The sequence below is a fragment of the Maribacter litoralis genome, from assembly GCF_902506355.1.
GTDB lineage: Bacteria > Bacteroidota > Bacteroidia > Flavobacteriales > Flavobacteriaceae > Maribacter > Maribacter litoralis.
The window spans coordinates 2,692,096-2,807,438 of sequence record NZ_LR733271.1 but is presented as its reverse complement, the minus strand read 5'-3'; the positions used below and the strand labels follow the sequence as shown (position 1 = coordinate 2,807,438).

Below are 115,343 nucleotides of genomic sequence, written 5' to 3'. Positions count from 1 at the left end.
CACCCGTACCCGCTCTAAAAACGAACCATGATGTATTGAACTCTATGTTTGCCGAGGTTAAACTACCTTTTTCCAAGCAGCCCGTTTCCCTGATAACTTCTGGATCAAAATCATCAACATCACCAGAACCACCTGCAATACCCATTATAGGTTGATCGGCACAAACAGGAATAGCCGTTCTACAATCGGCTGAATTCTGTGCAGCAACATTCCAACAGAAAAGAAACATGCAGCAAATAGAACAAATGAGTGTTCTCATAAAATGTGTAGCTATTTAGTATACGTGATGTATATTATAACTACACATGACCTGCTTTAGTATCTTACAGCGAAGATTATGGCATTTAATCGATAAAATACACTTTTAGACACTAAATATTAACCCTAGCGCTTTAAAGTAAAGTGATTATTAATATAAGATGCGTTGGTATTTTCACCTAAGGAATTGGTGAAGGAAAGTTTAAACCAATAATCTGATTCTGGTAACAGGCTTCCATTGAACGAACCGTTCCAACCACTAGAACCTTCAAAGATCTGATGCAATAATTTACCATAACGGTCATAAATAGTTATCACGGGGTTTTCCAATGCAGACAAACCATTTACCGTCCATGTATCATTAACATTATCTCCGTTTGGAGTAAAAAACTTTGGAAACCCTACAACCACTATATCTCTGGTATCTGACCCACAACCATTTATATCTCGAACAGTAATAGTATGCTCGCCAGGGAATAGATTATTAAAAAGTCCGCTACTTTGTGGCGTTTCATCATCTACTTGAAATTCAAAATCACCATCTTCCTCCAAATAGACATTGACTACATTAGAAGCATCATCTTCATATTCAGTGGTAATATCTGATATTACCGGCGGACTAGAAAAAACCACTGTAACCGATCTAACGGTAATACACTGTATCAACCCTTGAGTATTGGTTACAGACAACGTATATACACCGGGTTCAGCTACCGTTATTAAAGAAGAAGTTTGACCCGAACTCCATTCGTACGTAAAATTAGCCTCGGGTACTCGTTGACCAATAGTCACAACAGGCTCATCGCCACAGATATAAACTTCTGTTTCAAAATCTAACACCGGCAATTCAATACCGTTTACCTCGAAAGATTCAGAGGCATCAAAACACATTGAATTCTCTATTGAAGTAGTTCTAACATATATGGTCTGCGAAATTTGTGTAGGTATATATTCTTTTGAAAGTGCGTTGGCTCCATCAAATGCATCTGCAAAACTTTCATGATAAGAGACACGAAAATCCATCGGACTTTGTCCTCCCAATGCTTCGGCATCCTTTTGATTAAAATCAATTGCCGTACCATCTAAACATGCGGTTTCATCTTCCAATTCAAAAGTTTCGGGCGATGGCGCATAAGCTACTTGTGTTTCACTAATTAAATTATTCCCTAAAGGTCTTACCACCAAAACGCGATACATACCAGAAACTGCGACAGATAACAAAGGGTCGCTTTCTCCGGGAATCTGCTGATAGCCCACCCCAGAATCAAGATACCATTCATAATCTAAAGCATCAGTGGTTGTAGCATCTAAAACTACCGTTTCATTATCACAAGCGATAATTGGCGGCCCCAATAAATTGTCGATAATATCACAATCTAAAGCGGAATTAGGAAACTCTACAAAGATGTTTCCTGAAAATTGAATGGAAAATCCGGAGTTATTGTTACTGAAATTATTGATCATTAACAGGTATTCCTCACCAGGTTCTACCGTTAACCAATCATCATACTGTATATTATCAATACCAGTCGGGTCCTCCCCCACTCCTATATAACTACTATTATCTGAGTTATCAAAATAATTACATCTCACTGGATCTCCCAATGCGCTACAATCATTGGTTCTGTATAGGGCAAAATCCCAATCTTCACTAGAATCAAATCCTATATTAAAACCTAATTGCCCTGTTTCACCTGTTTTAAAGGTATACCATGCAGAATTGGTTTCTATGGTACCGCTACCCTGGGTAATACAACCAGAAATAGAAGCGCCGTTATAATCATCTATTCCGTATCCATTAGTTCCTCCATTAACAGGTGTATTATAACAAATAGGTACTGCATTGGCACAGTCTGAAGACACTTGAGCAAAACATGTGAAGACACCAAAAAAGCAAATTAAAAAAAAGGAGATACCATACTTGGTCATAGGGGTCATGTGATTTGGAAAAATAAAATTAACGAGACCTTAACGTTATGGCTAATTTATGTTGTGTAATGCCCGCAATTAGTTATAAAGTGGCACATATTGTATATCTTTGCAGCTTGTAAAAGAAAGATAAAATGAAAATTGAGGATACACTGGAAAATCAATTTGACGAAATAGGAAACGATCATATTTCTACGTCAGAAGATACTCCATTACGTTCAGACGCTTTTGATTTGGACGATGCCGAAAAGATTGAACGTATTCGCAATAACGTACGCGATATCATGCTAACATTGGGTCTAGATTTAACCGACGATAGCTTAAAAGGAACTCCTAACAGAGTTGCTAAAATGTACGTGAACGAAATTTTTGGCGGATTAAATCCTAGCAGAAAACCTAAGGCTTCTACTTTTGACAATAAGTACAAGTATGGTGAAATGTTAGTTGAAAAAAATATCACATTATACTCTACTTGCGAGCATCATTTGCTACCTATAGTTGGTCGTGCACATGTTGCCTACATCTCAAACGGTACTGTAGTTGGGCTTTCAAAAATGAACCGTATAGTCGATTATTATGCCAAGAGACCTCAGGTACAAGAACGCTTGAATATTCAAATCGTAAGAGAATTACAAAAAGCGTTGGGTACTGAAGATGTTGCTTGTGTAATAGATGCAAAACACCTTTGTGTAAATTCTCGAGGCATACGCGACATAGACAGTAGTACGGTTACAGCTGAATATGGTGGAAAATTCAAAGAAGAATTGGTTCGCCGTGAGTTTTTGAACTACTTAAATTTAGATACCCATTTTTAATAGCATATAGCTTCATGCAATTGTACGAAAGTCAAGAAATTAAAGTATATAATTCCTTAACAGGAAAAAAAGAAGTTTTCAAACCCATAAACACAGGTCATATCGGCATGTATGTTTGTGGACCAACAGTGTACAGCAATGTTCATTTAGGAAACTGTAGAACTTTTATGTCCTTTGACATGATTTTCAGATACTTTAAACACTTGGGTTATAAAGTACGCTACGTACGTAATATCACCGATGCCGGTCATTTGGTAGATGACGCAGAAGACGGTGAAGATAAAATTGCAAAAAAGGCACGTTTAGAAAAATTGGAGCCCATGGAAGTTGTTCAGCGTTACACTGTAGACTTTCATAATATTTTAGAGAAATTCAATTTCTTACCACCGAGTATTGAGCCTACCGCAACAGGTCATATTATAGAGCAGATTGAAATTATTAAGGATATTCTTGAAAAAGGATTTGCTTACGAAACCAATGGTTCTGTATATTTTGATGTAGCAAAATTCAATAAAGAGCATGAGTACGGTAAATTAAGTGGGCGCAAGCTTGAAGACATGATTGCCAATACACGTGATCTTGCCGCTCAAGACGACAAGCACAATCCGCAAGATTTCGCATTGTGGAAAAAAGCAGAACCCCAACATATTATGAGGTGGCCATCACCATGGGGAGATGGTTTCCCAGGGTGGCACTTAGAGTGTACGGCCATGAGCACCAAATACCTAGGTGAAACTTTTGATATTCATGGCGGCGGAATGGATTTAAAATTTCCACATCATGAATGCGAAATTGCCCAAGCTGAAGCTTGCAACGGTCAAAGTCCGGTAAATTATTGGTTACATGCCAATATGCTGACCTTGAACGGAAGAAAAATGGCAAAATCTACAGGAAACAGTATTCTTCCTGGTGAGATTTTTTCTGGTGAGAATGATATTTTAAGTAAGCCCTTTTCCCCTTCAATGGTAAGGTTTTTTATGATGCAGGCACATTATACCAGCATTTTAGATATGAGCAATGATGCGCTACTGGCATCTGAAAAAGGGTTTAACAAGCTAATGGAAGCTTTTAATTCTTTGAAATCATTAAAAACGGGCAAATCCACCGATTTTGACGTTAAAAGTTGGAAATCATCTTGCTATGTTGCAATGAACGATGATTTCAATACACCTATTTTAATAGCAAAACTTTTTGATGCCGTTAAACACATCAACTTGATCAAAGAGGGTACTGAATCTATTACGGAAGAAGACAAGCAAGAATTAGAAGCTACATTGTACAGTTTTGTATTCGATGTTTTAGGTCTTGAAAATAAAAGTAGTTCAGACGCAGATACAGAAAAATTAGGTGGTGTAGTCGAATTGCTTATAGAGCTGCGTAAAGCTGCAAGGGAGAATAAAGATTTTACTACCTCAGATAAAATACGCGATCAATTGGCCGAACTGGGCATTCAATTAAAAGACGGTAAAGACGGTACAACTTACAGCCTTTAATCTAAATATCTGGATTTTTGAATTTTAGACTGGTATTCGCCGGGTGCTAAATGCTGCCTTGTTTTAAAAACTCTATTGAAGTACGATCTACTTTCAAATCCGCAATCAAGATACACATCTTTTATACTTCTATTGGGATCTTGCAATAAACCTACCGCTAGTTTTATTCGTTCATTATTTATGAACTCTACTGGTGATATACCCAACTCTTGCTTAAACGTTCTATAAAAGTGTGACGGACTCATACAAGCCATTTTACTGAGAAAATCTACGCTTAAAGATTTGTGAACGTTATTTCTTATATATCGTATAACCTCGGTCAACCTACTCTCTTTCTTAATGGCCAATGTTGCATTACTATATATTTTACGTTCATTGGTCTGCAGAATTCGTATGATCAGCTCGCGTAACATATTATCAACGAATATATCCTTTGATGGGTGATCTTCTGAAAAAAGAAACAATAAACGCTGTATAATTTGATAGATTCCCCTATCATTCACAAAATGAAAATTATAATCCATTAGTCCCCATGCCTCTTTATTACTTTTAGGCATGTTCTCGTTCATAAACTGCAACACCTTATTAATCTTTTCTTCAGATATTGCCATTGCCAAACACCTGGTCGGGTTCTTTGCCATGGCCTCTGGAAAATCGATACACATACTTTCATTGGCGGGCAATACCAAAGATTCACCGGGCAAAAAGTCAAATGCCTCATAATCGCGCAAGTGCATTATCTTCTTTCCCTGAATCATACTTGCCAAAACAGGTTGTTCAAATTTTAGTAGAACACTTGCTGCTTGCTCATGGGTTTCAAAAACATGCATGGTCGCATTGTTCATCGTGTACGATGTTTGGTTCTCGACCATGGTCTCCAAACGTCTTCCTTTTAAAAAACTGTCAGATAACTGAATCACAATTATATTGATTTAATTTTAAGGAATTTACAAAATTATATACTTAAAAAAATCATAAAATCAATTATTGATAGAATAGTTCACATTATTCGTAGAATGCGTCAGACAAATTGATATTATGAGAAGTACATTTAGAGTATTGTATTGATGCACACTCAATACACTTACTTCCAGTATTAACTTAAATCATATATTATGAGCACAACAGCAACCGTAGAAAAAGATGTACTTCAAAAACCCAAATTCAAAAATCAATATGAAAACTATATTGGCGGCAAATGGATAGCACCAAGTAAGGGAGAGTATTTTGACAATATTTCACCTGTAGATGGTAAATCATTTACAAAAATACCGAGATCAACATCCGAAGATATTGAAAAAGCAATAGATGCTGCATGGAAAGCAGCTCCATCATGGAACTCATCTTCAGCTACCGAGAGAAGCAATATGCTTTTAAAGATTGCAGACAAAATAGAGCAGAATCTTGAAGTTTTGGCAAGAGCAGAAACTTGGGACAATGGTAAGGCAATTCGTGAAACCCGCGCAGCAGATTTACCATTAGCCGTAGATCATTTTAGATACTTTGCAGGTGTTATAAGAGCCGAAGAAGGTTCTGTAAGTGAATTGGATTCTAATACCGTGGCTTTAAATGTTACTGAACCTTTAGGGGTCGTCGGTCAAATTATTCCTTGGAATTTTCCTTTATTAATGGCTACTTGGAAATTAGCACCGGCTTTAGCTGCTGGAAACTGTGTAGTGTTAAAACCAGCAGAACAAACTCCCGTAGGAATCTTAATTCTAATGGAAATCATAGAAGGAATTTTACCTGACGGAGTTCTTAATATAGTAAACGGATTCGGTGCTGAGGCAGGCAAACCATTGGCATCTAGCCCAAGAATTGACAAAATAGCTTTCACAGGTGAAACCACTACCGGACAATTAATCATGCAGTACGCATCTAAAAACATAACTCCGGTTACCTTAGAATTGGGCGGTAAATCTCCGAATATATTCTTTGAGAGTATTATGGACGCCGATGATGAATTCTTTGATAAATGTTTAGAAGGTGCCAACATGTTCGCTTTAAACCAAGGTGAAGTTTGTACATGTCCGTCTAGAATGTTGGTTCAAGAAAGCATATTCGACAAATTTATTGAACGTGTCATAGAGCGTACCAAAGCAATTAAAATGGGGCACCCCCTTGACCCTAATACAATGATGGGTGCGCAAGCCTCTAACGATCAGTTCGAAAAAATTCTCAGCTATATTCAAATAGGAAAAGAAGAAGGTTGTGAAGTGCTTACCGGAGGTTCTCAAGCGTACAACGAAGGTTTAGAAGGCGGTTACTACATAGAACCAACCATCTTAAAAGGAAATAACAAGATGCGCGTTTTCCAAGAAGAAATTTTTGGTCCCGTTCTTTGTGTAACCACCTTCAAGGATGAAGCGGAGGCCATAGAGATTGCAAACGATACTTTATACGGATTAGGTGCCGGAGTTTGGACACGCGACACACACCAAGCATATCAAATCTCAAGAGCCATAAAGGCAGGTAGAGTTTGGGTGAACTGTTATCACCTATACCCTGCACATGCTCCTTTCGGTGGGTATAAAAAGTCAGGTATTGGTAGAGAAAATCACAAAATGATGTTGTCGCACTATCGTCAAACCAAAAACATGCTTATCTCTTACGATAAGAAAAAAATGGGATTCTTTTAAAAAACCTAATACAATGAAGACAAAAAGAGTTCTGGTAACCGATAAAGCAGCAGAGGTAATTGCCCAATTAAAAGAAAAACATGGAGAACTTATGTTTCACCAAAGTGGTGGGTGCTGTGATGGTTCTTCCCCCATGTGTTTTGAAAAGGGTGATTTAATGCTTGATGATAATGATGTGTGCTTGGGCTCAATTGAAGGTTGTGATTTTCATATGTCTAAAGATCAGTTTGAATATTGGAAACATACGCAGTTAACAGTTGATGTTACCCAGGGTATTGGCTCTAGTTTTTCATTGGAAATTCCTTTAGGTCTTCGGTTTTTGATTCGATCTAGATTATATACTGAAGAAGAAGCATCTCATTTAGAACCCATAAGAATAGGTGCCTAAACAAAAACCATTTTAATGTCATAAGTCCGGATGCAACCCATCCGGACTTATTATTTAATTACATTCTACAGTTTTGTAGTAAATTTGCAGTATCAATTTATCGATTTGAAAATCACACTAAAAAAAATTCTCATTGCTCCTTTTGTTTTGTTGGTTCGTTTTTATCAACTAGCCATATCACCTTACACTCCTGCTACTTGTAGATATTCTCCCACTTGCTCGCAATACACCTTAGAAGCATTAAAAAAACATGGGCTTTTTAAAGGGGGATGGCTTGCCACAAAACGAATTTTTAGCTGCAACCCTTGGGGCGGTAAAGGCTACGACCCAGTTCCTTAAAAAGTTCAAAATACAAGCTCAAGAATGAAAACTAGGCAATTCAAACTAAATACAGTAGGTCATAAACAGCTAACGTAGTTTTACAAATTAAATATTCTTTTCAATTATCTATTTTCACTTTTCTCTATTCTATATTCTTTTCTCTATTTTCAAAATTCTTAACGCTCTTTTAACCTATAACAAAACCGATTTCCACAATCTAAAGCCTAGGTAGATTTCTATTTTATTATCTTAGCCTTTCTAAATTCAACACATGCATTTCTTAGGAATTACTTGGAATCCGAATGAGACACTTTTTAATATCGGCTTCATTCAAATAAAGTACTACAATCTACTTTGGATAACCGCCTTTGCCCTAGGTTGGTTTCTAATGAAAAAGATTTTCCTCAACGAGAAAAAATCTGTAGAACAGTTAGATTCCCTTTTTATTTACACGGTTTTAAGCACCATGTTGGGTGCTAGACTAGGTCATGTGTTTTTTTATGATTGGGCATATTACTCTAATCACCTTATAGAGATTTTAATTCCTGTTCGAGAAAGTGATTCGGGCAGTTTACTGTTTGGGCTAATAGATGGTTATGAATTTACCGGTTTCACTGGTTTAGCAAGTCACGGAGCCACCATAGGTATTATCATTGGAACTTACTTGTACACTAGAAAATATCCTGAATTCAATATGCTTTGGATATTTGACCGAATGGTAATACCAGTTTCTATAGGTGCATTCTGTGTTCGTTTAGGAAATTTCTTCAACTCTGAGATCAATGGTAAGGTGGTTGATGAAAATTTCATATTCGCCACTAAATTCATAAGGGACTCAGACGACCTACATCCATCAAAAGCATTAGGGATTACACAGGAAAAAACCTTGAATGCAGCTTATTCCGCTATTGAGAACAATCCGCAATTTTCTCAGTATTTAGCAGAGATACCATACCGTCATCCTGCACAATTGTATGAAGGAATAGGCTATATATTTATATTCATTTTACTGTACTTTCTATATTGGAAAACCGACAAAAAAAACAAAACAGGTTACTTATTCGGTTTGTTTTTTGTCCTACTGTGGACGGTGCGTTTCTTTGCGGAATTCGTAAAGAAAAGCCAAGGAGGTTTTGAAGAATCATTAGGACTGCTTTCTACTGGCCAATGGTTAAGTATCCCTTTTATCTTAATCGGTTTCTATTTCATGTTCAGAAAAACTAAAACTACATAACATTGAAAAACATACTTAAAAGTTGGGTTCTTTTAATTGTAGCGGCAATATTGGTTTTTTCTTGTAAAGAAGAGCAAAAAAAGACCATTGCCACACAAAGCATAGATTTCACCTATGAAGGGGATTTAACCATTTTTCTAAATGCAAGTGATACGGTTAAGACCAAGTTCAACATTGAATTTGCAGAGACCGATTACGAAACCCAAACCGGACTTATGTACCGCAAGGGCATGGAAAAAAATCAAGGTATGTTATTCATTTTTCCTGATGAAAGAATGCATTCTTTTTACATGAAGAATACAGAATTTCCATTAGATATCATTTACATAAAAGAGAATTTGACAATTGCCAGTTTTCAAGAGAATGCTCAACCACTTAACGAGACAGGCCTTTCATCTCAAGTTCCAATAAAGTACGTACTAGAAATAAATGGTGGGCTAGCACAAGAACTAGGGCTTTCTATTGGTGACAGCATTAGTTTTAGTAGAAACTAAATATTGTTTACTTACGTACCTTTTAAAACAATATAATGCCAGCATATGTATTATTCAATGAAGAATCTGAACGCCTACTTTTTAAAGAGGTAAAAGATTCTGATTTTGAAGATTGGCTACCCTTTCATGAGGAACCTTTAAGCAGTCAATATTGGTCTGGCTTACCAAGTGACCCAATAACCGCCTGTAAAGAACAGTTTCAAAGAATCTTTGAACGTTACCACAAAAACTTAGGCGGTATGAATGCGCTTTTTTTAAAAGGTAGCAATACTCTTGTCGGTTTATGTGGCATATTAATACAAGAAGTTGATGGCAAACAAGAATTTGAAATTGGTTATTCCATTTTACCTAACTATTGGAGACAAGGTTATGCATTTGAGGCTGCTGAAAAATGTAAAAAAGTGGCCTTCAACAAAAAATGGGCAAACAGTTTGATATCTATCATACAGGTAGATAATGTGCCATCGCAAAAAACAGCAATAAAAAACGGCATGTTTTTAGATTTCACGACCACCTACCACAATAATCAAGTTCATATTTATAGAATTAATGCATAAATGAATCACTGGGCAATATATCTAAACAACGACTCTAACAAGAAAGGCTTCATTAAAGATTTTCAACACGGAAAAATACCCACCGCCCTTAAGGAGTTTGCTTTAAAAAACGGAAAGCTATTTTCTCATTTTACCTTAGAAAAGCTAATAGACGAGGAAGACAAGCATGACATAAAAATTATAAGCAATGAAGGCCAGGCACTAAAAACTATGTCAAGTGGAGAACAAAAAAGAGCATTACTCCATCACTTGTTAAACGAGAATCCTGATTATATTATATTGGACAACCCTTTTGATAATCTTGATGTGGCATTTCAAAAAAAACTAAAAACCATACTTGAAGCACATTCAGAATCTATTTCCTTTATACAATTAGCAAGTAGAAAATCCGATACCCTTTCATTTATCAATAATTACGGACTTATTGAAAAAGACAAGTTTTCAGTTATGGATTCCTCTCCATCTAACGAAAACAAGATACCCAACAGCTTTACCACTATTAGCATACCTAAATCTGGTATTGAATTCGCTAATTTACCAGATACATTGGTTGATTTTAAAAGCGTAAGTATTTCATACGGAGAGAAGAAAATTCTTAACAACATCAATTGGTCTATAAATAAAGGAGATTTCTGGCAATTATCTGGCACCAACGGCAGTGGTAAATCCACTATACTTTCAATGATATTTGGTGACAACCCAAAGGCATATGGTCAAGAAATTTACCTCTTTGGCAGCAAAAAAGGAAGCGGCGAAAGTGTATGGGACATCAAGAAAAAGATCGGCTATTATGCCCCGGCAATGACCGATAAATTCAGCGGAAGGCATTCTATAGAAAACATGCTTATCTCTGGGTTAAACGACTCAGTAGGTTTATATACACGCCCAACGGAGTTTCAACAGAGAATAATAAAGCAATGGTTGGCATTATTGGACTTAACATCAATAAAAAATACTTATTTCAATAAACTATCAACAGGTAAACAACGTCTGATCATGACTGCGCGTGCCATGGTAAAACAACCACCTTTATTAATTTTAGATGAACCAACGGCAGGCATGGACGACGAATCGGCTGCGTTATTGGTTGCCTTGGTCAATAAATTTGCAGTAGAAACAGATACCGCTATCATTTTTGTATCCCATAGAAAAGAAAAAGGTTTAAAACCCAAACGAACCTTAAACCTTATACCTTCTGAGCAAGGCTCAACAGGCCTCATTCAATAGGTGCCATTTTTATAGAAACAAAAAGCCGTTCATTTCTGAACGGCTTTTTTATTTTGAGCTAGTTAAAATTTATTACTCTTTTCCAGATGTAATTTTCTTGCTTAGTGCATCGAACATTACAGGAGTTGCAATAAATACAGATGAATAAGTACCTATAACAACACCAACTATCATTGCGAACATAAATCCTCTTAATGATTCACCACCAAATATGAAGATTGCCAATAACACTACCAAGGTAGTCAATGACGTATTCAATGTTCTACTTAATGTACTGTTTATTGCATAGTTAATGTTAGCACCGCCATTCCAGCCTCGCTCTGCCAATGTCTCACGAATACGGTCAAATACAACCACGGTATCATTTAACGAATAACCAATTACAGTCAATATTGCCGCAATAAACGCTTGATCGATTTCCATGTTAAATGGCATCAATTTACCGAAAATAGAGAATACACCTAGTACGATCAATACATCATGGAATACCGCAACAACAGCACCCAATGAGAATTGCCATCTTCTAAATCTTAATAAGATATATAAGAACACTACTGCCAATGATCCTAGAATTGCCAAGAAAGCATTGTTTTTAATATCATCTGCAATAGTAGGTCCTACTTTTACAGATTGTAAGATCCCAACTGCTTCATCATCAACACCACCCAAAACAAATGCATCTTTGCTAATACCGTCTGGCAAGTACTTCTGTAAAGAAGTAAATAGCTTATCTTGAATTTCAGTATCAACTTCAATTCCTTCAACATCTACTTTATAAGGGGTAGTTATTTTTACTTGGTTAGACTCACCGTATGTTTTTACATTAGTACCACTACCAAAAACAGTATTTAATTCTGATGCTATTTCCGATGGATTAACAGGTTGCTCAAAACGAACTGTATATGAACGACCACCAACGAAATCTACACCTTGCTGTAATCCTGGACCAAAGAATAGAGACGACAAACCAATAGCAACCAATATTCCAGAAATAACATAAGCTATTTTTCTTTTCACCAAGAAGTCGATATTGATCCCTTTGAACAAATTCTTTGTAATACTAGTAGAGAAATCTAAACTTCTACCTTTTCCTCCAATATACCAGTCAACTAACAAACGGGTAATAAATATTGCAGTAAACAAAGAAGTTATAATACCGATCAATAATGTAGTTGCAAAACCTTTAATTGGTCCTGAACCGAAAACAAATAAGATAATTGCCGTTAAACCTGTAGTAATGTTCGCATCTAAAATTGATGACAATGCATTACCAAAACCATCTGCAACAGCTTGGCTCTTGCCCTTACCTTTTGCCAATTCTTCTTTAATACGCTCAAAAATAAGTACGTTGGCATCAACCGACATACCAATTGTTAATACGATACCAGCAATACCAGGCAATGTTAATACCGCATTTAAGCTAGTTAACACTCCAAAGATCAATAATATGTTCAATAGTAAAGCAACATCTGCAAAAGCACCAGCTTTACCGTAGTAAGCGATCATCCATAAAAGTACGATTGCCATAGCGATCAAGAAAGACATAAAACCACTGTCAATAGCTTCTTGACCTAAAGAAGGACCAACAATTTCAGACTGAATTATTTCAGCAGAAGCAGGAAGTTTACCAGCTCTAAGTACGTTAGAGATATCTTTTGTTTCGTTAACTGTAAAGTCACCCGTAATTTCTGAACGACCACCAGAGATAGGACCAGAAGAAACACCAGGTGCAGTATAAACTTTATTATCTAAAACAATTGCAATACCAGTTTGGTTGGTGTAAGCATCTCCTGTTAATTTTTCCCATTCTTTAGCTCCTTTAGTATTCATGGTCATTGATACTGCAGGCTTACTGAACTGATCAAAATCTGCTCTTGCATCACTTACCACATCTCCACTAATTCTAGGCGTACCTTCGCGATTAGATTTTAAGGCATATAAATCAATAACCTCAGTATCTTCGGTAGCAGGTCTTTCCCATACAAACTTGGTGAACTGAATATCAGCAGGTAATAACCTTCTAATTTCCGGCATTCTTAAATAAGACCCGATAGTTGCCGTATCTTTTATAGCAGCACGGAACATTGCATTTGAACCTGGATTAGCAGGAATCAATAACTCATATAAAGGATTCACCTGTGTTGCCAAATCTAAAGAATCAGCAGAAACATCAGATAACAAAGAATCTAACTCAGACTCTTCTTTAACTTGCTCAGGCTCTTTTACCTCAACAATTTCTTTTAGCTTCTCATTTGCTTGAATTAAGAATGTGCTGAAGCTTGTATTACTTTGCTTGTACGTTTCCCAAAACTCTAATTGAGCCGTACTAGATAAAAGGTCTTGTGCACGTGCTATATCTCTAGCTCCTGGCAATTCGACCAAAATACGACCAGAATTACCTTCTCTTTGAATGTTTGGCTGTGTAACACCAAAACCATCGATACGTTCTCTCAATACCTCAAAAGCAGAAACGATAGACTCATCTATTTTTCTACGGATGATAGGCTTAACCTCATCATCTGACATTTGAAAGTTAATTTCATCACTAAGACCTTTGTTAGCGAAAATATCAGGTGAAGCCAATTTAGTATCTCCTTTTATAGCGTCAAAAGCCTCAAAGAAAAGTTCAATGTAAGTATCGTCACTATTTTTAGATGCGGCATCTGCATCAGCTAAAGCCTTATTGAAAACTGGGCTTTTAGTATTATTTGCCAGTCCTTTAAGAATATCCTTCACAGAAATTTGAAGGGTTACATTGATACCACCTTTAAGGTCAAGTCCCTTGTTTAATTCTTTCTTTTTGGCTTCATTATAATTGGTATAGCCAAAAACGGTATTATTACCGATAGAGTCTAGATAGTTAGCCGCTACCGTTTCTCTCTTTGCTACATAACCTTCTTCTGACTCAGACACACGGCTGGCCGCGAAGGTGTTCGCTTCTTTTTCTACCTTGCTTGTCACAAAAGTATAGGATAGCTGGTATATACTAACTAACCCGAATAATAAAGCAAATAGCTTTATAAGTCCCTTATTTTGCATTTTTATATATTTAATTTATGTTGATTATACGTATTAAGTAATTTAAAAATCTAGGCATATTACTTTGTCGCAAAGTAATTACGTCTTACATAGATATTGAAGTTTAGCTATTTCTATTCCCTTGGGGACCTGCCCTAACCTCGGGAATATTATGTGAAGTATTATTTACGGTAATTGCAACATCTCTATTGATCTTTATTGCCAACTCATCTATGGCATCATGATCAATGGCAATTTCGTTGTTTACGGATAGTGTAAATGAATTGTACGTAATCTCAAACTTATAATCTTGAGCGGTAACTAGAGTCGCTTTTAACTGAAACCCATTATCGATTTGTTGATGAAGATCTAATACGACCAAATTATATTGACCAGGCAATTGCTCATCTTGATTATCAACAGGCTTTTCACCATTAAACCCAATTGTAAACTGACCTTCTTCAGAAAGAAATTTTTTGACACTCTCAGCATCAACATCACTGTAATAACGAATGCTTAGTTGTCTTTCGTCATTCTCTATCACTTCGATAGCATCAACACCAAGAACTTCGAGCTTTTTGGTTATTACAGCCAAAATCTCATCATGAGCGGAATTTGAAGACCTTTCAACATCAGCAAATTCAAGTGAAATTTGTTGATTAGAAGTTTTCTTCTGCTCTTGACTTAACCCAAGTAGGGCTAGAATAATAAATAAAGTACTTACGCACCATTTTGCATTCATGCGGCAAATATAAAAAGAAAAATATGCTAGGTAGTATATTTTTTTACAATATATGTACCTGAAGCCTATCTTCTTATACCAAGAAACCCTTTATAGTTGAACTATAAAGGGTTTCTGTTGTGTTTAGAAGTTAAAAAACTACAACTCTAAAAGTCCATTTGTTTTGGTTACACCTTCTGCACTTTCCTGCATTTTTGCTTTTTCAGCATCACTTAATGGAATATCAACAATTTTTTCAATTCCATTTTTCCCTAAGATTACAGGCACACCAATACAGATATCATTTAAACCATACTCCCCTTCTAACATTGTAGAACAAGGGAACATTTTCTTTTGATCACATGCGATAGCCTGTACCAAAGCAGAAACTGCTGCACCTGGTGCGTACCAAGCACTTGTACCTAACAATCCGGTTAAAGTAGCACCACCAACCTTAGTATCGGCAGCAACTTGCTCTAATCTTTCATCAGACAAAAATTCTGAAACGCGAATACTGTTTCTAGTTGCATGAGAAGTTAAAGGTACCATACCTTTATCACTATGCCCACCAATTACCATACCGTCAATATCAGAAATAGGAGCTTCCATAGCTTCTGCCAAACGATATTTAAAACGTGCACTATCTAAAGCACCGCCCATACCAATAATTCTATTCTTAGGTAAACCAGTAGTTTTATGTACCAAGTAAGTCATAGTATCCATTGGATTACTTACTACAATTATAATAACATTAGGTGAATGCTCTAAAAGGCTGCTAGATACCGTTTTTACGATACCTGCATTAATACCGATCAATTCTTCTCTAGTCATACCCGGTTTTCTTGGAATACCAGATGTAATTACTGCAATATGGCTATCTGCAGTTTTTGAATAATCATTTGTACTACCTGTTATTTTGGTATCAAAACCGTTTAATGATGCAGTTTGCATCAAATCCATAGCTTTACCTTCTGCATAGCCTTCTTTAATGTCCAAAATAACCACTTCTGATGCAAAATCTTTAATGGCAATGTATTCTGCACAACTAGCACCTACTGCACCAGCACCAACTACTGTAACTTTCATTTATTTTAATTTTATGAATTATTATATATAAAATGGAATACCCACCTTATGTGTATTGAATTTTCACCTCAAAAATAGGTATTTATTGATGAATTATGCTATTCGCAGCTTGATTTAATTAGCTGAAAAAGTGGTTAAAAACATCGACAAAATGCACATTTTGTTAAAAAAAATTGCGCTTTAACGAAGAAATCGTCAAATAGTTACCATACATCGAATTATAATAATAAGCCCAAACTAGTCACGTTAATTACTATGGATCCCAAATCCAAAATTAAATTAACCTACTTATGACTAAGAAGTTCCTCTCTTTGTTGGCCATTTGTGCCATAGTGTTTCTTGCGAACTGTTCTCGCATAGAGCAAAACACCGATCCCATTATTGGAATTTGGTCTCAGTCCGATTTGATCGTAACCGAAAATTCCGCTAAGCAAACCGTACGTAAAGAATGGATTTTCAACGATGTCTATCTTGGTAGATATCATGAAATAGAAGGTTCTACCATTACCTTAAAAACAGATTTCAATTGGTCTAAACAAGACGATATTTATACAGTTGAGTATAAAGGTCTAGACGGAAAACCTAACAATATAATCACCATAAAATCTACCGATGATAGTTTTTACCTTCAAGAGAAAGATGGTGCCACCTTGGCAATTAGGGAATAAACGATTTTAACAGGGCCATGGGAAAAAGGCTGTCCGGAGAGATCTGGGCAGTCTTTTTTATTCCTATGTGTTGGCTGTTTTTTTGGTTGTTGGTTGTTGGTTGTTGGTTGTTGGTTGTTGGAAAAAAGTAAATTCAAAATCAAGTTCAAAAATCAAGTTATATCAAAAGTCAGATTTATCTCAACATTAATACTATTTAGCATCGCTTAAAACAACGTTAGAGCACGGATATGTCCAACATTCTCAATACTTGATACTATTACTAGCAATTTACCTAAATCCGAAGTTAATACCTACCGTAGCCGTATTGAACTCTCCTAAATTATATTCTGCATTTAATCTAAAGAAGCCCAACTTAAGTTTTGTACCTAAAGTACCGGTTACACCATTTACTTTTTTGGTGATAGAAAAAGGATCTACATAGGTATCAGATGCAAATGGACCGCTGGTAACTCTATACGTTCCTAATACGTCTGTAACCGATTTGCCGATAATATAATTAACACCTCCATAAAAATTAATAATCGGTAATTTAGTAGAAACTACCGCACCAAATGCCCAACTCCCTATCTCAGCCTCTATCCGTTGATCTTCACCATCGATTAATTTTGCATTGGTCAAATCATAATCTCCACTTATATTAGAATATCCTATCACGGCTGAAATTGCCACAGGTAATATTTTATCGGCTGGCAACAATTTAGTAAAATCATGCTGTATACCTACACCAAATAGACCTACAGACGCATCTTCATATTCCATTTTAGGCAAAAAACGCGCTTTTATTTCGGTTCCTTTTATTAAACCTACACTAGCCTGTATATAACCCGAAGGAACAAAATCTATATTTTCACCTGCCAAACCAGAAGGCAATTCAAAGGTTTCCCTAACGGTTACTCCAAGTACCTCTCCTTCAACATAAACCTGTGTACCAGAAATATCACCTAAAGCGGTCGATACTTCTCTAGCCACCCCGGGGTTCTCAACAAAGTCCAAGTTTTCATATTCGCTAGGATCAAGAATAAAAGTCTTTTTATCCTCTTTGTTTTTAAATCCTGTAATATTTCCTATAATTGAAATTTCAAATCCGCCGAGAGGTTTTGCATCTGCGGTATTATACCATCCTGTTGACATACCATAGACTACACTTTCAGATAATGGTTCCATGTACGAAGTGGTAAAACGCTCTGCATCTTCAACACCTGCCGAAAGCACATTGTTAAAATCGGCCTGAGCTGTTGCAGTTAAGCATGTACCTATAAAAACACAAGTAAGTAGACTTTTCATATTTCTAATTTTACCTAAAACTAAAAAACCTGCGCCGTAGACGCAGGTTTTTGTTGTGTAATGGGTATTTTCTATGTGTCAATGTTTGCATAAACAGCATTTTTCTCAATGAATTCTCTTCTTGGCGGTACTTCATCGCCCATAAGCATTGAGAAAACACGATCTGTTTCGGTCGCATTATCTATAGTAATTTGACGTAATGTTCTAAACTCAGGGTTCATGGTTGTATCCCACAATTGCTCGGCATTCATTTCACCAAGACCCTTATAACGTTGAATACTTACACCACCACTGTAGCTATCTGCAATTTCATCACGTTCTTTATCACTCCAAGCATATCTCTTTTTCTGACCTTTTTTAACCAAATATAGCGGCGGAGTAGCGATGTAAATATGCCCGTTCTCTACCAACTCTCTCATATAACGGAAGAAGAAAGTTAAAATTAAGGTTTCAATATGGCTACCATCTACATCGGCATCACACATGATGACTACCTTATGGTATCTTAATTTATCAAGATTCAGTGCTTTACTATCCTCTTCAGTACCAATGGTTACACCAAGGGCCGTATACATATTTTTGATTTCCTCGTTTTCAAAAACCTTATGCTGCATAGCTTTTTCAACGTTCAAAATCTTACCTCTTAATGGAAGGATAGCCTGAAAATTACGATCACGGCCCATTTTTGCGGTACCGCCCGCCGAATCTCCCTCAACAAGGAAAATCTCACATTTTTCAGGATCTTGTTCAGAACAATCTGATAGTTTACCAGGTAAACCACCACCGCTCATTACATTCTTACGCTGCACCATTTCACGCGCTTTAGAAGCTGCATGCCTTGCTTGTGCCGCAAGAATTACTTTTTGTACGATGGTCTTTGCATCATCTGGATGCTCTTCAAGATAATCGGTCAACATTTCAGACACTGCCTGACTTACTGCTGCCGAAACCTCTCTGTTACCTAATTTTGTTTTTGTCTGACCTTCAAATTGAGGTTCAGAAACTTTTACGGATACGATTGCCGTTAAACCTTCACGGAAATCATCTCCCTGAATTTCAAACTTTAACTTATCCAACATTCCAGAAGCATCGGCATATTTCTTTAGAGTAGAAGTTAATCCTCTTCTAAATCCAGATAAATGCGTACCACCTTCGTGCGTATTAATATTATTTACATACGAGTGAAGATTCTCTGTATAACTAGTGTTATATATCATAGCTACTTCAACAGGAATGTCATTCTTTTCCCCTTCCATAGCAATAACCCCTTGTATCAAAGACTCACGGTTACCATCTAAAAACTTAACAAACTCCTTAAGACCTTCATTAGAAAAGAACGTTTCTCCAACGAACTCCCCTTTTTCATCTTTCTGGCGCTTATCCGTAATACTGATAGTTACTCCTTTATTCAAGAAAGAAAGCTCACGCATTCTATTCGCCAAAGTTTCGTAGCTATATTCTATAGTTTGTGTGAAAATGGTATTATCAGGGTGAAAAGTAACCTCTGTACCCCTATCTTCAGTCTCCCCTATTCTTTTTACCGGGTATAAAGCCTTACCACGCTCATATTCTTGCTGCCATATTACTCCGTCTCTAAAAACCGTAGCGGTCAAATGATCAGAAAGAGCATTTACACAAGATACACCAACACCGTGAAGACCACCCGATACTTTATAAGAATCTTTATCGAACTTACCACCGGCACCAATTTTGGTCATAACAACCTCTAATGCAGATACACCTTCTTTTTTGTGCAAATCAACAGGAATACCCCTACCATTATCTCTAGTGGTTATGGAATTATCTTCATTTATGATTACGCTAATGCTGTCACAATGACCACCCATAGCCTCATCAATAGAGTTATCAACTACTTCATATACCAAATGGTGCAAACCACGGACCCCAACATCACCTATATACATGGATGGACGCATACGTACGTGCTCCATTCCCTCCAAGGCCTGAATACTATCTGCCGAATAATTTTTCTTATTTGCTTCTTCGCTCATAAAATTAAGGTTGTTTTACTTCAAATTTTGCAATCTTACAAATATACGCAATACCCCATGAAATATAGCCTTTCTAGTTATTGGGCAAAGGTAAGTTATCAACAATTATTGTGGAAAATTAGAGGTTTTACCCTAAAAAACAGAACCAACAATAGTATCGTTGTAAAGTGCCATTGGAAAGCGGATAACAAAACACTATGCTCACTCCCCTTTCTACAACCTTAAAACACCAGAATATTCTTTAAGATTACCTTATATGATGCGGATTTTCATAAAGACACTCCAAAATTAACGGTATTAAAACCAATGTTTGCCCTATCGCCTATTATTAAGATCTCCTTTACATGTAGCGATTAACTTAGTGAAATAACTTAAAAACAATATATCATGAATGAAGAACAATTTAAAGGCAAGTGGAATATAGCAAAAGGGAAACTTAAACAGCAATATGGTGACCTTACAGATGATGATCTAACATATGCCGAAGGAAAATCTGATGAATTACTTGGAAGAATTCAAGAAAAGACCGGTGAGTCGAAAGAAAAGTTAGAACAGATGATCAAAGACATCTAAACGTTGTTGAAAGTCGTTAAAAAAAGCAAACCCGTCTAAATAATTAGACGGGTTTTTTACAATAAGTATTAATGACTAATTCAAACCCTATTGCGTTACGTAAGCATCATCGTGTACGTTAGCTACAGCTCTACCAGATGGATCGTTCATGTTTTTGAACGCTTCATCCCATTCTAGAGCTATTTGAGTACTACAAGCTACAGAAGCTTCTTGTGGCACACATAACGCAGCAGCGTCTGAAGGGAAATGCTCTTCGAATATAGAACGATAGTAAAATTCTTCTTTTGATGTAGGTGTCTGTAATGGGAACCTAAACTTAGCGTTTGCCAATTGCTCGTCTGACACCTCAGTATTTACAACCTCTTTCAATGTATCGATCCAGCTATATCCCACTCCGTCAGAAAACTGTTCTTTCTGTCTCCATGCCACACTTTCTGGCAACATATCTTCAAAAGCTTTACGAACCACCCATTTTTCCATACGCTCACCGTTGATCATTTTATCTTGTGGGTTAATACGCATGGCAACATCCATAAATTCTTTATCCAAGAACGGTACACGACCTTCTATACCCCAAGATGCCAATGATTTGTTGGCACGTAGGCAATCGTACATATGAAGCTTGCTCAATTTACGTACCGTCTCTTCATGGAATTCTTGTGCGTTAGGCGCTTTATGAAAGTATAGGTAACCTCCAAATAATTCATCTGCACCTTCACCTGACAACACCATCTTTATCCCCATAGATTTAATAACACGTGCCATTAAATACATAGGCGTAGAAGCTCTAATTGTGGTAATATCATATGTCTCTAGGTTATATACTACATCTTTAATTGCATCTAAACCTTCTTGAATGGTAAATTTAATTTCATGGTGTACGGTACCAATGTGATCAGCCACCTTTTGTGCGGCAGCCAAATCTGGAGACCCCTCTAAACCAACAGAAAATGAATGTAATTGTGGATACCAGGCATCTGCCGTATCGCCACTCTCTATACGCTTTTGAGCATACTTTTTAGCAATTGCCGAAGTAACCGAAGAATCTAATCCACCGGACAATAATACACCATAAGGCACATCAGACATTAGCTGTCTGTGAACGGCAGCTTCTAATGCTTCTTTGATTTCTTGAATGCTGGTTTCGTTTTCCTTTACGGCATCATACTCCATCCAATCTCTGGAGTACCATTTTTTTAATTCCCCGTCAGAACTATGTAAATAATGCCCTGGAGGAAACAACTCGATTTTGGTACAAGTACCTTCTAAAGCCTTCAATTCTGAAGCTACATAGAACGTACCATTTTTGTCCCATCCCATGTATAAAGGAATAATACCCATATGATCACGAGCAACGAAATATTCATCTTTTTCAGCATCATAAATAGTGAAACCGAAAATACCGTTCATTTCATCAATGAAGTCAACACCTTTTTCTTGGTAAAGTGCCAATATAACTTCACAATCAGACTCGGTCTTAAAATCGTATTTTCCTTCAAACTGCTTTCTAAGTTCTCTGTGGTTGTATATTTCACCATTGGCAGCAAGTATTAATTTACCATTAGGACTCAATAATGGTTGTTTTCCAGAAGCTGGGTCTACAATCGCCAAACGCTCATGCGCCAAAATGGCCTTATCATCTGCATAGATACCACTCCAATCCGGACCTCTATGTCTAATCTTTTTTGACATTTCTAAAAGTTGAGGCCTAAGTACATCGGTACTTTCCTTAACGTCAAATGCACATACTATTCCACACATAATCTAATTATTATATCAATTCGAATACAAATATCTATTTATAGTTTCAAATAACAAACATATAATCCAATTATACTTACATATTGTAATCATAAAATGAATTTTATATTCTATATGATAGGGTTTTAAAGAAATTACTGTTCTAAATATGGCGAAATGTAACTTTGTAAATTTTAACTTCTTTTTATTAATATCACTGTAAGGAACTGCTTAGTTTTATGACCTAGTAAAAAACTAAACAATTATTATGAAAAAAGTATTTACACTCGCAACTTTATTGTTAGCTGTTGTGATGACCACTTCGGTATCTGCTCAAGATTTCTCGGGAATTGACAAAAGTCCTATGGATATGGCTGCCTACCCTACAGATTACAAAGTTTCTGAAAAAGCGGTTCGTATCATTTATGGAAGACCACAATTGAAAGGTCGTTCTATGGAAGAATTGGCTCCAACTGGAAAAGTATGGAGAACAGGTGCTAACGAAGCTCCTGAAATTACATTCTATAAAGATGTAAATTTTGGTGGTAAGGATATTAAAGCCGGTACTTATTCATTGTTTACAATTCCTGGTGAAGAGGAATGGACAATAATTTTGAACAAGAACTTAAACCAATGGGGTTCTTACTTTTATGATGAGTCTGCAGACGTTGCCCGTGTAACTGTACCTAACGGTTCTGATAGCGCGTCATTAGAAGAATTTTCTATCGCTTTTAAAGATGCGAAAGATGGAACTTCTTTAGTTATGGGATGGGACAAAACGAGAGTTGCCGTACCAATTACAATGTAACTACAACAATTTGATAATATTAAAAACCTCGGTCAATGACCGAGGTTTTTTTATTTGTACGCCTAGCGAACAATACCATCTATAAATGTTTGTTCTGCCCTTATTGTCGGTATTTCTTCTACCGGAACAGTCATCATATCTTTATCATAGATCACAAAATCAGCAGATTTTCCCGGTTCTATACTACCTTTCTCCCCTTCTTCAAAATTAGAGTAGGCAGCCCAAATGGTCATTCCCTTTAAAGTTTCTTCCCTAGTTAAGGCTTCTTCCATTTGAAAGCCACCTTTTGGATATCCACTCGTATCTTGTCTCGCTACCGCCGCATAGAAGGTTAAAAACGGACTAACATCTTCTACAGGAAAATCTGTTCCCAAAGCAATAATACCAGCCTTGTTCAATAAAGTTTTGTAAGCGTAAGCTCCACTAACCCTATCCCCCAAGCGCTCTTCTGCCCAATACATATCACTAGTGGCATGTGTAGGTTGTACTGATGGAATAATACCATCTTCAAAATAATCGAAATCACCTTCTGTCAACACTTGTGCATGTTCAATTTTCCAGCGTCTATCACCTTTGCCTTGCAACACTTTTTTATATGCCCTTAACACCGCAATATTCGCCGAGTCTCCAATTGCATGGGTATTCATTTGGTATTCTGATGAAGCCAATTTTTTCGCTAAAGCCTCAATTTCGTCAACGGGGGTAATCATCGCTCCGAAATGTTTGGGCATATCACTATATTCTTCTTTTAAAGCAGCCCCTCTAGAACCCAATGCACCATCTCCATACACTTTTACCGATCGCACATTTAATCTGTCGGTTTTAACAGGACCTTTGTTAATGAAGTAATCCACATCTTCTTTAGTATTACTTACCATGGCATATATCTTAATTGACAATTCACCTGCCTGCTGCAAACTGTCTATAAGTTCAATGGTACTTCTATCTAACCCCGCATCATTCACTGTGGTTAACCCGTGGTTCAGGCTTATTCTTTCTGCATCTTTCAATGCCCTAATTTTATCTTCTAGCGTTGGCGATGGCATAATGCTATCTATAAGAGTCATTGGATTATCCACTAAAACTCCGGTAATACCAGAATAGCCATTAGCCCATTTCTTTACAATTTCACCACCTTCAACTTTGGTACTCCAATCAATACCTGCCATATCCAAAGCTTTTTGGTTTACGAGGTAAGCATGTCCGTCTATACGTTCTAAGGCCACAGGTATATCTGGAAAAATAGTATCCAATTCCGTTTTCGTAGGAAACTCTTTAACCTCCCAGTCATTCTGATCCCAACCCCTGCCTCTTAAAAAAGATTTAGGATTTTCGGCATGGAATTCCTTTACACGCTCAAGTACCTCTTCAAAACTTTTGGTACCGACTAAATTTACAATTTGTTGATTGAGTCCTAATCCGTAAAAATGACAATGGGCATCAATTAAACCCGGAGTAATAGCCCTACCATCGGCATCTATCAATTGATCTGAAGTATATACATCCCTAATTTCATCTATTGTACCCACTGCAATAAATTTGCCATCTTGTACGGCAAAAGCTTGAGCTTCTGAAAAGGAATCATCTACGGTGTAGACCTTGGCATTGACAACAACTAGGTCGACTTTCTCTTTCATGAGTTCGCAACCAGTTAAAAATACGAGTAGAATAGGAAGTAGTTTTTTCAAAACAATAGCGTTAGTTAACAACAAAAAAAGCAAGCATAACAATGTCTGCTTCCAATTAAAATTGAAAACTAAGTATTTTTTCCTAAAGTTCTAAATATTTATTGTTCAGGTAATTGGCGTACACCAAAAATTTCGCTATTACCTATTGCAGAATAACTTTCGCCCATAATCTTATCGTCCTCCACGACCAGTACAAATGAAACGCGTTTTAAACCCTCAAAATTTACATTAAAGTTTATTCCATTACCTTTCACCAATACATCTTGGCCTGTAAGCATTCCCGTAGTCAATTTAACGGCTACGTCATAAAAATCACCCTTTTTCGTTATAAAGAATACCCCTTTTTCATATGGGGCATCAACATTTGTCATGGTATATTCCCATACACCCAAAACAGCGTCTGTATTTACAAGAGCTATACTATTATTCTCTGAAACGTGATGTCTTTTCGAATTAATTTCGGTAGATGAAAAGGAACTAAAGGCCATGATAAGCACTATTCCTAAAACTAAAAATTTAACGGTCTTCATTAATGGCTGTGTTAATCTTTAAACTCTTAACGTTGATTCTTATTGAATATTTCACCTAATTGTTAGTCTTTTAATACTTTACATTTCCTGTTGAACGATCCAATTATCAATCTTTTCTTCCAACAAGATCAATGGCAAGCTACCAGAATTTAAAATTTGACTATGAAAATCCCTAATATTAAAATTATCTCCCAGCGCTTTCTCTGCCTTAGTACGTAGTTGTCTAATTTTTAACTGACCAATTTTATAAGACAAAGCCTGCCCGGGTGTTGCCATATACCGCTCAATTTCCGCTATGATGCTCTCTTCTGATTCTGCCTCGTTCTCCAAAGAATATGCTATTGCCTTTTCCCTACTCCAGCCCTTTGCATGAATACCTGTATCTACCACAAGCCTTATAGCTCTATGCATTTCCATACTTAACATACCAAAATATTGATATGGATCTGTATAAATTCCCAATTCTTTTCCTAAGGACTCTGCATACAATGCCCAACCTTCTACAAAAACACCCATACTTTCTGGGTGTAAAAACTCCGGAAGACTAGTATTCTCCTGCTGTAAGCTTAGCTGAAAATGGTGCCCTGGTATAGCCTCATGCAAAAATAAAGCCTCATCATGCAGCATATTGTATGATTTTGCATCTGGTATAGGCACATAAAATATTCCTGCTCTAGAACCGTCTTTTGAGCCGGGAACATATTCTGCACTGGCAGATGCCTCTCTAAACGCTTCTGTTCTGCGTACGTTAAAACCTGCCTTAGGGGTCAAGTTGAATAAGGAATCTATACTTAATGCAATACGGTCGTTAATATTATTAAAGTGCTCTATAACTTCTTCAGGTTTAGAAAAAGGCATTAACTCTTTATTGTTTCTTAGGGAATTAAAGAACAATTTAAGATTTCCCGTAAACCCTATCTCATTTTTTATCGCTTCCATTTCCTTAGAAATACGAGCCACTTCAGACAAACCCAATTCATGGATCTCATCTGCGTTCATGTTGGTGGTGGTATGTAATTTAATTAAGTATTGATAGGTTTCATTTCCGTTGGGCAGGTCTAACAAGCCATCGGTATCTCTGCATGCAGGTAAATATTCATCCGTTAAAAATGCATTCAGCTCTTTGTATTTAGGACTTAATTTTTCTTGAATGAAGTCTTCGTAATTACTCTTTAGAATATCCATATCCACATCAGAAATGCCGTCGGGAAAATTCAAAACAGGTTGAAAAAATAAATTTTCTTCTAAAGGCACATCTATAAACGAACGTACTTGGGGCAGCATTTTTAAGGTCAATACTTTTGGAAGCACCACTCCGCTTTCCATACCCACTTTCATTTTCTCTATGGCCGTATCTATAAATGTTATGTAGTCTTCTAGCCGGCTCAACCAATTATTATAATCTTCAATACTTTTAAAAGGCTGTACACTGGTACCGCCAGCCAATTGTGCTACGTATAGATGCAAAGATTGAATTTGAAAAAGCGGCATAAGCTCAAAGCTAGGCAAATCATATATAGGTGATGCCACTGTGACCATGGGGTTCATTACACCCTCAAGTTTTATGGTACAATCCCACTCCATAACGCGCATACTCATATAGTCTGCAGCACTTATTTGTGTTGAATCATATTTACCTATCTCTTCCAAGAAATACGTATAGCGATCTTTTAAATGTAAAATATAGTCGTCTGAAATGTAGTTGGCAATGGTATCATTATAGTCATGGTAACCAGCTTTGGTAGCTTCAATAGGATTAATTCCCTTTTTAAAATCATAAAACTCGGCAAATACCTCAGAAATTGGTCTTGTTAACTTACCCTCGTCTTGTTTTGGGGTTTCTTTACAGGAATTAAAAACGAAAATAAAAGCCAAAAACCAGAGCGTACGATACATAGCATAAAATTTAGACAGAAAAATACAAACTAAAATGATGGTTTAAAACATTGCCATACAATATCACTTTACTTTTTAGCCTTTGTGGTATTTTTCTCTTTGATTTTAACGAAGATCAATTTTTTACGCCCTTTAGAGTCTTCGCGTCTTTCAATTTCAAAGTGTGGAATGGAATTTATAAGCGGCGTTAACTTTTGAAAACCATAATTACGGGAATCAAAATTAGGTTGCTTTTTCTGTAGCAAACTACCCACATCACCTAAAAAAGCCCATCCGTCATCGTCAGCAACATCATCAATGGTAGTTGCAATAAATCGTAATGCCTTTGGGGTAATTTTATCTACGGTATTCTTTTCTGTGGCTGCTTTATTATTGTCAACAGCTTCTTCTTCCTCACTTCTACTTTTAAGAATTTCAATATAAATGAACTTATCACAGGCCACTATAAACGGATTAGGCGTTTTACGTTCACCAATACCAAAGACCTGCATACCCGCCTCGCGCAATCTTGTTGCCAAACGTGTAAAATCGCTATCACTACTTACAATACAAAATCCGTTCACCTTACCCGAATATAAAATATCCATGGCATCAATGATCATGGCAGAATCTGTAGCGTTCTTACCTTGGGTATAACCATATTGTTGTATAGGCGTAATGGCATTTTCTAACAGTACATTTTTCCATTTTCCCAAACGCGGGTTGGTCCAATCGCCATAAATACGTTTAATGGTAGGGTTGCCATATTTGGCGATCTCTTCCATCATTTCTTTTACATAGGCAGACGGTATATTGTCACCGTCTATCAATACTGCTAAATTCAAGTCCATTCGTAGTGTTTTTGTAAAGATAGATTGATTTCTACTTGAACAACAAAATGTCGGTCGATAAAGTTAAAAATGATTTTTTTACTGCGGGTTATTTGCCTTAATGGATCCAATTGTAAGAAATACCAAAAAAGCCAAGCCTAAATAACCGACCATTTGATACGATCCAAAGGTAGAAAGACACAGACTAAAAATACTTGGCGCCAATGCACTTGCCAATATTAAAAAGCTCATTACTTTTCCTGTGATGCTACCTAAATGTTTTCTTCCAAAAAATCTTGGCCACGCCACGGCGTTCAAAACAGCAAAGAATCCGCCCAATATTCCAAACCCGGCAATTAGCATAGGTACACCGGCTACAGTAGAAAGCAGTAAAAATCCTAAAGATGCCAAAAACCCGCCCAATAACATTAGGTACAAATACAATTTTAAAGGAAGATTATCGCTTAAGAAATTAAATACCGTCGATACGGTTACCGCTACCACCGAACCCGGCAAGAAAATGGAAATGGCATCTTCTTTTGCAAAGCCTTCGTGGGTAAAAATAGATACGACATGAAAAGTGAGCCCCGTAATAAAAAAGCTATTGAAAGCAAGTGTTAGTCCGTACATCCAAAAAGCTCTTTCCTTTTTAGCCTCTGCAAGGGTGAACTGTTTTGTGAGCACTTTTTTCTTATCTTCTTCGGTTGATAACGATTTTACACCATCGGGCAGCAAACCATGTTTTTCTGGTGAAATTTTATAGAATGTGTAAATAAAAACACTGAAAACTAATAACCCAATAGCTAAAAATTGCCAAGTACTTTCCCATCCGTAGCCTTCAATAAGGGCATTTACCCAAAGCGGAGAAGACGAGAATCCGAAAGAAAGCGCCACGCTACTAAAAGAATTGACCTTACCCCTGTTCTTATCGAACCAGATCATGATCACGTTTCTAGAGGCCATGGTCAACACCCCTTGCCCTGCAAAACGAAGCATAAAAAATAAAACAGTCATTAATGCAAAAGGCACCATCCAGGTATCAACCGATAATATTTCCTTAATATACGAACTCATTACCGCAGACCATGAGCACAAGAATAAGGTGACTCCTAGAGTTATGGCCGCAAAGAAAGCAACATAACGCGCCCCATACGTATCAAACCAAACACCTGCCCTGCCAATGACCAAAGAACTTACAATGGTACCGATCATATAAGCATTACTGAATTGATTACGGGTTAGCCCCAACGCATCTTTAACAGGATCTGTAAAGACCGAAACCCCAATAGTCTGACCAGGAATACTGCAGTAAATACCGATAGTACCTATAACCAGAATAACGTAGCCGTAGAAAACAGGACTTTTAGCTGGGTCAATTAGCGGTTTTTGAAATATGTTGGCCATAGAAGTGATACTGGCACAAAAATACAGTATAGCTTTCGTTCATTTTATCATTAACTTGTTGTTTTAAAAACAAATTCAGAGTTCATGAAATACAAGTTCCACTATTTACTATTTATATTCATTTTCATGCTGGGCAATTCTTTTGTAAGCTATGCCCAAAAGCAGGAATACTATCAGCTAAAAACGTACACCATAAAGAACGACACCCAAGAAAGCATGGTAGACAATTACTTGAAAAATGCCTACTTACCCGCGTTAAAAAGAATGGGTATTAAAAACATAGGTGTTTTTAAGGTACGACCAGATAAATTTAAAGTCAGCGATAAAATTTATGTATTGATACCCTTTCAATCTCTAGCAACTTTTGAGAACCTAGAAGCAATGTTAGCGGTAGATAAAACGCACCTTTCCGCTGGGGCAGATTATATACATGCTACGCATGACAAAAAACCATATGAAAGAATTAGTTCGGTATTGCTTCGTGCATTTCCAGATATGCCAAAAATGAAACCTAGCCAAGTTAAGGGTGAACGAACTGATAGAGTATATGAGCTAAGAAGCTACGAAGGCCCCACAGAGGCTATGTATCGAAGAAAAGTAGATATGTTCAATGAAGGTGGCGAAGTGGAACTTTTTGAAAGTTTAGGTTTTAACGCCGTTTTTTATGCGGATGTTATTTCGGGAGATAAAATGCCCAATTTAATGTACATGACCACCTTTGAAAACATGGAAAAAAGGGATGTCCTTTGGGATGATTTTGGATCATCTGATAAATGGAAAGAAATCTCGGGAATGGATAAATACCAGAATACGGTCAGTCATGCAGATATTTACCTCTTATACCCAACCGAATACTCAGATTATTAATTTGGTTTGCTAAGTAAAAATTCTACACGCCGGTTGAGAAATCTACCGGCTTCTGTGTTATTGGTAGCTATAGGTTTTGAACTGCCATAACCTGCAGAGCTTATCCTGCTTTTTTCTATTCCGTTTTTTACAAAATAAGCGACTATTGCCTCTGCTCGCTTAACCGACAGTTTTTGGTTAAAGCTATTGGAACCCTTATTATCGGCATGCCCTAAAATTTTTATAAGAATCGTTGTGTTCAACGTCAAGTAAGAAAGTAGCCGTTCCATTTCTTGCTGGTGATCACCCCTAATGTTAGCCTTATTGAAATCGAAATACACATCTTTAAATACATGCACACTGTCCAACGTAAATTCTTTGACCTGTGCGATTCCAATATTTTTTGGTTTCGAATTTACATTACTTACAGAAACCATATCTAGATAGTAATAAGAACCTTTGGTAATTTCTCTTTTTGTCTGATATTTTTGGGTTCGTTTATTGTTTTTAAAGTTACCTATTGTCATATAATTTTCAGTTCCATTGGCTTCATAAGTTATGGTCAATTTGACCCATTTTATTTCATCGGAATAGTAATTGGAATAGGATATTTCTAATGCTGCGGATTTATCTCCCTTTAATTTAGAAAATTGAAAGCCAGATAACACTTTGCTCGTTTCCACCGCTACTGGCAGTTCAGTAAACCGGATGCCAAATTCCTTCACAGCAAAATCAGACCGTTCGGCCAAGCTTACGTAAAAAGATATGGAATACTGCTCACCCTTCACCAAAGTAGAGCGTAATTTCGCCTGTATATACTCACGATAATCATTTGGGGCGTACATATATAAACCCACATAGCCCGTACCAAAATCAGATGGTTGCTTACCATTAAAATTTTCGGGTGTGCCCATTGCAACACTACAACCATTAAAATAATCTGTAGACCCTTTGGTCGGCATATTCCAATCAATTACATCTTTCTCAAGATTACCCAATGTTACAGGGCAATTGGCATACGATTCAAAACTGGGGTTCAGCACCAAATTCTGACCTATCAAAAAGTAGGGTGCGCAAAATGCAAGCAAAAACAGAAAACCTGAATGTAGTCTAGTAAGGTGCATGCATTTCAAATAGATTCCCTAAAATACAGAAAAGTTAAAAAATGGTCGTTTTCATCTAGTATACAAACAAAAAAAGCCCCTCTTATATATTAAGAGAGGCCAACTAACAATAAAAACTTCAATCCTTAATTGTTGTACAGATAAATAGAAGCTGCCGACATTAAATCGTTACTAACTGCCGGTGCAATATTACCATTTGCATTCAATGCATCTGAAAAGGCTAAAACCTTGCCATTGCCAATCTCTGCGACAAATACTGTTTGAGTTTTATGATCGTAAGCTACATCTATAGGATTACCCATTTCAGTTAACGAACCGGCAACTCTGGTTTGATCAGATAAAGCCAAACTACCACCATCATTGATAGCTACCAATTTAGCCGAAAAATCTTGGGTTATTTGAAAACCACCATCTGTATTTGCATCTGAAGCTTCGCCTATATCTGTCATTACCAATACATCATCAGCTTCGCTATAATCGATACCATGTGTTCTTACAATACCATCGATGGTAATTCTTTTTGTTGGGGCTATTGCTCCATCTGCGGTAAACGCAGTTAAGAAATTATCATAAATCGCTAGGTCACTTGTATTATCTACTACTGCTAATAAAGTGTTCCCCATAAACGTGATTCCCCAAGTATCAAAACCTGCATCGAAAGTATTCAACAAAGTAAAATTAGAACCACTATATTCATACACGTAAAACTTGTTCTCAGAGTTACTGGAAACCACTACTTTATTTCCAAAAACAGCAATCTCTCGCGGACTTGCCAATTCGGCACTACCGGAAAAATCAGCAGTAATGTTTGCTAGGTTCGTAACAGCCGAGAAGCTTCCATAATACTCCAACGCCAATCCTGATCTAGATGCCTGAACTATAGCATCATTAAAAGCGTCATAATAAATACCTTCTGTAGCATCAGACCCAGTGTAAACCGTTTTTGTCAACATACCTGAACCATCATAAATACTAACATCTCCGTTTGCCGTACTTGTAGCATACAATCTTGTTGCCCTAGCTTCGCTAGAATCACCTGTATTACCGTCGGTCTCATCACTACTAAACTGAATAGATGAAGCCATTGCTAAATCTTTATTGAATGACGGAGACAAATCTCCACCAGAACCAATAGAAGTAAATCCTAATACCTTACCGTTACCTATTTCAGAAACGTACACCGCATCTGTTTCAGAATCGTAAGCAACATCAATTGGGTTACCCATCAGTGTTGAAGAACCCGCTACTCGTACTTGCATACCTACCGGTAATAATTCGCCATCCGATAGTGCATCGAATTTAGAGGAGAAATCAGAAATTATATGAAAACCACCATCTGTATTTGCATCAGCGGCATCTCCAATATCGGTCAAGACCATAACGTCATCCGTACCATCATATTTAATACCATGCGTTCTTACTATACCTTCGATAGTCACTCTTTTTGAAGGATTCAAAACTCCGTTGTTCGCATTTGAAAGAAAATCGTAATAAACCGCTAAATCTCCCGTAGTATCTACAACGGCATATAAATCATCACCTTTAAAAGTAATACCCCATACTGGAAAAGGCACCTCAACCGTACTTGTTAATGTAAATCCGCTTCCTGTGTTTTCGTACACAAAGAATGTATTGGAACCGTTATCGGCAACCACAAAAGAACTTCCGTTGACCGCTAATTCCCTCGGACTTTCCAAATCCGCAGCACCAGTGTATGAAGCCGTAATTGCATCACCATCCATCAAAGTACTCAAATCGGCAAAAGCCTCTAATTGCAAGGCACTTCTAGATGCTTGATACACTACATCTGCCGAAGCATCGAAATATATACCTTCTGCTGCTGTAGTGGTTGTCATCAATGTCACCAAAGAATCTCCGGTTACACTATATCTTGAAATATTTCCGTTATCGTTATTGGTTACAAATAGATCTGTTCTACGACCCAATACCGTCATTCCGTCACCACAAGGCTCGCACATAGAACCGCCGCAATCGACTCCTGTTTCATCTCCGTTCATAATTCCGTCATCACAAGTAGCATCTGGTGTAACATCTACCATACCGTCATCATCATCACTGCAAGAGGCCATAAACAAAGCGCCCATAAGCATTGCTAAATAAAAAATAGATTTTTTCATAATTATATATAGGTTTAAAAGTTGTTCTGCCCATATTTACGAAGCGACCTATTTAAGGTTTGGTTTAAGTTGTTAAAAATATGCTAAAACCAAAAACACCTAAGAATTAGAAAATTCTGATTCTTAGGTGTCTATTTTTTATTAAGCAAAGGTTTTTTAGAAGTCGAACTTATATGTTGCCCCTGCTAAAATTTGAATACCTTGTACTTGAAAATTTGACCAACGTTGATAGTTGTTATTAGAAAGATTTGCTCCTTTAATAAAGAACGACCATTGATCGGTGTAGCGATAACCTACATGTGCATTGGCATCAAAATAACCGTCTAAAGTGATAAGCGTGGCAGGAAATTCACTTGGTTGGGCATCTTCTATTACCGTAGATGAAAAATCATCACGCTCGCCAACATAGAACAAATTGGCACCGGCATACCATTTCTCACCAATCTGATAATCCATAAACAAAGAGGCTTGTAAATTTGGCAGATTCCATGCCGGATTTCCGGTTTCAGTATTATAATCGTACACCTCAACATTTACACCGGCGGTGAAGTTACGGTTTACGTCTACATTCAATTCTCCAAAAATTCCTAGTGTCTTTATATCATCATAGAATAGACCGAAAGAATTACCGTAATAGTACCCTTTCTCATCTGACCTAAAACTATTTACAGGGTTCAACGTATACAACGGCTTATTGTTTTCTGCCGAATAAGACCCCTTAACATTATAACTTAAATTAGGTAATAACTGACCTTTAAAACCAACATATGCGTTGTACTGACTATCTGTTGGAGCAATGGTCAAAGTAGGAGACACAAAGGTATTTCCCTCTACAAAATCATAATATGAATTCTGCTTTAATTCACCCGTAACCCCTCCATAAGCAATAACGGATTCATCTAACAATCTGTACGATGCCGTTACCGCAGGGTAGATATAAAAATTGCTTTCACTATGCTCCAAATCCATACCGTACACCAAATTGACCCCTAAATTCAATGAGAGATCATCGCGTAACATGGTTAAAGACGGATTTACGCCTACCTGTAAATTTCCATAGGATATACCGCTATCGTTCGTAGTGCTGTTTACATCTGCATTTTCAAATGTACCACCTACATAATCTACCTTTACTTTGGCATTTAAAATTTCCTCGTTCATTGGAAACTCAAATCCGGTGTTGAAAATAGCCCTGTTTTCACCTGAACTTACGGCATCAAAGAATCTTCTATATTTTAAATCGGCTCTTTTAAAATAAGCATCTTCCACATTAATGTGACCGCTTACCTCACCCATGTAATAATTTTGACGCTCATCAATACCGTCAAGCTCTGTTGCGCTGAAAATGCCAGGTTCAATACCGTACCAATTATATAATTGATGTTGTAAGCCAATAGCCGCACCCCAATCTAAATCTCTATCTCGTTTTGCATATGATGCATCTAATCTAGTATCATAAAACGTATCGTTCAATTCTACCCCATCAATACCTCCACGGGAAGACAAGTGGTTGAAACCAATATCAAAATTCTCATCTCTATTGATAGTTCTACTCGTATAAAATTCGCCCAACACATTGCCATACAATCCCGCGCCTAAAGAGGCATAAGAGTTATATAACACCGGCGGCGGTAATTTTTCCACTTTAGAAGCGGTTCCTTTAGAAGGCGTAAAAGTAGATGCCACTGGCACTGAGAAAATGCTGTATGTAATCGGTTTTTTCTGAAGCACGATAGAATCGTTCATATTTGGTACCGATTTAATTTTAAAAGCATCTGAAACGGTTGGCGTGTAGGCTTTGGTCACCGTTACGGTTTCCGTACCCAAATCTTTTTCCTCCTCTTCTTCTTGAGCAAAACCAATTTGAAAGCCAAGCGTTAAAAATATAAGCGTAAATATATGTTTGTTGTACATAGGTGTTCTTTTACTGGTGTACGTGTTTTTTTTAATTAGGATCTACAGATGAATTACTCTTAGCTTCCTTAGATTTTATGATCGCCAATTCTGCTCTTGCTTCGGCAACAATTTCAGGATACTGCGTAAAGTTGGTTATTACGCTCTCTAAAATATAGGTTGCTTGATAGGCGTCATTTAGGGCATAATAGTTCTTGGCCATAAGCACCAAGCCTTTACCGCCCCATTCTTTGTAAGCCGCATAATCTTTCGCTAATTTTTGAACTGCCACATTTGAGTTCTCATAAGCGCCATCTTTATGTTCAAAATAGGCATCATAGTATAATGCTTCAGCTGCGGTTGCACCAGATGCGATCTTTAATACCTCTGCATAGGCAGATTTAGCTTTTGCCTCATCATTGGTTGCTATGGCCGATCTTGCGATCATAATATGCGCATCACTCTTAATTCTATTGTCAATGCTTGGGGTCGATAAGACCTTATCTGCATATTCCAATGTTTTTGGGTAATTCTTCTGTTTGTAATACCCTTTCATTAAGTTAGAACGTGCAAAAGTTCTGTTCTGCTGAATATTTGCCTGGCTCTCCAATTTCAATAAATATGGTAAGGCAATTTGATAATCATCTTTAGAAATATAGACTTCACAAACACGGGTTAATGCCTGTTCTGCATATTCGCTCGTACTTCTATCGGCTACATACTTATAATAAGGCAAGGCAGCTTCTTTATCGCCTTTGCCAAAATACAATTGTGCTAAGCTAAAGTTGGCATCAACGGCATGTAATCCGGTAGGGAATTGTTGAATGTAGTTCTTATACCCTTTAATGGCAGCGTCAATATTACCTTCTAAGTTTTGTTTTTGTGCCGCATCGAAAGTAGCATTATCCAATTCGGCATCGGTAACCTCAACAAAATCGAGTCCGCGTACCCACTCGGCATACTCATTTACCTGCCCCATATCAACATACACCAATTTAGCAGTGGCAACCGCCTGTATGGCTTCTTGAGTTTTAGGAAAATCTCTTACAACGGTTTTAAATTTTGCCAAAGCAGCTTCGTTTCTACTGGCATTATAATTAACCAAACCTTGTCTCATTAACGCCTGTGGCACCAAAGAGCTACCTCTGTACTCGCTTATCATGCGGTCATAAGCTTCTAAGCCTTTGCTCTCTTGACCTTGTGCAACGTAGGTATTACCCAGTTCAAATAAAGCATCATCCCTAAAGCTTGATCTCGGAAACTGATTTACAAAATCCTCCAAATTCTCTATTTTACTTGCCCCTCTATCCACATAACCGTAGCTCATTGCTTTTTGGTAGAAAGCATAATCTTTCTCAGGTCCGGTCAAAGCCAATGCCTTGTTATACGTTTCTATAGCTGGCCAGTATTTACTGGTAGCATAATAACTGTCACCTAATCGTAAATAGCCATCGTTTAATTTCTCTACATCGGCATTTCCGTTAGATGTAAATGCGTTGAAATAGGTAATGGCATTATTGTAATCTTTCTGCTTAAAATAACCATATGCCAAATTGTAATCGACATCGGTAATCATTTCCGTATTCGTTGATGACGGATTGTTTTTAAAAGCAGTATAGCCTTCTACCGCATCTTCAAAACGGTTAGACAAATAATCGGATTCCGCCTTCCAATAATCGGCACGTGCTTTAAAAAGCATATCTTCTGCACTACCCAACGATTTTGCAAAATTCTCTGAAGCCGCATTATAATCGCCTTCCATAAAAAGCTCTATACCTCTGTAGTAGGCTACTTTTTGATAGACCGATTTACTGGCGTAATTTTTGTTCTCCTCTAGCAACTGCATTGCACCTTCAAAATTCTTTGAAGTGATGTATGAATCTACCAACAAGGTCTGCATCTCTTCTTGATGCTCGTCTTTAGGATAGGTTTTTAAATAATTGGTGATAACCTGTGGCACCGGCTCATAAGCATTCCCTACCTCATAACTCAATCGAGCATAATTTAAAAAGGCGTCTTTTTGAATCTCTGCACTATAATCCATTTGAGATGCATTACGGAAAGCGTTCAACGCCTCTTGCTTTTTGTCCAATTTTAAATAACATTCTGCCAAGTGGTAGTATGCGTTTTGTGCCACACTATTGGTACCACCAATAATTTTGTTGAACTGAGCAATGGCATTGGCATAATCACCACCTTTATAATAGGCATAGCCCAAATAGTAGTAATCGGTATTGCTCCATTTACCACCTTTACCTTTATACTCCGTTAAGAAAGGGATGGCGTTCTCATATTGGTTTAAATTAAAATAACTCTCCCCTATTATCTTGTTCAATTCAGACACCTCACGTCGGTCAGATTTTGGCAATTGTTTTTTTGCCAGGGCAATGGCCTCTTCAAACTTACCAAGCTTAAAATTCATATCCGCCTGATAATAGCTAAGCTTCTCTTCCAACACATCTTGATCCGTAATTTGATCAAAACGCTGATTTGCCGTTTCGTAATCATCTTGTTGGTATGAAATATAACCCAAATAATATTTTGCCTGAGAACCGTAAACCTGCGAAGTGGTCACTTTCTCAAGGTATTTTTCTGCCTCTTTTGTTTTGCGTGATGAGAATAACGAGTAGCCATAATTGAAGTTGAACTTGTCCATTTCTCCACGGGAAAGTGAACTTTGATCAACCTTGTTGTACCATTTTAAAGCGTACGGATATTTCCCGGTCTGAAAATAATACTCTGCCACATCTGCATAGGCAGAATTTCGTTTGGTAGATGTAGGATATTTTTCTACAAAGTCTTCCATTAACCGGTCTGCACCGATCTGGTTCAACCTTACTGCCGCATTAGCGGAATAGTAGGCACTGTTGGCAGCTGTCTCCTCATCATCCGTTGACACTTTGACCTTATCAAAAATAGTCTGTGCTGCTTGGTATTGTTCGTTGTTGTATAGCGCTAGTGCGTCTTGAAAAGCTTTCTGTTCGTGGGTATAGATTTTGGTCTCTTGAGCAGTGCCCAAAGCTACCAAACCTAATACCATAGGAATAAAAGCGGTGAATTTTTTAAGCATAGTGTTCTGTTACTATTTAGTATTACCGTTATCACATGTGATAACGGCAAAAATTGTACCTAAGTATGTACATTACCCATACAAAAGAAAAGAATTTGAATAAGGGTTCTCTAATATCAAATGGAACTTATTACTTTTATATCAACATTTGCGTTATGGAAGAGATTGTTTTAGAACTTAAAGATGCTGCTATTTTTCAAAAAGAGAGCTTGGTACTAAGTGAAGTGAGTTTAAAGATCGCTAAAGGTGAATTTGTTTACCTGATAGGTAAGACCGGTAGCGGTAAAAGTAGCTTCATGAAAACCTTGTATGGCGATTTACCACTTCAAAAAGGAGAAGGCCATATCGTGGAGTTCGATCTTAAGACGCTAAAAGAAAAGGATATTCCCTTTTTACGCAGAAAGTTGGGTATTGTTTTTCAAGATTTTAAACTATTGCCAGACCGTAATATCAACCAGAATATGTTCTTTGTTTTGAAAGCGACCGGTTGGACGGATAAAGCCGAGATGGATGCAAGAGTAGCCAACGTTCTTGAAAAGGTAGGCATGAAAACAAAGGGTTTTAAATTTCCTCATGAGCTTTCTGGTGGTGAGCAACAACGTATTGCTATAGCAAGAGCATTATTAAACGATCCTGAGCTTATCATTGCCGATGAGCCAACCGGAAACCTAGATCCACAAACTAGTGTAGAGGTGATGAAGGTTTTACAGGAAATCAACAAATCTGGCAGAACCATTTTAATGGCCACCCACGATTATGCATTGATATTAAAATTCCCGTCGAAAACAATTAAGTGCGACGCCAATAAGGTATTTGAGGTAGTGCAGAGAGCGGTGTAGACATATTCATATATGCCAAGGATTATTCTTAAAACCAAAATCAACGCAAAAAAGGAAATTGTCTTTGACCTTTCTCGAAGTATTGACCTGCACAAAATTTCTACGGAACATACCAACGAAGAGGCAATTGCTGGCGTAACTAGCGGATTAATAGGTTTAAACGAATGGGTTACTTGGCGGGCAAAACATTTTGGCGTTCATCAATACCTTACCACCAAAATAACGGCCTATGAATACCCAAATTCTTTTACCGATGTAATGGTAAATGGAGCTTTCAAAAATTTTAAACACCAACATGTTTTTGAGAATTACCAAAATGGTACGTTGATGACAGACTATTTTGATTACATCTCTCCTATGGGGTTTTTGGGTAAAATTGCGGATGGATTATTTCTAAAAAAATACATGACTAATTTTCTAAAAAAACGAAACTCCACCATTAAATCTTTTGCGGAATCTGAAAAGTACAAATTGATAATTTTGATACAAGATGAAAAAAATTGAATTAGATATAACTCCTTTAGCTATTTCCACTATCCTCATAATGATTTCAATAGCCATTACTTTATTTAGTAACTACATTTTAAGTTTAGAACATTATATAGGCATGTTTTGCTTATCTATTTCTATATTTTTATATTTTACTAAAAGAAAATTATATTATGTTTTTTTTGGTTTATCATTACTTGCTGGTCTTATAGGTTATCTAGATTTCTATTATGTTAATTATAAATTTGGTTTTGGAATTATTAGTTTCAACCCCATATTCCTATTATTAATAATCCTTTTATTCATATTCGCATATTATATAGCTGATAAGCGAGATTCAACAAGGAACAATAGATAAGGTATTTTCATATGATTAATAATTGGTATTTAATCCACGAATAAATTACACCGACATCAATATCTATAATTAAGATTGAGTGATTTACTCAAACGGATTTTTGGTCAACCTTAATTTGATGTAAAAAAAAGATAAATGATCGCACGAATTTGGGAAGGAAGAACAAAAGTAGAACACCTCAACGAGTATGAGGAATTTATGAAGGTTCGTGCTATACCTGACTATAGTAGCACAGACGGTTTTATAAAACTAATGTTCTTAAAAAATACAGATAATCAATTTGCCTATTTCAAACTTATCACCGTTTGGGAGAATTTAGAAGTCATTAAAAATTTTGCTGGCGAAGATTATGAAATAGCAAAATACTATCCTGAAGACAAAAACTATCTTATTGATTTCCCTGAAAAAGTAACACACTTTGAAATCTTTGCTGATCAATAAAACATAGTACAATACCTTATGAAAAACCCTGAAAAAATCCGCTTATCCCAACAACAAAAAGAAGAAAAAGACTGGTTAAAATGGGGACCGTATTTAAGTGAACGTCAATGGGGAACGGTACGTGAAGATTATAGTGCCGGTGGCGATGCTTGGAACTATTTTCCGCATGACCATGCTAGAAGTCGTGCTTTTCGGTGGGGAGAAGATGGTATTGCAGGTATAACCGATCGCTACTGTAATATGTGTTTCAGCATCGGTTTATGGAATGGTAAAGACCCTATTATAAAAGAGCGTCTTTTCGGGTTAACGGGTCCGCAAGGTAATCATGGAGAAGATGTAAAAGAACTGTATTACTACCTTGAGAATACTCCGTCTCATTCGTACATGAAGTATTTGTACAAATATTCGCAAAAAGCATACCCGTACAACCAACTTATTGAAGAGAACCAAAAACGGAATAGAAAAGAACTAGAATACGAACTTTTAGATACCGGAATTTTTGACGACAACACCTATTTTGATGTCAGTACCGAATATGCAAAGGGAGACGAAACCGATATCCTCATAAAAATTACCATTACCAACAGAAGCAACCAAGCAGCGCCCATAACACTATTACCACAAATGGTAATGCGTAATCATTGGTCGTTCAAAGAAATGTCGAGAAAACCCGTTATTTCTAAAAAGGGATTAAAATCCAATCCGTTCGTGAAGATCGACCACCCTTATGTGGGCAAATATAATCTCTATTTTCAAAAAGCGGCACATTTATTTTTTACCGAAAACGAAACCAACAGAGAGAAGTTATATCAAGATAAAAACGACCATCCGTATAAAAAAGATGTGTTCAATGATGCGGTCTGTACCAACGATTTTAGTTTGGCTACCAAAAATAGTTCTGGTACTAAATTTGCTCCGCTGTATCAAGAGATAATATCTGGGGGCGAATCAAAAACGTTTCAACTTCGTCTGACCGAAGAAACACTTGAATCTCCATTTTCAGATTTCGATTCCATTTTCGAAGCGCGACAAAAAGAGTGCGAACTCTTCTACAACAACATTGCCCCCAAAGCCAGCGAAGACCAAAAGAACATTTTAAAACAAGCCTTTGCAGGGTTACTGTGGACAAAACAGTATTATAATTACGAAGTGGAAAGATGGCTAGAAGGGGATTCTAAAACCACACCACCACCTCAACAGCGTAAAAATGGCAGAAATAGCACATGGAAAACTTTGCGTAACCACGATGTGCTTTCCATGCCTGATGCTTGGGAATACCCTTGGTATGCGGCATGGGACTCCGCCTTTCATTGTGCATCGTTCGCCTCTATTGATCCTGAATTTGCCAAAGAACAACTCTTGTTGTTCACGAAAGAATGGTACATGTCGCCCAACGGACAAATACCTGCCTACGAATGGAATTTTAGTGATGTAAACCCACCGGTACAGGCTTGGGCAACTTTACAAATCTATAGTACGGATAAGAAAATTACGGGTGAACCAGATATTAAGTTTCTAAAACGTATGTTCAACAAACTATCGTTGAACTTCAACTGGTGGGTAAATCGTTTGGACAGAAATGACAACAATGTTTTTCAAGGCGGATTCTTGGGCTTGGATAATATTGGAGTTTTTGACCGTAGCCATGGTGTGCCAGGTGGCGGGTTTTTAGATCAAGTTGACGGTACCGCTTGGATGGCACTATACAGTTTGAATATGTTAGAGATGAGCCTGCGCATAGCCGAGCACGATGATTCTTATGAAGACATGGCGACCAAATACTTTGGGCATTTTGTGTTCATCGCGGAAGCATTAAACAAGATGGATACCGACAAGGCAAATGTTTGGGATGATATTGAAGGCTTTTTCTACGACCGACTGACCTTACCTGACGGACAATCGACAACCATTAAAATAAGATCAATTGCCGGTATGTTATCTCTCGCAGCTGTACTTACTATTAAAAAAAGTGTATTGGACAAGTTCCCTAGGTTTAAGGCCAGTATACTTTGGTTTCAAAAATATCGTGCGGAAAACTTAAAGTATGAGGTAATTCAGCAATACGAGGCTGATGGCGACCTGCTACTTTCACTTGTTCCAAAAGATCGCATGCAAAAATTGGTAACTACCTTACTAGATGAAAATGAGTTTTTGAGCGAATATGGTATTAGATCCTTATCTAAAATACACGAGAAAGCTTATCAGATAAAAATTGCCGGGGTAGAATACAGCATCGATTATGAACCTGCAGAATCTACCGTTCCATTATTCGGTGGAAATTCTAATTGGCGCGGACCTATTTGGATGCCTATGAACTATCTTTTTATTCAAGCATTACGTGAATATCAATGGTATAGCGGAAACGACTTTTTGTTCGAATACCCCACAGGCAGCAACAAGCTATTGAACCTGAAACAAGTGAGCGATGAATTGAGCAAACGCCTGATCCACATGTTCGAGAAAGATGAAAAAGGCAATAGGGCAATCAACAAGAACTACGAAAAATATTACCAAGACCCTCATTTTAAGGACTTGATATTATTCTACGAATATTTTCACGGAGAAAACGGTCGTGGTCTGGGAGCATCGCACCAAACAGGTTGGACAGCAATGGTTGCCAACCTTATTGAGCAGCTAGAGCAAGATTAATTAGAATTTCGACTCAGAAAAACCTAATCCGTGTTTTTCGGTCGGATATAAAATTCCTTTTTCCAATTTAAAAATGGAATGATAGGGATCATCAATTATATCTAAATGTCCGTCTAAATCGGCATACTTTATATTTGGTCTGGACAGGGCAAAATGGAGTCCCGCTGCAATGCCCAATCCGCATTCATCTATACACCCCACCATAGCGTCCAATTTGGCTGCCTTGGCTACCGAGTTGATATGCATACCAGCCCAAATACCACCAACCTTTTGTAGTTTTATGTTCACCATATCCACGCGTTCATTTTGTGCCAAACGAAATGCATCGGTCAATGTTTTTAGGCTTTCATCTGCCATTATGGGTACATCTACCTGATTCATTACCTCGCCCAATCGTTCTTCAGCCTCAACTATGGTAGGTTGTTCAAAAATTTCAACCCCAATAGCCGCTGTAGCTTTGACAAAGGCAATAGATTCTTTTACCGAATAGCCCTGGTTACCATCAAACCGTAATTCAATATTCGGGTACTTTTCGTGGATCATTCGCATTTTAGCTATATCCTCTTCAAGGTAAGAACCGCCTTTAACTTTTAAAATGCCAAAACCTTGTTTTACAAATTCACTAGCTTGAGCCAAGGTCTCGTCTACACCCATAATACCAATGGTAATACTGGTAGCAATTTGATTGCGATAACCACCCAAAAACTTGTATAAAGGCACCTCGGCTTTTTTAGACATAATATCGAACAACGCCAAATCTACCATTGCCAAAGCAGACGATCTTTTGCCCAATAACACTTTCAATTCCAATAAAAGCAATGCATAAGTAAAAGGGTCTTTACCGAGTAAATAGGGAATGATGGTGTTTTTAATCGCGTCGGTAACATCATTTGGTGATTCATTGGTAACCACTGGATCGGGTGCAGCACAACCGTAACCCACAATTTTACCATCGGTTTCAAGCTTTAAAATGAAGTTACTGGTACGGTCAATGGTTTCATAGGCAATCGTATACGGATCAGACAATTTTAGGTCTAAACGCTCAAAAGAAATATGGGTTATTTTCATTTTACTTTCGTCATTAAAAGCGCAATTAAATCGTCTGCACCATACTCCAACACATCAAAAGCTGGCAATTTTGTTTCAAGGGTGATGGCCTTACAAACATCTAGAATTTCGCTTTTTTCCATTCCTTCATGATTCACCGTAATCGCAATAACCTCTTTACCCGAAATTACTTGAATGGCATGTATCTGCTCTTCTAACGAATGCATTTTATATCCTGGGAACCCATCATACTCCAATCGTTTTGGTGCGTGTTGCAGAATAACGTAATCGGGTCTACCTGCGGCTAGAATTTCAAATCCGCCAGGGTATGCAGGGTTCATTAAACTCCCCTGCCCTTCAATTACAATAACATCTGGATCTTCATTGTTATAGGCACTAACAACGGCATGTTCTATTTCACCAGAGACGAAATCGTTGATACAGCTATCCATTACCATGCTATATTTTGCTCCCTGCATCCAACCGGTTTGTCCCGTTCCGATCATTTCCGCCTTTTTACCCGCTTTACGAAATGCATGTACCAATATCCAAGCAGTTGTACGTTTCCCCAATGCGGAGTCCGTACCCAAAACAGCCAACTTTAAACAATCAACTTTCTCAATATCACCTGTAAAAAAATGTAGTTGATCACGGTCTGGTGTCTTTCTTATATCTCTAATTTTTACATTTTTTTCTTTTGCCAATGCCACAAGTTCAGGGTCATTGGTCAAGAAATCGTGCAAACCACTATCAATGTTCCAACCTTTTAGCAATGCATTTTTAATAGTTGCCTTTGCCACTTGTGGTAGTCTACCACCATCTGGCGCAAGACCTATCACCAAATAACTTGGCAAGTTCTCGTTAGCTGCAAGAGCTATAATCGCAGCTTCCAGATCTTTAAAAACCGGAATTCCGTTAGGTCTACCATCCAAAACATCACCGGCATCACTACCTGCATATTTTGCATCTAAAACACCTACAACCTCATACCGTTCGGTAAAGCGAACCAGCCCATGTGCCGTTTTACCGTTAGGAGTATTAAATGCTCCTTCACAATACACCAATGCCTTACCATCAATAACTTTTTTCATCTATTTTTTAATTTTTTGCAGTGAGCACCGCCACAAACCGATCAGGCTCAAAATTCATTTTTTCGTCCAATTCTAAAAGTCCGATCAAACCCGCCGTTGAAGCAGGTAAAATTCGGAATCCTTCCTTTTTATGTAAAAGAGAAGTCATCTCTTTCAATTTTTTATCACTAATATTAAAAGCTTCGCCCTCAGATTTTTGTAAGGCATACAGCGCCTCTTCCCCATCAAAACTGTGCCAATTGATTAATGGTTCGTTGTATTTTGTTTCTTTAATTGCTGCTGGATTCAAATCTTTACAATGATCTAAATTTTGTAAAAACGATTCAACAATGGGGTTTTTACGAGAAGAAGAAGCCGCAATCATTTTAGGAATTCGTGATGTTTTTCCTCTTTTATACAGATTTACAAATCCCCTGTAAATACCGGCAAACAATGTTCCGTTTGAAACCGGAACGGCACAATATTTAGGTGCATCCCCTAAATCCTCAAAGATTTCTTGTGCAATTTGCGCATAGGCTGAAATTTGTAGTGGCGTATTGGCACCACCTGGGTTGGCATCATACCAGCCATGTTCCTCCGCTAAACGAGAACTTGCCGTCACTACATCTTCGTAACTACCGGGAATACGAATAATCTCCGCTCCCAAGGTTTGCATCTCTACAGCACGATCAGTATGATAACTTTCGGGAATATAAATTTTACAGGCAACACCTGCCAAATCTGATGCCAATGCCATGGCAACACCATAATTGCCGCAAGTAGCCAAACTCACCACTTCAAATTCGCGACGGAGTGCGTCATACAACTGAGCAAATGCAATACGATCTTTCTGGGTACCGGTAGGGTTATCACCTTCATATTTTAGGTAGAGCTGGCGAACATCAAACTCACGTTCCAAAGTTTTTGCTCTATGCAGACCGGTATCTCCTACTTCTAAACTTATGATATCCTCAAAACACTCTAAACGGTCCACTAAAGATTTGCTTTTATCTTTAACCATATCGCTGAGTCTACGCGCCTCTGTCGACACTTTATTCTCAGCAGTTTTAACACCGTCTTTAAGATTCATAAGTCCATATAAATTCCATTTTTAAGATACAGTTATTTAATTGAAGTTAGGCATAAATTTTTAACCCATTTGCTCATAAAAAGAGACGCATAGGTAGTATAAAATTAGAATTGATTTTAAAAATTAACACAAAATCAAATGTGATTTTTGCAGCAAGCTATTTACGGCAGTTGCCGATGACAAGTCAAATTAAAAATTAACATTTACGTTGCAGTTGCTGACGTACAAACGAATAAGAATTAAACAAATGTAATGCCTTGTTTTGCACAAATTTGAGCTACTTTTTCAAAATCTGGCGGTCCGGCAGGTAACTCAGATAATTCTTGAAACATAAATTCAATACCCGCAGGTAGTGCAGAAGTTATCATTTTAGCTTTTTCGGTTCCTACCACCTGCCAAGTATGGGGCACACCTTTCGGTGCAAAAGCAATATCCCCGGCTTTTAAAACCGTGCTTTCACCGTCGATAGTAATTTCCACTTCACCTTCAACCACCCTAAAAATTTCATCTTCCTTAGTATGAACATGGGGTGGAATACCAACACCTGGTTCTACATTATCTACCCATTCAAAAATCTGATTATTGGTTTCGTCTCCCATTAATTTATGGGTCTGGATATCCCCTATAACATTGAATACCTCACCGTCTGCATCACGCATGATCTTAGGATCGTTGCTATTTGTAGAAACAACTTCATCATCCTGCTTTTTGCAGAAAATGAGTCCGGAAAATAAAGCGTAACTAATACCTGCTCCTGATTTTTTTATAAAACTTTGTCTATCCATGATTATATTTTTATACCAAATTAGGTATAAACCATAGTCGTAAAAATGTGAAAATCACGGTATAAACCTTGAATTTAAGAACCTACCGATCTTCTCAACAAAGAAGGCTTGGTGCCCGTCTGTGTTTTAAAGAAATAGCTGAAATAATCTGGTGTAGAAAAACCAAGTTCATAGCTAATTTCCTTAATCGTTTTATTTGAAAATTTTAATGCGTGTCGCGAACGAATCAACAACTGTTCTATAATGATACTTTTTGAACTCACATTAAGCACCTCTTGCACACATTCATTCAAATATTTTGTGGATATATTAAGGCGTGAAGCGTAGAACCCTACCTCATGAGAATCTTCAATATTCTGATCTACCAGTTGCTTAAAGGAATACACAATGTTTGCTTTTGTGTGGTTCTTTTCAATAATCGACTTAATGTTGCATTGACCATCGCAATACACAAAAAAGGTATTCAATAAAGATATAAGGGCATCTTCCTTATGGTTTAAATGCGAACCCAATAGCTCATCGATCATTTCTAGAATGGCTTGGGTACGTTTCTCTATACCGGGACTCAATTTAAACAAGGGCACCGTGCCCGAATTGAACAGGCGAACTTTATTGATATGCAACTTACTTAATAAGGGGTGACTTAATACCTCTTGAGACAACTGTAACAGATACCCCGTATTTGGAGCTCCTTCTTTAACATACAACTTCCACTGCATCTTATTATCAAGAAAAAAAATGGAGTTTGAAATATTGGCATAAAGAACACCATCTATCTCTATACCTTTAATTTCATCTTTGATCCAGCAGACGGTATAGTCAGCATCATTAGTAGTATGGGGAACATTTTTGATTATTTTCGATATGTGGATAGTATCGTTTTTCATCAGAAAATGTTATTTAATTAAAAAAGGCTATGTAAAAACACATAGCCAATTATCTAATATACAATATTTTAAATGAAGTAAAACTAGGAATGCTGTTCTAATTCCATTATTAGGTTTGCAATTAGGGCCGTCCACCCCGTTTGGTGCGATGCGCCCAACCCTTTACCGGAGTCACCATCAAAAAACTCGTAAAAGAAATGTTCGTTCTTAAAGTGTTCATTATTGGTGAATACATGATTGGCATCTTCTGAGTGATATACAAACTTACCATCTTCATTAGGCTCGAACAGTTTGATCAATCTTTTGGAAATCTCATTTGCAATCTCGTTCAAGTTCATTTTTACGCCCGATCCCGTTGGAAATTCATAAACATATTGATCACCATAATACGAGTAGTATTTTCGTAAAGATTGAACAATCATATAGTTAAGTGGTAACCAAATTGGTCCACGCCAGTTAGAATTTCCTCCAAACATGTTAGATCTGCTTTCACCTGGTTCATATTGAATTTGGTGATGCCCATTATGTTGAAAAACATAGGGGTGCTCTTCGTGATATTTTGAAAGTGAGCGAATACCGTAATCGGACAAGAACTCTTTTTCATCTAATAATCTACAGAGTAATTTCTCTAATCTAAACCCTCGCATGATGGAGAACAGGTAGTTACCATCAGAGTTGAACTCTTCAATATTAGAAATCAAAGAGGCCAAATCTGGTCTGGTTCTTACAATTTCTGCAGCCCTAACTTTAAAATGCTTTAGCTCGTCGAACAAATCTTTGTGTATGATCTCTACAGCGAACATGGGTATAATACCTACTAAAGACCTTACTTTTAAACGATCTGTTCTACCGTCGGACATTTCTACTACATCGTAATAAAAATTATCCTCATCATCCCAAAGGGAAATATCCTTTTGACCAATGTGGTGCATTGCCCAGGCGATATTCAAAAAGTGTCTAAAAAATTTGGCAACACTATCTTCATAGTTTGGGTTCATTGACGCCAATTCTAAAGACATACGCAACATGTTCAAAGTAAACATGGCCATCCAACTGGTAGCATCTGCCTGTTGCATACGTGTAATACCTTCTGGCATGTGGTTACGATCAAATACCCCAATGTTATCCAACCCTAGGAATCCGCCTTCAAAAAGGTTGGTTCCGCTTTTATCCTTTTGGTTTACCCACCAAGTAAAATTGACCAATAATTTTTGATAAGCTTTTTCCAGAAAATTGGTATCGCCTTTACCCGTTCGTTTTTTATCTTTTTCATACACGGTCCAAACGGCCCAAGAATGTACTGGCGGATTTACATCGCTAAAATTCCATTCATAGGCAGGTATTTGTCCGTTAGGGTGCATATAACTTTCCTTAAGAACCAATAGCAATTGTTCCTTAGCAAAGTATGGGTCTATTTCTACAAACGATGCCATGTGAAAAGCAAGATCCCAAGCGGCATACCATGGGTACTCCCATTTATCGGGCATGGAAATTACATGTCTATTGGTAAGATGTTCCCAACGCGTATTACGGGTATCTGTTCTATAGGGTTTGGGTTCTCCCGGACCACCAAAAAGCCATTTATATACATCATAGTAATAAAACTGCTTGGTCCATAATAATCCTGAAAATGCTTTTCTGGCAATTTCTTGTTGCCCTACCGGTAGTTCTTTTTTTAAGATATCACCATAGAATTCTTCGCACTCCTTAATTCTTTTATCAAAGATAGCATCATAACTTCCCCAAGGGTCTTCAAGCTTTTTCTTACTTAAACGTACTTTTATGGTCTTTTCTTCACCCGATTTTAAACGCATTTTGTGCCATACGGCAAACTTAGATCCTTTTTTATCGGGGTTGACCGTTTCTTTACCTTCAACTACATGGTTGTTTATTCCGTCCTTTACATAAGCGACCTCATTGGGCACATTGTAAATACGTTCATTATTGGTCTCGTTCTCACAAAAAAGTTGCTCACCTTCTTCATGATAAAAGTAATATCGACCGTTTCTTGTACTACGTGATTGTACGGCGTTATTGGAAATAGCTTTCATTTCGGGCCGCTCGAACCTACGGTTATGCTTCCAAAAATTACGAAACCATAAATGTGGCAGTACATGAATAGTTGCTGCCCTTGGTCCTCTATTGATTACGGTGACCTTCATTAAAATATCGCCAACATCTTCTTTGGCATATTCGATAAAGCAATCAAAATATGTATTGTTCGCAAATGCCTTTGTATCTAAAATCTCAAATTCAGATTGCTCTCTATTTCTATGTTTGTTTTTACGTACAAGCTCTGCGTACGGAAATTTTTTATGTGGATATTTATATAAGTATTTGGCGTAAGAGTGGGTTGGCGTAGAAACCTGATGAAAATAAAGTTCCTTTACATCTTCCCCGTGGTTACCCTCATCATTGGTAAGTCCGAATAAACGCTCCTTTAAAATAGGGTCTTTTCCGTTCCAGAAAGCGGGTGCCAAACATAGAATTTCTCTAGAATCGCAAAAACCACCAATACCTTCTTCTCCCCATCTATAGGCATTACTACGGGCTTTATCATGACCAACAAAACTCCATGCATGCCCTTGCGGACTATAATCTTCCCTTACGGTACCCCATTGACGTTCAGCTAAATAAGGACCCCACCTTTTCCAATTTTTATAATTGTCCGCTACGGCTAATCTTTGTTCCTCGGCGTTCTTATAATTCATAGGGTTTTTTTCTATTTTACTATTTTTCTAATTCTTTGGATATAAATTAAATAGTTGAATTGGGTTCTAAAATACTACTTGTTATATCATTTGAATGATTAACGTAGACATCAAATGAATAGTATTGTTCAATCTTTACAATTAAGGTCAAATAGATAGCAACTTGTTAAAAACAACTTGTATATACTATTATCTTCATAATCGAACTTCGTAAATCTGAATTTACATTTATAACTCTTTGTTACGAATTTAAATATAAGTGTTACTATGTTGGTCTTATTGGAATATTCCAAGTCCATCCAACTCAAAACCTACTTGATTCGCCATGGCGGGTTTAATCTATTTTCACCTCCATAGAATAATATAAGTTGATTACCATCAAGATCTTTTAACCTTGCTTCTCTCCATAACCATCGTTCATCGGTAGGTTCCTTTTCAAATTGTATGCCTTTCTCCTTTAGCGTTGCTACATGTTCATCTAAATCTTGGCACTCAAAATAAATATATACGCCATCTCCCTTAGGTAATTTTTCGGTGAGATGAATAGAGAAGGTGGAATTCCCATCCGGACATTCAAATCTTGCATAATTGGGCAGTGATTTTACTATTAATTTCAATCCTAATTTTTCATAAAAAAGAATTGCATTGGCAACATTTCGTGATGGAACGGTAACTTGATTTAAATTCATACTAGTTTCAATATCGTTTATCGCTTTCTAAAATGGCATATTCAAAACTGTCTGACCAACCTGTTTTTAAAGGTAAAATCTGCCTTTTAACCCCTTCCTTGATAATACCCGATTTTTCCAAAACTTTTACAGACCTTATATTATCAACGGCACAACCAGCCTCAATTCTGTGGAGTTTAAGCGTGTTAAAACCATAATTCAATACTGCTTTTACTGCTTCGGTAGCATAGCCGTTACCCCACTCGTCTTTATGAAGCTTATACCAAATTTCAGCTCGTTTATATTTTTGTGCACCCAGCCGTAGACCGAATAACCCCATAAACCCACCAGTTTTTTGATGCAGAATGGCAAAAGTGTAATTGCTTACTTCTTTTTGATTATTCGCAGTTACCCAAGGTGTTATAACACTTTGGGTCTCATCTAAATCTTTAGGTATACCAAGTGCATTGAATTCATCGGTTTCGGGCAAGATATGAAGCCGATGTATTTCGTTTAAATCATTAAGGGTAATTGGTCGTAATGTTAACCTTTGGGTTTGTATTACCAGTTTTTCCATAGCATTACCATATTCTAGTATATTTTTAAAAATACCATTTAATTTGGAGCTTTAAATAAACTTGAGAAATACCTATCAAAGAGTTACCACAACTAGGATCGAGAATAATTTCTTAATGCGAGTGAGATGAATGTTCTTAATTAGCTAGTAAAATCTACCGGTAGGTAAACAATAAAAGTGGCACCTTCTTCTTTTTTACTAATGGCATGTATATAGCCGTTATGCTTCTCAACTATTTTTTTACAGATTGAAAGTCCGATTCCCGTACCAGAATATTCATTCTTAGAATGCAGCCTTTGAAAAACCTCAAAAATATTACTTGCAAATTCCGAATCAAAACCAATACCATTATCCGTTATCGATATCTTATAATAGTACTCTGAATTCTTAACGAAATTCTCAGAAATTGCATGACTTTTTATTTTCTCCGAAACAATTGTAATTACAGGCGCAACATCCTTTTTACTGTACTTGATGGAGTTGCTGATCAAGTTGATAAACAATTGTTCTATTTTAAACGGAATACCATGAATTATCGGTAGCTTTTTATAGGTAATAACAGTTTTAGTGTCTTTTACCAATTGAGAAAGTTCTTCTTCTACCTTGCCAATTGTAAGGTTTAAATCTATCTGCTCAAAATTAGAATTTATCTTATCTATTCTTGAGTACGACAGTAAATTTTGGATCAACTCCCTCATTCTAAAGGTGGCAGACTTAATTTTATTAAAGTAAGCAGAACCCGAATTAGGCATGCTATTATCTCCATCATCCTCTATTCGAGAAATGAACATTTGAATTTTTCTCAGCGGTTCTTGAAGATCATGGCTCGCTACCCTATTAAAAGATTCAAGTTCTTCATTACTTAGTTGAAGCTTTTCATAACTTTCAATAAGTTCCCTATCTTTTTCTACCCTGCTTGTAATATCTTGAACAATACCTACCGAAACCGGTCGGTTATCAATCTCTATATTTCTTCCTTTTAAATCTAAATGTCTAACCCCTTTCTTTTTATTGTAAATTCTATAGGTAAAACTGGTTGATTTATCCTTTTCTACCGTGGTAGTTCCCAGAGACTCAAATATGGAGATATCATCTGCGTGTACATACTTCTTGTAAGCATCAAAAGTAACCTCGAAACTATTGGGCTTTACCCCAAGAATTCTATAAAAGTTATCTGAAACCGTAGCGCTACCATCATCAAGATACCATATAAAGCTACCTACCCCGGCAACATGTTCAGCTTCTTTAAAAATGGTGTTTTGAAGGCTTAGATCTTCATTGAGCTTTTGCAGATTCTTTTCGGCCTCTTTAACCTTAGTGGTGTCCCATGCCGTATTGGTAATACCGTTGGCTGATTTTACAATGGTGTTGAATATATATTTGTTTTGACCTTCAAAAGTGTAGATACTCTCATGTTCTTGGGTTTTGCCACTTACAAAACACTCTTTCATGATTTCAAAAAGTCCGTTCTCCAATACCATTGGATATGTCTCTAAAAGTGAGCCACCGATAATATCTTCTTGTTCTTCGCCGGTAACCTTCTCAATGGCGTCTGAGGTATATTTAAATTGAAAATCAATAACATTTTGTTCAGAATCAAGAATGGGTTCAAAATGACTTATCACATTATTTGAACTCTTATATACCCCTTTTAAAAACTCTTCCGTCTCCTGCAGTTTTTTATTCTGAATAAAAACCTGACTATTTACTTCTTCTATTTCCCCCTTTTGTTTGTAGATGCTAATAAAACCTATTAAGAAAATAATCAAAGCCGTAAGTGCCACCAATAGCGATGACATGGGCGTTAAAAATGATTGAGAAGTGTATTCTTCCTTACGGGCCACCATTAAATAATTCTCTTCGGATAGCATTCTCTCCTTAAGAATCTGAGATTCCTCTACAATTTTAGAGATTCTACCAATACGCTGATACCTTTTACTTGCCAAATTGATTACCACACTATCCTTAGCTTCTAAACTATCTATGACAGCAACACTATCTGCGGACTCGACCGTATCTACCTCGCTACTAATTTTATCACGCAATTGCTCCAAGACCTTTACTCGCTCTTGTTGGGCTTGGTTATCTGAAGTTAGCAGCTTTAACCTCTCTAAAGTCTGTTCCATTTCTGAAACTACAATGCCACTTAAGTTACTACTATCCTCTTTTAAAAGTACCTTTAGTTGTATAGACTCCAGCTCTTGAAATTTAGCTGAAAGCTCTACAATAGTACGCTGCACCTCTAATGTATGCGCAACCATATCTCCGGTTTCATGAAGTCTATTTACCTGCTTGTAACCTACGCTCACGGTATACAATAGAAGCCCTATTGCCAAAATTAACAGTACAACATATGTTTTTGCGGAAGCGATCAGGGCTTTCAACTTCATCATGGTCTCTTTTGAGAATAAGGTTGTCATTTTTAGCATCAGTTTAAAAGGGGGTATTACCGACCATTAAAATTTCAATCAATGAATATACCTCATTTTAACACTAGAAAACCAAATTAATCCTGAAAAATTCAAATGATTTTTAACTCAAAAAATTTTTGAGCAGTCAATAAAAGTTAAGTTGAGATTGTTGTTTATGATGGGTATGAATTTAACACACATTGCACCGACATTACAACTTAAACTACTCCTTTTTAGATTTAGCTTTTTTTCGTTTCGCCTTATAAAACTCTTTATCGGCTACATAAATTGTTTTGTGTACCTCGCAGAAAACCTGAGTCTTTTCTATATTGGTAAGATGGGTGGTTTTCAAAATCTCCCATTCTTTGTGTTCGGCTACCTTCGTCTTTATTTCTTCGAGCTCGTTCTTCGAAAAAATAAATTCCGCATACAAATCTTCCCTTGCCGGTCTTTTGAATTTTATTTCGGCAGATTTATCCCACACAACATAATCACTACCGATTAAATTCATTAATTGCACCATAGGTATAGGATCAACCGCCGCAAACATACTACCACCGAATATAGAATTTACGTAATTCTTGTTTTTCCAGCTGATCGGTAGCTTTATTGTAATATTCAATAGGTCGTCTGAAACGTCGGTGATTTTCGCCGTACTTCTTTTATACATTGGCGATAGGTTGAAACCATACTTAAAGAGCTTACTTTGTGGAAAGAACTTAGAACTAATTTGAGAAATTTTCTGGTAAACCGACATGCCTATTATTTTAAGACAAATCTATTAAACTTAAATAAGTTTCATTCTTGATCTCACCAATATATAGCAAGTACATCTAAAATACATTACAAATTTGTGTGCTGTAAAAAATAGCCTACAGATGTGTGTTACAGTAAGGTAAACTTCATTCTGTCCATTAACCGCCACGTATCTTGAATTTTATAGGACTTCTTTAAAATTATCAGAAATTTTTTGTCATTGCTAGCACATACCAACGTAATGTTCGCTCTTTCTATGTCTAATTTAGCATGTGGATTAGGTTCAAATTCCGCTTTTTCCAAAACTATATTTTCCCACGCTACACCAAAAGAACTTCCTCTTTCTATGATTTCCTTAAAGTTCTTGGTAGCGCTTGTCTTGAAAACTTCAATTATTTCATCAGCTTCCGGAATGCTCTCATCTGGATGCGATTCCTTGATCTTTGGGATGAGATAATCTATTTCTTCTTTTGTAGCTAAACTTTTTAAAAGTACATTTTCGTCCTGCTCTTTAAATGCTTTAAATACCGTGGTTACAATATGGGTATTCTTTATATTTTCTTGTGTATGACCAGACTGAAAAACAAGCAGAAAAACTACAATAAATAAGAGCTGAACGGGACTTTTCATGGATTGGTATATTTTATTCCGCATCAAAAAAAATGCGCTATTGATGGGTGAAAATAACTAAACATCCAAGTAATAAATGCATTAACTTCATTAAAATTATGAGCAACGTTTATCATTTTTAGACCTTAAGATGTAGTCCGATTATCTTATGTAGTGAAGATTAATTCTTTAAAGGTTGTATCTTCTTTTTGGAGTAAAAATTAGCTGCATCTTCAGCCAAGTTCTAAAAAGAATTTTTACATACATTTGAAGCTGGAATTATTTCTTTTCTACTCGTAAAATCTTCTCCATTTTACGACCTTTCGCCAATTCATCAATAAGCTTTTCCATTTGCCTACAGCGTTTGTATACTTCAAACTCCTCCTCTATTTCTTCAATGCGATAACCACAAACAACACCTTTGACCAAATATTCATTGGGGTGAATTTTAGCTTTTTCAAAAAACGTTCTAAACGTTACCTTTTCATCAATAAGAGCCTGTAATGTATCTTCATCAAAACCGGTAAACCATTCTAACACCTGGTTGAGTTCTTCTTTTGTTCGCCCATTTTTCTCTAATCTGTTTAAGTATAGCGGATAAATAGAGGCAAATATCATATTTGCAACCTTTTCATTTTTCTCTGGTGTTACCTTCATTCTCTTATGCAATTCATGTTACTATTATCTTTTATAATTCTGTATTTCCTAAAGTTAGGTTCTTATTTGTAGTATTCCATTTCATAAATGTAAACTGTGGTAATCGTTGCTACAGAGCCCACTTCATTAATAGTTTTCATATTCACATTTTTTTTACTGTTATACTTATAAATTATAGACTTTATTTCTTTTCCTTTCTCAGAAAAATGATGTTCCTCCAGTAAAGCGTTTTTGTAGGTCATAGATTGCCTACTTTCTAGAACATTTTTTATATAAACCTTTATTTCTATACAATTATTAGAACTATCATAAGCGTAACGTTCCTCAAATCCCACCTCATCATTTGTAATTGTATTGGAATGCTTCATCTTTTGCAATAAACCATCTACATAGGTATACGTAATAGTGTTACCATAATTTTTACCATCTTCGTTATAACAGCTTTCTGTCATTGTTGTTAATTGGTTATTTTGGTTATAAACAAAGTTTTTCTCGCAGAATGTACCAAATAAATTATTGTTATTTTTTGAGTAAACAACGTTGTTATTTTTATCTATTTTTACAATAGATGATTCCACCAATTCATCATCTTCAAAACTTTTGCTTTCTATTTCATTTTCCTTATAAAAATAATTTGTAAAGGTAGTATAGCCGTTTGGTCCAATTATTTTTTCAGTTTCCGTGTTTAATTTATCATTAATATAATTGTATTCCGTAACACTATGTATATTTCCGTAAGAATAGACGGTTTCTTTTATTAAAAAACCATTTACATTAAACTCCTTCTCGGTATCTAAAATGAGAGAGTCTTTATTAGTGCTGATTTGGGTGAACTCTTTTACACTTTTTACTTTTCCCGTTAAGTTTAATTTTTCCAAATCGGTTTTATTATTTTCCCTCATTTTAGTTTGTTGTGCGTTACAAATTGATGTCGCAAAAAATATATACAGAAATAGTCTTTTCATATCTAGATAATCTTATACTTAAGTTTGCCTTATGTACATTTCAATATTACTTAAGAATTAAAATAGTAAGCGAATACCGCAATATTTAAGATTGTTAAAAAAGTACTTACTACCCACGTCCATTCAAATTTAAGAGTGGTGTATAGGTTTATTGAAGTTAATATACAAGTATACAATGCTAGTAGACCTGCCAATGCCAGTAGACCTATACCAACATCCATTAAATAATCTGATTTTGACTGCCATATAAAATAGCTTAGTTTAACAAATATAATTAGGCCACCAGATAAGGTCAATAGAAAATAAAGAATCAATAGTTTTTTTGAACTCATAAATACAGTTTAAAATCTTCTGTCACGAAGAACGATTTTACTTAACATAAAATGGATTTTCAATGTCTTCATCATTACATTCCATTTTTAAAATCCAACGACCATATTTTGAGAACTCTATATAAATTACATCACCCACATTTACTTTTTCAAAATCTTTTTTCAACAGACCATATTTATCAAAATCCGGGTTCTGTTCAAATTCTATTTCATAATGATGGAAGTTATCCATATTTCTTCTTTTATATTTTACTTTTAATTCGGTAGAAACTTTAATTTTCGCCTCTAAATCTCTCTCTGTTGGGCTTTTATAAAAGAAACGGAAGTATGGTATAAATGAAATAACAAAAAAGAGACAAGCTAAAAATTCAATAAATCCAAACCCTGGCTGTTTCAATAATCCTATAGCAATAACACCTAAAACTATGTTAGCAATAAACCATGCCACATTAGATTTTTTGCTTTTTGAGCGAATAATTTTCAAGTCATCTTCCGTAAGTGGAGCTTCGTATTTTTTAAACTGATTCAAATTTTAATAAAATGATTTGTAAAAGTTTGGCTTAAAAAACATTAGTGAAAATTGCACTTAATTCCTTTCATTTTCAAAGAGAAATCTACTTGTAGTTATGTTTTCTACAATCCAAAATAATTCAATATAAAATTGTAATCATCTCTGCTCGAAAGTAGTATTATTCATAATAGGTATATTCACGCTCAGAAACAAAGACTACCTCCCCATTATTATATTTGGTTTTTTTTATCCAGTTGCCTTCATTATCGTATTCATAGGTAAAAGTAAAATGTTCTTTATATTTATCTAGATCATTTGCAATAGCATATTCAAGATTTGCTTTATCATCTCCAAATTTTAGAAAGTTAATCTCCTCTATCCTATTATTTCTATCATCATATTTATAAGTTGACCTAAATTTTAATCTTTCATCTGGCGCAAACATTTTAATCAATATTTTATTTCCATTTTCGTCATAGTCAAAAATAGCTCTTTCCACTAGTAGATCATCTGTATTGTAGAGTGTTTCCTCAATGACTTTACCTTTTTCATTATACTTATAATTAGTTCTTTTATAAACCTTACCTCTGTGGTGTACTATAAATTCAGTCTGATTTCCATTCTCATCATACTTATACATCCACTTTCCCTGGCTATATGAACTAGACCATTTGGTTGTAACAAGATTTCCTTCTTCATCATATTCAAAAATTCTTTCTGCTAATGGACCAGAACCATGGTCAGTTAAACTATAGACTAGTCTCTGAACCATGCTCCCTTTGTTATCATATTTAAAAATGGTTTTATCCTGAAGTCTATAATCCCTTTTTTCTATAGCATATCCTTTCTTATTATACTCATTAAAAAACAGTTTCTTTTCTGTTGTACCCTTTAGTTTGTTTACATTAGAACTTACTTCTTCAAAGGTTTTAACTTTACCTTTTAAATTATCTTGAGCCCAACTATTCTCAAGAATTTTATTCGAAAAACTGTTACATGATATCATTATCATTGAAAGAAATATAGCCAACAATTTTAACTTCATACTTATAATTTATTGAGGTACTAAAAAAGAATTTAAATCAAGATCTGATTTTACCAAATCTTATGACCTGCATTTATCTAGTAAACATTAAAATCAACGTTTAGTATTAGTTTTTATTTTCGAATACACATTCGGGTCATGCTTTTCCATATAAAATTCAGGATTAGATATCTCGGTAAAACCGTACTTTTTATATAGCCATTCTGCAGTATTGGTCAATAAGATCCAACGTCTTAATCCTTGTAAATTAGGGTGCTCCATTATTTCATTTATCAGCCATTTACTTAACCCCTTTCCTCTATATTCCTTTAGAATATAAACATCTCCTAAATAGGCAATAGTAGCAAAGTCTGAAATAATTCTGGCAAAACCAATTTGTTTCTTTTCGTGATAAAGCCCAAAATTTAAGGAGTTTTCAATAGAAGTTTTTAAAGTATGAATTGGAATTCCGTAAGCCCAATCTGTTTCGTTTGATAGAAATTTGTGGATGCTTAAAACATCTAATTTATCCTTATCAGTTGAAATGACAAACTCATTTCTTTGTGTTTCTAAAGTCTTCAAATCAATTATATTAAATAATGTATAAAGGGGTTAGTATAAGTATAATTACAGATTTTCAAATACTTACTTTTCGCTTACATACAAAACATTTTTATATACTTACTTTCATTTCTGCGATTAAACTACACTTTTTTACCATGCTGTAACTCGCTTTACAGTTCTACCATTTTAGCTTGTACTAAATTCAGAAAAGTTTTTAGATTTTAGAGATTCCCAATCCTCCTTTATGATACTGAAATAAACATCATTTCTACTTTCCCCATTTGGAGCGATGTAATTATTTCTAAAAAGCCCTTCTTTTCGTGCACCAAGCTTTTCGATAGCTTTTTGAGATCTTATATTCTCTTCATCTGCGCTAAACTGTATGCGTCGAAATCCGATCTTTTCAAAACCGAATTTTAATAATTCAAACTTACAGGCTTTATTTAGTCCGGTTCCTTGAAACTCCTTTCCGTACCAAGTCCAGCCAATTTCGCATTTTTGACTTCCTCGATTCAAATAGCCATATCTAGTACTCCCTGCAATTCGGTTATTTACTTTATCAATAATGATGAAGGGATAACAAATACCATTGGCTTTATCTTCAATGGTCTTTGAAACATAATTGAATTCCATTTCGTTTCGCATGTGCATGCCCATATACTTCCAAATCTCATTTTCGAAAATTATTTCTTTGAGTTCTTGGTTCCTTTTATTCTCAAAGGGGAGAAGTAAAACTCTTTCGTTTTCTAATTGAATTTTTGTGTTCAGAATTTCGAAACCCATTTATTTTTGGTTAGTTGGTATATTATATGCACCACTTTTTAGCCCTACTTTCTTGCAGATATGTAGGCACTGTTGTGTTAGCAAAAATTTTATTCATTCTCCATAAAATCAGTCACCACAGCACTTTTTTCAGATTCCATTTCGCAAGTCCAACTATCGATCCACCATCTTCCGTTTTCATAATGAAGCTGAACACTATTCAGTCCCCTAATATCAGATTCCGTATTTGGGTCAGTTCGTATTTCAAATGCACTCCAAACTTGTGCAATATTTCCGTATTTGCTAACCTTTCTTTTAAGTTCCTTTTCGAAAAAATCTCCTTTCGGTGATAATCCTATTGGTATGTATTCCGCTTCAAGAGTATGTGATTCTGCATTTCCATTTTCATCCAGTCTTGTGATTACAGCATTTTCTGAATGAATATATTTATCTCTTTCAAATTCCCATGGCTCATTACTTAATCCTGATACAACATCATAATATGCATTAATTATTGCAGCTATAGATTTTACATCTTTCGCATATTTATCTTGGCCAGTTTGCCCGAAAATAGAATTACAAGCAAAAATTATGCTTAATGCTATTAGTATTTTTTTGGTCATTTTGCTTGGTTTTAATTTTTGCTACCGATTCGGCTTTGGTTATTATTTTAATAAAAAGCGATTAGCCAAAGCTTTTTATTTGTTTGTATCTTTCTCTTATTCAAAAACCTTAATTCCCTATAGCTATGAAGATTTGCGACTTTATAAATATACTAAGACCTTTCGGTTTTACCCTAGAGTTCTCATTCGGTTTGGCATAGTTGTGTGCAGTTACTATTTAACCTAATTGATAGAAAATGCAATAAATCATGCCTAAATTAAATGCTGAATGACAAAGAATCGCTCCTAAAATCGAATGAGATTTTTTTCTACATCGGTAGAACAATATACTAACGAAAAACATACTTATCACCCAAATTATAGTAGGCAGCATCAAGAATTGCCATTTTTTGTTCATAAAAATTAGTCCGAAATGAGAAATGTGGACAAGTGCAAATACCGCACTATCAATAATCGATGCCTTGTTGTCCCCAACAGAATTGGCAAAACTTGAATGTACAATTCCACGAAAAAAGAGTTCTTCTCCAATGGGACTAAATATCATTCCGGTCAGTGCCATAATGCCAAACATTATTAGCTTACTTTGCTGGTCAATTTCATTTGGAATGTTATAGGATTCACCAATATAATAGTACCAATTTTCATAAGATTTCCCATAAAATATTTCTCCTAAGAAGTAGAGTAAAATGCTAAATACGAATCCAATTACGAAGGCTATAATTAGCCAACGATAATTAGTTGGCTTTATAATCCCAATTTTTCTTCTACCCAACTTGCTTAAAAACACAAATGGTAAAATCGCAGAAATGACCATGATTAGTCCTATGTAGCCGTAGTTCGCTGTTTCGTTGGCGTTCAGAACCAAAATAAAGCGTGGAATACATAGTATTAGAATAAGAAAAAGTCCAAATTTCCAATCAAATTTGAAAACCTTACTCCAAAAAGGTTTTAATTCGTTTTCCATAATTTGGTATAAATACTCGGTTTTTGATAGTTACTCAATTTGTGCATCACTTAGTGCATGATTAGTTTTACTTTTTACACAGAAAATATCTACTTGACTATAAAGATAATTGATTGCATGAATTACCGTTTAGGAAATCCAACACCACTAAATATCCGAGATAACATATGTTTTTATGGTTTAAAATTGGTTTGACAGTCAAAACAATAGCTTTTTTTTGATAGGAATGGAAAAGGAATTCCAATAAGAAGTATAGCTGTAGCAATGGATCCTCTAGATGGTTTTGGTTTTGAAACTTCCGTTGAGCCACAATTTGGGCATTTTAATTCTTTCATCAATAGTATCTGCTCATTAGATTTGAACAATAAATAGTTAATGAGTCAGAACTCATAATTAGTTCTTTTTGGTTAATCTCATATTCATATTTTCTTTCAAGAAGAAAGTCCAAAGTGTCAATTTCCGATATCTTTATAACATTATTTACTAGTTTCCATTTACCATTAATTCTAGGTGAATTAAAACCAGGAAAATTTATATGTCCAGTAGTTTCAAAGTTTATTTTCTCTAAACATGTACCAACCAGGCGTATTTGTATTTGGTCCGATAAGGTATATGGAATATATTCTTGGTTTTGATAGACTATATAATCCACACACCAATTTCTCTTGGTTAAGAGTTCTATATCAGTCGGACGATTTAAATATCGATAAACAAATAAAGTTGAGGCTAATACTATAGTAATGGTGACCAATGAAAAAAGTAAAAATTTGATTCTTTTTTGAAATATTGGGTTGTCGATTGTTTTTTCAATTTTACTTTGTTCAGGCTCTTTCTCTTTTTCCGCAAGTCCACTTTCCTCAAGAATTTTTCTAGCTCTTTCTAAATTAGATTCCTTTACTTGAAGTCGAACTCCACCAATTGCTTGTGAAAGAAAATTATGTGCCTGAACAATATTTTCGTCGAGGACTCTACAATCAATTCCTTCTGATTCTAGTTTGGACTTAACCACTGCCAGTTCTGTAGGGAACATGAAAGTCATTAAGGTTTTAAAATTTTCCAATATTTCTTAAATAAGTGCTACACAAATCTTTGCAATAGCTAATAAGTAAGAAAGATACTATAATCTTTGAAAACCAATAACCGTAGGAAATGTAAAAGTATTGAGCAGTTGAGTAGAAAAAACGGCACAAAAAAAAGCCGGTATGCAAAATACCGGCTTTCTATAATTATTTAAGAAGTATTCCCTATTCCGCTCCCAACTCGGTAATTTTTTTCTCGTAGAGCTTTTTACTTTCTACAACGGCAACGTTCAATTCTTGCATGATACCGTCTACACGACCTTCTATGCTTTTCATTTGATCGTTGATATTATCGAAAGAATTCAATGCCGCAGCTACTTCTAAAGCCTTTACGACCTCAACGGCATCGCCATGTAACAACCTAAGTTTATCAATTGCCTTAGAGGTGTTGGCTAAAGTGCCGTTATACTTTGTACGTGCCTTTTCAATAGCACCCAGCAAGGTTTTTTTACTTTTTTCGTCACTTAGACTATTGGTTTGGGTTTCCATAGCCGTAAATAGATTTGAAGCCTTTTCCTTAAGATCTTCATACTCTTTGGTAAGGTTTTTTACCCTGCGGTCTACTTTTTCCCAGTCGCCATACACTTTAGCGAATTCCTTATCTTCATTTTTAGTATCCTCTAAGGCACTCTTTAATGCGTTTAAGGATTCTAGCCCTTTATTGACATTTTTGTTAGCCGTTTCCTTTTTATTCTCAAAGGCATTGACCTGCGATTTAAATTTATCTTTTAAACGAATAAGGTCTTCTGGACTTTTATCTTTCCAACAAGAAGTCAATGATAATGCTACAAAGGCAATGAGTAGTGTTTTTTTAAACATATGTATACGCTTTAGTTAATGGTGGGGCAAATATACATAATCTGTTCCCTTTTATTTAATGGCATATACAACCCGTACCACAGCCACTTGCTCAAATTAGGGTAGTTACTACTCTTGTTCTTGACATTTTTGATTTAAAAATTTTTGATCGGTAAGATTCAATACCATTGGGGTTATACTTGTTTTACCTTGCTTTACGGCCCACCGATCAGATTCTTTTTCCTCGGGTTCTAGGGGAGTGACCGTAAACCAAAAATGTTCTCTACCCATTGGGTCTTTGTTCGCCAATATTTTACCGTCATATTGCCGAACAGATTGGCTTGTCCATAATATTTCACCATCTGGATGCTGAGGGAAATTGATATTCAACAATTTTAATTCATTTTCATGTACAACCTCATCCAATGCATTTTTAGTAAAGGGTTCCAACATTTTAAAATCTGGTTCATCTTTACCTATAGAAATACTCAAAGCAATACCCCGAACGCCAAAAAGTACAGCCTGCCTAGCCGCTGAAAGCGTACCTGAATGCCATGCGGAATTACCTAAATTTGCACCTATATTAATGCCGGAAAGTACAAGGTCTATACCTTCGAATAAATGCAGCCCAAGTGCCACACAATCTGCAGGGGTACCTGCTACCCTATACGCCTCTATACCTTCAAAATGGATTGGCGATTTTTTATACGTTATGGGTTTACCCGAAGTTATGGCCTGCCCCATAGAAGACTGTTCTATATCTGGCGCCATTACGATTACCTCCCCATATTGTGAAGCAACCTTTGCAAGACTAGAGAGTCCCGGACTATAAATACCATCATCATTTGTTACCAATATCTTCATATTCTAATATTTAAAATTTGTTAATTGGAATCTTTCAAAAACCTTCATTTCAATTTACCAAATAATATACTTTTTACATTTCACCAACCTGAATTGCATCAACATTTGCTTTAAATGAAGCAATAACTGAACTGAACAATACGGAAATTTCTATATAGGATAGCATCCTCTCTGCTAAAGAAAGGTTGTATATCACAGTTAATAATTAGACTTAAAAAATGAAAAAAACACAAATAGTTCATAACCCATCATCAGGAGATGGTAGTCATACCAGAGAGGAAGTAGTGGCCCAGGTTGAAAACAACGGTTTTAAGGCAGCATATGTATCTACAAAAGATGACGCCTCTTGGCAAAAATTTCATTTTGGGGAAATGGAAAATATATTTGTTGCCGGAGGAGATGGCACGGTCACTAAAATAATGGAAAAATTATTGAGCGAAATACCCGACCAAAAAGTATTGTTACATGTATTACCACACGGAACCGCTAACAATATTGCCAAAACGCTTCAAACAACAACCATCATTGAACAACATTCTATCAAAGACGATAAAAAGACTAAAAATTTTGATTGTGGAGTGATTGAGGGCGGACCCACAAAGTTTTTCTTTGAAAGTTTAGGGATCGGAGTTTTTCCGGAATTAATTACTCTAATGAAACAACTAAATACATCTGATAATCCTTCAAAGAAACTGAAACGATCGTTAGATGAACTGATCGGCATTCTACAGAATTTCGAAGCCATTGAAACCAGTATTGAGGTAGACGGATTAACATTGGAAGGTTCCTTTATTCTGATAGAGCTTATGAATATTAAATATTTAGGGCCCAACTTACATTTAGCGCCCAACGCCGATCCCGGTGACGGGTATTTTGAGCTTGTTCTAATAACGGAAGAAAAACGTGCTGAATTTTTACATTATCTAAAGGCACTATCAAATGGATCAAAATCAAAAAATAATATAGAAACATTTGCAAAAACCATACGAGTACAAGCATTGAAAATGAAGTGTATCAATAAAAAACTTCATATTGACGATACTGTGGTAGATAACTGTAGTAACGATACACTAGAGATTAAAATACGGCAAAACTGTCTACAATTTTCAAAAATCCCATTTGAATAATATTAAATCAAAAATATTTACGCGTTAGGTATAACGACAAAACCACTATCTTAATTCATCTATAAATAGCGATTTTGCAAAAGTTTTTTATAAAAAAAGAACTGCTTAACAGTTCCTTTTTCATTTCGTAAATCTACAGACTTATATTTCGATTTCTAACTATCTTGATTATCGACCGCAAAAGAGATTTTCGCATTTACCCCGTATGAGGTAATGGCATCATTTTCTACTTTAGCATTCATTTCTTTGATGTATATCGATTGAATATTCTTTACACTTTTTGAAGCTTCTTTAACGGCATTTGCGGCAGCGTCATCAAAACTGGTTGTTGATGTTGCCATAACTTCTATTACCTTAACAATTTTCATTTTATACTTAATTTTAATTCAACAATACGTCTAACTTGTTAGACTTTTACTTACATAAACTTAAGTAGACAAATCATTTAGGATCAACACAAAACCTTGAATATTTAGCACTATCCCTAAGCTAATGTACACTAGCCCATTGTTGACTTTTTGAAATACTTTTACGCAAAAAAATGCGATATAATGCTCACCCCTAAGATCAAGTTGAAATTCTGATTAATAGGTAGATTATCAGATTTAATACACACTACTTATACTCCATTAAAACCTTGGCTACCTGCAATACATCTGGTTCAAAAATTTCTGTTTGGGCCGCCAAAGGAAAAGGTTGTTGCCCAGGTCTGCTTACAAAGGCTGCACGCCAACCTGCCCATAGTGCACCTGCTACATCCCAACCATGGGCTGCAATAAGCATACACTCATGAAGCTCCACTCCCATTTTTTTAGCTCCCCATGCATAGGTTTCGGTAAAGGGCTTGAATTTTCCCGTTGGTTCAACGCTTAGCATTTCATCAAAATACTCGGTCAATCCGGCATTTTCAAATTGCTTTTTTAGACCGTCTTTAGATGAATTGGTGAATGCGACTAATTTGTATCCGGCAGTTTTTAATTGAGACAAAGCTTCTTTTACCTCTGGGTGTGCGGGTAAATTACCCATTGCTCCAGAAATAATCTCGCGTGCCCTATCTTCGGAAATAGAAATGTTATGGTTTGCCGCTACCATTTGTAACGCTGCGGCACCAATATGTCCAAATGGTTTATATTGGCCACTTGCAGATACCACTAAAGCATATTGTAGCATAGTTGTAAACCATAAGGATAGCAACTCTTCTCTACCACCAAGTGCCTTACCCACTTCTTCTTTGACCGAAGACAAATCTAAAAGGGTTTCATTGACATCAAAAAACAAAACCTTTGGTCTAATACCTTTAACAGATGGGTTGCTTTTTTCTAAATCCATATTATGTTGTTTTATAAAACTTCGTTACACCTTCTTACTAAATATATAAGAAACAATCAATGCAACCAAGGCTATGGCCGCTGCCATTTGTTCCCCATCCCCTACCATAATATGTGCAAAAAATGCTAATAGCACCGCAAAGAAAAACGCGGCATATGCCCATTCTTTGATCAAATGAAATTTAGGATTCCATATAGCGAACAACCCCAGTAATTTTGCGGTTGCGTATGGATAAATTAAATAAGTAGGGTAGCCCAAACTGGTAAAGGCCGTCTTTACATACTCATGATTAAAAAAGTACATACCAGCGGAAAACAGCATTACCAAAGTAAATATTCCCGTGGCAACGTAATAAATAATCTTGTTCATAGCTTTTCGTTTGTTTTTCGTCTACTACCCTACCAAATCAGTAAGCACCTGTTTAAACGTATCTACCGGTTGTGCACCGGTTACGGCACTTTTCATATTAAAAACAATGGTAGGCACGGAATTTACACCCATGTTTTTCCATTGTCCCTGTTTATTCCTCACCTCGTATCTGGCTTCTTCGTTATCTAATTTTGCCAATGCTTCATCGGCATTTAAACCAACATCCAACAAAGCTTGTTTTAGCACTGCTCTATCGGACACATCTTGCCTTTCATTAAAAAAGGAATTCATTAGTCGCAGTTTGAGCTGGGTCTGTTTACCAAAATCTTTGGCATACTCCAATAATACGTGAGCATCAAAAGTGTTTGCCATACGCATACCTTCAAAATAGTCGAACTTAAATCCAAGTTCTTCCCCAATTTCGGTCATGTTCTGTTGCGATGCTTGTTGTTGCTCTAAAGTAGAACCATACTTTTCGGCAATATGTTCAGTAAGGTCTTGCCCTTCTGGTGGCATGCCCGGGTTGAGCTCAAATGGCTGCCATTCAATCGATACCTTATCTTCAAAACCTAGCTCGGTAATTGCTTTTTCCAACCTTTTGTATCCTATAGCACACCATGGGCATACTACATCCGATACTATATCTATTCTTAATTTTTCACTCATAATTTCATTCTTAAAAGTCAACAAACGTACTACTTGTCTAAGTTAGTTGACCGTTACTATTTACTAATGGCAGTTGTATTCAAGTATTTTTCCTCCATTTGGCGATCTTTAAAACTTCTATCTTCGGATGTCATATTCAACACCATAGAATTTACTACCCTACTTTTACTAAAATCCTGCTTCACAATAACCGCCTTATGATATACGCCTAGCGTTTCTGCCGGAAGCGTAGCGTTGCTATTATTCATAATCACAATATGATATGCTTCCTTATCGAACGATTTTAATTTCGTTGTAAAGGGTACCAATAGAGATTCATCCTCTTTAAACACGGGAGTGAAATTGACTATATGCTCATGATCATTTGCTTTTGCAAAGGCATGATAGTCTGCAATGTGCAACTCACTTTCCACCTCGCTAGGTTCATAACCTAATAACAGAAAAGATTGATCGCCTGCATTATCTACATGAAAAGGAGTATTCACCTGCTGATCGAAACGCACCAACCAATGATAGCTCAACTTTTTAGAAAAATGGGTTTCACTCAAAAGGGACAGTTCCTTTTTCAGTGTTGTCATGATCGTTCTAAACTCTAACGGTGTATTATTCTTACCTAAATCAAAATGATGAAAACCAGGTTTATCGGTATCTGTTCTAAAAACAGCACTAAAACACTGTTGCGCCAATTTTTCAATAGATACATCTGTATTTTCCATATGCTTTTATTCAACCGATTATTAAAACCATTTACCAACCGCTAGGCAACTAATTGTTCTGATTAACAATTGGTTTAGAAAGATACCAGATCACTGATCTGAATTTCTCCTTGCACATTGCTATAGTTCTTTACATCATCTGCAAATGTAGCCGCATGCGGACCAAAAGCTGCTTGAAAAGAAGCAACGTCATCAAATTTTAAATGAGCAATGGCTACATAGGGTGCAGCTTCGCCTGGCGCTCTGCCACCAATACCAAGGTCCAATTCTAAATCTTTCAATGCACTGCCCACTAGTTTTTGAACCATGGGCAAATGTGTGTTTTTATAATAGTCCGTATTAAACTGAACGCCTTCGCTATTCGGATACATTACAGATACTTTAATCATGTTTTATATTTATATAGTTAAAAGAAAGTAGGTATTCCTGAAGACCAGAAATACCTACTGCTTTGTTTTATTTGATTTCTGCTAATATTTGACGGATCATTTGATTGGTGAAACCCCATTCGTTATCATACCAAGTCATCACTTTTAATAAATCGCCATCTACGACTCTGGTCATTCCTAAATCAACCGTAGAAGCATGCGGATTCTTTACTATATCGGAAGACACCAAAGGCTGATCTGTGATGTCCAAAATATTCTTATACCTGTCGGTAGCCGCTTCTTCCTTAAAGATTGCATTTATTTCTTCAGGAGTTACTTCGCGTTCGGTTACAAAAGTTAAATCTGACATCGATCCAACCGGAATTGGTACACGTAGGGCAACACCATCGAATTTACCTGCAAATTCAGGTAACGCTTTGGTAGTTGCTATAGCCGCCCCCGTTGATGTAGGTACAATATTGGCGGCACCGGCACGTCCCATTCTCATGTTCTTTTGTGATGGTGCATCTACAATACCTTGAGAAGCGGTATAGGCATGTACCGTTGTCATGATTGCTTTTTTAATACCAACTCTACGACCCAATACTTCTACTACCGGACTAATATTATTGGTGGTACAACTTGCACAAGAGAAAATATTGGTTTCCCCGGCATCGGTATTAACACCGTGTACTACTGTTGGTATATCTTCACTTTTTGTAGGAGCGGAAATTATAACCGATTTGGCTCCCGCTTTAATATGTTTTTTGGCATCCTCACTCTTGGTAAAGAAACCGGTACTTTCAATTACGACATCAATTTCATGTGATGCCCAAGGTAAATCTTCAGGATTGCGTTGCGAGTTGTATTCAATTTTTTTACCATCTACGATCAAGTTGTTCCCATCATGAGAAACCTCTTTTTCATATATACCATATACAGAATCATACTTTAGTAAATAAGCAATATTTTCTATGGATACAATATCGTTTACCGCTACCAATTCTAATTCTGGCGTATCTAAAATCACCTTTAAAGAGGCTCTTCCTATACGTCCCATTCCGTTAATTGCTACTTTTTTCATTTTCTCGTTTTTTTTAAGTGTTACAGATTAAGATTTCTTAATAGCATAACTAAGAAATCGATATATAGACTACCCTAACTTACTTATTACTTTACTACAAGACGATTCTATTATATTAGGGTTTTGTTAATTAATAAACCTTCTGCCCATAAGCAGAAGGTTTACAACAATCAACCCATGGTTTCTTAGGGGGAATTACGAAACCAATTTATTTAGACCATTCAAATTTTTTGAAAGCATCGTCTACCGGCGTGTTTGCAATGTGGTTAGTATAATTACTAATTGTTTTTTGCGCCAAGCCTAAAATAATTTCCAATACTTGTTGTTCACCGTAACCTACAGCGTAAAAAGCATCTAAATCTTCTTGCGTTACGTTACCTCTGTTACGAACAACACTTAATGTGAACGTACGTAAAGCCTCTAATTTTTCATCTGCCAAAGGAGTTTCATTACGTAAAGCTTCAGTAATAGCTTCATCTACCTTCATCATATTTGCAATACCGGTATGTGCAGGTACACAATAGTGACATGCATGCTCAACATTGATCGTTTGCCATACCACGGTTAACTCATCGTTATTGAACGAAGTTTCAGTAAATAATTGATGTAATACTTGGTAACCTTCCAAGGCTTTTGGTGCTGATGCAAGTACCCCATGAAGACCTGGTACCATGCCAAATGCTTTTAGAGAGTTTTCCAATAATGGCTTGCTACCTTCTGGTGAAGATTCAATGTCGTGTACTTTTAAAGTTGTCATAATGTTTCTGATTTTAATAATTATTATATTTATGTTAAATCTAAGCAAACGCTTAGTTATAGATTAAAAAAAATGCTACAAGTGTAAGAACGTCATTCTAATAATATCTTTAAGCGTTGCTTCATTGAACACTTTAGATGAAATGGACAGTCCTAAAAGAGCGTTCATTAAATAGTCGGCTTGTGCTTCTATTTCTTTTACATCCCTTTCGTCGTCTTGTTTAAGATTCCTTACAAACAATTCTCTAATATTTAAAGAAAAGCGTTTTAATGCCGCCATAATAATGGGGTTGGAATCTTCTTTTATTTCGTTTACCGTATTGGTAACCAGGCAACCCTTAAAAATTGCACCTTCTCTTGAGAAGTCTAAAAAATCATAAAAATAATTTTTGATTCCCTCTACTCCGTTATTGGAATTTTCCAAGGTATTGGTGATGGATTTAATTTGAGCATTATAAAGTTTAATACTCTCTAAGAATACACCTTCCTTATTTTTAAAACTGGCATATATTGAGAACTGGTTGATACCCATTTCCTTTTCCAACATACGAACAGAGGTACTCTCATAGCCATTACGCCAAAACAAGCGCATTGCCTTTTCTATGACCTCAGCTTCGTTATATTGTTTTTTTCTTGCCATTGATTCTAATTCCAATACAAAACTAAGCAAGTGCTTTGATATAAAAAAGTTTTTAACCAAGATTTAGCAAATACGAATGTAAAGCATAAAAAAATGAGCCAACCCAGAGGCTGACCCATTTTAGGAAAGTAAGCAAAACAGTTTTTTAGGTCAACACCTCTACTTCTTTTTCAATTTTCTTTGTGTTGGATACCGCGTCAAATTGGTTTGACGTATTCTTGGCTCCACCTGCTTTTAATGCCTTATCACCAGCAAAAAACGATTTATGATCATCTCCAAGATCAGACCCCGCCATTCTCTGGTGTTTTACACAAGCCACACCTTTACGTATTTCTTGTCTTTGAACACCTTTTACATACGCCAGCATACTTTCTTCACCAAAATAACCTTCAGTAAGATCACTCATATGCAATGCAGTAGTATGATATGTAGGTAATGTAATTAGGTGGTGAAAAATACCGGCGTCCCTAGCACCATCAACTTGAAAACTTCTAATTTTCATATCAGCTCGGTACGACAATTCTGAGGTATCATACGCTTCTGACATTAAATTATTTCTATCGTATTCCGTCATATTTTCACCTTCGGCAAGCATTTCATCATAAGCCTGACCACGGAAATTTAAGGTCCAGTTAAACGAAGGCGAATTATTATATACCAATTTCGCATTAGGCACCACGGCTCTAATTCTATTTACCATATGTGCAATTTGCTTCACATTTGGCGTTGGTGTTTCTATCCAAAGTAAATCAGCACCATTTTGCAAGCTGGTAATACAATCTAACACTACCCTATCTATATTGGTACCATTTCTAAATTTATACAATCCGTTTGGCAAACGAATTGGGCGCACCAATTTACCGTCTCTTTTTAAAAGAACATCATCTTCGCGTGCATCGGTAATATCAATTTCTTCAGCTTCAACAAAGGCAAGATACTGCGACGCCAAATCGCCAGGTTCTTGACTTACAGGTAATTTTTGGGTAAGTCCGGCTCCTTCAGAATCGGTTCTTGCAACAATCACCCCATCGTCAATTCCCAACTCAATAAACGCATATCGTACTGCATTTAGCTTGGCTATGAAATCTTCATGAGGTACGGTTACCTTACCGTCTTGGTGGCCACATTGTTTGGCATCTGAAACCTGATTTTCTATCTGAATGGCACATGCACCCGCTTGGATCATTTTCTTAGCCAATAAATAAGTTGCCTCTTCATTACCAAAACCGGCATCTATATCTGCAATAATCGGTACAATATGGGTTTCATAGTTATCGATTTCATCTTGTACATCTTCCCCTTCCTCCAATCTTCTGAACAGATCGTTCAATGCAATAGCATCTGCCTGACGCAAAAAGTCATAGATTTCTTCAATTAAACTAGGCACGGCAGTTTTTTCATGCATAGACTGATCAGGTAAGGGTCCAAATTCTGATCGTAAAGCAGCCACCATCCACCCAGAAAGGTATAAGTATTTTTTATTAGTGGTTTTGTGGTGTTTTTTTACGGCAATCATTTTTTGCTGTGCCACAAATCCGTGCCAGCAACCCAAAGATTGTGTGTATTTCGACGAATCTGCATCATACTCCGCCATATCTTTTCTCATGATGCCCGCAGTATATCTGGCAATGTCCAAGCCAGTTTTAAATCTGTTCTGTGCGACCATTCTTGCAGCATTCTCGGGGTTGATATCGTTCCAAGTTGAACCATACTTTTGCTTTAAGTTTCTTACGGTCTCCAATGCCGAACTGTACTTGCTTTGTTCTAAATTTTTCATAATTTTGAAATACGTTATTTATTATTGATAATGAGATCCTGCACATTGTTGCCGCAATGGCAGGATCGTTTTTATTTATATGAACTTATAGGCGGGTAAGGTTAAAAATTCCTCGAAATCATCTGTCACCACCAATTTATCGAACAGTTGTATTGCCAATTCAAACTTGCTGTTCTTCAGGTTTTCTTCTCCCACTTCGGTAATCAGTTTTTCCACCTCGTTATCGAAAATTTCCATGTATAGTTCATTGGTCAACTTACGCCCATCGGCTAAAATGACTTCATTTTGTAGCCATTGCCATACTTGGGTTCTAGATATTTCTGCCGTAGCGGCATCTTCCATTAAATTATATAATGCCACCGCACCATGTCCTCTTAACCAAGCTTCGGTATACAGAATACCTACATTGATATTTTTTCTAATTCCAGCTTCCGTAATAGTTCCTCTAGGTATTTCCACTAAATCTCCTTCCGTAACATTTACATCTTCACGCAATACATGCATCTGGTTAGTTGTTGGCATATGTTTATTAAATTCGGCCATAGCAACTTCTACCAAAGCTGGGTGAGCCACCCAAGTACCATCATGACCGTTTTGAACTTCGCGTTCTTTATCTTTTCTTACTTTCTCCAACGCTTCGGCATTAGCCTTCTCATCGTTCTTTATCGGAATTTGAGCCGCCATACCACCAATAGCAAGTATGCCACGTTTATGACACCTTTGAACCACCAATTTTGCATAGGCATCCATAAAGGGTGTGGTCATAGTTACCTGATCTCTATTAGGCACTATAAAACCAGCATGATTTCTGAATTTCTTGATGTAAGAGAAAATATAATCCCAACGGCCACAGTTTAACCCAACGATATGGTCTTTTAGTTCGAAAATAATTTCATCCAATTGAAAACTAGCGGTAATGGTTTCTACCAAAACGGTTGCTTTAAAAGTACCGGTGGGCACACTCAAATACTCTTGGGCGAATTCAAAAACTTCGTTCCACCAACGCGCTTCTGTATAATGCTCTATTTTTGGCAGATAGAAATATGGTGCAGTTCCATTCTCCATCATTGTTTTGGTATTATGAAAAACGTAAAGTCCAAAATCTACCAAACTACCTGATGCCTCCTCATCATTGATCAACAAGTGCCTTTCGTTTAGATGCAAACCTCTAGGTCTTACCAACAACACCGCAGTGTTTTCATTCAATTCATAAGATTTACCACGCTTGGTATCCGTTAGACTAATAGTCTTTGTATTGGCGTCCATCAAATTTTGCTGTCCTTCAATACTATTTTTCCAACTTGGCGAATTACTATCCTCCAAATCTGCCATGAACGTTTTGGCACCGGAATTCAAAGCATTGATAATCATTTTACGATCTACCGGTCCGGTAATTTCTACCCTTCTATCTTGCAAATCCTCAGGAATACTTCCTGCGGTCCATACACCTTCACGAATAGATTTAGTTTCTTTTGGAAATTGTGGATACCGACCACTATCAAAGACTTCTTGCTGGACTACACGGTTTTTAAGTAGACGTAATCGTTTGTCGTTAAAATTCTCATGCAACGCTGTAAGAAACTCTAAAGCACTGTCTGTTAGAATCTCAGGATAGTAATGATCTACCTGATTTGCGTACTGAATTTTCGGATGTTTTAAAATCGTGTTTTCCATTGTAAAAAGTTTTTGTTGACACAATGATAGACCAAAATCTTTTACAAAACAAGCGAACGTTCGCTAAATTGATAAAATTCACTTTTTTTACGGTGTACGCAAAATGTAGTATCTTTAAAATCTCATTATGGAACAAGAATACATTAAACTCATCTTTGGCTTAAAACTGAAGCAAATTCGAACCGATAAGAATTTATCCTTATTTGGGTTGTCTAAAATTTGCGGACTTTCAAAATCTTATTTGAACGAGATTGAAAAAGGAAAAAAATATCCGAAGCCAGATAAAATAATTCTACTTGCCGAAAAATTAGATGTACCATATGATCAAATGGTCTCTTTAAAGCTAGACAAGAATTTAGCCCCAATTGGCGATCTACTTCGCTCCAAGATATTAAAGGAGATTCCGCTAGAGCTTTTCGGAATAAAGGAAAGTGACCTTATCGACATTGTAGCAACGGCACCTGCAAAAGTCAATGCATTTATTAGTACCATAATTGAAATAGCCCAGCATTATAGCTTTAGCAGGGAGAGTTTTTTCTTGGCGTCGTTACGATCCTACCAAGAAGCCAACAACAACTACTTTGACGATCTAGAGCAACAAGTATTAAAATTTGCCAAAGCCTATCATTTAGACCTATCAAAAACGCTCACTTCAAAAGATTTAGAGGAAATACTTATTGAAGAATACGGCTATTCTATAAACAATGGTGAATTAGAGAAATATGAGGCGTTGGAAAACTTACGCTCATTATTTGTACCCGAAACAAAAACACTATTGCTCTCTGCCGATATTAACGAGCCGCAACGAGCATTCATATACGCAAAAGAAATAGGTTATAATTTTTTGACCTATACAGATAGGTTATACTCTTTTCCCTGGATAAAATTTGAAAATTTTGATCAGGTCTTGAATAATTTCTACGCATCTTATTTTGCAGGTGCACTAGTTATACCTAAAACTCAATTGGTTCCTCAGCTTGAAGAAGTATTTAAAACAGACCATTTTGACACTAAAAAGTTCTTAAGCCTTATTAATAGTTTTAATGCATCACCAGAATCTGTTTATCAACGACTAACAAATATATTACCGAATTCATTCAACATTCAAAACCTATTTTTCTTACGTTTTACACACAGATTAGGCAGCAAAAAATACCATTTAAAAAAAGAATTGCACCTTTCGCACCAACACTCCCCCAGAGCCAACGAAACCAATGAACATTATTGTCGACGTTGGGTTTCTTTAAAAGTGCTGAATGATATTAAAATAAGCCAAAAAGATCATGAATTCGATATACAAATATCTGAATATGATGGTGAGGACAATAGCTATATCGTTTTATCATCTGCCACAAAAGATCCTTTTAAAGACAATCAATTTAGAAGTATAAGTATTGGCTTATTGATGAACAAACAGCTTTCTAAAAAGGTAAAGTTTTTAGAAGATACCAAAATCAAAACCCAACAAGTGGGAGTTACCTGCGAGCGTTGTGCCATTAAAAACTGTAAGGAACGACAAAACTCACCCATTATTCTTGACCGGATTGCAAAAAACAAAAAGGTAGAATCTATTGTACAAGAGTTGCATTTCAAGTTTAAATCTTAAACTAAGCTTTTAATGTTTTACACTAAAAACACACTACATCATCGCTTTTAATTATTATGAGTTATCTCTGCAAACAACTGTTTGCAACCACCATCTAACACTGCCATAAATCTCAAGCATCAAACCCAGCACAAAAGGCTAGGTTATCGCAGAAGGTTTTAGCTAGACTGACTTACAGTTATTTACGATTAAAAAATCTATCATAATAAAATGATAAAATTCATCGTTATTCAACTAATTAGATTTCATTTGTATCAACTTTTCTCACCTTAAAAAAGTGCTGAAAACCGGACAAAAAAATCGATAATTAACTTAACAAGAAAAAAATGAAATCACTTTTAATTGTATTGTTCGTTTCCATTTCTAGCTTGACGACATTTGCTCAAGATGAAAGCACTATGAACGCCACCTATGAAGGCTTTGTTAACGATGCGTATGTGTTCACTGACGGTGAAGGAGAACGTATTGAGTTTAACAATGTAAGCAACCAGGTTAGTGCCAAGTACGACCTTAAGGGTACAAAATTTGTAGGTAAGCAATTTTCTATCACGTTCACGGTAGATTTTGAGCTGGACGAAGATGATGAAGAAATACAAGTAAGCACGATTACCGGCTTGCTCATGCCAATATAAAAAACATCAAGGACCTTAAAAGGTCCTTTTTTTATGCCTTCAAATTAGAATGAAATATCACAAAATAGACTCAAAATAATCTCACTTCAAAGAGCCGAAACTTTTTCGTTTCTTTGTAATTCATAACAAAACATAAAATGACTTTACTTGGTATTGATGTAGGTGGTTCTGGAATTAAAGGAGCTTTAGTTAATTCTGAAACCGGAGAAATGATTTCTGAACGTTATAGAATACCGACTCCCATACCTAGAACTCCCGAGGCAATGACCGATGTTATCGCCAAAATTGTAGCCCATTTTGACTATAAAGGTAAAGTTGGATGTGGTTTCCCTACCATTATTAAAAACGGTATCTGTAAAGCTACCGGTAATCTTGACAAAAGCTGGTTGGGTGTAAATGTGGAAGAATTATTGGAAAAGAAAACCGGACTTGACTTTACCGTGATCAATGATGCCGATGCAGCAGGTTATGCTACCATGAACTACGGTATCGGTAAAGGAGAAAAAGGTTTTGTGGTTATGATTACCATTGGTACCGGTTTAGGTAGTGGTGCTTTTTTAGATGGAAGATTGATTCCTAATTTTGAACTTGGGCAAATTCCTTATAAAAAATATTCAAAAATTGAAAAATGGGCAGCAGGCTCAGCCAAAGATCGCGAAGGACTATCCTATAAAAAATGGGGCAAAAGATTCAATACCTTCTTAAAGTATGTTGAATTGATCGTGTCTCCAGATTTAATTATTTTAGGCGGTGGCGCTTCAAAAGATTTCAAGGAGTTCAAATCAAAAATAAAAATAGATACCAAAGTTATTCCCGCAGAATTACAGAACCATGCAGGTATTATAGGCGCTGCGGTAGCTTCGCAATACAAAGCGAAAAAAGCTTAAATAGAATAATAACAGTATAACATAAAAAAAATCCCAAAGATACCTTTGGGATTTTTTATGCTTTTATTTCAGCTACAAATTAGTTCAAAATCTTAGCGTCTGCAGGAGCATCGAAAAAGTCTTTTGGCAATTCTTTCTCAAAAGAGACATCTGTAAAATCAATTTTGGTAATGTACTCTCCTGGCTGATCACCATCAACGGTCCAATACGTTTTAAATCCGCCTGGCATGGTAATTCCGTCTACGGTTTGCTCACCAACAAATTCAGTGAATTTTTCCGGAGCATGACCACCATCTTTAAAATACTCAGGATAAGAAACAATGTAACGCATAACCGCAATTTTACTTGTTTCTTTATTTACATATAGAATATAATAATCGTCTGGTGCATCACCTGTACCCGCATCAAAAGTTACTTTTACCGCATTGTAATCTTGGTCTTTAAAAGTAGTGGGTTCTAGCAGCTCTAGATTTACCCCTTCGCCACTTAAAACAAACGGATGCCCTACAAACCATAATGGTGTAAGCGCCCAAAATTTGGTATCATAAGCAAAAGCGGTACTGTCTTTTGCCTTTACCCAAGCCTTTTCACCTGTCCACCCAAATTTTGCAGTTTCATCGGTTGTACTAGTATGTACGGCACGGTTACTCCACGTGTCTACCGTTTGGTAACTATCTCTTGCCGTTTTACCGTTTAAAGGCTGATAATTAAAACGAAATGAAATAGGACCGTTAGCAAACCAAGTATCTAAACCACCATGGGCTTCCATAGCATTCCAAATAACTTTTCCTGCTTCAGATGCATTTAGTCTTTCTTTTGTTTTTTCAACTCGTGAATTCACCCAAGATTTCGGATAAGAAATAACATTCGTTTCAGCCACCACTTCTTTAGTTGGTTCACTAACCGATTTAGGAGTTTCTTTACAGGAAATAACTACTGCAAATACTGATAAAAAAGATAATTTGTAAAATAATTTCATAGTTGTGTGCCGTTTGTTTATTTCCCAGTCAATATCACACGGCTTTATGATCTAAACTGGCGGTTTTTCGTTCCTCATAATTTTCGGCAACCTTTTTATCCAATTCCTCTGGTGCCTCAAAATTCAAGGTATTTTCCTTGAGTCGTTCTTCTCCTCCAAAAATTACCTGAATTTCTTTATTAAATAAACCTTCTAATGAACGCTCTGCAACATACTCGGGCGCATCCATTTGTCTGCCCTTAAATTTCTGCATCATTTCGGTATCCGTAGCGGTTGGAAAAGCACAGGTAACCGATACCTTAAAAGGAGCCAATTCGCGTCGCATAGAATCTGAAAACTGACGAATTGCCGCTTTTGTACTACCGTAAACAGCATAGAAAGGCATACCGATCAATCCTAGTCCCGATGAGATATTCAAGATATAAGCCTCTTCAGAAAACTTCAATAACGGAATACAGTACTTTGTCAATAACATGACCGCAGTAAGGTTAACGGCTACCTGATCGTACAAGTCTTCATCTTGTATATCTTCTAAAGGACCTGCAGCAACAATACCAGCATTATTGATCAAAATATCAAGGTGCCCCCATTTATCTTCAATTCGCGCAGCTGCATCGCGCAACACCTGAATATTTGCGACATCACCTGCAATTCTTAGAAAATTAACCTCTGGAAATTCTTCCGATAACTGCTTAAGATTACCCTTGTCACGAGCTATTACGGCTACGTTGGTTACACCGTTTTTAATAAGATGTTGAACCATACATTTTCCAATACCACGAGTACCCCCGGTAATGAGTACATTTTTACCTTTTAGTTGCATATTAATAAGTGTTTGAGTTGAGTTAAATTGCACTTTAAATTATATAAAAATTGGTCTACAAACGAAGAAAATTGCAGGATGAATGCATTATTAAGGAAGTAGGAAAATCTATCTTAAAATTTTGCGTTTTTCTTAGTTAATAGCCGTTAATCACCAACAAAACAACTAAGTAAGCACTAAACGTTCTATGTAATAAATCTCTCTAATTACCATAAAACAAAAAAAGCCACCTTAATAAAGGTGGCTTTTGCATTGTAAAGTAAAATTTTGCCTAAAAAAGACTTTTACTTATGCTATTTTGTTACGCTTACGGTCATTCTCGGTTAAGTAGATTTTACGAAGACGTAAAAACTTAGGAGTAACCTCAACATACTCATCTTTCTGAATATATTCCAATGCCTCTTCTAATGAAAACTTAATTGCAGGAACAATTTTAGCTTTATCATCTGCACCAGAAGAACGTACGTTAGATAATTTTTTGGTTTTAGTAATATTCACGGTCATATCATCTCCACGAGAGTTTTCACCAATTACCTGACCTTCGTAAATATCTTCACCTGGATCAACAAAGAACTTACCTCTATCTTGTAATTTATCAATAGAATAAGGAATCGCTTTTCCTGTTTCCATAGAAACCAAAGAACCATTTTGCCTTTGTGGAATATCTCCCTTCATTGGTTGGTATTCCAAGAAACGGTGTGCCATAATAGCCTCACCAGCGGTAGCGGTCAACAATTGGTTACGAAGACCAATAATACCTCTAGAAGGAATTATAAACTCGCAAACCATACGCTCACCTTTAGCCTCCATACTGGTCATTTCACCTTTACGCATAGAAACCATTTCAACAGCTTTACCTGAAACAGCTTCTGGCAAATCTATCGTCAATGCCTCAACAGGCTCACATTTAACGCCATCGATCTCTTTAATGATAACTTGTGGCTGACCAATTTGTAATTCGTATCCTTCACGACGCATTGTTTCAATTAAAACTGAAAGGTGCAATACACCACGACCGAATACTAAAAATTTATCTGCACTATCGGTTTCGTTTACACGTAACGCCAAGTTCTTTTCCAATTCCTTTTGAAGTCTATCGTTGATATGACGAGAGGTAACGAACTTACCATCTTTACCAAAGAACGGACTATCGTTAATGGTAAACAACATGCTCATTGTAGGTTCGTCAATAGCAATAGTTTTCAATGCTTCTGGATTTTCAATATCGGCAACGGTATCACCAATTTCAAAACCTTCAACACCAACTAAAGCACAAATATCACCCGTTTCAACCTCTTCTACTTTCTTACGACCTAGACCTTCAAAAACGTATAATTCCTTTATTTTGGATTTCACGATAGAACCATCGCGTTTTACCAAAGAAATTTGCTGATTTTCTTTCAATGTTCCTCTTTGTAATCTACCGATAGCAATTCTACCTGTAAATGAAGAGAAATCTAAAGAAGTGATCAACATTTGAGTATTTCCTTCTTTTGGTTCAAAAGTTGGAATATGCTCAATAACCATATCCAATAAAGGCTCAATGTTTTCAGTTTCATTTTGCCAATCAGTACTCATCCAGTTGTTCTTTGCAGAACCGTATACTGTAGGGAAATCTAACTGCCACTCTTCGGCACCTAGTTCGAACATCAAATCGAAAACTTTTTCATGTACCTCTTCTGGAGTACAGTTTTCTTTATCTACTTTATTGATCACCAAACAAGGTTTTAAACCAAGATCGATTGCTTTTTGAAGTACAAAACGTGTTTGTGGCATAGGACCCTCGAAAGCATCTACCAACAACAAAACACCATCTGCCATATTCAATACACGTTCAACTTCACCACCAAAATCGGCGTGACCAGGAGTATCGATTATATTTATTTTCGTGTCCTTATATATAACGGAAACGTTCTTAGAAGTAATGGTAATACCACGTTCTCTTTCCAAGTCGTTATTATCCAAAATTAAATCACCTGTATTTTCGTTTTCACGAAACAAGCTACAGTGGTACATTATTTTGTCTACCAAGGTCGTTTTACCGTGGTCAACGTGCGCAATGATCGCAATATTTTTTGTAGTAGTGGACATAAAAGGTCTTATTTAAGCGTGCAAATATACTTTAAATAATAATAGCCACACTTAAACTTATGTTATTTTTATCTTATTGATTTTGAGAGAGTTCTATAAGATTAGACTACTTTTTTCTACCACCGATCACCCAACCTAGTCTTATATCAATTAAAATGCCCGCATCTACATAAAACTCATCGGCAAAAACACTTGGACCAAAAGCCAACCCCCAATAAAATCCCTTTTCATACGTACGCTGCATACCATAAACGATCGCTGCGTTATAAAAGTAGTCAGAAGCATATTCTAAATCACCTATAATTGGCGTTTCAAATTGAAGCTGATTTAAAAATGCAACGTAATTACCGGTATTGCCCGATATATTCTTTCCTTTCTGCAATCTTCTATTAAAATTAATATATTGCCTAACATCCGCCTCAAGACCAGGGTAAAGACCAAAACTGGTTTCCCTATCTGACCCTCTATTAAGTGCAAAACCTAAAAACGCCTCAAAATTCAAGGTAGTTTTATCTGCGACCCCTACTTCATAAGATACACCCGGTGCTAGTAAATTAATTTTGAAGAGTCCGTCTTCAACTTGTTTATTCGACTGAGCGATTACACAAACAACGGACATAAGAAATGCCGTTAAGAAAATAATTTTTTTCATGATTGTTTTGGTTTGATTATGCGAAGTATATCAAATATCAGACCAGTTTAATCGAACGTAGGTTTCCTAGATTTTCGTTTTGTAGCCACCCAACCGAAAGTGAAATTTACCATGAAACCATGCCCATTATCTACGCCGTTTCCATCAAAATAACCGTACCCTACCTCTGCATTTATATTAAAGCCTTTTCTATTGGTACGTTGTATACCGTATACTCCGCCATAGAAAGCAAAATCATAATCACTACTTCCGTCAGTGATATTATCGGTAAACTGTACCGGTTCCCAAAATACACTACGCGCAGGACCAATGTAATTTGCAGAGTTACCAACCACATTTTTATTGATATCTAATCGCTCTTGAAAATTATGGTAATATCTAATTCTGGTATGCCATGCATAACCCAAAGTATAGCCTTCTTGATATCTAGCAAAAGCAGGAGTAAAGCTAGTTGATGCACTAACGTTTTTAAAAAGACCCAACTCATATCGAATACCAGGACCCAATAAGTTGATGGTAAATTGATGCCTTTCTAGATTAATGAGTCCGTTACCTTTTTCAGAAAAATCCCTAATCTGAGCTTGTATTGTAACCGATAAAAACAGAAGAATAAGTGTAATTTTTTTCATGTAGATTGATTGATGTTGCAACTAAAACTACATGATTTAAAAAAAGTAATCACTTGATTTAAAGAAATATTAAGAAAATACTTACGCAGTTAACGACCTACGCACCAGCGTTTTTCACTAATGATAAAACCAATACTTAAGTTGGCCACTGGATAAATACCGCCTTCAAACTGCCCAGCATAATAAGCCGCACCTACATCTACCGAAAAGTTGAATCCAGAATCATAACTGCGCTGTATACCAGTTACCAAACCGGCATAACCGAAGGCTCCTTTTACATTTTCATTTTCTATAGTTCTAGGGCTAGGAAAAAACACAGCTGCCGCGGGTGCTATGTAGTTAGCAGAGTTACCATAGATCTGTCTTCTATTGCGCTGTCGTTTTTCAAAATTGTAATAATACCGGTACTGTGCGGCAACCGCAGGAAAAACGCCCAATTCATGATATACGTCTGGCAACAGAGGATCTAAAGCAACTTGAATACCTGCTTTAATATCAAAAGTGGTATTGGCACCCAATGCCATTTCATATTCCAAACCAGGATTTATAAGATTGATCTTTACCTGCCTTAACTCACAATTTTTACCAAATTGAGCATGGGCTTTGCCCGTTAGAAGAACAAGCGATATTAAAATTAGAAACTGTTTAATTTTCATTCCTATATGTGATTTCGACAATCTTATCCTAATAGAACAGTAAGCTTCTTAAAATAGTATCTTTGTTTAAAAATATTCGACGAATGAACCTATCTCTTATACCCCAAATAAAACATACGGACAGTAATAATTTTTTCCTTCTTTCAGGACCTTGTGCCATTGAAGGTGAAGATATGGCCTTACGCATTGCAGAACACATTGTGACCATAACCGACGAGCTTAAAATTCCTTATGTATTCAAAGGAAGTTTCAAGAAAGCAAATCGAAGCAGATTGGATTCCTTTACCGGGATTGGCGATGAAAAAGCATTGAAGATTCTACGTAAGGTTTCTGAAACTTTTAAAGTACCTACGGTTACCGATATACATACAGAGCAAGATGCTGCCATGGCTGCAGAATATGTAGATGTATTACAGATTCCTGCATTTTTGGCCCGCCAGACAGATTTAGTTGTTGCCGCTGCAGAAACAGGAAAAACAGTCAACATCAAAAAAGGGCAATTTATGAGTCCCGAGAGTATGAAGCATGCAGTAAATAAAGTTACCGAAACTGGAAACGAGCAAGCTATCATCACCGACCGCGGCACCATGTTCGGTTACCAAGATATGATTGTAGATTTTAGAGGTGTACCCACCATGAAACAATTTGCCCCTGTAGTATTAGATGTTACGCATTCGTTACAACAGCCTAATCAAACTTCTGGTGTTACAGGTGGTAGACCAGCAATGATCGGTACTATGGCACGTGCAGGTGTTGCAGCAGGAGTTGACGGACTTTTTATAGAAACTCATTTTGATTGTGCCAATGCAAAGAGTGATGGTGCCAATATGTTAGACTTAGGATTGATGAAAAAGCTATTGACAGACTTAGTTGCGTTGAGAGCTGTTGTTAATGAATTTTAGATAGTAATTATATGTATTATCATAAATTCAATCTAGTTTGAATTGGTTTGGGACGTTCGAAAAAACTGTACAAGTAATTAGGGATTATTATTGGATAGCCCTAATCCCTATTGCCTTATGGGCCCTTTTAAAGAATATTAGTGAAGAGAAAGATATTGAACAAAACTTCGCCGAATCTTACGGTGAAATATATAATTCAACCTCTGTTTATAAAAAAGCAAGTAAAAATAGCTATAAATATAAATTTGAATATAACGGAATGGAATATTTTGGAAGTTCCATTGGAAGTTGGCAAGATGGTATATCGGTAGGAAAAATTTATAAGGTTGAATTTTCCAGCAAAGACCCGCAGCATTCTCGAATGAATTTTGAAATAGAATATTCAAAAAAAATAATCCAAAATAAAGAAGGAAAACTCGATACTGTTTTTATCCCGACTTCAGAATTACGGTTAGAATTATCAACAGATTTAAATAACAGACTTCAAAAACTAAAGAAGTTAAATTAAACAAATTGCACTTAATACAGTTACTTAGTATCAAAGTAAATCCTTATGCTTATAAAACCCATTTTTACGAACGGAGTAAGCATCTTTTAATACATCAATTAGAATATCGTTATCAATACCTTCAAGTGTACTATAACGTAATGAACGTACTACTTTTCTATTTTCAGAAATTAGTACGTTCAAATGTTTTGTAAGGTGGGCAGAATTCCAAAAAGCAATATCCACGAACTTCTTTTTATGATTTGCATTTAAATAACAAATGGGCGACTTACCAATGTAGAAACACGGAATATTCCATTTAAATTTCATTTCAACCTCTGGCAAGGTTGTTTCGATCATCATTTGCAAATGCATTAATATACCTTTGTATGGTTCCGGTTGATTAAAAATGTAGTTCTCTGCAGGGTTCATATCTATATCAATTGCATTAAGATATCGCACAATTACGACTATGATTTCTAATCAAATATATAATTTTGCCACATTAAAATTCATCATGAATACAAAAACAACTTCAATACTATCCGCATTGTTATTTTTTGCTTGTACTATTTGTTTATCACAAGATAGTGAAGATGACAATTGGTACTTTAACAATAGTAAAAGCTTAACCGAATTATGGGAACTTGATGATGAGCACCATCGTGGTAACTTTATACTTACCTCTTACAAGCCCATTTATATGACCTTAACCAAATACTCCACCAACCCAAACGAGTTTCCAGTAGCCGAAAATTCAGATAAAGTCTTAGATGAACCCAACAGTTTAAATGCTGTGGAGGCAAAATTTCAGATCAGTTTAAAAACAAAGATTTTCCACAATATGTTAGGCGGTCATATGGACCTTTGGATGGGTTACTCACAAACTGCCTATTGGCAAATTTATAATACCGAGCGATCAAGACCTTTTCGTGAACTCAATTACAAGCCAGAAATTATAGCCAATTTCCCGATTAAATTTCCTATTCTGGGGTTTGATGCAAAAATGGTTGGTCTATCAATCATACATGAATCTAACGGACAGTCAGATCCTATATCCCGAAGTTGGAACCGTATTGCTTTACACGCCGGTTTTGAAAAAGGCAACTGGCAAGTAATGCTTAAACCTTGGTTACGTATAGGCAGTAAAATAGACGATAACGAAAACATATCTGATTACATAGGGCGTGGTGAAGCCGATATTACGTATGATTGGGGCAGACAACGCTTTAGAGCCATCGCCCGACACTCACTAAACTTAAGAGATAAAAGCAGGGGTAGCTTACAATTGAACTGGTCTTTTCCAATACACAAAAACTTTAATGGACATGTACAATTCTTTGATGGTTATGGAGAGACTTTAATTGATTATAACCATAGACAAACTACGTTAGGCATTGGTGTTTCGTTGATCAATTAACGGTTTTAATACTATACTTGCTATAAAACCGACGTTTTATATTTTTTAGGGCTAGTACCCTCTTGTCGCTTAAAAGCTGCAGAAAAATGGGTCGCATTTTTATAACCAATCTGTTCCGCTATTTCATAAATAGGTAAATCTGTATTCACCAATAATAATTTAGCCTTTTCTATTTTTTGATTGATACTATACTCATGAACCGTTTGCCCAAATACCCGTAAAAATTCCCTATTCAATACCGTCTTGTTCATACCGACCTCTTTAGACAATTCTGCAACCGAAAAATTGATTTCTAAATGTTGATTGATTTTTTTCTGAACACATAAAAGTTTCTTTACCCTTTGACTACTTTGAATGGAGTTGTTTTTAAAATGCTCTTTTTTGTAATTAGAAACTTGTATGGCCAACATTTCAAAAACCTTCGCTTTTAAATAAATTAGTCTAGCTGTACCTTCAAAATTCAATTTATCAAAAGATTCTAAAATACTCCTCATTTCATTTGAAATGGGAACTATTAAATTATCATCAATAAGTTCTTTTAACTTAATATCATTGAAAAAGCCATGTTTCTTTAAGAATGCGGCAGACAATCTTATTTTGATTTCTTTATAAGTTTTATTTCCGGCTATTTTAGAAGTACCATTGAACGATTTAATATTAGCCATATACGAATCGCCGCTCGTTAAAAAAATATCGTCACAATCGGCGACAGATATTACTCGCTCCCCTTCAATTAAAAAAGTGAGTTGCACAAAATCTATTGTCAACTTTTGTTTTAAAACTATATCTGAATGCAGCCTTAAGAACAGTGTAGTAATACTAACATCTTCAAATTGAATTTCATCAATACTACCTTGACCAAATTGCTCTTTTATGCTGTATACCCTATGGTCAATATCATGGTCTTTCCTCACCTCAACACAATCGGCAATTTCACTATAAACGATGCTTTTAGACTTCGATAAGTCAACAATCTGTACATCTGTAAAATTGCGTCTTTTTTTTACCATTTCACGTCATTCCTAATCCAAGACTAAGTTATAAATTCGCATCAAATTTATTTAGACTAATTAAAAATAACTAATATTAAATGAAAAATCTTTACACCATACTAACCTTTTTAATGTGTTCAGTTAGCATTTATGCGCAGTCCGGGGGACTAGCCGGATTGGTCGTTGACCAAAACAACAATCCACTTTCAAATGTAAATATCTCCATATCCCGTACAAGTTTAGGTACCACCACGAACGCTAATGGAAGATTCAAAATTACCGACCTGGCATCTGGTTCGTATACCCTAACATTCTCGATTATGGGTCATGACACCGAGCAAATTTCTGCCAATGTCATTACCAATAAAGTGACACAAATACAAACAGTTTTATTACCTGAAAAAAGTGAACAATTAAACGAAGTAACGGTACAAGGCCATCATAATAAATATGCCGTGAACACACCATCGTCAACATTGAGGCTAAAAACCGAAGTTGCCAAACTTCCACAGAATATTCAAATTATAAGTAGTGAACTGCTACAAGACCAACAAGCTACTAGCATAATGGACGGGGTAATTAGAAACGTATCTGGTGTTACTATGTTAGAACACTGGGGAAACTTTGCCAGGGTAAATATGAGAGGATTTAGGTTACCGGCCTTTAGAAACGGATTTAATGTACAAGATTCTTGGGGACCTTTATCTGAAGATATGGCATTTGTAGATCAGATAGAATTTGTAAAAGGACCTGCAGGTTTTATGATGTCTGCTGGTGAACCTGGCGGATTCTATAATGTGGTTACTAAAAAACCGACCAAGAAAACCATTCGTCAAGTTTCCTTTATGGCAGGTAGTTTTGACAATTACCGTGCTACGCTAGATCTTGGTGGTAAAGCAACAGAAAACGGTAAATTATTGTATCGTTTTAACGCCATGTACCAAACATCTGACAGCCATAGAGGCAATGAAGATGCCGAACGTTATGGCTTTGCCCCTGCCCTTACCTACAACCTATCAAAAAAGACATCCGTTACGGCAGAACTAAATGTACAGCAGGCAGAAAGCTATATGGGTGCCGCATATGTTTTTGCTCCAAATGACGATGGTTACGGTAGTTTAGACAGAGATTTTAAATTTACCGATACCAACTACCCAGCATCCGACATTCAAGAAGTTACTTTCTTTGGTACCATAAAACATGATTTTAATAAAGATTGGAGCTGGGAAACAAAGTTCGGCTCTTTACGCTATGATCAAGTAGGAAATTCTATCTGGGTATGGTCTATGGAAGAAAACGGAGATGCCGTAAGATATATTAGTAATTGGGATGCATTATCCGTTGGAAAATACTTTCAAAGTTATATTTCTGGAGCATTTAAAACCGGTAGTATCACCCATAAGCTACTTGGAGGATTTGACTACAGCCAAAAAGAATACTGGGCAGATTTTAATCAATTTGCCATTACCGATACCGAACAGCCATTTAATATTTACAACCCTGTTTATGGTAATACCGAACTACCTGTTTTTGAAAAATCTATACCTGTACAATACAGGGACAACATCTACAATTACGGTGGCATTAACCGTTCTGTATACCTACAAGATGAAATTGGTTTCTTTAATGACAAAGCCCGATTAACACTTGCCGGTAGATATACACATTTATTTACAAGAGGTAAAGATGAAACAGATTCAAAAGTTACCCCGCGTATTGGTCTAAGTGTAAATATACTACCAACCTTAACCGCATACGGACTTTATGACCGTTCCTTCATTGGTCAAAGCGGTGTTAGTTTCAGTGGTGAAGCATTTGATCCAGTTGATGCCAATGATATTGAAGGAGGTTTAAAAAAGAGTTTCTTCAATGGCAGATTAAGAACATCTTTGGGCGCCTACCAGATTACCAAACAAAACGTATTGGTGACGGATCCAGAGAATCCTAATTTCTCTATACAATTAGGTGAAATACAATCAAAAGGTATCGAGTTTGATTTGCAGGGCGAAATTACTCCCGAGTTAAACCTTATTCTTAACTACGCCAATACCAATGTCGAAATTACGGAAGACACCGACCCAGAAAACATTGGTCAACGTGTAGCCGGCCATGCCAAACACATTACCAACGGATGGCTTAACTATAAATTCTCAAACGATTCAAAATTACATGGGTTTGGTGGTTCATTAGGCTATCAATATCAAATTGATCGTTCTACTTGGTCTTGGGGTGCAGATAATGAATCTCAATTACCAGACTATTTTAGGTTAGATGGTGCGTTGTCTTGGAGCAATGACAAATTTAGAGTACAACTAAACGTAAACAACATACTAGATGAATACCTCTATTCTGGCTCTAATTATGCCACATATTTATACTGGCAGTCAGAACCTGGCATCAATGGTAGGGTAACTGTAACCTACAATTTTTAGAAAATACTAAGACAGTTTTTGTTGAGTTAGTTCAAATTGGTTATCCCTCAGTTCTACTGAGGGCTTAACCTTAAAACAATACATTATGAAAAGAATACTTATTACAATAGGCTTATTGCTATTTACCGTTTCGCCCATGTTTGCACATTATTTGTGGCTTGAAACCGACCGTACCGGAAACCTGAACAAAAAACAAGAGGTTCGTGTCTATTTTGGAGAATACACCCACGGCGTCATTGAAAAAGTCAAAGGAGAAAACTACCCATCGGTTTCAAAGTTTAATTTGTGGCTTATTCAACCAGATGGCACAAAAACAGCTCTTAAGTCCACCGCAAAGGAAAATTACTACGTGGCCTACTTCACTCCAAAAACCAACGGTACCTACACTGTTGCTCTGAATAACGATAACATAGAAGTTTTAGACTATACCAAGTGGGATTTCGGAATTTTTAAAACACACTACCAATCTACCGCCAAAGTTCAGGTAGGTAATAAAATTAGCGAAACCAAAACCTTAAATGGAGATGGAATAGTTATAAAAGAATTGGCAAACGAAGATGATGAAATTAAACTGCAAGTATTATTTAAAGGAAAACCCCTCGCAAAAAACGAGTTTAAGATTTATGTCTCTGACCTATGGAGCAAGACTCTTGAAACCGATGAAAATGGTGAAGTAAGTTTCTCATTACCATGGAACACCAAGTATACTATGGAAACAATTTATGAAGAGCGAGTACCAGGTACCTACAATGGTAAGGACTATGAATTTGTTTGGCACTGTGCTACGTATTGCATTAACAATTAAATAAAACAGATGATTACCCTAATTCTAATACTAAGCTTTACAGGTTTCTATTTGGGCTATGCCACAACAAAAAGACAAAAAGTACCTGTACACTTATATATTGAAAACTGGTGCCAACAGAAAAGTAAAGCAGCAAATTCTTTAGGTTATGTCTTGCTGTTGTTTGCCTGCTCCCTAACCATATATCAATTTGGTTGGGGTTCAGGTATTTTTATTTTCACCATCATCTTAATGACCATAGCAAGCCTTGTTATACTCTTACAACCCTTGCACCTTATCACCTATAAAACAATACTACCAACCATTTTGATCCTATTTCTAATGGAACTCTCAATTCTTTAATATGCCTGCTAATACAAAATATCTGAATCCTTCATTTTGGTCCCGATTCTCCAAAATAACCGCCGCAACTGTAGGTGGCTTTATGGTATCTATACTATTTCATTTAGCTATTGCTAGTTGGTTTGATCATGTCAATGTAATTATCACCAGTACCTATAGTTCTTTAATACTTTGGGTAGGATTAATGATAGTCGCCTTTCTTGCCAAAAGCGGATGGAAAATTTGGGGAATATATCTATTGGCATCCATCATATTGTCAATTATCATGTTTTATGGCAAAGCATTAAATCCTTTAGTATAATGAGCAAAAGAACCTATAATATTCTCTTTCATTTGCATACCGTTAGTGGTATTGTAATTAGTGTAGCTCTTTATGTTATTTTCTTTACCGGTTCATTTGCATTCTTTAGAGATGAAATTGTTAATTGGGAACGTGGGCACAACGTTGAAGTAGCAGAAGAAATTCAATTAGATTTTGATGACACTTTTAAACAAATGTCTAACGAAAAAAGCCTTTTCAGTAGAGATATTGAATTAAAACACTATTATAACGAACAGAACATCGGAGTGAGTTTAGGCGCATCTAAAGACACCTTGCTTTCGAAAGAAAAAGCTGCTCGTTCTTTTTATTATCTGAACACCAAAGACAAGTCTACCACAAATTATGTAAGCTCATATTCATTAGGTGAGTTTTTATACAGACTACATTTTTTTGCACAACTACCTCACCCTTTCGGGTATTATTTATCAGGATTTGTTGCTTTCTTTTTTCTCTTCGCTCTAATTACAGGTATCATAGTTCATTGGGATAAAATTATTTCTAATTTCTATGTATTCAGACCTATGACAAAATTGAAAACGGTATGGACAGATGCGCATACTGCTTTAGGCGTTATCGGTTTTCCCTTTCAATTCGTTTATGCCGTAACCGGTACGTTCTTTATGCTAAAAGTGCTTTTAATCGCCCCAACAGCACTGGCATTATATGATGGTGACGATAACAAACTATATGAAGATCTAGAATATACGCATGCAGAATTTGAGTTCCAAAATTCTCCTTTAGAGAAACCTGTTAGTATAAATGCTTTGGTACAACAAGTGAAGGACAACTGGGAAGGGTTTAAAGTAAATGAGGTACATATTTTCAATTATGGAGATACAGGCATGCATGTATCGGTAAGTGGAAATTTAGACTATAAAGATAAAATAAATGGATACGGCTACACTATATTCAATGCTGCCGAGAATAGCATTTACAGTGTTAAAGACCCAACTAAAAAAACATCGTATTTAGATGCTGTTAAGGGTATTTTCTACAGGCTTCATTTAGGTGATTATGGCGGTTACGGATTGCGAATTATCTCTTTTGTACTAGGTTTAATAGGGTGCTTTGTTATACTAAGCGGAGTACTTATTTGGTTAACAGCACGAAACAAAAAAAACAAACCCCCCAAGAAAAAGAAATTCAATGAGGCGGTTGTACGTTATTATTTAGCCATTTGTTTAAGTCTTTACCCAATAACCGCACTTTCATTTGTTTTGGTACAGGTAATTAACCCCGCTGGGATGAGCTTATTGTATAAATTTTACTTTATTGGTTGGTTATTGATTTCCATCTTCTTCATTATTAAAAAGGACAATTATTTCACCAACAAATACACCTTGCTTTTGGGCAGTTTAATAGGTTTGGCTATTCCGCTGGTAAATGGTTTCTGTACGGGTAATTGGATCTGGGTAAGCTACGCAAATGGGTATGATCAAATACTTTTCATCGATATATTTTGGATTATACTTAGTCTTTTAGGGCTACTTATTGTGGGTAAATTAAATGAGACTGAAAAGAAGACGAAAGCAGATTGATAGTATTTTGCAAAAAAGACATGAGCATCCATTAAGCGTATCAATACTTGCACATAATACAAACCCATTTTTTAAAAAAATTTGATACCTATCGCACTTTGAGCATAACAAGAAAATTCAAATTCGAGCACCACTTCAAAGTGAAGTTAAAAGGTAATTTCCCTTTCCAACCGTGCTTTTATTGCATTTCTATATTTGGCAGGGGTTAATTGAGAAACAGAGATGCTTCTTGATTGAAAATCCACATCAAAATGGAAACAGGAAAAATCTGTACAACCTTCTATACATTCGTTGTTAGCAATTAGAAACTTAACAATTTTTGGTCTAAGCTCATATTCAATATCAATGCATAACTTATGAAATGATTTATCATCGTTATCACCTAATATCCAATTGAAATTCATGTCTTTATCAGTTATTGCCGACCACAATATAACACAAAATTAACAATTGATTAACATTATAAAAACAATGTGAGAAAGAGCAATCAATTAAGCTATGTAATCTTTTAAATAGCTAAAACGCTCTGTAAGTTTTCCATTCTTGGTCATTCTAGCCCTTTCAAGAACACCATCTTTATCATTGTTAAAGAAAGCCGGGATCACATTTTTTATAAAAGCTTCACCAAACCCTTCACTTGCATCTCTAGGTAACTCACAAGGTAAATTGTCTACCGCCATAACTGCAATGGCATTCTCATTTTTAAAATCAGCTTCAGATTCCGTTGCTGGATCATAACCATAAATGGGGTCAGCAATGGTAGAAGGTTTAATAGTTGAAGCAACCGGTCCGTCAATATCACAGCTTATATCGGCAACAACCTTAATTTTAAAATCTACATGTTTTGCGTCATCCCTTGTAAATAAATAAGGAGCCCCTTGACCATAAAAATGACCGGCTATATAGAAGTCCGTCACCTTAGCAAACCTAAAAAAATTGGACCTGTATTCTTCCGGATTTGCGAAAAAATCAGCTTTATTACCGCGTACACCATCTTTACGCTTATTATATTCACCGGCATCAATTTGGCAGTACACCGGCTCATTGAATGTTTCTTCTAAATATTCGGTAACATTGACCCTACGCATACCCATACCATCTAACATTTCTCTAGCGCCATTACCTACTCTGCCTTTACCGGTAAGTAATACTTTTATGTTAGGGAGTTTGCTGTTTTTAAGTTCTTCAATTAAAGCTTGTTGGTCTGGCAGGTCATTTGCTTTTGGTAATTGAAAAGCGTCATATTTGAGTCCGTATGCACGAAAACCGTTATACGCCCCAACAATACCTGCGTATCTACCAAAGGCAACCACTCGCTGCTCCTGTTTATTAGTTATCACCTCATGATCGTACAATTCAATATTCTTGTCTAAAATCGCACGAAGTAAATCTCTATTATAAGGTTGCTTTTTAATGGTGTGCGAAAAGAAGAAGTATTTTTTATTCGGAATCAACGCATCAATAGGCACTTCTTTAACACCCAATAGCACATCACAAGATTCCATGTCATTAGCAACCGTGATGTCTAAATCTTGATAATCTGCATCGGCATAAGCTCTAATTGGTGAGGGCTCTACGATAATTTCTGCCTTTGAATACGTATTCAAGACTTTTTGACATGCTTTAGGTGATAGAACTACGCGCTTATCTGGCGGATTCTTACGTTCTCTAATGATTCCGAACTTCATATGGGTTTGGTATAAATATTGCACTAAATTATACAATTAGATACACTTGGCTTGGGTCTAAATAAAAATTATAGTGGTTGCCAAAGTTTTGTTAGCTTTGCTGCCCGTTATTTATTAGCTTATTTATAAAGCTAAAATTTGACTTCAAAGTTCATTTACATATTGGGGCCGACCGGTTTTGACAGCGAGACCAGTTGGAATGTAAGCATGTCGAGCGCTGGGAAACAGCTCGTTAATCTCATTTTTCACACTTTTAATTGGCGAAAATAATTACGCTCTTGCCGCTTAATCTGAATCATAGTAAGATTAGCCTCGTCCCTACAAGGTAGGGAAGCGAGATGTTCCTGAATAGCCCTTGTTGATGGCGATTCACTTAGGAGCACCAGAAAAATCAACATAAGGGTGTACGCTCGCTTTGGCGTCACCACCAAAATCTTAAGAAGATAAGTGTGTATTAGGCGGTTTCTGGTCAGGTACACATCGAAAATTAATCAGATCCTAAACATGTAGAAAGCATTTTAATTGCTTGTTTGGACGAGGGTTCGAATCCCTCCGGCTCCACAAACACACCCTGTAAACCCTTTGTTTATGGGGTTTTTTATTTTGCGCTAGGAAAAGCGTTAGTATTCTACATTAATATGTTGTGTTTCTTACAACGATCGTAATTTAGTATTTTTAGTTAATAAGCACTAATTAACACTAAGATTATGAAATTACATAGACTTTTTAAGTTCATAGAAATTCTTCTAAATTTTATGAATAAGTTACACTCAAAACCCAAAAAGCTTATTTTATTTTATCAGAAAAACGAAGATAAGTTTACCATTATCTCACTCTTCATATATTTTCTACTTATTGGAACTTGGAGTTTTTATCAAGCTACAAATCAAAATTTTATTTTTTTCAAAATCACATTTTATCTAATTGCTATAATGGCATACTATTACTCCTTCTTAAGCCTAGGCAATATAGTTATCACTTACAATTTAGACTACGATTTCAAACTAAAATTATACAATTACCAATTTCAAAATGACAAAATTATTGAAATAGAAATACCATCACCACTTCTCAATAAACTACGTAAAAGAAAAAGAATCGAGGATGATTCATTTGGAGAGAAAAAAATAAAACGAAAGGTTGAAAATGTAATTTTCAATTTTTCAAATACTATTAGTAATCATAATTTAAATGAATATAATATTACCAACATCCTAATCAAAGATTCATTTAATACTGTGGTGAGTGATATGAAAAAAGATAAGAAACATGAAAATAGCTCTACGAATAAAAAACATAATGAAGATATAGATATCCAATGTAATTCTGAAATTAATTACAAAAATAGACCTTTAAAAACCCCTGGTCCTGGTGGGGACTATTATAAATATTTCGCCTTAAAATATTGCTTAATTCAACAGTTCTACCCAAAAGAAAGAATTAATACCCGAAAGTACAAATCACAAGAAGATTTCCTTGACAAGATAGCAAAGCTTGAAAATATAATATCAGGAAGTTTAAAAAATTGGTATCCTGTAATAATGAAAGAAGACTTTGAAATGATACTTAAAACTTACTCAAGATTAATTATTTTACTGCATCAAAACAACGAATTAAAAATGTACCCTCTTGCTGATAATTGTGCCAAAAAACTCCTTAGCAAATAAGAAGCCATAGCAGAATTAATTCTGTATTAATTCTCTTAGTACCTTATACCCATATTTGTAGTGATTAATAATAAAACTCTATAAATATGAGCACATTCGCAAACCCCTTTTTAACCCTTCATCATGAGCTTGCTCAAATAAAGGATTTACTGTTACAAATACAGAACGCCAATGAAGTCGACTACAAAGCTAAATTTTATACAAGACAAGAAGTTGCCGAAATATTAAGGTGTTCGACTCAAACCATAGATAACTACATTAAAAATGGCTGGGTTGAGATTCAAGATGTTGGTAAAAAGAAAAAACTGATTAATCATTATCAAATTTTTAATGATGATCATTCTTTAAAAGAATTATGTAGTAATAAAAAAGCATAAAATGCTCTAACATTCTATGCTTATAAAATTCTTAACAATTTAAGCCAAAACCTTAAATCGTATACAAATATACGATTTTCTTTATTTCGTATACCCAATGACTGGTCCAAAAAAAAAGCTTTACATAGTAGAGGATTCAAATACCACTACTGTTTTTGATCACACCTTAAAATATATCAATGACAAATATGAAATACACTTTAATGAAATTGCCCTTGACTTTGAAATTAGGTTAAAAGTGGATGATAATGAGGAATGGAGAGTTTTAAACGTAGAGGCATTATATATTGAACTGGTACAATCTGGCGTAAATATCCCAATTTCCAAATTAGAAATTCTTCTCAAATCCGAATATATACTAAAGTATAATCCAGTAACAAGATACTTTACACATCTTCCAAAGTGGGACAAAATCGACCATATAACCAAGCTTGGTTCGCATCTTCCAGTTAGTGAGCCTGAAGCCTTTTTATACCATTTAAAAAAATGGATGGTAAGAACAGTTAAATGCGCTGTTGAACCTAATTATTTTAACAAGCAGGCCCTAATAATTTGCCACAAAGCACAAAATTCTGGAAAATCTACCTGGTGCAGGTTTTTATGTCCGCCGGAACTATCAAATTACATAGCCGAGGATATAAGTAATGATAAAGATGCTCGAATATTACTATGCAAAAATTTTTTAATAAATCTAGATGAACTATCGTCATTGACTAAAAAAGATGTCAATTCCCTAAAAGCATTTTTCACAAAGACAGTCATAAATGAACGTTTACCATATGACAGGAAAAGTACCATTATTAATAGAATATGTTCATTTATAGGTTCCACTAATATGAGCGAATTTTTAAATGACGAAACAGGATCCGTTAGATGGTTGTGCTTTGAATTATTCGGTCAAATTGATTTCCGTTACTCAAAAGAAATTGAAATCAATAAGGTTTGGGCTCAAGCTTATCACTTGGCTTACAATGACAAATCATTTAATCCTGAGCTAACTACAGATGATATAAAACAAAATGAAGAAAGAAATAAGAAATATACCAACCTCTCAGAAGAACAGGAATTAATATTAAAATATTATGAAAAATCGGATGACAAAAATGATTTTAAGACCGCTACAGACATTTTGAACTCACTATCGTGTATAAGCCCTAGAATTAATAAAGTTAATATCGGAAGAGCTCTTTCAGGCTTCAACTATACTAGAGTAAAAAGTCCCAAAACAAACCATTACGGATACTTAGCAAAAGAGTTATTTATTGATACACCTTGGAATATTGAATTTGGCAAAAAAAAATAAAAACATGTTACCATCTTACCCAAAGACCTTAAACCCTTTAAAACATTACAGAATCCCGGGTAGGATGAAATATAATAAGTTACCTACATCTTACCTATACTACCAAATAGGGTAAGATTGGTAGGATGTAAAAAATTAATAAACACTGAAGACACTACGCTATACTTCGTTTAGGTAGGATGGTAGGATGTTTTCTTAAAAAATGATTGCAAATGAAAAAAGAAAAACTCACTTGTGAAGAAGCAAGAAAAATAGATATAATCAATTATTTAAGCGAAAATTCAATACTACCTATACGTGAGAATAACAATAGCGCATTTTTTCTTTCCATTTTCAGGCAAGAAACTAAGGCATCATTAAAAGTTGACAAAAGACTTAATCTATGGTTTGACTTTGGAGAAGGACAAGGCGGCAACATAATAGACCTGGTCATTAAATTTAAAGGAGTTAATGTATCGGAGGCACTTAATATTCTTAGTAACAATAGCACTCCCTTTTTCTTTCATCAGCAGCCTATTCATCTAGAAATAAGCCAAACAAAAATTGTAGTGAAAGCCGTAAAACCTATTCAACACCTTGGTTTAATTAATTATCTAGAAACTAGGGGGATTTCGATTTCAACAGCTCGTTCCATTTGCAAAGAAGTTCACTTCATTTTAAACGAAAAAAAATACTTTTCAATAGGATTGAAAAATTTATCTAAGGGTTGGGAATTGAGAAACAAATATTTTAAATCCGGGTCTTCCCCAAAAGATATTTCGCTGATTAAAAACAGCTCTACTACACTTATGGTAACTGAAGGAATGTTTGATATGTTATCCCTATTAGAAATGGATAATTCTTTAATAAAAAAGGCAGATTTATTGATTCTCAATTCTTGTTCTTTCCATGAAAAGTTAATGAATTATAAAAATGATTATGATGAAATTGATCTCTACTTAGACCATGATGAAACTGGTCGTAAGATCACAGATAAATTTGTTAATGAGCAAATGAATTTTCAAGACTGTTCAAAATTATACTTGGGTTACAATGATGTAAATGATTGGTTGATTAACAAAAATGAAATATAGAGTTTGAGTAAGAATTCAAGATGTGTGTGCTGGGCCCACAATCTTGATTTTTCTCCCGATGGTCGCAAAACAAAATAGAAACTAATGAAAAAAAAGGCAAGGGTAATAACCAAATTCAGATGTACTATTTACGAGAAAAAACTTTTAAAAATTAAAGCTAAAAAATCTGGGCTATCCTTAAGTGAATTTTGTTTTAGAGCCGCGTTCAATAAAGAAATAACCGCGAGATTAACCGAAGAGGAAATTGAAGCTTTCAAAACCATTTCAACATATAGCAGAAATTTCACTTTGATAGGTAATATGTTTCGAAAAAGAAACCCTCAATTAAGCCATGAAGTATACGCCCTATCTAAAGAGCTTAAAGAACATCTAAAAAAATTCAAAAAATGATTGGTAAAGGTAAATCCATATCACATACAAATGCCTCAATGGCATACGGCTGGAACCAAGAAAAAGATGCATCTGTGATATTAAAAGAGTATTTAGCAGGAGAAACTCCACAAGAACTTACCAAAGAATTTGAAATAATTCAAAGCATGAACGAGAACTGCAATAGAAATACTTTGAGTTTTGTCTTAAGCCCAACCATCCAGGATGGAAAAAAATTATCTAAAAAGGGATTAGGAGATATTTCAAAAAAATTCTTGAAACAAATGAAATTAACAAACCGTCAAGCAATAGCTTTTGTTCACAGGGATAAAGCTCATACACATATTCACTTATATGTCAATAGAATCGACTTTCAGGGAAAAGCTTATCCAGATAGTTTCATAGGTAAACGGAGTAATAAAGCCGCTAGACAAGTAGCTATTGAAATGAATTTAAAAACTGTTCAACAAGTACAAGCAGAAAAACTTAAACCCTTACAGAAGATAAGAAGCGAAATACGCTCTATTCATATACAAGTTCAAAAGAAGGAACGACCTAAAACTTTTGATGACTATATCAAAAAAATGGCTGCCAATAAGGTGAAAGTAATTCCAAGTATCAACAAAGGAGGTACACTTCAAGGATTTAGGTTCGAGTATAGCGGCATAAACTTGAAAGGAAGTGAAGTTCATCGCTCCATGAGTGGTGGTAAGATTGCAAATGAAATCGCAGCCAATAGTAGTGGAGAAATACTTAAACATTCAGATCAAGCTGTGAACATTGCTGGAAAAACCCTAGAGTTGAGTACAAATATGATAACCGGTTTAGCAAAAAAGGCAATAGAACAAACAATAACTAAGGGAATTGAATTAGGAATATAACTATGGCAAAAATTGACGATTTAGCAGAATTATTAGTTGAAGAGATTAGTGACTTTAAAGTCCAATTACAAAGAATGGAGGAATTATCTGTCCAATTACAACTGATTAAAATAAAGCCGGATATTACTACTATACAATCCGCCATAAGCGCTCCACTGAAAGAACAAGAGTTAATTCTTAAAAATCAAAATAAAGAATTAGGCAAAATCACCAAGAAACTTACAAAATCAAATCACTATCCTAATTGGCTACTTATTCTTTTTAGCACAATACTTCTTAGTTGTTTTCTCTTCATCGGTATCTCAATCTTTCAATTAAAACAAGTTGAAGAAAGTAATCAGGAATATTATATCAAAGGTCAAAAAGAAGTGATTAATCACTTCAACAAATTTATAGAGAGTAATCCGGAAGCTAAAGAAATGTATCAAAAATGGGAAACCAACTTAAAATAAAATAATGGCAAAAATCATCTTGATTACCCATCAAAAAGGTGGAGTAGGAAAAAGTACTTTAACTTTTAACCTTGCACAGAATCTTAGTGAACATTCAAAAGTTGCTATACTTGACATAGATGCTCAAGGCAGTCTATCACAGCTTGCAAAAATTGTCGATTCATTTGAAATAACCACAGATGAAAATATTTTAACGACCAATGACCATTTGGATTTCATTTTCGTTGATACGCCCCCTTACCTATCATCAAAGCTGAAAGAACTTATCAAAATTGCAGATTTACTATTAGTACCGACAAAAGCCGGAATTTTAGATTTGTTAGCTATTGACAACACAATTAGTTTGATTAAAGATGAGTTGAAGGAGAACAAAACCATGATTATCCTGAACATGATAAAAGCTAATACAACCATTACCGAAGATATCTTGAAAAACCTTGATTCGCATAAAATAAAAATAGCACAAACAATGATAAGTGATTTGGTAGCATTTACTAGGTCTCCTTTGCTTAAAGGTGTTACAGCCGATAGAAATGCACAAAGGCAAATTGATAGCTTAACAAAAGAAGTCTTAACAGCTCTTATATAAATACATATTTATATAAATGATTAAATATATATCTACATTATGTCAAAAGAAGGATTCAGTGATTTAATAGTCAAAGCAAAAGCCTCTAAACCAGAAAAGTCTATTCAAAAGGTTGTACCAGAAAAATCTATTAGTACAAAAAAGGTGGCACCAGAAGAATCTATTAATAAAGATGCAAAGATATTTTCATTTCATATAGATAAAACAGTTCTGAAAAAACTAAAGGCAAAAGCTTTAGAAGAAGATAGAAGCGTAAAGTCAATTATAAATGAGAGTATTCTAAATTATCTCAAACAATAATATTCTATTCATTGTCCTTAAGCTAAGTATTGTGTAAAACAATCACTTAAAGACCGCAGAACCTTTTGATATTCTTATGATAAAATTTTATGTAGCGTAAAACTTTAAATCGAATGACTAAAAGTTTGCACAACCATTGCATTTAGATTTTGATATCTTTGTAATGATGAAATCATTAAGCTTCATACTAGCTGTTCTAATGTTGACTTTGACCGCAAAGCCCTGTTCTGACGGTCAAAATTTTGAAGACCAACAACAGGAAGAATTGAGCTTAGACCATAACCATCAAGATGATAATGACGATTCTTGTCCCATAACTTGTATTTGTAGTTGTTGTGGTATGTCAATAGCGTATGAGCCACTGACCCCATTTGAATTCACTTTTCACTCCAGTATATCAACACTTTTAACGACTAACTATCAGTCGATTTATAGGTTTGATTTTCATTCCAATATTTGGCAACCGCCACAAGCTTAATTCAGTTTTTAAAGGATTACTATATCCAATTTTGAGCCTAAAGGGTTCTTTTCATTTCGTGTAATTCTATTTCTTATATCAGAATTATTTCGAATAGTTTAACTGAATTAATACATTTTCTATGATTAATAAAATCATTGATTTTTCAATCAATAACAAATTCATTATTGGTTTGCTTACGCTTACCATAATCGGAGCAGGTATTTGGAGTATGACCAAAGTACCAATAGATGCTGTTCCAGATATTACTAATAACCAAGTACAGGTTATAACACAATCCCCCAATTTAGGTACTGAAGATATTGAGCAAATTGTCACTTATCCAATTGAAGTGGCAATGAGCAATCTTCCTGATGTTCAGGAAATAAGGTCAATTTCTCGTTTTGGCTTATCTGTGGTTACTATTGTATTTGATGATGATATGGGAACTTATCTACCTCGCCAATTAGTAGCCGAAAAACTAAACGAAGTCAAAGAACAAATACCTGCTGGATTTGGCGAACCTACAATGGGTCCTATTTCAACAGGATTAGGGGAAATTTACCAATACACACTAAAAGTTGCACCAGAGTTTAAAGACAAATACAATATTGCAGATTTACGCTCAATACAAGACTGGATTGTACAGCGTCAAATGGCAATGGTTCCTGGTGTGGTAGAAGTAAACGCTATTGGTGGTAAAATTAAACAATACGAAGTCGCGGTTGACCCAAACGATTTAAATGCTATTGGTCTAACAATTACTGATGTGTTTAATGCACTTGAAGCCAATAATCAAAATACAGGTGGTGCATATATTGAAAAGAACCATCAAGCTAATTTTATTCGTGGAGAAGGCTTGGTGCGAAGTTTAGAGGACATTAAAAAAATCACCGTCAAGAATATTAATAACATACCTGTCACTATTGGTGATATTGCAACAGTACAATTTGGCTCTGCAATTCGTTATGGTGCATTAACCCAAGATGGTGAAGGGGAAGTTGTAGGTGGATTGGTAATGATGTTAAAAGGAGCTAATTCCAATGATGTTATTGCCAATGTAAAAGAGCGAATGACTCAAATTGAAAAGTCGTTACCAGAAGGCGTAATTATTGAACCATTATTAGACCGAAGTAAATTAATTGGCGAAACAACTTCTACAGTAGCAACTAATCTTATTGAAGGTGCATTAATCGTCATTTTTGTGTTGGTCTTTTTATTAGGTAATTGGCGAGGAGGTTTAATAGTTGCCTCTACTATTCCATTATCCTTATTATTTGCTTTTATTTTAATGAATGTTTTTGATGTTTGGGTAAACCTAATGAGTTTAGGAGCAATTGATTTCGGAATCATTGTAGATGGTGCTGTAATTATTGTTGAAAGCACTGTTTTTCTTATAGCATCACAAGTTTTGAAAAAGAAACAACTTACATCTAAAGAAAGAGATAAAGTTGCTTCTAATGCTTCAAAAAAGATGATGAATGCTGCCTTCTTCGGTCAGTTGATTATCCTTATAGTTTTTCTACCCATTTTAGCCTTACAAGGTATTGAAGGAAAGATGTTTAAACCAATGGCTTTGACTTTTATTTTTGCTATGATTGGTGCAATGGTACTTTGTTTAACCTATGTGCCTATGATGTCAGCTCTAATATTAAGAGCACCAAAAAATGATAATAAATCCTATGGAGATAGATTTGTACATTGGGTTGAAGACAAATACCAACCCTTATTGGTTAGAGCCTTGCGAAAAGGGAAATGGGTAATTGGTATTGCAGTTGTGTTGTTCGGAATAACCGTTTTTATGTTTTCAAGAATGGGTGGCGAGTTCATTCCGCAACTCGATGAAGGCGATATTGCATTTCACGCTATTTTAAAACCAGGTAGTTCACTTACAGAAACTATTGAAACTACTACCAAAATAGAACAAATAGTAAAAGCAAAATTTCCAGAAGTCGATAAAATTGTGAGTCGTATTGGTGTTGCCGAAATTCCAACCGACCCGATGCCTATGGATATTGCCGATGTTTTTGTAATCCTGAAACCTAAAAGTGAATGGACTACAATAGAATCAAAAGATGAATTGATTGAAGCAATGAAAGAAGCAGTTGAAATGGTTCCTGGTGTTAATTATGAGTTTACACAACCTATTGAAATGCGTTTTAACGAGTTATTAGAAGGTGTTCGTGAAGATATTGCCATAAAACTTTATGGTGAAGACATTGACATTCTATCTCAAAAAGCCGAAGAAATATCTAAAATTATCGCAGGTACTGAAGGTATTGGCGATATGAAAGCGGAAGCCACAACAGGTTTGCCACAAATGACAATCAATTACAACAGGAATAAATTGGCGCAATATGGACTTCAAATAAATACGCTTAATCAAACCGTACAATCTGCATTTGCAGGTGGTACAGCAGGTGTGATTTTTGAAGGTGAAAAACGCTTCCATTTAGTAGTACGATTAAGTGATCAAAACCGTAAGGATATTTCAGATGTTCAAAACCTGTATATCAATTTACCTTCAGGTGCTCAAATTCCTTTGCGTGAAATTGCAGATGTAAGCTACAAAGCAGGACCAATGCAAATAAGTAGAGACAATACCAACAGAAGAACCTATGTAGGTGTTAATGTTAGAGGACGTGATGTAAAATCGTTAGTAACTGAAATTAAATCAAAATTAGATGCACAATTAGAATTACCATCAGGTTATTTTATTCGTTATGGTGGTGCATTTGAAAATTTAGAACGTGCCAGCAACCAATTACAAACCGTCGTGCCTATTGCATTGTTACTCATATTTATACTAATATATTTTGCATTAAAATCTTTACCACAGACCTTAATGATTTACATAGCAATTCCAATGGCAACTATTGGTGGTGTTGTGGCGTTGTGGTTACGTGATATGCCATTTAGTATTTCGGCAGGTGTTGGTTTTATTGTGCTGTTTGGTGTTGCAGTTTTAAATGGTTTGGTAATGATAAGCGGACTCAACGAATTAAAAGAAGAAGGTGTAACCAATCTAAAGGATAGAATAGTTGAAGGTACTAAACGAAGAATCAGACCCATTATGCTAACTGCTTTTACAGATGTATTAGGCTTTCTACCAATGGCTATTTCATCATCAGCAGGTGCAGAAGTACAACGTCCATTGGCAACGGTTGTTATTGGTGGACTATTAACTTCAACACTGCTAACACTATTTGTGTTGCCCATTTTATACCATTGGGTAGAAAACAAATCTTTTACGTTTAAGCCAAACAAAAAGTTAGTAACAACAACAGCATTGGTAGTATTACTATTTGGTTTTTCGCTACAAAGTAATGCACAAGAGTTGAATGATACAATGCTCAAAATTTCATTACAGGAAGCTGTTAAACTCGCAAAAAGTAATTATCCATTATTAAAGCAAAAGCAGTTGGAAATTACTAAACAAGAGCAATTGAAGGCGACTGCATATGATTTTGGAACTACTCAAGTTTTCACAGGTGGAGAAGAAATTGATAATGGTAGTGGCATTTTTACAACCATTGGTGTTGGTCAATCTAACATTGACTTGTTTGGTATTGGTTCTAAAAAGAAGCTACAAGAACAACGCATTCAATTGGCACAAAAAGCCTTTCAACTTTCCGAGTTGGAATTAGAATTGGAAGTTAAAAAAGCGTGGTCCAATTGCTATCAAATGAAACAAAACTATGATTTGTATAAGGAATTGGATTCCATTTATTCCAAATTCGAGCAAGCAGTAGCTTTAAATTATGAGGTCGAAGCTATTTCTAAATTAGAATATTCGGCAGCAAAAAATCAAGCGTTTCAAATTCAGAATAAAAAAGCGCAGGCCTATAGTAATTATCTTATTGCCTTACAGCAATTCAATTTGTGGTTGGTATCAGAAGAAATTTTTACAGTTTCAGAAGAATTTGAGGTAGCGATAGATAGTGATAAGGAAACGTTCAGTATTGAAAGTCATCCATTGTACAGTATGTCGAAGAACATTGTAGATGAAGCGGAAGCCAAATATAAAGCTGCAAAAGCAGATAATTTGCCAAAGTTCAATCTTCAAGGTGGTTTACAAAAAGTAAATGGCAATTCAGGGTTTTACACCTATCAAGCAGGAATTTCAATTCCGTTTTTATCAGGTTCTAACAAAGCACAAGTTAGAAGTGCCAGAATTGATAAAGAAATAGCGGAAACCAATGTAGCGTTCAAAAAACAGGAAGTGCAATCAAGGTTTGTTCAGGCTAAAGAAAATTATATGAAATGGAAAACATCTTGGGAATTTTACAAAGACCAAGTTTTACCATTAACAAAAGAGCAAAAAACAGGTGCGTTACTGGCATACAGAGAAGGCGAAATAGATTATACTGCATTTACGCAGTTAATAAAAGAAGCAATTCAATCGGAACTGGGAGCACAATCAGCATTAGTAAACTATTTAGAAAGCACATTTCAATTACAATATTTTAATCAATAAGACAATGAAAAATAAAGTATATAAAATTCTTACCGTAATGGTGATAACCATTTTTGTTTCAGCTTGCGGAAATAATGAAAATGATAATCATTCTCCAAGTGAAGAACAAAAAATTGAAGTTAACAAAGAAAATAAGGAAATTGAAGAAGTGATGCTTTCCCAACAACAATTCGATGCTCTGAAAATGAAAATAGATACGTTGGCATTACGCAATATGAGCGCATATGTAGAAGCAAACGGAACATTAGAAGTGCCACCACAAAATGAAGCAGCTATTACTACTGTTGTTGGTGCTAATGTCGTTTCAATTGAAATAATTGAAGGTGATAAAGTGAATAAAGGTCAAGTTGTAGCTTATTTATCGCACCCAAAAATTATACAAGCGCAAACCGATTATTTAAACGCATATAGCAATAGTGATTTTTTGAAAAAGAATTATGAACGCCAACAAAAATTGTATGAAGCAGGCGTTGGCTCCGGTGCTAATTTTCAAAAGGCAGAAGCAGAGTATGATGCATCAAAAGCTATGGTTAATGGTTTAGAAGCGCAATTAAGAATATTAAATATCAATTCCACTTCAGTTCGTAATGGCACAATTGCACAACGCATTGCCTTGCGAAGTCCTATAGAGGGTTTTGTACAAAAAGTTGAAGTAAAAACAGGTCAGTATGTAGAGCCACAAACCGAACTATTTGAAGTTGTAAATACGCATCACGTTCACGCAGATTTAATGATTTTTGAAAAAGATGTCTATAAAGTAAAAAAAGGTCAAAAAGTTAATTTTACGGTACAATCTATACCAGATACAGAGCTTGCCGCAGAAATCTATTCCGTAAGTAAAACCTTTGAAGATAATCCAAAAGCAGTTCACGTTCACGCAGAAATAGAAAACAAAAAAGGTAACTTAATTCCTGGAATGTATATTCAAGGTAAAATTCAAGTAGATAATAACCAAGCAAAAGCATTACCAGAAAGTGCAGTTATAAAAGAAGGCGATAGATATTATGTGTTTGCAGTAGAAAAAGAAAATGACGATTGGAGCTTTAAACCTATTGAAGTTGTTATAGGCACTAAAGATAGTGATTGGGTATCGGTTCAATTTACAGATAACATAGACAGTAATACACAGTTTGCTTATAACAATGCTTATTACCTTAACGCAGAAATAAAAAAAGGAGAAGCAGAACACGCACATTAATTATGGATGCAACAAGACAACAAGATTTAAAAAAGGCAAGAGCACTTCAAATATGGAATATCATTTATGATGTTATTGAAGTGGTCGTATCTCTTATTGCAGGATTTGCTTCAAACAGTTCAGCTTTGATAGGTTGGGGATTGGACAGCACTATCGAGGTGATAAGCGCAGCAACTTTAGGTTGGCGATTACACGGAGAGATTAAAGGTATTGATAAAGAAAAAGTGAAAAAACGAAAGAAAATTACACTCTACGTCATTGCAGCATCTTTCACATTAGTCTGTATTTTTATTACTTATGATTCTGTTACAAAACTTATAAGTCAAGAAACTGCGACCTGGAGCACTAAGGGATTAATTATTTTATTGGTTTCGTTGGCAGTAAACCCCATTCTTATTTATTTCAAAAGAAAATATGGTAAAAAGCTTGATAGTCCAGCACTACTGGCAGATGCCAAGGATACCTTTATTTGTCTTTACCAAACGTTAGTAGTACTTATTGGTTTACTCTTGGTTAATCAGTACGGTTGGTGGATGGCAGACCCTATTGCAGCACTTCTTATTGTTCCATATGCTTTAAAAGAAGGCTGGGAAGCATTGAGCAAAGCAAGAAATATTAATTATAATTCGACTGCAAAATGATAGAAGTAGAAAAATTATTAGAGTCAAAGAATATTCGTGTTACAGCAATGCGGCTATTAATTTATAAGTTACTTTTTGAAAACAAGACTGCTGTTACGCTAAGTAATATTGAGAGTGCTTTTGAAAAGGCGGATAGAACTACGCTGTATAGAACAATAAAAACCTTTGAGGAGAATAATATTGTCCATCAAATTGATGACGGTACAGGTATTACAAAGTATGCTTTATGTGAAGATGGGTGTAAATGTGATTTAAAGAATGATTTACACTTACATTTTCATTGTAACAACTGTAATGAAACCATTTGTTTAACCGAACATAAAATACCCCAAATTAAAGTTCCGAAGGGGTTTGTTTCAGAAAATGTAAACTTAGTTGTAAAAGGTATTTGCGATAAGTGTAGTGGGCTATAAATGCACTTCCATTGCACTATCTATTAAACTAATTTTATCTAAATTAATGAATATGAAGTTTAATACTAAAATACCTAAACATCTAAAACAAGCTTATAATAAAGAACTAAAACAGTACAGGTTCTGTTTAAAAAATAAGCAGTTTGGTAATGCTTGGTTTCATTTAGAACGTAGTCATATAATAGGACAGTCTTATCCTGTAGAACATACCTATTCACATTGGCTAATGCTCAAATTTGGCTTTAGACAAAAAGATACTAAAGAAGTATTGGGTCAAATTATTAGGTTGCTTGTCGGTGGTTGGAAATCATTTATAAATCACGTTCCTCTTGGTAATACAGGTGGAGCAAACGTACCACCATTAAGACGTATGCCTATTCCAAGTGATATTAAATCATTGTTCTGATATCATAATGGTATTGCGTATGATATTTAATAAGACTTACTAATAGAATAATTAACGAAAATGAAAAATAAATTAGCATTCACAAGTTTTCTAACAGCAATCACAGCTTCATTGTGTTGCATCACACCTGTTTTGGCATTAATTGCAGGAACAAGTGGTGTAGCTTCAACTTTTTCTTGGATAGAACCATTTAGACCTTACTTAATAGGGCTAACTATATTAGTTCTTCTCTTTGCTTGGTATCAAAAATTAAAACCAGAAAAAGAAATCGACTGTGAATGTGAAACTGATAAAAAACCAAAATTTATTCAGTCAAAAACCTTTTTAGGTGTTGTAACAGTATTCGCAATAGTGTTGTTGGCATTTCCATACTACTCAAGTATGTTTTATCCCAATTCAGAGAAACAAATTGTTTTCGTTGATAAATATAATATCAAAACAACAGAGTATAAAATAAGTGGAATGACTTGTGCCGGTTGTGAAGCTCACGTAAACCACGAAGTAAATAAACTTAACGGAATTATAAACTCAATAACATCATACAAGAATGGTAACGCAATCATTGAGTATGACCAAACTAAAACTAATGAATTAGAAATTGAGAAAGCAATTAATTCTACAGGTTATAAAGTAACTAATAAAAAAGAAAATTAATGAAAACTATATTAAAATCGGAAATCACTTGCCCTAACTGCGGACATAAAAAAGTGGAAGATATGCCAACTAACGCTTGTCAATTCTTTTACGAGTGTGAGCATTGTAAAACGGTTCTAAAACCAAACGAAGGTGATTGTTGTGTGTATTGTTCTTATGGAACAGTTCCTTGTCCACCAATTCAACAAAACAAAAGTTGTTGTTAAAACTAACTTGATGAAAAAAAAGAAAGTCAATTTAAGAGATTTAAAACCAAATTCAGAAGAACAACATTCTCACGATGATGGTCACGACCACGGAGATGGAAGTGCATTCAAAACATACATTCCCGCTATTATAAGTTTTGTTATGTTAATTATAGGTATCGCTGTAGATTATTTTGATGCCATTCCTCAATTTGAAGGATGGATTCGAGTAGTTTGGTACACTTTAGCATATATTCCAGTGGGGTTCCCTGTAATTAAAGAAGGATGGGAAAGTATTAAAAAAGGTGATTTCTTTACCGAATTTTTCTTAATGTCCATTGCTACAATCGGAGCATTTGTTATCGGTGAATATCCTGAGGGTGTTGCTGTAATGCTCTTTTATGCCGTAGGTGAATTATTTCAAAATGCAGCGGTAAATAGAGCAAAGGGTAATATAAAAGCATTACTGGATGTACGACCGAATGAAGCTTTGGTCTACAGGGATGGTGATTACATTTCGGTAAATCCTGAAACCGTGGAAATTGGAGAAAAAGTACAGGTGCGTGTAGGTGAAAAAGTACCCTTAGATGGTATTTTACTGTCCAATAAAGGATCATTTAATACAGCAGCTTTAACTGGCGAAAGTAAACCTGATACCATTCAAAGAAACGAAAAGGTATTTGCGGGAAGTATCAATCTGGATGGTGTAATTGAAATTGAAACTACAAAGGAATTTAAGGATAGTTCGATTGCCCGAATTCTCGATATGGTGCAAAACGCCACAGCTCGTAAATCTAAAACAGAATTATTCATCAGACAGTTTGCTCGTATATATACACCAATTGTAGTGTTTTTAGCTATTGGAGTTACTTTTATACCTTACTTTTTTGTAGATGATTACGTCTTTAGAGATTGGTTATACAGAGCATTAATATTCTTGGTAATATCATGTCCTTGTGCATTGGTAATTTCTATTCCATTAGGTTATTTTGGCGGATTGGGTGCTGCTTCAAAAAATGGCATATTGTTTAAAGGTGCTTCGTTTTTAGATGCAATGACTAAAATTAACACCTTGGTAATGGACAAAACAGGAACCGTTACAAAAGGTGTTTTCAAAATTAAGGAAGTGGTTAATAATTCTACTTTCACGAATGAGGAATTTATGCGATACTTGATGGCGATAGAAGAACAATCTACGCACCCCATAGCTAAAGCGATATTAGAGTATAAGGCAGAAGGATCTGATTTAGAAGCAAAAGATGTTTCTGAAATAGCTGGAAAAGGGTTAAGTGGAGTTGTAAATGGAAAAACTGTATTAGTAGGTAACAAAGCCTTAATGACTGCCAATACTATTAAAGTTCCAACAGATACCGAAACCATCGTAGAGTCAATAGTGTTAGTGGCAATTGAAAATAATTTTGCCGGTTATGTGGTCATAGCCGATGAATTAAAAGACGATGCTAAAGAAACCATAACAGCACTAAATAAGGTTGGCATTAAAAATATTATGATGCTTTCCGGTGATAAAGATTCCATTACCCAAAAAGTTGCTTCCGAATTAAATATTGAAAATGCCAAAGGCGGATTATTGCCAGAAGATAAACTGAGCGAAGTAGAAGCACTTAAACAAAATCCTAAAAATAAAGTAGCGTTTATAGGAGATGGTATTAATGATGCACCGGTTTTAGCTGCAAGTGATGTGGGAATAGCAATGGGAGGATTAGGTAGTGATGTAGCGATTGAGACTGCCGATGTCATCATCCAAACAGATCAGCCGTCTAAAGTGGTCAGAGCAATAAAAATAGGACGTTCAACAAGAAAAATAGTATGGCAAAACATTGGTTTAGCTTTTGGTGTAAAAGCAATTGTTTTGATTTTAGGCGCTGGAGGACTCGCTACAATGTGGGAAGCCGTATTTGCTGATGTAGGAGTAGCATTTTTAGCAATTTTGAATGCTGTTAGGCTTCAAAAAATGAATTGGAGCTAATTGCTCTTAAAAATTGCAAAAGCATAAGATTTATAAAGAATATAGATTTTCCTGTTAGTGAATAATAACTTTTAAGGTTCACAACTTTATCAAGGTTTTAGCTAAATTTGAAAAATAATTAATCAAAAAATATAAGGAACAACAAAGAATTTTAAAACATAAAAAGCATTTTGCTTTTGATTTAGTACCGATAAAATCGCCAGTTTTAATAAACACTACAATCAAGACAAATGCCCACGCTCTGGCGTGGGCTGTTCTTGTGTGGTGTTCGGGTGTCTGGCGATACCTTCGGTACTAACAGGTTCAGTTCCACGCTTTTTTTATGGACAATACTCAAGAAATTAATTACTCGGTAATCATCAAGAACAATCCAGATAATGAAACAATTAGTTTAATTAATTCATATTGGAGCTATAATAAAGGGGAGTTCATAAACAAACCTAAGCTACTGGCCAACGAGAAAAATATTAGTCTTTATGATTTGATTCTGACCATTAAAGAATATTCACACGTAGATTTAGAATGTAATTGTGGTTCTTGTAATGAAACCTTAAAACAAGAAGTTACTTCACAAACACAATTTATAAGTATCCTTAAAAATTTACCCTTATGCAAAGAATGCATTGACAAACGAAAATTAAAAGAGGAAGAAGAAAACAAAAGATTAATAGAAATACGTAGAAAAGAATATGAGTTAGCTGAAATAAAATTCCAACAGCAAAAAGCATTCAATTCCGCAATTGAAAGATATAAAGAAACAAGAATACATGAAGATGAAGCAAGGTTTATGATTCATTTTATCAATACCTGTCCAAATAGAATTTCTTTATCTTATTACAACGAAAATTATTTAAATTTTCACAAACTCAAATTACTGGAACTTATACATATAGAAGAAAATTTTGCAGATGAGTATGCTGTGATTTCCTATCCTGAAGAACTTAAAGATTTATTAGTCCGTGAAATTAATAAAAATTCATTGGGTACTAAACCTACAATTGCTAATACCTGGTCTCGATTAAGCTTCTTACTAGAAAAAAATAAAACTTACCGAAATATCCACACACCACGTTTTAGCGGGACACTTTTAATTAAAGAAGATGTTTACTTAGAAAAAGGAACAAAATGCCTGTATGGGGTCTGGGATAGAGATCATGATGATGCCTGGCTTACATTAACTCCAACATCTGATATTATTGTTGCTAAAAATACACCTATACATAAAGAACCGGAGCATATAAGAGATTTACTGAATAGGTTTTTGGATAATCCTGAAAATAGAGATTATTAAACCTAATTAAAAAGTGCTATAACCAACATTGCAGAAGCTATTGTTCCAAATAATACTACTCCTGAAATAACAAGACTCAATTTACTTTCTACTTTCTTAATTGTAGTTGAATTTTTCATAGACACAAAAAGTTTAAATTTTACCTGTCCTAAATTAATTATTATTGAAATAAAAACCCTCGCACTTCATAGTATTAGTTTTGGTAAGATTTGGGTTTTGATTCTGACCCAAGACAAGATTATTCTATAATTATAGCTTTATATAATTACAGAATTAAAAGCCAAGTTGGGAGACACTTAAATCTAATTAGCTAAAAAAAAATGCTTTGATTATCCTTCCTGCTGATTGGGAAAAATATGGAAGAGCTGCAGGTCCCAAAAGAAATACCCAAATGGCGGAATATGCAACTCACTTACTTTCCTTTTGGTATTGTTTAAAAAAGGAATCAAGTTGTAGCTAGTAAATAAGATTATTCAATCGCTATACCAAGTAAACTTACACCTCCTGTTGAATTACGCTTTATTACAGTAACGTATTTACTTCTAATTTTTGCTCCAAAACTGTTTTCACTTTCCACATAACCAACCACCGTATACTTTTCTCCATCCTGAGTTATTTTCGACTTAAATAAAGGGTCGAAATCAGCAGAAGAAGGAACTTTTAATTGACCTTCAACAAATTGTTGAGCTGCTATTGCAGCTTCATTATCCGTTAGTGTAGTCTTTACTTTAGTTACGACCCTAGCTTTAGGCTCACTATTCATTTCTTTATCAAATTCTCTTCGATACTCTTTTAATTCTTCATCAAAGCTATTATTCATATTCACTATTATAATAGTGAAAATTATTAGCACGAAAGCAATTATAGCTATTGTAGTTTTTTTCATTTAGATATTTTTTATAATCAATTCTTCTACCCTTTTCTAAAATGTTTTTATTCCAAAAATTAATGATATACTTGAATTGAATAGAAGACAAATTTATGATTTAGAATTCGTCTTATATTACGGTTTCCCGTAATTATATATTTATATAAATG

The 115,343-nt window shown here is 35.7% G+C and carries 111 protein-coding genes and 1 other RNA gene (1 of these 112 running past the window's edge); 49 read left to right on the top strand and 63 right to left on the bottom strand.

Annotated elements, in window-relative coordinates:
* A protein-coding gene (locus EXIGUO8A_RS11800; protein ID WP_159303282.1) for a T9SS type B sorting domain-containing protein crosses the window boundary here: on the bottom strand, positions 1-259 show its start. The gene continues 1,184 nt to the left of window position 1, outside the view; 259 of the gene's 1,443 nt are visible here — the first part of the coding sequence; it begins with the start codon at positions 257-259; its stop codon lies off the left edge, out of view.
* 125 nt (positions 260-384) lie between these two features.
* On the bottom strand, positions 385-2,187 hold the full coding sequence (locus EXIGUO8A_RS11795) for a T9SS type B sorting domain-containing protein (protein WP_159303281.1): 1,803 nt from the start codon (positions 2,185-2,187) through the stop codon (positions 385-387).
* A 134-nt stretch (positions 2,188-2,321) separates the two neighbouring features.
* On the opposite strand from EXIGUO8A_RS11795, the gene folE reads away from it, so the two are divergent.
* Entirely contained in the window at positions 2,322-3,002 is a 681-nt protein-coding gene (gene folE / locus EXIGUO8A_RS11790; protein ID WP_159303280.1) for a GTP cyclohydrolase I FolE, read from the top strand.
* A gap of 14 nt (positions 3,003-3,016) precedes the next feature.
* Positions 3,017-4,495, top strand: coding sequence for a cysteine--tRNA ligase (gene cysS, locus EXIGUO8A_RS11785; RefSeq protein ID WP_159303279.1), 1,479 nt, complete (start codon positions 3,017-3,019; stop codon positions 4,493-4,495).
* Here the strand turns inward: cysS and EXIGUO8A_RS11780 are convergent.
* Positions 4,492-5,415 (bottom strand): AraC family transcriptional regulator, encoded by a 924-nt coding sequence (locus EXIGUO8A_RS11780; protein ID WP_236564476.1) that lies wholly within the window; start codon positions 5,413-5,415, stop codon positions 4,492-4,494. The genes cysS and EXIGUO8A_RS11780 overlap by 4 nt on opposite strands.
* Before the next feature lie 195 nt (positions 5,416-5,610).
* Between EXIGUO8A_RS11780 and exaC the strand changes: the two genes are divergently transcribed.
* The 7 genes from exaC (at position 5,611) to EXIGUO8A_RS11745 (ending at position 11,355) form a co-directional block, all read left to right on the top strand.
* Positions 5,611-7,134: an acetaldehyde dehydrogenase ExaC gene (exaC, locus tag EXIGUO8A_RS11775; protein ID WP_159303278.1), complete on the top strand. Its 1,524-nt coding sequence runs from the start codon at positions 5,611-5,613 to the stop codon at positions 7,132-7,134.
* 13 nt (positions 7,135-7,147) lie between these two features.
* Positions 7,148-7,522, top strand: coding sequence for a DUF779 domain-containing protein (locus EXIGUO8A_RS11770; protein WP_159303277.1), 375 nt, complete (start codon positions 7,148-7,150; stop codon positions 7,520-7,522).
* 105 nt (positions 7,523-7,627) lie between these two features.
* A complete protein-coding gene (gene yidD / locus EXIGUO8A_RS11765; protein ID WP_407658202.1) occupies positions 7,628-7,861 on the top strand; it encodes a membrane protein insertion efficiency factor YidD in 234 nt (77 codons plus the stop codon).
* 253 nt (positions 7,862-8,114) lie between these two features.
* Entirely contained in the window at positions 8,115-9,077 is a 963-nt protein-coding gene (gene lgt, locus EXIGUO8A_RS11760) for a prolipoprotein diacylglyceryl transferase (protein WP_159303275.1), read from the top strand.
* A gap of 2 nt (positions 9,078-9,079) precedes the next feature.
* Positions 9,080-9,571 carry a DUF192 domain-containing protein gene (locus EXIGUO8A_RS11755; RefSeq protein ID WP_236564475.1) on the top strand — a complete coding sequence of 164 codons (492 nt, stop codon included), beginning with the start codon at positions 9,080-9,082 and terminating at the stop codon, positions 9,569-9,571.
* 35 nt (positions 9,572-9,606) lie between these two features.
* Positions 9,607-10,128, top strand: coding sequence for a GNAT family N-acetyltransferase (locus EXIGUO8A_RS11750; protein WP_159303274.1), 522 nt, complete (start codon positions 9,607-9,609; stop codon positions 10,126-10,128).
* A complete protein-coding gene (locus EXIGUO8A_RS11745; protein ID WP_159303273.1) occupies positions 10,129-11,355 on the top strand; it encodes an ATP-binding cassette domain-containing protein in 1,227 nt (408 codons plus the stop codon). It abuts the gene before it with no gap.
* A gap of 72 nt (positions 11,356-11,427) precedes the next feature.
* On the opposite strand, the gene secDF is transcribed toward EXIGUO8A_RS11745, so the two are convergent.
* The 3 genes from secDF to EXIGUO8A_RS11730 form a co-directional block, all read right to left on the bottom strand.
* A complete protein-coding gene (secDF, locus tag EXIGUO8A_RS11740; RefSeq protein ID WP_159303272.1) occupies positions 11,428-14,394 on the bottom strand; it encodes a protein translocase subunit SecDF in 2,967 nt (988 codons plus the stop codon).
* Between the two features lie 103 nt (positions 14,395-14,497).
* The gene (locus tag EXIGUO8A_RS11735) at positions 14,498-15,115 is read right to left on the bottom strand and encodes a hypothetical protein (protein WP_159303271.1); all 618 of its coding nucleotides are present in this window, start codon (positions 15,113-15,115) and stop codon (positions 14,498-14,500) included.
* Between the two features lie 138 nt (positions 15,116-15,253).
* On the bottom strand, positions 15,254-16,180 hold the full coding sequence (locus EXIGUO8A_RS11730) for a malate dehydrogenase (protein ID WP_159303270.1): 927 nt from the start codon (positions 16,178-16,180) through the stop codon (positions 15,254-15,256).
* 290 nt (positions 16,181-16,470) lie between these two features.
* On the opposite strand from EXIGUO8A_RS11730, the gene EXIGUO8A_RS11725 reads away from it, so the two are divergent.
* On the top strand, positions 16,471-16,848 hold the full coding sequence (locus EXIGUO8A_RS11725; RefSeq protein ID WP_116770621.1) for a hypothetical protein: 378 nt from the start codon (positions 16,471-16,473) through the stop codon (positions 16,846-16,848).
* Positions 16,849-17,118: 270 nt separating this feature from the next.
* Here EXIGUO8A_RS11725 and EXIGUO8A_RS11720 read toward each other — a convergent pair whose 3' ends face one another.
* Positions 17,119-18,135 (bottom strand): DUF6588 family protein, encoded by a 1,017-nt coding sequence (locus EXIGUO8A_RS11720; RefSeq protein ID WP_159303269.1) that lies wholly within the window; start codon positions 18,133-18,135, stop codon positions 17,119-17,121.
* Positions 18,136-18,206: 71 nt separating this feature from the next.
* A complete protein-coding gene (gene gyrB / locus EXIGUO8A_RS11715; protein WP_159303268.1) occupies positions 18,207-20,147 on the bottom strand; it encodes a DNA topoisomerase (ATP-hydrolyzing) subunit B in 1,941 nt (646 codons plus the stop codon).
* Between the two features lie 387 nt (positions 20,148-20,534).
* Here gyrB and EXIGUO8A_RS11710 point away from each other — a divergent pair, with 387 nt between their 5' ends.
* Positions 20,535-20,720, top strand: coding sequence for a CsbD family protein (locus EXIGUO8A_RS11710; protein WP_159303267.1), 186 nt, complete (start codon positions 20,535-20,537; stop codon positions 20,718-20,720).
* A gap of 87 nt (positions 20,721-20,807) precedes the next feature.
* On the opposite strand, the gene asnB is transcribed toward EXIGUO8A_RS11710, so the two are convergent.
* Positions 20,808-22,481, bottom strand: a complete 1,674-nt coding sequence (asnB, locus tag EXIGUO8A_RS11705) for an asparagine synthase B (RefSeq protein WP_116770616.1) — start codon at positions 22,479-22,481, stop codon at positions 20,808-20,810.
* A 247-nt stretch (positions 22,482-22,728) separates the two neighbouring features.
* On the opposite strand from asnB, the gene EXIGUO8A_RS11700 reads away from it, so the two are divergent.
* Positions 22,729-23,268 carry a DUF2911 domain-containing protein gene (locus EXIGUO8A_RS11700; RefSeq protein ID WP_159303266.1) on the top strand — a complete coding sequence of 180 codons (540 nt, stop codon included), beginning with the start codon at positions 22,729-22,731 and terminating at the stop codon, positions 23,266-23,268.
* Between the two features lie 62 nt (positions 23,269-23,330).
* Here the strand turns inward: EXIGUO8A_RS11700 and EXIGUO8A_RS11695 are convergent, their stop codons facing one another.
* From EXIGUO8A_RS11695 to EXIGUO8A_RS11675, 5 genes are all read right to left on the bottom strand, one after another.
* Complete coding sequence (locus EXIGUO8A_RS11695; RefSeq protein ID WP_159303265.1) at positions 23,331-24,905, bottom strand: amidohydrolase; 1,575 nt, start codon at positions 24,903-24,905, stop codon at positions 23,331-23,333.
* 149 nt (positions 24,906-25,054) lie between these two features.
* Entirely contained in the window at positions 25,055-25,486 is a 432-nt protein-coding gene (locus EXIGUO8A_RS11690) for a hypothetical protein (RefSeq protein ID WP_159303264.1), read from the bottom strand.
* Positions 25,487-25,564: 78 nt separating this feature from the next.
* A complete protein-coding gene (locus EXIGUO8A_RS11685; RefSeq protein ID WP_159303263.1) occupies positions 25,565-27,382 on the bottom strand; it encodes a DUF885 domain-containing protein in 1,818 nt (605 codons plus the stop codon).
* 68 nt (positions 27,383-27,450) lie between these two features.
* The gene (locus tag EXIGUO8A_RS11680; RefSeq protein WP_159303262.1) at positions 27,451-28,212 is read right to left on the bottom strand and encodes an NYN domain-containing protein; all 762 of its coding nucleotides are present in this window, start codon (positions 28,210-28,212) and stop codon (positions 27,451-27,453) included.
* A 78-nt stretch (positions 28,213-28,290) separates the two neighbouring features.
* Positions 28,291-29,595: an MFS transporter gene (locus EXIGUO8A_RS11675; RefSeq protein WP_159303261.1), complete on the bottom strand. Its 1,305-nt coding sequence runs from the start codon at positions 29,593-29,595 to the stop codon at positions 28,291-28,293.
* Between the two features lie 84 nt (positions 29,596-29,679).
* Here EXIGUO8A_RS11675 and EXIGUO8A_RS11670 point away from each other — a divergent pair, with 84 nt between their 5' ends.
* On the top strand, positions 29,680-30,462 hold the full coding sequence (locus EXIGUO8A_RS11670) for an NIPSNAP family protein (RefSeq protein ID WP_159303260.1): 783 nt from the start codon (positions 29,680-29,682) through the stop codon (positions 30,460-30,462).
* On the opposite strand, the gene EXIGUO8A_RS11665 is transcribed toward EXIGUO8A_RS11670, so the two are convergent.
* The 4 genes from EXIGUO8A_RS11665 to EXIGUO8A_RS11650 all read right to left on the bottom strand — a co-directional run bounded on the left by EXIGUO8A_RS11665 (position 30,459) and on the right by EXIGUO8A_RS11650 (position 38,666).
* Entirely contained in the window at positions 30,459-31,565 is a 1,107-nt protein-coding gene (locus tag EXIGUO8A_RS11665) for an OmpA family protein (RefSeq protein WP_159303259.1), read from the bottom strand. The genes EXIGUO8A_RS11670 and EXIGUO8A_RS11665 overlap by 4 nt on opposite strands.
* Positions 31,566-31,690: 125 nt before the next feature.
* Entirely contained in the window at positions 31,691-33,703 is a 2,013-nt protein-coding gene (locus tag EXIGUO8A_RS11660; RefSeq protein ID WP_159303258.1) for a hypothetical protein, read from the bottom strand.
* 156 nt (positions 33,704-33,859) lie between these two features.
* Entirely contained in the window at positions 33,860-35,617 is a 1,758-nt protein-coding gene (locus EXIGUO8A_RS11655; protein ID WP_159303257.1) for a TonB-dependent receptor, read from the bottom strand.
* Positions 35,618-35,648: 31 nt separating this feature from the next.
* Entirely contained in the window at positions 35,649-38,666 is a 3,018-nt protein-coding gene (locus EXIGUO8A_RS11650; protein WP_159303256.1) for a tetratricopeptide repeat protein, read from the bottom strand.
* 155 nt (positions 38,667-38,821) lie between these two features.
* Here EXIGUO8A_RS11650 and EXIGUO8A_RS11645 point away from each other — a divergent pair, with 155 nt between their 5' ends.
* From EXIGUO8A_RS11645 to EXIGUO8A_RS11630, 4 genes are all read left to right on the top strand, one after another.
* A complete protein-coding gene (locus tag EXIGUO8A_RS11645; protein ID WP_116770604.1) occupies positions 38,822-39,505 on the top strand; it encodes a cell division ATP-binding protein FtsE in 684 nt (227 codons plus the stop codon).
* A gap of 12 nt (positions 39,506-39,517) precedes the next feature.
* Positions 39,518-40,009 (top strand): SRPBCC family protein, encoded by a 492-nt coding sequence (locus tag EXIGUO8A_RS11640; protein WP_159303255.1) that lies wholly within the window; start codon positions 39,518-39,520, stop codon positions 40,007-40,009.
* Between the two features lie 478 nt (positions 40,010-40,487).
* Entirely contained in the window at positions 40,488-40,793 is a 306-nt protein-coding gene (locus tag EXIGUO8A_RS11635; RefSeq protein ID WP_159303254.1) for an antibiotic biosynthesis monooxygenase, read from the top strand.
* An 18-nt stretch (positions 40,794-40,811) separates the two neighbouring features.
* Positions 40,812-43,442, top strand: coding sequence for an MGH1-like glycoside hydrolase domain-containing protein (locus EXIGUO8A_RS11630; RefSeq protein ID WP_159303253.1), 2,631 nt, complete (start codon positions 40,812-40,814; stop codon positions 43,440-43,442).
* On the opposite strand, the gene EXIGUO8A_RS11625 is transcribed toward EXIGUO8A_RS11630, so the two are convergent.
* The 23 genes from EXIGUO8A_RS11625 to surE form a co-directional block, all read right to left on the bottom strand.
* A complete protein-coding gene (locus tag EXIGUO8A_RS11625; RefSeq protein WP_159303252.1) occupies positions 43,443-44,510 on the bottom strand; it encodes a mandelate racemase/muconate lactonizing enzyme family protein in 1,068 nt (355 codons plus the stop codon).
* Positions 44,507-45,580: a DUF1611 domain-containing protein gene (locus EXIGUO8A_RS11620; protein ID WP_159303251.1), complete on the bottom strand. Its 1,074-nt coding sequence runs from the start codon at positions 45,578-45,580 to the stop codon at positions 44,507-44,509. Before EXIGUO8A_RS11620 ends, EXIGUO8A_RS11625 begins: the two co-directional genes overlap by 4 nt.
* Before the next feature lie 7 nt (positions 45,581-45,587).
* Positions 45,588-46,649 (bottom strand): pyridoxal-phosphate dependent enzyme, encoded by a 1,062-nt coding sequence (locus EXIGUO8A_RS11615; protein ID WP_159303250.1) that lies wholly within the window; start codon positions 46,647-46,649, stop codon positions 45,588-45,590.
* Between the two features lie 239 nt (positions 46,650-46,888).
* Positions 46,889-47,434, bottom strand: a complete 546-nt coding sequence (locus EXIGUO8A_RS11610; RefSeq protein ID WP_159303249.1) for a cupin domain-containing protein — start codon at positions 47,432-47,434, stop codon at positions 46,889-46,891.
* Positions 47,435-47,508: 74 nt separating this feature from the next.
* Positions 47,509-48,321, bottom strand: coding sequence for a helix-turn-helix domain-containing protein (locus EXIGUO8A_RS11605; protein WP_159303248.1), 813 nt, complete (start codon positions 48,319-48,321; stop codon positions 47,509-47,511).
* Positions 48,322-48,404: 83 nt separating this feature from the next.
* Positions 48,405-51,032 (bottom strand): MGH1-like glycoside hydrolase domain-containing protein, encoded by a 2,628-nt coding sequence (locus EXIGUO8A_RS11600; protein ID WP_159303247.1) that lies wholly within the window; start codon positions 51,030-51,032, stop codon positions 48,405-48,407.
* 311 nt (positions 51,033-51,343) lie between these two features.
* Positions 51,344-51,721 carry a VOC family protein gene (locus EXIGUO8A_RS11595; RefSeq protein ID WP_116770595.1) on the bottom strand — a complete coding sequence of 126 codons (378 nt, stop codon included), beginning with the start codon at positions 51,719-51,721 and terminating at the stop codon, positions 51,344-51,346.
* A 7-nt stretch (positions 51,722-51,728) separates the two neighbouring features.
* Positions 51,729-52,277, bottom strand: coding sequence for a GNAT family N-acetyltransferase (locus EXIGUO8A_RS11590; RefSeq protein ID WP_159303246.1), 549 nt, complete (start codon positions 52,275-52,277; stop codon positions 51,729-51,731).
* A 140-nt stretch (positions 52,278-52,417) separates the two neighbouring features.
* A complete protein-coding gene (locus EXIGUO8A_RS11585; protein WP_159303245.1) occupies positions 52,418-54,697 on the bottom strand; it encodes an ATP-binding protein in 2,280 nt (759 codons plus the stop codon).
* A 214-nt stretch (positions 54,698-54,911) separates the two neighbouring features.
* The gene (locus tag EXIGUO8A_RS11580; protein ID WP_159303244.1) at positions 54,912-55,445 is read right to left on the bottom strand and encodes a PaaI family thioesterase; all 534 of its coding nucleotides are present in this window, start codon (positions 55,443-55,445) and stop codon (positions 54,912-54,914) included.
* A gap of 128 nt (positions 55,446-55,573) precedes the next feature.
* Positions 55,574-56,074 carry a hypothetical protein gene (locus EXIGUO8A_RS11575; RefSeq protein WP_159303243.1) on the bottom strand — a complete coding sequence of 167 codons (501 nt, stop codon included), beginning with the start codon at positions 56,072-56,074 and terminating at the stop codon, positions 55,574-55,576.
* A gap of 258 nt (positions 56,075-56,332) precedes the next feature.
* Positions 56,333-56,710, bottom strand: a complete 378-nt coding sequence (locus EXIGUO8A_RS11570) for a DUF2200 family protein (RefSeq protein WP_159303242.1) — start codon at positions 56,708-56,710, stop codon at positions 56,333-56,335.
* A 62-nt stretch (positions 56,711-56,772) separates the two neighbouring features.
* Positions 56,773-57,675, bottom strand: a complete 903-nt coding sequence (locus tag EXIGUO8A_RS11565; protein WP_159303241.1) for a hypothetical protein — start codon at positions 57,673-57,675, stop codon at positions 56,773-56,775.
* 50 nt (positions 57,676-57,725) lie between these two features.
* Positions 57,726-58,007 (bottom strand): hypothetical protein, encoded by a 282-nt coding sequence (locus EXIGUO8A_RS11560; protein WP_116770588.1) that lies wholly within the window; start codon positions 58,005-58,007, stop codon positions 57,726-57,728.
* Between the two features lie 37 nt (positions 58,008-58,044).
* A complete protein-coding gene (locus tag EXIGUO8A_RS11555) occupies positions 58,045-58,536 on the bottom strand; it encodes a hypothetical protein (protein WP_116770587.1) in 492 nt (163 codons plus the stop codon).
* A gap of 160 nt (positions 58,537-58,696) precedes the next feature.
* Positions 58,697-59,530 (bottom strand): hypothetical protein, encoded by an 834-nt coding sequence (locus EXIGUO8A_RS11550; protein ID WP_159303240.1) that lies wholly within the window; start codon positions 59,528-59,530, stop codon positions 58,697-58,699.
* A 126-nt stretch (positions 59,531-59,656) separates the two neighbouring features.
* Positions 59,657-60,124 (bottom strand): GNAT family N-acetyltransferase, encoded by a 468-nt coding sequence (locus EXIGUO8A_RS11545; RefSeq protein ID WP_159303239.1) that lies wholly within the window; start codon positions 60,122-60,124, stop codon positions 59,657-59,659.
* Positions 60,125-60,292: 168 nt separating this feature from the next.
* On the bottom strand, positions 60,293-60,889 hold the full coding sequence (locus EXIGUO8A_RS11540) for a GNAT family N-acetyltransferase (RefSeq protein WP_159303238.1): 597 nt from the start codon (positions 60,887-60,889) through the stop codon (positions 60,293-60,295).
* Positions 60,890-60,978: 89 nt separating this feature from the next.
* A complete protein-coding gene (locus EXIGUO8A_RS11535; protein ID WP_159303237.1) occupies positions 60,979-61,491 on the bottom strand; it encodes a hypothetical protein in 513 nt (170 codons plus the stop codon).
* 217 nt (positions 61,492-61,708) lie between these two features.
* Positions 61,709-62,455 (bottom strand): CPBP family intramembrane glutamic endopeptidase, encoded by a 747-nt coding sequence (locus EXIGUO8A_RS11530; protein ID WP_159303236.1) that lies wholly within the window; start codon positions 62,453-62,455, stop codon positions 61,709-61,711.
* Between the two features lie 334 nt (positions 62,456-62,789).
* Positions 62,790-63,494, bottom strand: coding sequence for a putative signal transducing protein (locus EXIGUO8A_RS11525; protein ID WP_407658229.1), 705 nt, complete (start codon positions 63,492-63,494; stop codon positions 62,790-62,792).
* Between the two features lie 205 nt (positions 63,495-63,699).
* A complete protein-coding gene (locus EXIGUO8A_RS11520; RefSeq protein WP_159303234.1) occupies positions 63,700-64,353 on the bottom strand; it encodes a hypothetical protein in 654 nt (217 codons plus the stop codon).
* 108 nt (positions 64,354-64,461) lie between these two features.
* On the bottom strand, positions 64,462-65,196 hold the full coding sequence (gene surE / locus EXIGUO8A_RS11515) for a 5'/3'-nucleotidase SurE (RefSeq protein ID WP_159303233.1): 735 nt from the start codon (positions 65,194-65,196) through the stop codon (positions 64,462-64,464).
* A 218-nt stretch (positions 65,197-65,414) separates the two neighbouring features.
* Here surE and EXIGUO8A_RS11510 point away from each other — a divergent pair, with 218 nt between their 5' ends.
* Positions 65,415-66,323: a diacylglycerol/lipid kinase family protein gene (locus tag EXIGUO8A_RS11510; protein WP_159303232.1), complete on the top strand. Its 909-nt coding sequence runs from the start codon at positions 65,415-65,417 to the stop codon at positions 66,321-66,323.
* Positions 66,324-66,478: 155 nt separating this feature from the next.
* Here EXIGUO8A_RS11510 and EXIGUO8A_RS11505 read toward each other — a convergent pair whose 3' ends face one another.
* The 11 genes from EXIGUO8A_RS11505 to aceB all read right to left on the bottom strand — a co-directional run bounded on the left by EXIGUO8A_RS11505 (position 66,479) and on the right by aceB (position 75,702).
* Positions 66,479-66,691, bottom strand: coding sequence for a dodecin family protein (locus EXIGUO8A_RS11505; protein ID WP_116770578.1), 213 nt, complete (start codon positions 66,689-66,691; stop codon positions 66,479-66,481).
* Between the two features lie 247 nt (positions 66,692-66,938).
* Positions 66,939-67,652, bottom strand: a complete 714-nt coding sequence (locus tag EXIGUO8A_RS11500) for a haloacid dehalogenase type II (protein WP_159303231.1) — start codon at positions 67,650-67,652, stop codon at positions 66,939-66,941.
* Between the two features lie 24 nt (positions 67,653-67,676).
* On the bottom strand, positions 67,677-68,021 hold the full coding sequence (locus EXIGUO8A_RS11495) for a DoxX family protein (protein WP_159303230.1): 345 nt from the start codon (positions 68,019-68,021) through the stop codon (positions 67,677-67,679).
* A 24-nt stretch (positions 68,022-68,045) separates the two neighbouring features.
* Entirely contained in the window at positions 68,046-68,687 is a 642-nt protein-coding gene (locus EXIGUO8A_RS11490; RefSeq protein ID WP_159303229.1) for a DsbA family oxidoreductase, read from the bottom strand.
* A 56-nt stretch (positions 68,688-68,743) separates the two neighbouring features.
* On the bottom strand, positions 68,744-69,403 hold the full coding sequence (locus EXIGUO8A_RS11485) for a hypothetical protein (protein ID WP_159303228.1): 660 nt from the start codon (positions 69,401-69,403) through the stop codon (positions 68,744-68,746).
* Between the two features lie 74 nt (positions 69,404-69,477).
* Positions 69,478-69,792 carry an EthD family reductase gene (locus tag EXIGUO8A_RS11480; protein WP_159303227.1) on the bottom strand — a complete coding sequence of 105 codons (315 nt, stop codon included), beginning with the start codon at positions 69,790-69,792 and terminating at the stop codon, positions 69,478-69,480.
* A 67-nt stretch (positions 69,793-69,859) separates the two neighbouring features.
* Entirely contained in the window at positions 69,860-70,855 is a 996-nt protein-coding gene (gene gap, locus EXIGUO8A_RS11475; RefSeq protein WP_159303226.1) for a type I glyceraldehyde-3-phosphate dehydrogenase, read from the bottom strand.
* A gap of 208 nt (positions 70,856-71,063) precedes the next feature.
* Positions 71,064-71,612: a carboxymuconolactone decarboxylase family protein gene (locus EXIGUO8A_RS11470; protein ID WP_159303225.1), complete on the bottom strand. Its 549-nt coding sequence runs from the start codon at positions 71,610-71,612 to the stop codon at positions 71,064-71,066.
* A gap of 75 nt (positions 71,613-71,687) precedes the next feature.
* Positions 71,688-72,251 carry a TetR/AcrR family transcriptional regulator gene (locus EXIGUO8A_RS11465; protein ID WP_133672216.1) on the bottom strand — a complete coding sequence of 188 codons (564 nt, stop codon included), beginning with the start codon at positions 72,249-72,251 and terminating at the stop codon, positions 71,688-71,690.
* A gap of 145 nt (positions 72,252-72,396) precedes the next feature.
* Positions 72,397-74,028, bottom strand: a complete 1,632-nt coding sequence (locus tag EXIGUO8A_RS11460) for an isocitrate lyase (protein ID WP_159303224.1) — start codon at positions 74,026-74,028, stop codon at positions 72,397-72,399.
* A gap of 75 nt (positions 74,029-74,103) precedes the next feature.
* A complete protein-coding gene (gene aceB / locus EXIGUO8A_RS11455; protein ID WP_159303223.1) occupies positions 74,104-75,702 on the bottom strand; it encodes a malate synthase A in 1,599 nt (532 codons plus the stop codon).
* Between the two features lie 127 nt (positions 75,703-75,829).
* On the opposite strand from aceB, the gene EXIGUO8A_RS11450 reads away from it, so the two are divergent.
* The 3 genes from EXIGUO8A_RS11450 (at position 75,830) to ppgK (ending at position 78,827) form a co-directional block, all read left to right on the top strand.
* A complete protein-coding gene (locus EXIGUO8A_RS11450) occupies positions 75,830-77,308 on the top strand; it encodes a helix-turn-helix domain-containing protein (protein ID WP_159303222.1) in 1,479 nt (492 codons plus the stop codon).
* Between the two features lie 326 nt (positions 77,309-77,634).
* A complete protein-coding gene (locus EXIGUO8A_RS11445; RefSeq protein WP_159303221.1) occupies positions 77,635-77,940 on the top strand; it encodes a hypothetical protein in 306 nt (101 codons plus the stop codon).
* 137 nt (positions 77,941-78,077) lie between these two features.
* Complete coding sequence (gene ppgK, locus EXIGUO8A_RS11440) at positions 78,078-78,827, top strand: polyphosphate--glucose phosphotransferase (RefSeq protein ID WP_116770565.1); 750 nt, start codon at positions 78,078-78,080, stop codon at positions 78,825-78,827.
* A gap of 79 nt (positions 78,828-78,906) precedes the next feature.
* On the opposite strand, the gene EXIGUO8A_RS11435 is transcribed toward ppgK, so the two are convergent.
* From EXIGUO8A_RS11435 to EXIGUO8A_RS11410, 6 genes are all read right to left on the bottom strand, one after another.
* Positions 78,907-79,806 (bottom strand): DUF6503 family protein, encoded by a 900-nt coding sequence (locus EXIGUO8A_RS11435; protein WP_159303220.1) that lies wholly within the window; start codon positions 79,804-79,806, stop codon positions 78,907-78,909.
* Between the two features lie 34 nt (positions 79,807-79,840).
* A complete protein-coding gene (locus EXIGUO8A_RS11430) occupies positions 79,841-80,629 on the bottom strand; it encodes an SDR family NAD(P)-dependent oxidoreductase (RefSeq protein WP_159303219.1) in 789 nt (262 codons plus the stop codon).
* Positions 80,630-80,917: 288 nt separating this feature from the next.
* Positions 80,918-82,720: a translational GTPase TypA gene (gene typA / locus EXIGUO8A_RS11425; protein ID WP_116770562.1), complete on the bottom strand. Its 1,803-nt coding sequence runs from the start codon at positions 82,718-82,720 to the stop codon at positions 80,918-80,920.
* Positions 82,721-82,826: 106 nt separating this feature from the next.
* Complete coding sequence (locus EXIGUO8A_RS11420) at positions 82,827-83,372, bottom strand: hypothetical protein (protein ID WP_159303218.1); 546 nt, start codon at positions 83,370-83,372, stop codon at positions 82,827-82,829.
* A gap of 47 nt (positions 83,373-83,419) precedes the next feature.
* Complete coding sequence (locus EXIGUO8A_RS11415) at positions 83,420-84,001, bottom strand: hypothetical protein (protein WP_159303217.1); 582 nt, start codon at positions 83,999-84,001, stop codon at positions 83,420-83,422.
* 89 nt (positions 84,002-84,090) lie between these two features.
* Positions 84,091-84,657 carry a hypothetical protein gene (locus EXIGUO8A_RS11410; protein ID WP_159303216.1) on the bottom strand — a complete coding sequence of 189 codons (567 nt, stop codon included), beginning with the start codon at positions 84,655-84,657 and terminating at the stop codon, positions 84,091-84,093.
* A gap of 83 nt (positions 84,658-84,740) precedes the next feature.
* Here EXIGUO8A_RS11410 and kdsA point away from each other — a divergent pair, with 83 nt between their 5' ends.
* Together kdsA and EXIGUO8A_RS11400 are read left to right on the top strand one after the other, a co-directional pair.
* Positions 84,741-85,559 (top strand): 3-deoxy-8-phosphooctulonate synthase, encoded by an 819-nt coding sequence (gene kdsA, locus EXIGUO8A_RS11405; protein ID WP_159303215.1) that lies wholly within the window; start codon positions 84,741-84,743, stop codon positions 85,557-85,559.
* Positions 85,560-85,596: 37 nt separating this feature from the next.
* Positions 85,597-86,067, top strand: coding sequence for a hypothetical protein (locus EXIGUO8A_RS11400; protein WP_159303214.1), 471 nt, complete (start codon positions 85,597-85,599; stop codon positions 86,065-86,067).
* A 30-nt stretch (positions 86,068-86,097) separates the two neighbouring features.
* On the opposite strand, the gene EXIGUO8A_RS11395 is transcribed toward EXIGUO8A_RS11400, so the two are convergent.
* On the bottom strand, positions 86,098-86,508 hold the full coding sequence (locus EXIGUO8A_RS11395; protein ID WP_317164600.1) for a DUF1801 domain-containing protein: 411 nt from the start codon (positions 86,506-86,508) through the stop codon (positions 86,098-86,100).
* Positions 86,509-86,563: 55 nt separating this feature from the next.
* Between EXIGUO8A_RS11395 and EXIGUO8A_RS11390 the strand changes: the two genes are divergently transcribed.
* Entirely contained in the window at positions 86,564-87,466 is a 903-nt protein-coding gene (locus EXIGUO8A_RS11390; RefSeq protein ID WP_159303213.1) for a phospholipase A, read from the top strand.
* A 20-nt stretch (positions 87,467-87,486) separates the two neighbouring features.
* Here EXIGUO8A_RS11390 and EXIGUO8A_RS11385 read toward each other — a convergent pair whose 3' ends face one another.
* Positions 87,487-88,476, bottom strand: a complete 990-nt coding sequence (locus EXIGUO8A_RS11385) for a helix-turn-helix domain-containing protein (protein WP_159303212.1) — start codon at positions 88,474-88,476, stop codon at positions 87,487-87,489.
* 80 nt (positions 88,477-88,556) lie between these two features.
* Here EXIGUO8A_RS11385 and EXIGUO8A_RS11380 point away from each other — a divergent pair, with 80 nt between their 5' ends.
* The 5 genes from EXIGUO8A_RS11380 to EXIGUO8A_RS11360 all read left to right on the top strand — a co-directional run bounded on the left by EXIGUO8A_RS11380 (position 88,557) and on the right by EXIGUO8A_RS11360 (position 93,897).
* A complete protein-coding gene (locus tag EXIGUO8A_RS11380; protein WP_159303211.1) occupies positions 88,557-90,890 on the top strand; it encodes a TonB-dependent receptor in 2,334 nt (777 codons plus the stop codon).
* Between the two features lie 85 nt (positions 90,891-90,975).
* On the top strand, positions 90,976-91,695 hold the full coding sequence (locus tag EXIGUO8A_RS11375) for a DUF4198 domain-containing protein (RefSeq protein ID WP_159303210.1): 720 nt from the start codon (positions 90,976-90,978) through the stop codon (positions 91,693-91,695).
* A 9-nt stretch (positions 91,696-91,704) separates the two neighbouring features.
* Positions 91,705-92,037: a hypothetical protein gene (locus tag EXIGUO8A_RS11370; protein WP_159303209.1), complete on the top strand. Its 333-nt coding sequence runs from the start codon at positions 91,705-91,707 to the stop codon at positions 92,035-92,037.
* 1 nt (position 92,038) lies between these two features.
* The gene (locus EXIGUO8A_RS11365) at positions 92,039-92,338 is read left to right on the top strand and encodes a hypothetical protein (protein ID WP_159303208.1); all 300 of its coding nucleotides are present in this window, start codon (positions 92,039-92,041) and stop codon (positions 92,336-92,338) included.
* Positions 92,338-93,897 (top strand): PepSY-associated TM helix domain-containing protein, encoded by a 1,560-nt coding sequence (locus EXIGUO8A_RS11360; protein ID WP_159303207.1) that lies wholly within the window; start codon positions 92,338-92,340, stop codon positions 93,895-93,897. Before EXIGUO8A_RS11365 ends, EXIGUO8A_RS11360 begins: the two co-directional genes overlap by 1 nt.
* 146 nt (positions 93,898-94,043) lie before the next feature.
* Here EXIGUO8A_RS11360 and EXIGUO8A_RS11355 read toward each other — a convergent pair whose 3' ends face one another.
* Complete coding sequence (locus EXIGUO8A_RS11355; RefSeq protein ID WP_159303206.1) at positions 94,044-94,301, bottom strand: hypothetical protein; 258 nt, start codon at positions 94,299-94,301, stop codon at positions 94,044-94,046.
* A gap of 87 nt (positions 94,302-94,388) precedes the next feature.
* Positions 94,389-95,585, bottom strand: coding sequence for an NAD(P)-dependent oxidoreductase (locus tag EXIGUO8A_RS11350; protein ID WP_159303205.1), 1,197 nt, complete (start codon positions 95,583-95,585; stop codon positions 94,389-94,391).
* Between the two features lie 164 nt (positions 95,586-95,749).
* Between EXIGUO8A_RS11350 and ssrA the strand changes: the two genes are divergently transcribed.
* From ssrA to EXIGUO8A_RS11255, 20 genes are all read left to right on the top strand, one after another.
* Positions 95,750-96,149: a transfer-messenger RNA gene (ssrA, locus tag EXIGUO8A_RS11345) on the top strand.
* 143 nt (positions 96,150-96,292) lie between these two features.
* Positions 96,293-97,252, top strand: a complete 960-nt coding sequence (locus EXIGUO8A_RS11340; RefSeq protein ID WP_074672423.1) for a hypothetical protein — start codon at positions 96,293-96,295, stop codon at positions 97,250-97,252.
* Between the two features lie 86 nt (positions 97,253-97,338).
* Complete coding sequence (locus tag EXIGUO8A_RS11335; protein WP_074672421.1) at positions 97,339-97,629, top strand: MerR family transcriptional regulator; 291 nt, start codon at positions 97,339-97,341, stop codon at positions 97,627-97,629.
* 97 nt (positions 97,630-97,726) lie between these two features.
* The gene (locus EXIGUO8A_RS11330; protein ID WP_074672419.1) at positions 97,727-98,932 is read left to right on the top strand and encodes a VapE domain-containing protein; all 1,206 of its coding nucleotides are present in this window, start codon (positions 97,727-97,729) and stop codon (positions 98,930-98,932) included.
* 212 nt (positions 98,933-99,144) lie between these two features.
* On the top strand, positions 99,145-100,005 hold the full coding sequence (locus EXIGUO8A_RS11325) for a toprim domain-containing protein (RefSeq protein ID WP_159303204.1): 861 nt from the start codon (positions 99,145-99,147) through the stop codon (positions 100,003-100,005).
* Positions 100,006-100,089: 84 nt separating this feature from the next.
* On the top strand, positions 100,090-100,395 hold the full coding sequence (mbpA, locus tag EXIGUO8A_RS11320; protein WP_074672415.1) for a mobilization protein MbpA: 306 nt from the start codon (positions 100,090-100,092) through the stop codon (positions 100,393-100,395).
* A complete protein-coding gene (locus tag EXIGUO8A_RS11315; protein ID WP_074672413.1) occupies positions 100,392-101,255 on the top strand; it encodes a relaxase/mobilization nuclease domain-containing protein in 864 nt (287 codons plus the stop codon). The genes mbpA and EXIGUO8A_RS11315 overlap by 4 nt, the downstream gene beginning before the upstream one ends.
* Before the next feature lie 2 nt (positions 101,256-101,257).
* A complete protein-coding gene (locus EXIGUO8A_RS11310) occupies positions 101,258-101,707 on the top strand; it encodes a DUF6730 family protein (protein WP_074672411.1) in 450 nt (149 codons plus the stop codon).
* A gap of 4 nt (positions 101,708-101,711) precedes the next feature.
* Positions 101,712-102,296, top strand: coding sequence for a ParA family protein (locus EXIGUO8A_RS11305; RefSeq protein ID WP_074672409.1), 585 nt, complete (start codon positions 101,712-101,714; stop codon positions 102,294-102,296).
* 39 nt (positions 102,297-102,335) lie between these two features.
* Complete coding sequence (locus EXIGUO8A_RS11300; RefSeq protein WP_074672407.1) at positions 102,336-102,596, top strand: hypothetical protein; 261 nt, start codon at positions 102,336-102,338, stop codon at positions 102,594-102,596.
* Between the two features lie 163 nt (positions 102,597-102,759).
* Positions 102,760-103,074, top strand: a complete 315-nt coding sequence (locus EXIGUO8A_RS11295; protein WP_236564474.1) for a DUF6660 family protein — start codon at positions 102,760-102,762, stop codon at positions 103,072-103,074.
* Positions 103,075-103,195: 121 nt separating this feature from the next.
* Positions 103,196-107,530 (top strand): CusA/CzcA family heavy metal efflux RND transporter, encoded by a 4,335-nt coding sequence (locus tag EXIGUO8A_RS11290; protein ID WP_159303203.1) that lies wholly within the window; start codon positions 103,196-103,198, stop codon positions 107,528-107,530.
* 4 nt (positions 107,531-107,534) lie between these two features.
* On the top strand, positions 107,535-108,728 hold the full coding sequence (locus EXIGUO8A_RS11285; RefSeq protein ID WP_074672403.1) for an efflux RND transporter periplasmic adaptor subunit: 1,194 nt from the start codon (positions 107,535-107,537) through the stop codon (positions 108,726-108,728).
* 2 nt (positions 108,729-108,730) lie between these two features.
* Positions 108,731-109,369: a cation transporter gene (locus EXIGUO8A_RS11280; protein WP_074672401.1), complete on the top strand. Its 639-nt coding sequence runs from the start codon at positions 108,731-108,733 to the stop codon at positions 109,367-109,369.
* Positions 109,366-109,782, top strand: coding sequence for a Fur family transcriptional regulator (locus EXIGUO8A_RS11275; RefSeq protein ID WP_074672399.1), 417 nt, complete (start codon positions 109,366-109,368; stop codon positions 109,780-109,782). The genes EXIGUO8A_RS11280 and EXIGUO8A_RS11275 overlap by 4 nt, the downstream gene beginning before the upstream one ends.
* Positions 109,783-109,834: 52 nt before the next feature.
* On the top strand, positions 109,835-110,188 hold the full coding sequence (locus tag EXIGUO8A_RS11270; protein WP_159303202.1) for a DUF3703 domain-containing protein: 354 nt from the start codon (positions 109,835-109,837) through the stop codon (positions 110,186-110,188).
* Between the two features lie 60 nt (positions 110,189-110,248).
* Positions 110,249-110,842, top strand: coding sequence for a mercuric transport protein MerTP (gene merTP / locus EXIGUO8A_RS11265; RefSeq protein WP_159303201.1), 594 nt, complete (start codon positions 110,249-110,251; stop codon positions 110,840-110,842).
* A complete protein-coding gene (locus EXIGUO8A_RS18800; RefSeq protein ID WP_159303200.1) occupies positions 110,842-111,048 on the top strand; it encodes a GDCCVxC domain-containing (seleno)protein in 207 nt (68 codons plus the stop codon). Before merTP ends, EXIGUO8A_RS18800 begins: the two co-directional genes overlap by 1 nt.
* A gap of 10 nt (positions 111,049-111,058) precedes the next feature.
* Positions 111,059-113,014, top strand: coding sequence for a heavy metal translocating P-type ATPase (locus tag EXIGUO8A_RS11260; protein ID WP_159303199.1), 1,956 nt, complete (start codon positions 111,059-111,061; stop codon positions 113,012-113,014).
* A gap of 322 nt (positions 113,015-113,336) precedes the next feature.
* Positions 113,337-114,305: a hypothetical protein gene (locus EXIGUO8A_RS11255; RefSeq protein ID WP_159303198.1), complete on the top strand. Its 969-nt coding sequence runs from the start codon at positions 113,337-113,339 to the stop codon at positions 114,303-114,305.
* A 469-nt stretch (positions 114,306-114,774) separates the two neighbouring features.
* Here the strand turns inward: EXIGUO8A_RS11255 and EXIGUO8A_RS11250 are convergent, their stop codons facing one another.
* The gene (locus tag EXIGUO8A_RS11250; protein WP_159303197.1) at positions 114,775-115,125 is read right to left on the bottom strand and encodes a hypothetical protein; all 351 of its coding nucleotides are present in this window, start codon (positions 115,123-115,125) and stop codon (positions 114,775-114,777) included.
* Between the last annotated feature and the right edge of the window lie 218 nt (positions 115,126-115,343).

Bases quoted from the DNA above. Each gene is read 5' to 3' on its own strand.
- EXIGUO8A_RS11795 (WP_159303281.1), bottom strand. From the start codon at position 2,187: ATGACCAAGTATGGTATCTCCTTTTTTTTAATTTGCTTTTTTGGTGTC.
- folE (WP_159303280.1), top strand. From the start codon at position 2,322: ATGAAAATTGAGGATACACTGGAAAATCAATTTGACGAAATAGGAAAC.
- cysS (WP_159303279.1), top strand. From the start codon at position 3,017: ATGCAATTGTACGAAAGTCAAGAAATTAAAGTATATAATTCCTTAACA.
- exaC (WP_159303278.1), top strand. From the start codon at position 5,611: ATGAGCACAACAGCAACCGTAGAAAAAGATGTACTTCAAAAACCCAAA.
- EXIGUO8A_RS11770 (WP_159303277.1), top strand. From the start codon at position 7,148: ATGAAGACAAAAAGAGTTCTGGTAACCGATAAAGCAGCAGAGGTAATT.
- lgt (WP_159303275.1), top strand. From the start codon at position 8,115: ATGCATTTCTTAGGAATTACTTGGAATCCGAATGAGACACTTTTTAAT.
- EXIGUO8A_RS11750 (WP_159303274.1), top strand. From the start codon at position 9,607: ATGCCAGCATATGTATTATTCAATGAAGAATCTGAACGCCTACTTTTT.
- EXIGUO8A_RS11745 (WP_159303273.1), top strand. From the start codon at position 10,129: ATGAATCACTGGGCAATATATCTAAACAACGACTCTAACAAGAAAGGC.
- secDF (WP_159303272.1), bottom strand. From the start codon at position 14,394: ATGCAAAATAAGGGACTTATAAAGCTATTTGCTTTATTATTCGGGTTA.
- EXIGUO8A_RS11735 (WP_159303271.1), bottom strand. From the start codon at position 15,115: ATGAATGCAAAATGGTGCGTAAGTACTTTATTTATTATTCTAGCCCTA.
- EXIGUO8A_RS11730 (WP_159303270.1), bottom strand. From the start codon at position 16,180: ATGAAAGTTACAGTAGTTGGTGCTGGTGCAGTAGGTGCTAGTTGTGCA.
- EXIGUO8A_RS11725 (WP_116770621.1), top strand. From the start codon at position 16,471: ATGACTAAGAAGTTCCTCTCTTTGTTGGCCATTTGTGCCATAGTGTTT.
- EXIGUO8A_RS11720 (WP_159303269.1), bottom strand. From the start codon at position 18,135: ATGAAAAGTCTACTTACTTGTGTTTTTATAGGTACATGCTTAACTGCA.
- gyrB (WP_159303268.1), bottom strand. From the start codon at position 20,147: ATGAGCGAAGAAGCAAATAAGAAAAATTATTCGGCAGATAGTATTCAG.
- EXIGUO8A_RS11710 (WP_159303267.1), top strand. From the start codon at position 20,535: ATGAATGAAGAACAATTTAAAGGCAAGTGGAATATAGCAAAAGGGAAA.
- asnB (WP_116770616.1), bottom strand. From the start codon at position 22,481: ATGTGTGGAATAGTATGTGCATTTGACGTTAAGGAAAGTACCGATGTA.
- EXIGUO8A_RS11700 (WP_159303266.1), top strand. From the start codon at position 22,729: ATGAAAAAAGTATTTACACTCGCAACTTTATTGTTAGCTGTTGTGATG.
- EXIGUO8A_RS11695 (WP_159303265.1), bottom strand. From the start codon at position 24,905: ATGAAAGAGAAAGTCGACCTAGTTGTTGTCAATGCCAAGGTCTACACC.
- EXIGUO8A_RS11690 (WP_159303264.1), bottom strand. From the start codon at position 25,486: ATGAAGACCGTTAAATTTTTAGTTTTAGGAATAGTGCTTATCATGGCC.
- EXIGUO8A_RS11685 (WP_159303263.1), bottom strand. From the start codon at position 27,382: ATGTATCGTACGCTCTGGTTTTTGGCTTTTATTTTCGTTTTTAATTCC.
- EXIGUO8A_RS11680 (WP_159303262.1), bottom strand. From the start codon at position 28,212: ATGGACTTGAATTTAGCAGTATTGATAGACGGTGACAATATACCGTCT.
- EXIGUO8A_RS11675 (WP_159303261.1), bottom strand. From the start codon at position 29,595: ATGGCCAACATATTTCAAAAACCGCTAATTGACCCAGCTAAAAGTCCT.
- EXIGUO8A_RS11670 (WP_159303260.1), top strand. From the start codon at position 29,680: ATGAAATACAAGTTCCACTATTTACTATTTATATTCATTTTCATGCTG.
- EXIGUO8A_RS11665 (WP_159303259.1), bottom strand. From the start codon at position 31,565: ATGCACCTTACTAGACTACATTCAGGTTTTCTGTTTTTGCTTGCATTT.
- EXIGUO8A_RS11660 (WP_159303258.1), bottom strand. From the start codon at position 33,703: ATGAAAAAATCTATTTTTTATTTAGCAATGCTTATGGGCGCTTTGTTT.
- EXIGUO8A_RS11655 (WP_159303257.1), bottom strand. From the start codon at position 35,617: ATGTACAACAAACATATATTTACGCTTATATTTTTAACGCTTGGCTTT.
- EXIGUO8A_RS11650 (WP_159303256.1), bottom strand. From the start codon at position 38,666: ATGCTTAAAAAATTCACCGCTTTTATTCCTATGGTATTAGGTTTGGTA.
- EXIGUO8A_RS11645 (WP_116770604.1), top strand. From the start codon at position 38,822: ATGGAAGAGATTGTTTTAGAACTTAAAGATGCTGCTATTTTTCAAAAA.
- EXIGUO8A_RS11640 (WP_159303255.1), top strand. From the start codon at position 39,518: ATGCCAAGGATTATTCTTAAAACCAAAATCAACGCAAAAAAGGAAATT.
- EXIGUO8A_RS11635 (WP_159303254.1), top strand. From the start codon at position 40,488: ATGATCGCACGAATTTGGGAAGGAAGAACAAAAGTAGAACACCTCAAC.
- EXIGUO8A_RS11630 (WP_159303253.1), top strand. From the start codon at position 40,812: ATGAAAAACCCTGAAAAAATCCGCTTATCCCAACAACAAAAAGAAGAA.
- EXIGUO8A_RS11625 (WP_159303252.1), bottom strand. From the start codon at position 44,510: ATGAAAATAACCCATATTTCTTTTGAGCGTTTAGACCTAAAATTGTCT.
- EXIGUO8A_RS11620 (WP_159303251.1), bottom strand. From the start codon at position 45,580: ATGAAAAAAGTTATTGATGGTAAGGCATTGGTGTATTGTGAAGGAGCA.
- EXIGUO8A_RS11615 (WP_159303250.1), bottom strand. From the start codon at position 46,649: ATGAATCTTAAAGACGGTGTTAAAACTGCTGAGAATAAAGTGTCGACA.
- EXIGUO8A_RS11610 (WP_159303249.1), bottom strand. From the start codon at position 47,434: ATGGATAGACAAAGTTTTATAAAAAAATCAGGAGCAGGTATTAGTTAC.
- EXIGUO8A_RS11605 (WP_159303248.1), bottom strand. From the start codon at position 48,321: ATGAAAAACGATACTATCCACATATCGAAAATAATCAAAAATGTTCCC.
- EXIGUO8A_RS11600 (WP_159303247.1), bottom strand. From the start codon at position 51,032: ATGAATTATAAGAACGCCGAGGAACAAAGATTAGCCGTAGCGGACAAT.
- EXIGUO8A_RS11595 (WP_116770595.1), bottom strand. From the start codon at position 51,721: ATGAATTTAAATCAAGTTACCGTTCCATCACGAAATGTTGCCAATGCA.
- EXIGUO8A_RS11590 (WP_159303246.1), bottom strand. From the start codon at position 52,277: ATGGAAAAACTGGTAATACAAACCCAAAGGTTAACATTACGACCAATT.
- EXIGUO8A_RS11585 (WP_159303245.1), bottom strand. From the start codon at position 54,697: ATGACAACCTTATTCTCAAAAGAGACCATGATGAAGTTGAAAGCCCTG.
- EXIGUO8A_RS11580 (WP_159303244.1), bottom strand. From the start codon at position 55,445: ATGTCGGTTTACCAGAAAATTTCTCAAATTAGTTCTAAGTTCTTTCCA.
- EXIGUO8A_RS11575 (WP_159303243.1), bottom strand. From the start codon at position 56,074: ATGAAAAGTCCCGTTCAGCTCTTATTTATTGTAGTTTTTCTGCTTGTT.
- EXIGUO8A_RS11570 (WP_159303242.1), bottom strand. From the start codon at position 56,710: ATGAAGGTAACACCAGAGAAAAATGAAAAGGTTGCAAATATGATATTT.
- EXIGUO8A_RS11565 (WP_159303241.1), bottom strand. From the start codon at position 57,675: ATGAAAAGACTATTTCTGTATATATTTTTTGCGACATCAATTTGTAAC.
- EXIGUO8A_RS11560 (WP_116770588.1), bottom strand. From the start codon at position 58,007: ATGAGTTCAAAAAAACTATTGATTCTTTATTTTCTATTGACCTTATCT.
- EXIGUO8A_RS11550 (WP_159303240.1), bottom strand. From the start codon at position 59,530: ATGATAATGATATCATGTAACAGTTTTTCGAATAAAATTCTTGAGAAT.
- EXIGUO8A_RS11540 (WP_159303238.1), bottom strand. From the start codon at position 60,889: ATGGGTTTCGAAATTCTGAACACAAAAATTCAATTAGAAAACGAAAGA.
- EXIGUO8A_RS11535 (WP_159303237.1), bottom strand. From the start codon at position 61,491: ATGACCAAAAAAATACTAATAGCATTAAGCATAATTTTTGCTTGTAAT.
- EXIGUO8A_RS11530 (WP_159303236.1), bottom strand. From the start codon at position 62,455: ATGGAAAACGAATTAAAACCTTTTTGGAGTAAGGTTTTCAAATTTGAT.
- EXIGUO8A_RS11525 (WP_407658229.1), bottom strand. From the start codon at position 63,494: ATGACTTTCATGTTCCCTACAGAACTGGCAGTGGTTAAGTCCAAACTA.
- EXIGUO8A_RS11520 (WP_159303234.1), bottom strand. From the start codon at position 64,353: ATGTTTAAAAAAACACTACTCATTGCCTTTGTAGCATTATCATTGACT.
- surE (WP_159303233.1), bottom strand. From the start codon at position 65,196: ATGAAGATATTGGTAACAAATGATGATGGTATTTATAGTCCGGGACTC.
- EXIGUO8A_RS11510 (WP_159303232.1), top strand. From the start codon at position 65,415: ATGAAAAAAACACAAATAGTTCATAACCCATCATCAGGAGATGGTAGT.
- EXIGUO8A_RS11505 (WP_116770578.1), bottom strand. From the start codon at position 66,691: ATGAAAATTGTTAAGGTAATAGAAGTTATGGCAACATCAACAACCAGT.
- EXIGUO8A_RS11500 (WP_159303231.1), bottom strand. From the start codon at position 67,652: ATGGATTTAGAAAAAAGCAACCCATCTGTTAAAGGTATTAGACCAAAG.
- EXIGUO8A_RS11495 (WP_159303230.1), bottom strand. From the start codon at position 68,021: ATGAACAAGATTATTTATTACGTTGCCACGGGAATATTTACTTTGGTA.
- EXIGUO8A_RS11490 (WP_159303229.1), bottom strand. From the start codon at position 68,687: ATGAGTGAAAAATTAAGAATAGATATAGTATCGGATGTAGTATGCCCA.
- EXIGUO8A_RS11485 (WP_159303228.1), bottom strand. From the start codon at position 69,403: ATGGAAAATACAGATGTATCTATTGAAAAATTGGCGCAACAGTGTTTT.
- EXIGUO8A_RS11480 (WP_159303227.1), bottom strand. From the start codon at position 69,792: ATGATTAAAGTATCTGTAATGTATCCGAATAGCGAAGGCGTTCAGTTT.
- gap (WP_159303226.1), bottom strand. From the start codon at position 70,855: ATGAAAAAAGTAGCAATTAACGGAATGGGACGTATAGGAAGAGCCTCT.
- EXIGUO8A_RS11470 (WP_159303225.1), bottom strand. From the start codon at position 71,612: ATGACAACTTTAAAAGTACACGACATTGAATCTTCACCAGAAGGTAGC.
- EXIGUO8A_RS11465 (WP_133672216.1), bottom strand. From the start codon at position 72,251: ATGGCAAGAAAAAAACAATATAACGAAGCTGAGGTCATAGAAAAGGCA.
- EXIGUO8A_RS11460 (WP_159303224.1), bottom strand. From the start codon at position 74,028: ATGAAAAATTTAGAACAAAGCAAGTACAGTTCGGCATTGGAGACCGTA.
- aceB (WP_159303223.1), bottom strand. From the start codon at position 75,702: ATGGAAAACACGATTTTAAAACATCCGAAAATTCAGTACGCAAATCAG.
- EXIGUO8A_RS11450 (WP_159303222.1), top strand. From the start codon at position 75,830: ATGGAACAAGAATACATTAAACTCATCTTTGGCTTAAAACTGAAGCAA.
- EXIGUO8A_RS11445 (WP_159303221.1), top strand. From the start codon at position 77,635: ATGAAATCACTTTTAATTGTATTGTTCGTTTCCATTTCTAGCTTGACG.
- ppgK (WP_116770565.1), top strand. From the start codon at position 78,078: ATGACTTTACTTGGTATTGATGTAGGTGGTTCTGGAATTAAAGGAGCT.
- EXIGUO8A_RS11435 (WP_159303220.1), bottom strand. From the start codon at position 79,806: ATGAAATTATTTTACAAATTATCTTTTTTATCAGTATTTGCAGTAGTT.
- EXIGUO8A_RS11430 (WP_159303219.1), bottom strand. From the start codon at position 80,629: ATGCAACTAAAAGGTAAAAATGTACTCATTACCGGGGGTACTCGTGGT.
- typA (WP_116770562.1), bottom strand. From the start codon at position 82,720: ATGTCCACTACTACAAAAAATATTGCGATCATTGCGCACGTTGACCAC.
- EXIGUO8A_RS11420 (WP_159303218.1), bottom strand. From the start codon at position 83,372: ATGAAAAAAATTATTTTCTTAACGGCATTTCTTATGTCCGTTGTTTGT.
- EXIGUO8A_RS11415 (WP_159303217.1), bottom strand. From the start codon at position 84,001: ATGAAAAAAATTACACTTATTCTTCTGTTTTTATCGGTTACAATACAA.
- EXIGUO8A_RS11410 (WP_159303216.1), bottom strand. From the start codon at position 84,657: ATGAAAATTAAACAGTTTCTAATTTTAATATCGCTTGTTCTTCTAACG.
- kdsA (WP_159303215.1), top strand. From the start codon at position 84,741: ATGAACCTATCTCTTATACCCCAAATAAAACATACGGACAGTAATAAT.
- EXIGUO8A_RS11390 (WP_159303213.1), top strand. From the start codon at position 86,564: ATGAATACAAAAACAACTTCAATACTATCCGCATTGTTATTTTTTGCT.
- EXIGUO8A_RS11385 (WP_159303212.1), bottom strand. From the start codon at position 88,476: ATGGTAAAAAAAAGACGCAATTTTACAGATGTACAGATTGTTGACTTA.
- EXIGUO8A_RS11380 (WP_159303211.1), top strand. From the start codon at position 88,557: ATGAAAAATCTTTACACCATACTAACCTTTTTAATGTGTTCAGTTAGC.
- EXIGUO8A_RS11375 (WP_159303210.1), top strand. From the start codon at position 90,976: ATGAAAAGAATACTTATTACAATAGGCTTATTGCTATTTACCGTTTCG.
- EXIGUO8A_RS11370 (WP_159303209.1), top strand. From the start codon at position 91,705: ATGATTACCCTAATTCTAATACTAAGCTTTACAGGTTTCTATTTGGGC.
- EXIGUO8A_RS11365 (WP_159303208.1), top strand. From the start codon at position 92,039: ATGCCTGCTAATACAAAATATCTGAATCCTTCATTTTGGTCCCGATTC.
- EXIGUO8A_RS11360 (WP_159303207.1), top strand. From the start codon at position 92,338: ATGAGCAAAAGAACCTATAATATTCTCTTTCATTTGCATACCGTTAGT.
- EXIGUO8A_RS11355 (WP_159303206.1), bottom strand. From the start codon at position 94,301: ATGAATTTCAATTGGATATTAGGTGATAACGATGATAAATCATTTCAT.
- EXIGUO8A_RS11350 (WP_159303205.1), bottom strand. From the start codon at position 95,585: ATGAAGTTCGGAATCATTAGAGAACGTAAGAATCCGCCAGATAAGCGC.
- EXIGUO8A_RS11340 (WP_074672423.1), top strand. From the start codon at position 96,293: ATGAAATTACATAGACTTTTTAAGTTCATAGAAATTCTTCTAAATTTT.
- EXIGUO8A_RS11335 (WP_074672421.1), top strand. From the start codon at position 97,339: ATGAGCACATTCGCAAACCCCTTTTTAACCCTTCATCATGAGCTTGCT.
- EXIGUO8A_RS11330 (WP_074672419.1), top strand. From the start codon at position 97,727: ATGACTGGTCCAAAAAAAAAGCTTTACATAGTAGAGGATTCAAATACC.
- EXIGUO8A_RS11325 (WP_159303204.1), top strand. From the start codon at position 99,145: ATGAAAAAAGAAAAACTCACTTGTGAAGAAGCAAGAAAAATAGATATA.
- mbpA (WP_074672415.1), top strand. From the start codon at position 100,090: ATGAAAAAAAAGGCAAGGGTAATAACCAAATTCAGATGTACTATTTAC.
- EXIGUO8A_RS11315 (WP_074672413.1), top strand. From the start codon at position 100,392: ATGATTGGTAAAGGTAAATCCATATCACATACAAATGCCTCAATGGCA.
- EXIGUO8A_RS11310 (WP_074672411.1), top strand. From the start codon at position 101,258: ATGGCAAAAATTGACGATTTAGCAGAATTATTAGTTGAAGAGATTAGT.
- EXIGUO8A_RS11305 (WP_074672409.1), top strand. From the start codon at position 101,712: ATGGCAAAAATCATCTTGATTACCCATCAAAAAGGTGGAGTAGGAAAA.
- EXIGUO8A_RS11300 (WP_074672407.1), top strand. From the start codon at position 102,336: ATGTCAAAAGAAGGATTCAGTGATTTAATAGTCAAAGCAAAAGCCTCT.
- EXIGUO8A_RS11295 (WP_236564474.1), top strand. From the start codon at position 102,760: ATGATGAAATCATTAAGCTTCATACTAGCTGTTCTAATGTTGACTTTG.
- EXIGUO8A_RS11290 (WP_159303203.1), top strand. From the start codon at position 103,196: ATGATTAATAAAATCATTGATTTTTCAATCAATAACAAATTCATTATT.
- EXIGUO8A_RS11285 (WP_074672403.1), top strand. From the start codon at position 107,535: ATGAAAAATAAAGTATATAAAATTCTTACCGTAATGGTGATAACCATT.
- EXIGUO8A_RS11280 (WP_074672401.1), top strand. From the start codon at position 108,731: ATGGATGCAACAAGACAACAAGATTTAAAAAAGGCAAGAGCACTTCAA.
- EXIGUO8A_RS11275 (WP_074672399.1), top strand. From the start codon at position 109,366: ATGATAGAAGTAGAAAAATTATTAGAGTCAAAGAATATTCGTGTTACA.
- EXIGUO8A_RS11270 (WP_159303202.1), top strand. From the start codon at position 109,835: ATGAAGTTTAATACTAAAATACCTAAACATCTAAAACAAGCTTATAAT.
- merTP (WP_159303201.1), top strand. From the start codon at position 110,249: ATGAAAAATAAATTAGCATTCACAAGTTTTCTAACAGCAATCACAGCT.
- EXIGUO8A_RS18800 (WP_159303200.1), top strand. From the start codon at position 110,842: ATGAAAACTATATTAAAATCGGAAATCACTTGCCCTAACTGCGGACAT.
- EXIGUO8A_RS11260 (WP_159303199.1), top strand. From the start codon at position 111,059: ATGAAAAAAAAGAAAGTCAATTTAAGAGATTTAAAACCAAATTCAGAA.
- EXIGUO8A_RS11255 (WP_159303198.1), top strand. From the start codon at position 113,337: ATGGACAATACTCAAGAAATTAATTACTCGGTAATCATCAAGAACAAT.
- EXIGUO8A_RS11250 (WP_159303197.1), bottom strand. From the start codon at position 115,125: ATGAATAATAGCTTTGATGAAGAATTAAAAGAGTATCGAAGAGAATTT.